Source organism: Streptomyces sp. NBC_00094, from assembly GCF_026343125.1.
GTDB lineage: Bacteria > Actinomycetota > Actinomycetes > Streptomycetales > Streptomycetaceae > Streptomyces.
Genome location: NZ_JAPEMB010000001.1, coordinates 4,522,669 through 4,635,077 on the forward strand (window position 1 = coordinate 4,522,669; position 112,409 = coordinate 4,635,077).

General features: G+C 72.2%; 109 protein-coding genes and 1 pseudogene (2 of these 110 only partly in view). 63 read left to right on the plus strand and 47 right to left on the minus strand.

Features of this window, described 5'->3' with window-relative positions; all coding sequences use genetic code 11:
• The 7 genes from OG580_RS20025 to OG580_RS20055 form a co-directional block, all read left to right on the plus strand.
• Window positions 1–782, plus strand: the 3' portion of a protein-coding gene (locus tag OG580_RS20025) for a carbohydrate kinase family protein (protein WP_267045042.1). The gene continues 202 nt to the left of window position 1, outside the view; the window shows 782 of its 984 coding nt (coding positions 203–984); the start codon falls outside the window, past its left edge; the stop codon is at window positions 780–782.
• Window positions 783–792: 10 nt separating this feature from the next.
• Complete coding sequence (gene metH / locus OG580_RS20030) at window positions 793–4,269, plus strand: methionine synthase (protein WP_267045043.1); 3,477 nt, start codon at window positions 793–795, stop codon at window positions 4,267–4,269.
• Window positions 4,266–5,126 (plus strand): methylenetetrahydrofolate reductase [NAD(P)H], encoded by an 861-nt coding sequence (metF, locus tag OG580_RS20035; RefSeq protein WP_267045044.1) that lies wholly within the window; start codon window positions 4,266–4,268, stop codon window positions 5,124–5,126. Before metH ends, metF begins: the two co-directional genes overlap by 4 nt.
• A complete protein-coding gene (gene ahcY, locus OG580_RS20040; protein ID WP_267045045.1) occupies window positions 5,119–6,522 on the plus strand; it encodes an adenosylhomocysteinase in 1,404 nt (467 codons plus the stop codon). Before metF ends, ahcY begins: the two co-directional genes overlap by 8 nt.
• Before the next feature lie 6 nt (window positions 6,523–6,528).
• Window positions 6,529–7,206 carry a maleylpyruvate isomerase family mycothiol-dependent enzyme gene (locus tag OG580_RS20045; RefSeq protein WP_267045046.1) on the plus strand — a complete coding sequence of 226 codons (678 nt, stop codon included), beginning with the start codon at window positions 6,529–6,531 and terminating at the stop codon, window positions 7,204–7,206.
• Between the two features lie 155 nt (window positions 7,207–7,361).
• Window positions 7,362–11,078, plus strand: coding sequence for an amino acid adenylation domain-containing protein (locus OG580_RS20050; protein ID WP_267045047.1), 3,717 nt, complete (start codon window positions 7,362–7,364; stop codon window positions 11,076–11,078).
• Window positions 11,079–11,184: 106 nt separating this feature from the next.
• A complete protein-coding gene (locus OG580_RS20055; RefSeq protein ID WP_267045048.1) occupies window positions 11,185–11,853 on the plus strand; it encodes a class I SAM-dependent methyltransferase in 669 nt (222 codons plus the stop codon).
• 28 nt (window positions 11,854–11,881) lie between these two features.
• On the opposite strand, the gene OG580_RS20060 is transcribed toward OG580_RS20055, so the two are convergent.
• Window positions 11,882–13,333: a hypothetical protein gene (locus OG580_RS20060; RefSeq protein ID WP_267045049.1), complete on the minus strand. Its 1,452-nt coding sequence runs from the start codon at window positions 13,331–13,333 to the stop codon at window positions 11,882–11,884.
• Between the two features lie 264 nt (window positions 13,334–13,597).
• On the opposite strand from OG580_RS20060, the gene OG580_RS20065 reads away from it, so the two are divergent.
• Genes OG580_RS20065 through OG580_RS20075 form a run of 3 tightly spaced genes read left to right on the plus strand, consistent with a single transcriptional unit; the run spans window position 13,598 to window position 14,852 of the window.
• Entirely contained in the window at window positions 13,598–13,876 is a 279-nt protein-coding gene (locus OG580_RS20065) for a hypothetical protein (RefSeq protein WP_267045050.1), read from the plus strand.
• 59 nt (window positions 13,877–13,935) lie between these two features.
• Window positions 13,936–14,244: a DUF2087 domain-containing protein gene (locus OG580_RS20070; protein ID WP_267045051.1), complete on the plus strand. Its 309-nt coding sequence runs from the start codon at window positions 13,936–13,938 to the stop codon at window positions 14,242–14,244.
• Entirely contained in the window at window positions 14,241–14,852 is a 612-nt protein-coding gene (locus OG580_RS20075) for a LysE family transporter (RefSeq protein WP_267045052.1), read from the plus strand. The genes OG580_RS20070 and OG580_RS20075 overlap by 4 nt, the downstream gene beginning before the upstream one ends.
• Here OG580_RS20075 and OG580_RS20080 read toward each other — a convergent pair.
• On the minus strand, window positions 14,821–15,006 hold the full coding sequence (locus tag OG580_RS20080) for a hypothetical protein (RefSeq protein WP_267045053.1): 186 nt from the start codon (window positions 15,004–15,006) through the stop codon (window positions 14,821–14,823). The genes OG580_RS20075 and OG580_RS20080 overlap by 32 nt on opposite strands.
• A gap of 125 nt (window positions 15,007–15,131) precedes the next feature.
• On the opposite strand from OG580_RS20080, the gene OG580_RS20085 reads away from it, so the two are divergent.
• Complete coding sequence (locus OG580_RS20085) at window positions 15,132–16,415, plus strand: amino acid permease (protein ID WP_267048060.1); 1,284 nt, start codon at window positions 15,132–15,134, stop codon at window positions 16,413–16,415.
• Here the strand turns inward: OG580_RS20085 and OG580_RS20090 are convergent.
• Together OG580_RS20090 and OG580_RS20095 are read right to left on the minus strand one after the other, a co-directional pair.
• Window positions 16,369–17,049, minus strand: a complete 681-nt coding sequence (locus tag OG580_RS20090; RefSeq protein WP_267045054.1) for a TetR/AcrR family transcriptional regulator — start codon at window positions 17,047–17,049, stop codon at window positions 16,369–16,371. The two genes, OG580_RS20085 and OG580_RS20090, sit on opposite strands and share 47 nt — an antisense overlap.
• 123 nt (window positions 17,050–17,172) lie before the next feature.
• Entirely contained in the window at window positions 17,173–18,297 is a 1,125-nt protein-coding gene (locus OG580_RS20095) for an MFS transporter (protein WP_267045055.1), read from the minus strand.
• A 174-nt stretch (window positions 18,298–18,471) separates the two neighbouring features.
• Between OG580_RS20095 and OG580_RS20100 the strand changes: the two genes are divergently transcribed.
• A complete protein-coding gene (locus tag OG580_RS20100; RefSeq protein WP_267045056.1) occupies window positions 18,472–19,050 on the plus strand; it encodes an NADPH-dependent FMN reductase in 579 nt (192 codons plus the stop codon).
• On the plus strand, window positions 19,047–19,910 hold the full coding sequence (locus OG580_RS20105; RefSeq protein ID WP_267045057.1) for an MBL fold metallo-hydrolase: 864 nt from the start codon (window positions 19,047–19,049) through the stop codon (window positions 19,908–19,910). Before OG580_RS20100 ends, OG580_RS20105 begins: the two co-directional genes overlap by 4 nt.
• Before the next feature lie 95 nt (window positions 19,911–20,005).
• Here OG580_RS20105 and OG580_RS20110 read toward each other — a convergent pair whose 3' ends face one another.
• A complete protein-coding gene (locus OG580_RS20110; RefSeq protein ID WP_267045058.1) occupies window positions 20,006–20,308 on the minus strand; it encodes a hypothetical protein in 303 nt (100 codons plus the stop codon).
• Window positions 20,309–20,455: 147 nt separating this feature from the next.
• Here OG580_RS20110 and OG580_RS20115 point away from each other — a divergent pair, with 147 nt between their 5' ends.
• Window positions 20,456–21,028, plus strand: a complete 573-nt coding sequence (locus tag OG580_RS20115; protein ID WP_267045059.1) for a dihydrofolate reductase family protein — start codon at window positions 20,456–20,458, stop codon at window positions 21,026–21,028.
• A gap of 90 nt (window positions 21,029–21,118) precedes the next feature.
• Here the strand turns inward: OG580_RS20115 and OG580_RS20120 are convergent, their stop codons facing one another.
• On the minus strand, window positions 21,119–22,216 hold the full coding sequence (locus tag OG580_RS20120) for a hypothetical protein (RefSeq protein ID WP_267045060.1): 1,098 nt from the start codon (window positions 22,214–22,216) through the stop codon (window positions 21,119–21,121).
• A gap of 91 nt (window positions 22,217–22,307) precedes the next feature.
• Window positions 22,308–23,093, minus strand: coding sequence for a PIG-L deacetylase family protein (locus tag OG580_RS20125; RefSeq protein WP_267045061.1), 786 nt, complete (start codon window positions 23,091–23,093; stop codon window positions 22,308–22,310).
• Window positions 23,094–23,251: 158 nt separating this feature from the next.
• Here OG580_RS20125 and asnB point away from each other — a divergent pair, with 158 nt between their 5' ends.
• The 6 genes from asnB (at window position 23,252) to OG580_RS20155 (ending at window position 30,628) form a co-directional block, all read left to right on the plus strand.
• Window positions 23,252–25,084 (plus strand): asparagine synthase (glutamine-hydrolyzing), encoded by a 1,833-nt coding sequence (gene asnB, locus OG580_RS20130; RefSeq protein WP_267045062.1) that lies wholly within the window; start codon window positions 23,252–23,254, stop codon window positions 25,082–25,084.
• A complete protein-coding gene (locus tag OG580_RS20135) occupies window positions 25,074–26,273 on the plus strand; it encodes a hypothetical protein (protein WP_267045063.1) in 1,200 nt (399 codons plus the stop codon). The genes asnB and OG580_RS20135 overlap by 11 nt, the downstream gene beginning before the upstream one ends.
• Before the next feature lie 90 nt (window positions 26,274–26,363).
• Window positions 26,364–27,110, plus strand: a complete 747-nt coding sequence (locus tag OG580_RS20140; protein WP_267045064.1) for an SDR family oxidoreductase — start codon at window positions 26,364–26,366, stop codon at window positions 27,108–27,110.
• Between the two features lie 32 nt (window positions 27,111–27,142).
• On the plus strand, window positions 27,143–28,708 hold the full coding sequence (locus OG580_RS20145) for a class I tRNA ligase family protein (RefSeq protein WP_267045065.1): 1,566 nt from the start codon (window positions 27,143–27,145) through the stop codon (window positions 28,706–28,708).
• Window positions 28,709–28,881: 173 nt separating this feature from the next.
• A complete protein-coding gene (gene mshA / locus OG580_RS20150) occupies window positions 28,882–30,162 on the plus strand; it encodes a D-inositol-3-phosphate glycosyltransferase (RefSeq protein ID WP_267048061.1) in 1,281 nt (426 codons plus the stop codon).
• 217 nt (window positions 30,163–30,379) lie between these two features.
• Entirely contained in the window at window positions 30,380–30,628 is a 249-nt protein-coding gene (locus OG580_RS20155; RefSeq protein WP_267045066.1) for a hypothetical protein, read from the plus strand.
• A gap of 117 nt (window positions 30,629–30,745) precedes the next feature.
• Here the strand turns inward: OG580_RS20155 and OG580_RS20160 are convergent, their stop codons facing one another.
• From OG580_RS20160 to OG580_RS20190, 7 genes are all read right to left on the minus strand, one after another.
• A complete protein-coding gene (locus tag OG580_RS20160) occupies window positions 30,746–31,759 on the minus strand; it encodes a helix-turn-helix transcriptional regulator (RefSeq protein ID WP_267045067.1) in 1,014 nt (337 codons plus the stop codon).
• 187 nt (window positions 31,760–31,946) lie between these two features.
• Window positions 31,947–32,960, minus strand: a complete 1,014-nt coding sequence (locus OG580_RS20165; protein ID WP_267045068.1) for a helix-turn-helix transcriptional regulator — start codon at window positions 32,958–32,960, stop codon at window positions 31,947–31,949.
• A 290-nt stretch (window positions 32,961–33,250) separates the two neighbouring features.
• The gene (locus OG580_RS20170; protein WP_267045069.1) at window positions 33,251–33,691 is read right to left on the minus strand and encodes a Fur family transcriptional regulator; all 441 of its coding nucleotides are present in this window, start codon (window positions 33,689–33,691) and stop codon (window positions 33,251–33,253) included.
• Window positions 33,692–33,758: 67 nt separating this feature from the next.
• Complete coding sequence (locus OG580_RS20175; protein WP_267045070.1) at window positions 33,759–34,652, minus strand: cyclopropane-fatty-acyl-phospholipid synthase family protein; 894 nt, start codon at window positions 34,650–34,652, stop codon at window positions 33,759–33,761.
• Window positions 34,653–35,040: 388 nt separating this feature from the next.
• Window positions 35,041–35,412, minus strand: coding sequence for an N-acetyltransferase (locus OG580_RS20180; RefSeq protein WP_267045071.1), 372 nt, complete (start codon window positions 35,410–35,412; stop codon window positions 35,041–35,043).
• A gap of 255 nt (window positions 35,413–35,667) precedes the next feature.
• Window positions 35,668–36,579 carry a M56 family metallopeptidase gene (locus OG580_RS20185; RefSeq protein ID WP_267045072.1) on the minus strand — a complete coding sequence of 304 codons (912 nt, stop codon included), beginning with the start codon at window positions 36,577–36,579 and terminating at the stop codon, window positions 35,668–35,670.
• A complete protein-coding gene (locus OG580_RS20190) occupies window positions 36,576–37,007 on the minus strand; it encodes a BlaI/MecI/CopY family transcriptional regulator (protein ID WP_267045073.1) in 432 nt (143 codons plus the stop codon). The genes OG580_RS20185 and OG580_RS20190 overlap by 4 nt, the downstream gene beginning before the upstream one ends.
• Window positions 37,008–37,089: 82 nt before the next feature.
• Here OG580_RS20190 and OG580_RS20195 point away from each other — a divergent pair, with 82 nt between their 5' ends.
• Window positions 37,090–37,245 carry a hypothetical protein gene (locus OG580_RS20195; protein WP_267045074.1) on the plus strand — a complete coding sequence of 52 codons (156 nt, stop codon included), beginning with the start codon at window positions 37,090–37,092 and terminating at the stop codon, window positions 37,243–37,245.
• A 58-nt stretch (window positions 37,246–37,303) separates the two neighbouring features.
• On the opposite strand, the gene OG580_RS20200 is transcribed toward OG580_RS20195, so the two are convergent.
• The 3 genes from OG580_RS20200 to OG580_RS20210 all read right to left on the minus strand — a co-directional run bounded on the left by OG580_RS20200 (window position 37,304) and on the right by OG580_RS20210 (window position 40,286).
• Entirely contained in the window at window positions 37,304–37,585 is a 282-nt protein-coding gene (locus OG580_RS20200) for a metal-sensitive transcriptional regulator (protein WP_250766246.1), read from the minus strand.
• 49 nt (window positions 37,586–37,634) lie between these two features.
• Entirely contained in the window at window positions 37,635–39,902 is a 2,268-nt protein-coding gene (locus OG580_RS20205) for a cation-translocating P-type ATPase (protein ID WP_267045075.1), read from the minus strand.
• Window positions 39,903–39,995: 93 nt separating this feature from the next.
• Window positions 39,996–40,286, minus strand: coding sequence for a heavy-metal-associated domain-containing protein (locus OG580_RS20210; protein WP_267045076.1), 291 nt, complete (start codon window positions 40,284–40,286; stop codon window positions 39,996–39,998).
• Between the two features lie 197 nt (window positions 40,287–40,483).
• On the opposite strand from OG580_RS20210, the gene OG580_RS20215 reads away from it, so the two are divergent.
• From OG580_RS20215 to OG580_RS20230, 4 genes are all read left to right on the plus strand, one after another.
• Window positions 40,484–41,491, plus strand: coding sequence for a hypothetical protein (locus OG580_RS20215; RefSeq protein WP_267045077.1), 1,008 nt, complete (start codon window positions 40,484–40,486; stop codon window positions 41,489–41,491).
• A 52-nt stretch (window positions 41,492–41,543) separates the two neighbouring features.
• Complete coding sequence (locus OG580_RS20220; protein ID WP_267045078.1) at window positions 41,544–42,242, plus strand: copper homeostasis protein CutC; 699 nt, start codon at window positions 41,544–41,546, stop codon at window positions 42,240–42,242.
• A gap of 255 nt (window positions 42,243–42,497) precedes the next feature.
• The gene (locus tag OG580_RS20225) at window positions 42,498–43,409 is read left to right on the plus strand and encodes an aminoglycoside phosphotransferase family protein (RefSeq protein WP_267045079.1); all 912 of its coding nucleotides are present in this window, start codon (window positions 42,498–42,500) and stop codon (window positions 43,407–43,409) included.
• Between the two features lie 98 nt (window positions 43,410–43,507).
• Window positions 43,508–44,275, plus strand: coding sequence for a hypothetical protein (locus OG580_RS20230; protein ID WP_267045080.1), 768 nt, complete (start codon window positions 43,508–43,510; stop codon window positions 44,273–44,275).
• A 146-nt stretch (window positions 44,276–44,421) separates the two neighbouring features.
• On the opposite strand, the gene OG580_RS20235 is transcribed toward OG580_RS20230, so the two are convergent.
• Complete coding sequence (locus tag OG580_RS20235) at window positions 44,422–46,455, minus strand: ATP-binding domain-containing protein (RefSeq protein ID WP_267045081.1); 2,034 nt, start codon at window positions 46,453–46,455, stop codon at window positions 44,422–44,424.
• Window positions 46,456–46,705: 250 nt separating this feature from the next.
• On the opposite strand from OG580_RS20235, the gene OG580_RS20240 reads away from it, so the two are divergent.
• Complete coding sequence (locus OG580_RS20240; protein WP_267045082.1) at window positions 46,706–46,894, plus strand: hypothetical protein; 189 nt, start codon at window positions 46,706–46,708, stop codon at window positions 46,892–46,894.
• A 49-nt stretch (window positions 46,895–46,943) separates the two neighbouring features.
• Window positions 46,944–47,240, plus strand: coding sequence for a hypothetical protein (locus OG580_RS20245; protein ID WP_267045083.1), 297 nt, complete (start codon window positions 46,944–46,946; stop codon window positions 47,238–47,240).
• 24 nt (window positions 47,241–47,264) lie between these two features.
• Here the strand turns inward: OG580_RS20245 and OG580_RS20250 are convergent, their stop codons facing one another.
• Window positions 47,265–48,905: a DNA repair helicase XPB gene (locus tag OG580_RS20250; protein ID WP_267045084.1), complete on the minus strand. Its 1,641-nt coding sequence runs from the start codon at window positions 48,903–48,905 to the stop codon at window positions 47,265–47,267.
• Window positions 48,906–48,994: 89 nt separating this feature from the next.
• Window positions 48,995–51,523 (minus strand): helicase-associated domain-containing protein, encoded by a 2,529-nt coding sequence (locus tag OG580_RS20255; RefSeq protein WP_267045085.1) that lies wholly within the window; start codon window positions 51,521–51,523, stop codon window positions 48,995–48,997.
• 72 nt (window positions 51,524–51,595) lie between these two features.
• Here OG580_RS20255 and OG580_RS20260 point away from each other — a divergent pair, with 72 nt between their 5' ends.
• Window positions 51,596–52,639, plus strand: coding sequence for a hypothetical protein (locus OG580_RS20260; RefSeq protein WP_267045086.1), 1,044 nt, complete (start codon window positions 51,596–51,598; stop codon window positions 52,637–52,639).
• 89 nt (window positions 52,640–52,728) lie between these two features.
• On the opposite strand, the gene OG580_RS20265 is transcribed toward OG580_RS20260, so the two are convergent.
• From OG580_RS20265 to OG580_RS20275, 3 genes are all read right to left on the minus strand, one after another.
• A complete protein-coding gene (locus tag OG580_RS20265; protein ID WP_267045087.1) occupies window positions 52,729–53,535 on the minus strand; it encodes an ABC transporter ATP-binding protein in 807 nt (268 codons plus the stop codon).
• Window positions 53,532–54,569, minus strand: coding sequence for an iron chelate uptake ABC transporter family permease subunit (locus OG580_RS20270; RefSeq protein ID WP_267048062.1), 1,038 nt, complete (start codon window positions 54,567–54,569; stop codon window positions 53,532–53,534). The genes OG580_RS20265 and OG580_RS20270 overlap by 4 nt, the downstream gene beginning before the upstream one ends.
• 71 nt (window positions 54,570–54,640) lie before the next feature.
• Window positions 54,641–55,645 carry an iron ABC transporter permease gene (locus OG580_RS20275; protein WP_267045088.1) on the minus strand — a complete coding sequence of 335 codons (1,005 nt, stop codon included), beginning with the start codon at window positions 55,643–55,645 and terminating at the stop codon, window positions 54,641–54,643.
• A gap of 104 nt (window positions 55,646–55,749) precedes the next feature.
• Between OG580_RS20275 and OG580_RS20280 the strand changes: the two genes are divergently transcribed.
• The gene (locus OG580_RS20280) at window positions 55,750–56,391 is read left to right on the plus strand and encodes an HAD family hydrolase (protein ID WP_267045089.1); all 642 of its coding nucleotides are present in this window, start codon (window positions 55,750–55,752) and stop codon (window positions 56,389–56,391) included.
• Here OG580_RS20280 and OG580_RS20285 read toward each other — a convergent pair.
• Window positions 56,379–56,657 carry a hypothetical protein gene (locus tag OG580_RS20285; RefSeq protein ID WP_267045090.1) on the minus strand — a complete coding sequence of 93 codons (279 nt, stop codon included), beginning with the start codon at window positions 56,655–56,657 and terminating at the stop codon, window positions 56,379–56,381. The genes OG580_RS20280 and OG580_RS20285 overlap by 13 nt on opposite strands.
• A gap of 145 nt (window positions 56,658–56,802) precedes the next feature.
• On the opposite strand from OG580_RS20285, the gene OG580_RS36160 reads away from it, so the two are divergent.
• Window positions 56,803–57,186: a cold-shock protein gene (locus tag OG580_RS36160; protein ID WP_323182583.1), complete on the plus strand. Its 384-nt coding sequence runs from the start codon at window positions 56,803–56,805 to the stop codon at window positions 57,184–57,186.
• Between the two features lie 39 nt (window positions 57,187–57,225).
• Here OG580_RS36160 and OG580_RS20295 read toward each other — a convergent pair whose 3' ends face one another.
• From OG580_RS20295 to OG580_RS20310, 4 genes are all read right to left on the minus strand, one after another.
• Entirely contained in the window at window positions 57,226–58,077 is an 852-nt protein-coding gene (locus tag OG580_RS20295) for a 1,4-dihydroxy-6-naphthoate synthase (RefSeq protein ID WP_267045091.1), read from the minus strand.
• The gene (locus OG580_RS20300) at window positions 58,074–58,820 is read right to left on the minus strand and encodes a futalosine hydrolase (protein ID WP_267045092.1); all 747 of its coding nucleotides are present in this window, start codon (window positions 58,818–58,820) and stop codon (window positions 58,074–58,076) included. The genes OG580_RS20295 and OG580_RS20300 overlap by 4 nt, the downstream gene beginning before the upstream one ends.
• Before the next feature lie 7 nt (window positions 58,821–58,827).
• Complete coding sequence (locus OG580_RS20305; RefSeq protein WP_267045093.1) at window positions 58,828–59,307, minus strand: DUF2771 domain-containing protein; 480 nt, start codon at window positions 59,305–59,307, stop codon at window positions 58,828–58,830.
• A gap of 224 nt (window positions 59,308–59,531) precedes the next feature.
• Window positions 59,532–60,920 carry an MFS transporter gene (locus tag OG580_RS20310; protein WP_267045094.1) on the minus strand — a complete coding sequence of 463 codons (1,389 nt, stop codon included), beginning with the start codon at window positions 60,918–60,920 and terminating at the stop codon, window positions 59,532–59,534.
• 568 nt (window positions 60,921–61,488) lie between these two features.
• On the opposite strand from OG580_RS20310, the gene OG580_RS20315 reads away from it, so the two are divergent.
• The 3 genes from OG580_RS20315 to OG580_RS20325 all read left to right on the plus strand — a co-directional run bounded on the left by OG580_RS20315 (window position 61,489) and on the right by OG580_RS20325 (window position 67,804).
• Window positions 61,489–62,418 (plus strand): DUF3027 domain-containing protein, encoded by a 930-nt coding sequence (locus tag OG580_RS20315; protein ID WP_267045095.1) that lies wholly within the window; start codon window positions 61,489–61,491, stop codon window positions 62,416–62,418.
• 155 nt (window positions 62,419–62,573) lie between these two features.
• Window positions 62,574–65,723 carry a sacsin N-terminal ATP-binding-like domain-containing protein gene (locus OG580_RS20320; RefSeq protein ID WP_267045096.1) on the plus strand — a complete coding sequence of 1,050 codons (3,150 nt, stop codon included), beginning with the start codon at window positions 62,574–62,576 and terminating at the stop codon, window positions 65,721–65,723.
• Window positions 65,724–66,979: 1,256 nt separating this feature from the next.
• Window positions 66,980–67,804 (plus strand): hypothetical protein, encoded by an 825-nt coding sequence (locus OG580_RS20325; protein WP_267045097.1) that lies wholly within the window; start codon window positions 66,980–66,982, stop codon window positions 67,802–67,804.
• 40 nt (window positions 67,805–67,844) lie between these two features.
• On the opposite strand, the gene OG580_RS20330 is transcribed toward OG580_RS20325, so the two are convergent.
• From OG580_RS20330 to OG580_RS20340, 3 genes are all read right to left on the minus strand, one after another.
• The gene (locus tag OG580_RS20330) at window positions 67,845–68,705 is read right to left on the minus strand and encodes an LAETG motif-containing sortase-dependent surface protein (protein WP_267045098.1); all 861 of its coding nucleotides are present in this window, start codon (window positions 68,703–68,705) and stop codon (window positions 67,845–67,847) included.
• Between the two features lie 159 nt (window positions 68,706–68,864).
• Entirely contained in the window at window positions 68,865–71,273 is a 2,409-nt protein-coding gene (locus OG580_RS20335; protein WP_267045099.1) for an HAD-IC family P-type ATPase, read from the minus strand.
• 208 nt (window positions 71,274–71,481) lie between these two features.
• On the minus strand, window positions 71,482–71,811 hold the full coding sequence (locus tag OG580_RS20340; protein WP_267045100.1) for a DUF2530 domain-containing protein: 330 nt from the start codon (window positions 71,809–71,811) through the stop codon (window positions 71,482–71,484).
• A gap of 153 nt (window positions 71,812–71,964) precedes the next feature.
• Here OG580_RS20340 and OG580_RS20345 point away from each other — a divergent pair, with 153 nt between their 5' ends.
• Window positions 71,965–73,416, plus strand: coding sequence for an NCS2 family permease (locus OG580_RS20345; RefSeq protein WP_267045101.1), 1,452 nt, complete (start codon window positions 71,965–71,967; stop codon window positions 73,414–73,416).
• On the opposite strand, the gene OG580_RS20350 is transcribed toward OG580_RS20345, so the two are convergent.
• Entirely contained in the window at window positions 73,386–73,643 is a 258-nt protein-coding gene (locus OG580_RS20350; protein ID WP_267045102.1) for a hypothetical protein, read from the minus strand. The two genes, OG580_RS20345 and OG580_RS20350, sit on opposite strands and share 31 nt — an antisense overlap.
• A 187-nt stretch (window positions 73,644–73,830) precedes the next feature.
• On the opposite strand from OG580_RS20350, the gene OG580_RS20355 reads away from it, so the two are divergent.
• Both OG580_RS20355 and OG580_RS20360 read left to right on the plus strand, forming a co-directional pair.
• Window positions 73,831–74,274, plus strand: coding sequence for a MarR family winged helix-turn-helix transcriptional regulator (locus tag OG580_RS20355; protein WP_024759949.1), 444 nt, complete (start codon window positions 73,831–73,833; stop codon window positions 74,272–74,274).
• Between the two features lie 27 nt (window positions 74,275–74,301).
• Complete coding sequence (locus tag OG580_RS20360; RefSeq protein WP_267045103.1) at window positions 74,302–75,639, plus strand: MFS transporter; 1,338 nt, start codon at window positions 74,302–74,304, stop codon at window positions 75,637–75,639.
• A 129-nt stretch (window positions 75,640–75,768) separates the two neighbouring features.
• Here OG580_RS20360 and OG580_RS20365 read toward each other — a convergent pair whose 3' ends face one another.
• Window positions 75,769–76,269 carry a GNAT family N-acetyltransferase gene (locus OG580_RS20365; RefSeq protein ID WP_267045104.1) on the minus strand — a complete coding sequence of 167 codons (501 nt, stop codon included), beginning with the start codon at window positions 76,267–76,269 and terminating at the stop codon, window positions 75,769–75,771.
• Between the two features lie 41 nt (window positions 76,270–76,310).
• Between OG580_RS20365 and thpR the strand changes: the two genes are divergently transcribed.
• Together thpR and OG580_RS20375 are read left to right on the plus strand one after the other, a co-directional pair.
• Complete coding sequence (thpR, locus tag OG580_RS20370) at window positions 76,311–76,883, plus strand: RNA 2',3'-cyclic phosphodiesterase (RefSeq protein ID WP_267045105.1); 573 nt, start codon at window positions 76,311–76,313, stop codon at window positions 76,881–76,883.
• A 244-nt stretch (window positions 76,884–77,127) separates the two neighbouring features.
• Window positions 77,128–77,280 (plus strand): annotated as a pseudogene (locus OG580_RS20375) (aldo/keto reductase); the annotation flags it as partial.
• An 82-nt stretch (window positions 77,281–77,362) separates the two neighbouring features.
• On the opposite strand, the gene OG580_RS20380 reads toward OG580_RS20375, so the two are convergent.
• Window positions 77,363–78,352, minus strand: a complete 990-nt coding sequence (locus OG580_RS20380; RefSeq protein ID WP_267045106.1) for an aldo/keto reductase — start codon at window positions 78,350–78,352, stop codon at window positions 77,363–77,365.
• A 169-nt stretch (window positions 78,353–78,521) separates the two neighbouring features.
• Between OG580_RS20380 and OG580_RS20385 the strand changes: the two genes are divergently transcribed.
• The 5 genes from OG580_RS20385 (at window position 78,522) to OG580_RS20405 (ending at window position 80,579) form a co-directional block, all read left to right on the plus strand.
• A complete protein-coding gene (locus OG580_RS20385; RefSeq protein WP_267045107.1) occupies window positions 78,522–78,728 on the plus strand; it encodes a hypothetical protein in 207 nt (68 codons plus the stop codon).
• Window positions 78,712–79,236, plus strand: coding sequence for a DUF6879 family protein (locus OG580_RS20390; protein WP_267045108.1), 525 nt, complete (start codon window positions 78,712–78,714; stop codon window positions 79,234–79,236). Before OG580_RS20385 ends, OG580_RS20390 begins: the two co-directional genes overlap by 17 nt.
• Window positions 79,233–80,066, plus strand: coding sequence for a helix-turn-helix transcriptional regulator (locus OG580_RS20395; RefSeq protein ID WP_267045109.1), 834 nt, complete (start codon window positions 79,233–79,235; stop codon window positions 80,064–80,066). The genes OG580_RS20390 and OG580_RS20395 overlap by 4 nt, the downstream gene beginning before the upstream one ends.
• An 88-nt stretch (window positions 80,067–80,154) precedes the next feature.
• The gene (locus OG580_RS20400) at window positions 80,155–80,358 is read left to right on the plus strand and encodes a hypothetical protein (RefSeq protein WP_267045110.1); all 204 of its coding nucleotides are present in this window, start codon (window positions 80,155–80,157) and stop codon (window positions 80,356–80,358) included.
• Window positions 80,358–80,579 carry a hypothetical protein gene (locus OG580_RS20405; protein ID WP_267045111.1) on the plus strand — a complete coding sequence of 74 codons (222 nt, stop codon included), beginning with the start codon at window positions 80,358–80,360 and terminating at the stop codon, window positions 80,577–80,579. The genes OG580_RS20400 and OG580_RS20405 overlap by 1 nt, the downstream gene beginning before the upstream one ends.
• Before the next feature lie 73 nt (window positions 80,580–80,652).
• Here OG580_RS20405 and OG580_RS20410 read toward each other — a convergent pair whose 3' ends face one another.
• The 3 genes from OG580_RS20410 to OG580_RS20420 all read right to left on the minus strand — a co-directional run bounded on the left by OG580_RS20410 (window position 80,653) and on the right by OG580_RS20420 (window position 84,027).
• Window positions 80,653–81,207 (minus strand): recombinase family protein, encoded by a 555-nt coding sequence (locus OG580_RS20410; RefSeq protein WP_354006215.1) that lies wholly within the window; start codon window positions 81,205–81,207, stop codon window positions 80,653–80,655.
• A 549-nt stretch (window positions 81,208–81,756) separates the two neighbouring features.
• A complete protein-coding gene (locus tag OG580_RS20415; RefSeq protein ID WP_267045113.1) occupies window positions 81,757–82,119 on the minus strand; it encodes a hypothetical protein in 363 nt (120 codons plus the stop codon).
• A gap of 258 nt (window positions 82,120–82,377) precedes the next feature.
• Complete coding sequence (locus OG580_RS20420; protein WP_267045114.1) at window positions 82,378–84,027, minus strand: recombinase family protein; 1,650 nt, start codon at window positions 84,025–84,027, stop codon at window positions 82,378–82,380.
• Window positions 84,028–84,074: 47 nt separating this feature from the next.
• On the opposite strand from OG580_RS20420, the gene OG580_RS20425 reads away from it, so the two are divergent.
• Entirely contained in the window at window positions 84,075–84,953 is an 879-nt protein-coding gene (locus OG580_RS20425; protein WP_267045115.1) for an aldo/keto reductase, read from the plus strand.
• 89 nt (window positions 84,954–85,042) lie between these two features.
• Here the strand turns inward: OG580_RS20425 and OG580_RS20430 are convergent, their stop codons facing one another.
• A complete protein-coding gene (locus tag OG580_RS20430; RefSeq protein WP_267045116.1) occupies window positions 85,043–85,573 on the minus strand; it encodes a MarR family winged helix-turn-helix transcriptional regulator in 531 nt (176 codons plus the stop codon).
• Between the two features lie 47 nt (window positions 85,574–85,620).
• On the opposite strand from OG580_RS20430, the gene OG580_RS20435 reads away from it, so the two are divergent.
• Window positions 85,621–86,028 (plus strand): carboxymuconolactone decarboxylase family protein, encoded by a 408-nt coding sequence (locus OG580_RS20435; RefSeq protein ID WP_267048063.1) that lies wholly within the window; start codon window positions 85,621–85,623, stop codon window positions 86,026–86,028.
• A 4-nt stretch (window positions 86,029–86,032) separates the two neighbouring features.
• On the opposite strand, the gene OG580_RS20440 is transcribed toward OG580_RS20435, so the two are convergent.
• Window positions 86,033–86,719 (minus strand): GDSL-type esterase/lipase family protein, encoded by a 687-nt coding sequence (locus OG580_RS20440; protein WP_267045117.1) that lies wholly within the window; start codon window positions 86,717–86,719, stop codon window positions 86,033–86,035.
• Window positions 86,720–86,780: 61 nt separating this feature from the next.
• The gene (locus OG580_RS20445) at window positions 86,781–87,635 is read right to left on the minus strand and encodes an alpha/beta fold hydrolase (RefSeq protein WP_267045118.1); all 855 of its coding nucleotides are present in this window, start codon (window positions 87,633–87,635) and stop codon (window positions 86,781–86,783) included.
• A 71-nt stretch (window positions 87,636–87,706) separates the two neighbouring features.
• Between OG580_RS20445 and OG580_RS20450 the strand changes: the two genes are divergently transcribed.
• Window positions 87,707–88,705, plus strand: a complete 999-nt coding sequence (locus OG580_RS20450; RefSeq protein WP_267045119.1) for a WD40 repeat domain-containing protein — start codon at window positions 87,707–87,709, stop codon at window positions 88,703–88,705.
• A gap of 83 nt (window positions 88,706–88,788) precedes the next feature.
• A complete protein-coding gene (locus OG580_RS20455) occupies window positions 88,789–89,154 on the plus strand; it encodes a hypothetical protein (RefSeq protein WP_267045120.1) in 366 nt (121 codons plus the stop codon).
• Between the two features lie 76 nt (window positions 89,155–89,230).
• Here the strand turns inward: OG580_RS20455 and serC are convergent, their stop codons facing one another.
• Window positions 89,231–90,349, minus strand: coding sequence for a phosphoserine transaminase (gene serC / locus OG580_RS20460; RefSeq protein WP_267045121.1), 1,119 nt, complete (start codon window positions 90,347–90,349; stop codon window positions 89,231–89,233).
• A gap of 51 nt (window positions 90,350–90,400) precedes the next feature.
• Between serC and OG580_RS20465 the strand changes: the two genes are divergently transcribed.
• Together OG580_RS20465 and OG580_RS20470 are read left to right on the plus strand one after the other, a co-directional pair.
• A complete protein-coding gene (locus OG580_RS20465) occupies window positions 90,401–93,208 on the plus strand; it encodes an FAD-binding and (Fe-S)-binding domain-containing protein (protein ID WP_267045122.1) in 2,808 nt (935 codons plus the stop codon).
• A gap of 210 nt (window positions 93,209–93,418) precedes the next feature.
• Window positions 93,419–94,060 carry a hypothetical protein gene (locus tag OG580_RS20470; RefSeq protein ID WP_267045123.1) on the plus strand — a complete coding sequence of 214 codons (642 nt, stop codon included), beginning with the start codon at window positions 93,419–93,421 and terminating at the stop codon, window positions 94,058–94,060.
• A 29-nt stretch (window positions 94,061–94,089) separates the two neighbouring features.
• Here OG580_RS20470 and OG580_RS20475 read toward each other — a convergent pair whose 3' ends face one another.
• A complete protein-coding gene (locus OG580_RS20475; protein ID WP_323182584.1) occupies window positions 94,090–95,247 on the minus strand; it encodes an IS630 family transposase in 1,158 nt (385 codons plus the stop codon).
• Window positions 95,248–95,331: 84 nt separating this feature from the next.
• Entirely contained in the window at window positions 95,332–96,003 is a 672-nt protein-coding gene (locus OG580_RS20480) for a DUF4097 family beta strand repeat-containing protein (RefSeq protein ID WP_267045125.1), read from the minus strand.
• 231 nt (window positions 96,004–96,234) lie between these two features.
• On the opposite strand from OG580_RS20480, the gene OG580_RS20485 reads away from it, so the two are divergent.
• Both OG580_RS20485 and lepB read left to right on the plus strand, forming a co-directional pair.
• Complete coding sequence (locus OG580_RS20485) at window positions 96,235–96,993, plus strand: helix-turn-helix domain-containing protein (protein WP_267045126.1); 759 nt, start codon at window positions 96,235–96,237, stop codon at window positions 96,991–96,993.
• Between the two features lie 46 nt (window positions 96,994–97,039).
• The gene (gene lepB, locus OG580_RS20490) at window positions 97,040–97,705 is read left to right on the plus strand and encodes a signal peptidase I (RefSeq protein WP_267045127.1); all 666 of its coding nucleotides are present in this window, start codon (window positions 97,040–97,042) and stop codon (window positions 97,703–97,705) included.
• 57 nt (window positions 97,706–97,762) lie between these two features.
• On the opposite strand, the gene OG580_RS20495 is transcribed toward lepB, so the two are convergent.
• Window positions 97,763–98,620 carry a LysR family transcriptional regulator gene (locus OG580_RS20495; protein ID WP_267045128.1) on the minus strand — a complete coding sequence of 286 codons (858 nt, stop codon included), beginning with the start codon at window positions 98,618–98,620 and terminating at the stop codon, window positions 97,763–97,765.
• 168 nt (window positions 98,621–98,788) lie between these two features.
• Here OG580_RS20495 and OG580_RS20500 point away from each other — a divergent pair, with 168 nt between their 5' ends.
• The 12 genes from OG580_RS20500 to OG580_RS20555 all read left to right on the plus strand — a co-directional run bounded on the left by OG580_RS20500 (window position 98,789) and on the right by OG580_RS20555 (window position 110,973).
• Window positions 98,789–99,793 (plus strand): DMT family transporter, encoded by a 1,005-nt coding sequence (locus OG580_RS20500; RefSeq protein WP_267045129.1) that lies wholly within the window; start codon window positions 98,789–98,791, stop codon window positions 99,791–99,793.
• A 79-nt stretch (window positions 99,794–99,872) separates the two neighbouring features.
• The gene (locus OG580_RS20505) at window positions 99,873–100,256 is read left to right on the plus strand and encodes a VOC family protein (RefSeq protein WP_267045130.1); all 384 of its coding nucleotides are present in this window, start codon (window positions 99,873–99,875) and stop codon (window positions 100,254–100,256) included.
• 41 nt (window positions 100,257–100,297) lie between these two features.
• Window positions 100,298–100,675 carry a VOC family protein gene (locus tag OG580_RS20510; RefSeq protein ID WP_267045131.1) on the plus strand — a complete coding sequence of 126 codons (378 nt, stop codon included), beginning with the start codon at window positions 100,298–100,300 and terminating at the stop codon, window positions 100,673–100,675.
• Between the two features lie 125 nt (window positions 100,676–100,800).
• A complete protein-coding gene (locus OG580_RS20515) occupies window positions 100,801–100,980 on the plus strand; it encodes a DUF1272 domain-containing protein (RefSeq protein WP_267045132.1) in 180 nt (59 codons plus the stop codon).
• 99 nt (window positions 100,981–101,079) lie between these two features.
• Entirely contained in the window at window positions 101,080–101,832 is a 753-nt protein-coding gene (locus tag OG580_RS20520) for a VanZ family protein (protein WP_267045133.1), read from the plus strand.
• A gap of 55 nt (window positions 101,833–101,887) precedes the next feature.
• Window positions 101,888–102,664 (plus strand): response regulator transcription factor, encoded by a 777-nt coding sequence (locus OG580_RS20525; RefSeq protein ID WP_267045134.1) that lies wholly within the window; start codon window positions 101,888–101,890, stop codon window positions 102,662–102,664.
• On the plus strand, window positions 102,657–103,754 hold the full coding sequence (locus OG580_RS20530; RefSeq protein WP_267045135.1) for a HAMP domain-containing sensor histidine kinase: 1,098 nt from the start codon (window positions 102,657–102,659) through the stop codon (window positions 103,752–103,754). The genes OG580_RS20525 and OG580_RS20530 overlap by 8 nt, the downstream gene beginning before the upstream one ends.
• Before the next feature lie 69 nt (window positions 103,755–103,823).
• Window positions 103,824–104,612, plus strand: a complete 789-nt coding sequence (locus OG580_RS20535; protein WP_267045136.1) for a TIGR03084 family metal-binding protein — start codon at window positions 103,824–103,826, stop codon at window positions 104,610–104,612.
• Window positions 104,612–106,300, plus strand: coding sequence for an acyclic terpene utilization AtuA family protein (locus OG580_RS20540; RefSeq protein WP_267045137.1), 1,689 nt, complete (start codon window positions 104,612–104,614; stop codon window positions 106,298–106,300). Before OG580_RS20535 ends, OG580_RS20540 begins: the two co-directional genes overlap by 1 nt.
• Window positions 106,297–107,895, plus strand: a complete 1,599-nt coding sequence (locus OG580_RS20545; RefSeq protein ID WP_267045138.1) for an acyl-CoA carboxylase subunit beta — start codon at window positions 106,297–106,299, stop codon at window positions 107,893–107,895. The genes OG580_RS20540 and OG580_RS20545 overlap by 4 nt, the downstream gene beginning before the upstream one ends.
• Before the next feature lie 7 nt (window positions 107,896–107,902).
• Window positions 107,903–109,843, plus strand: coding sequence for a biotin carboxylase N-terminal domain-containing protein (locus tag OG580_RS20550; protein WP_267045139.1), 1,941 nt, complete (start codon window positions 107,903–107,905; stop codon window positions 109,841–109,843).
• Window positions 109,840–110,973 (plus strand): acyl-CoA dehydrogenase family protein, encoded by a 1,134-nt coding sequence (locus OG580_RS20555; RefSeq protein ID WP_267045140.1) that lies wholly within the window; start codon window positions 109,840–109,842, stop codon window positions 110,971–110,973. The genes OG580_RS20550 and OG580_RS20555 overlap by 4 nt, the downstream gene beginning before the upstream one ends.
• 110 nt (window positions 110,974–111,083) lie before the next feature.
• On the opposite strand, the gene OG580_RS20560 is transcribed toward OG580_RS20555, so the two are convergent.
• The 3 genes from OG580_RS20560 to OG580_RS20570 form a co-directional block, all read right to left on the minus strand.
• Complete coding sequence (locus tag OG580_RS20560; RefSeq protein WP_267045141.1) at window positions 111,084–111,956, minus strand: sporulation protein; 873 nt, start codon at window positions 111,954–111,956, stop codon at window positions 111,084–111,086.
• 171 nt (window positions 111,957–112,127) lie between these two features.
• A complete protein-coding gene (locus tag OG580_RS20565) occupies window positions 112,128–112,304 on the minus strand; it encodes a hypothetical protein (protein WP_267045142.1) in 177 nt (58 codons plus the stop codon).
• Window positions 112,295–112,409 carry the end of a glycosyltransferase gene (locus OG580_RS20570; protein ID WP_267045143.1) on the minus strand. 1,016 nt of this gene lie beyond the right edge of the window, so only the last 115 of its 1,131 coding nucleotides appear in the window; the start codon falls outside the window, past its right edge — the gene reads right to left on this strand; its stop codon occupies window positions 112,295–112,297. The genes OG580_RS20565 and OG580_RS20570 overlap by 10 nt, the downstream gene beginning before the upstream one ends.

Consider the following 112,409-nt stretch of genomic DNA (forward strand, 5'->3'; position numbering starts at 1 on the left):
GCGCCGTCGGCGCCGACTTCGAGCCGTACCGGGTCTGGCTGAAGGACCACGGTGTGGACACCGACTCGGTGCGTGTCAGCGAGGCGCTCCACACCGCGCGCTTCGTCTGTACCACCGACCGGGCCCAGAACCAGATCGCCACGTTCTACGCGGGGGCGATGGCCGAGGCGCGCGAGATCGACCTGCGGGAGGTCGTCGCGCGCACCGGCCGGCTGGAACTGGTCCTGGTCTCCCCGGACGACCCCCAGGCCATGCTCCGGCACACCCGCACCTGCCGTGACCTGGGAATCCCCTTCGCCGCCGATCCTTCGCAGCAGTTGGCGCGGCTCGACGGCGGGGAGGTGCGGGAGCTGGTGGACGGGGCGCGGTTCCTCTTCACCAACGAGTACGAGACGGCCCTGCTCCTGGAGAAGTCCGGCTGGAGCGAGGCCGAGGTGCTGCGCAGGGTCGGCACCTGGGTCACCACCCACGGCGAGGCGGGTGTCCGCATCCGTGGCGCGGACCGCGCCACGCTCGCCGTCCCGGCGGTGCAGGTCGCCGGGGTCGTCGACCCGACCGGCGTCGGGGACGCCTTCCGGGCCGGGTTCCTCGCCGGGACGCTCTGGGGCGTGCCCGAGCGGTGCGCGGCGCAGCTGGGCTGCGCGGTGGCGGCGACCGTCCTCGACTACGTGGGGACGCAGGAGTACCGGCTGTACCGGGACTCCCTCCTGGAGCGGATCAGGACGACGTACGGGGTGGGCTGCACGGCCACCCTGGTGACGCATCTGAAGGGGCTGTCATGAGGGGGCTGACGTGAGCGCCGCACGGCGGTCGTTGCGGGAGGAGTTCGCCACGCGGGTCGTGGTGGCCGACGGGGCGATGGGCACGATGCTCCAGGCCGCCGACCCGACGATGGACGACTTCCGGAACCTGGAGGGCTGCAACGAGATCCTCAACCTCACGCGCCCCGACATCGTCGCCTCCGTCCACGACGCCTACTTCTCGGTCGGTGTGGACTGCGTCGAGACCAACACCTTCGGGGCGAACCTGGCCGCGCTCGCCGAGTACGGCATCGAGGACCAGGTGTACGAGCTGTCGGAGGCCGGCGCCCGGATCGCCCGTACGACGGCCGACGCGCACACGGCCGTCGACGGCCGCCCCCGCTGGGTCCTCGGCTCCATGGGGCCCGGGACGAAGCTGCCGACCCTCGGGCACGTCACGTACGAGCCGCTGCGCGATGCCTTCCGGCAGAACGCGGAGGGCCTCATCCGGGGCGGCGCGGACGCCCTCCTCATCGAGACCTCGCAGGACCTGCTCCAGACGAAGGCGGCCGTCATCGGCGCCCGCCGGGCCCTGGACTGGGTCGGCGTGGACCTGCCGGTGATCGTGCAGGTCACGGTGGAGACGACGGGCACGATGCTGCTCGGTTCGGAGATCGGCGCGGCACTCACGGCGCTCGAACCGCTCGGCATCGACATGATCGGCCTGAACTGCGCCACGGGCCCGGCCGAGATGACCGAGCACCTGCGGCACCTGTCCCGGCACGCCCGGATCCCGATCTCCGTCATGCCGAACGCGGGCCTTCCCGTCCTGACCTCCGACGGCGCCCACTACCCGCTGTCGCCGGCCGAACTGGCCGACGCCCAGGAGAGGTTCGTACGGGAGTACGGGCCGGCCCTGGTCGGCGGCTGCTGCGGGACGACCCCCGAGCACCTGCGGGAGATCGTCGAGCGGGTGCGGGGCGCGGCGGTGCCGGACCGGCGCCCGACGCCGGAGCCGGGCGCGTCCTCCCTCTACAGCCACGTGCCGTTCCGGCAGGACACCGCCTACCTGGCCATCGGCGAGCGGACCAACGCCAACGGCTCCAAGAAGTTCCGCGAGGCCATGCTGGACGGCCGCTGGGACGACTGCGTCGAGATCGCGCGGGACCAGATCCGCGAGGGCGCGCACATGCTCGACCTGTGCGTGGACTACGTGGGACGCGACGGTACGGCGGACATGGCGGAGCTGGCAGGGCGCTTCGCGACCGCCTCCACGCTGCCGATCGTCCTCGACTCGACCGAGATCGGGGTGCTGCGGGCCGGCCTGGAGAAGCTCGGCGGCCGGGCCGTCGTGAACTCCGTGAACTACGAGGACGGCGACGGCCCCGAGTCGCGGTTCGCCCAGGTCACGGCCCTCGCGAAGGAGCACGGCGCGGCGCTGATGGCGCTGACGATCGACGAGGAGGGCCAGGCCCGGACGGTCGAGGCGAAGGTCGCGATCGCCGAGCGGCTCATCGACGACCTCACCGGGAACTGGGGGATCAGGGAGTCGGACATCCTGATCGACACCCTCACCTTCACGATCTGCACAGGCCAGGAGGAGTCCCGCAGGGACGGCGTCCACACGATCGAGGCGATCCGCGAGCTGAAGCGCCTCCACCCCGACGTGCAGACCACACTCGGTCTCTCCAACATCTCCTTCGGCCTGAACCCGGCCGCGCGGATCGTCCTCAACTCCGTCTTCCTCGACGAGTGCGTGAAGGCCGGCCTGGACTCGGCGATCGTCCACGCCTCGAAGATCCTGCCGATCGCCCGCCTGGAACCGGAGCAGGTCCAGGTCGCGCTCGACCTGATCCACGACCGGAGGCGGGAGGGGTACGACCCGCTCCAGCGCTTCCTGGAGATGTTCGAGGGTGCCACGGCGAAGTCCCTCAAGGCCGGCAAGGCCGAGGAGCTCCTCGCGCTGCCGCTCGACGAACGGCTCAAGCGCCGGATCATCGACGGCGAGAAGAACGGCCTGGAGGCGGACCTCGACCTCGCCCTCGCGGAGCGCCCCGCCCTGGAGATCGTCAACGACGTCCTCCTCGACGGCATGAAGACCGTCGGCGAGCTCTTCGGCTCGGGGCAGATGCAGCTGCCGTTCGTGCTCCAGTCCGCCGAGGTCATGAAGAGGGCGGTGGCACATCTGGAACCGCACATGGAGAAGTCCGACGCGGACGGCAAGGGCACGATCGTCCTGGCCACGGTCCGCGGGGACGTCCACGACATCGGCAAGAACCTCGTCGACATCATCCTCTCCAACAACGGCTACAACGTCGTCAACATCGGCATCAAGCAGCCGGTCTCCGCGATCCTGGAAGCGGCGGAACAGCACCGGGCCGACGTCATCGGCATGTCGGGGCTGTTGGTGAAGTCCACCGTGATCATGAAGGAGAACCTCCAGGAGCTGAACGGCCGCGGTCTCGCCGCCCGATTCCCCGTGATCCTCGGTGGCGCCGCCCTCACCAGGGCGTACGTCGAACAGGACCTCCACGAGCTGTACGAGGGCGAGGTGCGGTACGCCCGCGACGCCTTCGAGGGGCTGCGCCTCATGGACGCGCTCATGGGCGTCAAGCGGGGCGTCCCCGGAGCCGTACTGCCGCCGCTCAAGCCGCGCCGCGTACCCCGGCGCACGGCGACACCGGGGGGCCCCGCCCTGGAGGTGCGGGAGCCCGAGCCGGCCGGCCGTTCCGACGTCGCCGCCGACAACCCCGTACCCGAGCCCCCCTTCCTCGGGACCCGGGTCGTCCAGGGCATCCCGCTCGCCGACTACGCCCCCTGGCTCGACGAGACCGCCCTCTTCAAGGGCCAGTGGGGCCTCAAGGACGCCGAGAGCATCGAGGCGGAGGGCCGGCCGCGGCTGCGGGCGCTGCTCGACCGCATCGAACGGGAGGGACTCGTCGACGCGGCCGTCGTCTACGGCTGGTTCCCCTGTGTGTCCAAGGGCGACGACCTGATCGTCCTGGACGAGGACGGAGGCGAGCGGACCCGCTTCTCCTTCCCCCGCCAGCAGCGGGGCCGCCGCCTCTGCCTGGCCGACTTCCACCGCGCCGAGGACTCCGGCGAGGTGGACGCGGTCGCCCTCCAGGTCGTCACCGTCGGCTCCCGGATCGGCGAGGAGACGGCCCGGCTCTTCGCCGCCGACGCCTACCGCGACTACCTCGAACTGCACGGCCTCTCCGTCCAGTTGGCCGAGGCGCTCGCCGAGTACTGGCACGGCCGGGTGCGCGCGGAGTGGGGCATCGCTCTCGGTGACCCGTCCGGCCTGGACGGCATGCTCCGCACCGAGTACCAGGGCTGCCGCTACTCGCTGGGCTACCCGGCCTGCCCGGACCTGGAGGACCGGGCGAAGATCGCCGCCCTCCTCCGCCCCGAGCGGATCGGGGTCGAGCTGTCGGAGGAGTACCAGCTGCACCCCGAGCAGTCGACGGACGCGATCGTCGTCCACCACCCGGAGGCGAGTTACTTCAACGCGGGAGGCCGCAGATGAGTGTGACCTTCTCCTTCGAGTTCTTCCCGCCGAAGACGGACAAGGGCGAACGGACCCTGTGGGACGCGATCCGCCGGGTCGAGGCCCTGTCCCCGGACTTCGTCTCCGTGACGTACGGCGCGGGCGGCTCGTCCCGCGACCGGACCATCGACGTCACCAAGCGGATCGTCACCGAGACGACCCTGCGGCCGGTGGCCCACCTGACGGCCGTCGGGCACTCGGTCGCCGAACTGCGGGCCATCATCGGCGCCTACGCGGACGCCGGGGTACGGGACGTGCTCGTGCTGCGCGGCGACCCGCCGGGCGATCCGCGCGGGGCCTGGACACCGCACCCGCGGGGCTTCACGTACGCGTACGAACTCGTCGAACTGGTCCGGTCGTTGGGCGACTTCCGGATCGGCGTGGCGGCCTTCCCCGAGGGGCACCCGAGGTCGGCGGGTCCGGCCGACGACCTGGCGCACTTCGTCGCCAAGTGCCGGGCGGGCGCCGACTACGCCATCACGCAGATGTTCTTCGACCCCGAGGACTACCTGCGGCTGCGGGACCGGGTGGCCGCCGCCGGCTGCGACACCCCGATCATCCCGGAGATCATGCCCGCCACCGACGTGCGCCAGATCCGGCGCTTCGCCGAACTGAGCGACGCGGCCTTCCCGGAGGAGCTGGCGCACCGCCTGGAGGCGGCGAAGGACGACCCGGCGGCCGCGTACCGCATCGGCGTCGAGCACGCGACGCGGATGGGCCTGCGGCTGCTCGACGAGGGCGCGCCGGGCCTGCACTACATCACGCTGAACAAGTCGACGGCGGCCCTGGAAATCCACCGAACCATCCTGAGCGCAAGGAGCGTTGTCCATGTCTGAGTTCACTGACTTCAAGGTCGCCGACATCGGTCTCGCCGGCTTCGGCCGCAAGGAGATCACCCTGGCCGAGCACGAGATGCCGGGCCTGATGTCGATCCGCCGGGAGTACGCGGCCGCCCAGCCGCTGGCCGGCGCCCGCATCACCGGCTCGCTGCACATGACGATTCAGACGGCGGTCCTCATCGAGACCCTCGTCGCGCTCGGCGCCGAGGTCCGCTGGGTGTCCTGCAACATCTACTCGACGCAGGACCACGCGGCCGCCGCGATCGCCGCCGCCGGGATCCCGGTCTTCGCCTGGAAGGGCGAGACCCTGGAGGAGTACTGGTGGTGCACGGAGCAGGCGCTGACCTGGGCCAACGCCGATGGCCCCAACATGATCCTGGACGACGGCGGTGACGCGACGCTCCTCGTCCACAAGGGTGTGGAGTACCGGAAGGCCGGCGAGGTCCCGGACCCGTCGACCGCCGAGAACGACGAGCACCGGGTGATCCTGGAGCTGCTGCGGAGCACCACCCTGGACTGGGGCGTGATCGCCGCCGGGATCCGGGGCGTGACGGAGGAGACCACGACGGGTGTCCACCGCCTGTACGAGATGCACCGCGAGGGCGCGCTCCTCTTCCCCGCGATCAACGTGAACGACGCGGTGACGAAGTCGAAGTTCGACAACAAGTACGGCTGCCGCCACTCCCTCATCGACGGCATCAACCGTGCGACGGACGTCCTCATCGGCGGCAAGACGGCCGTGGTCTTCGGCTACGGAGACGTCGGCAAGGGCAGCGCCGAGTCGCTGCGCGGCCAGGGCGCCCGGGTGATCGTTACCGAGATCGACCCGATCTGCGCGCTGCAGGCGGCGATGGACGGCTACCAGGTGGCCACCCTTGAGGACGTCGTCGAGACCGCAGACATCTTCATCACGACCACCGGCAACAAGGACATCATCATGGCGTCCGACATCGCCCGCATGAAGCACCAGGCGATCGTCGGGAACATCGGCCACTTCGACAACGAGATCGACATGGCCGGCCTGGCGCGGATCCCCGGGATCGTGAAGGACGAGGTCAAGCCGCAGGTCCACACGTGGACCTTCGAGGACGGCAAGGTCGTCATCGTCCTCTCCGAGGGCCGGCTCCTCAACCTCGGCAACGCGACCGGCCACCCCTCCTTTGTCATGTCGAACTCCTTCGCGGACCAGACCCTGGCGCAGATCGAGCTGTTCACGAAGCCGGAGGAGTACCCGGTGGACGTCTACACGCTGCCGAAGCACCTCGACGAGAAGGTCGCGCGACTGCACCTCGACGCCCTCGGCGTCAGGCTGACGACGCTCCGCCCCGAGCAGGCGTCGTACATCGGGGTCCCGGTGGAGGGCCCGTACAAGCCGGACCACTACCGCTACTGAGGACGCATGTGTACCGACGACCTTGGTGACGCGCGCGACCCGTGGCTCCCGGACAGGCTCCTGACGACGGAGCGGGACCTGTTGATGCCGCTGCTGCGCCGTACGCCCCCGGAGGCGTACGAGCTCCGCACGGCCTGCCCCGGCTGGACGGCCCGGCAGGTCCTCGCCCACTGCGGCGCGGCTCTCGTCCGGATCGTCGAGGACCGCCTGGAGGAAGGCGTGTTCCTGCCGGAGGCCAACGCGTGTGACGTGGCCGAGCGTGCGGACTGGCCGCTGGCCCGGATCCTCGACGAACTGGAACGCGGCCTCACCGAGGCCGGCCCGGTCATCGCCGAGCGGGAGGACGGCAGGCTCGACGCCGTCGCGCTCGGCGAATGGGTCCACGCGGGAGACGTCCGGGAGGCCTTCGGCGAACCGGGCGCGTACTGCGGCGAGAGCCTGGACCTGGCTCTCCCGCTCCTCTCGGTGACGAGCCGCACACGCGAGACCCCGCGCCTGGTGGGCGTGCTGGAGGGCCGGGAGGACGCCCCGGTCGCCCTCGGCAACGCGATAGAGGGCCGCGACCCGGCCCGCTTCATCGGCGACGCGGCGACCCTGATCCGCATCTACGCGGGCCGCCCCCTGGTCCGCACCCGCTACGAACTGACAGGCGCGACGGAACACGAACTGCTCATCTACCGCTAGAGCTCGCGCGGTGCGGGCCCGGCCCCGGCGCGCACGTGCCCCGCGCCCGGGCCCGCACGGGCCCTGCACCCCACCCCGTGTGGGCAGTCGTCCCGCTGGGCGGGACGGGTGGGCACAACGGACGGCTCGGCGTACCCACACACGAAGGGACCTCCATGCCCAGCCCCCGCACGCTCGACCGCCTCCTCCGCACCGAGACCGAGGCGCGCCCCGATGCCACCGCCGTGGCGTACGACGACGAGACGCTCACCTTCCGGGAGCTGACGGAAGGCGCCACCGTCCTCGCCACCCATCTCCGCACCCTCGGTGCCACCCCCGACACCCGCATAGGCGTCCACGTCGAACCCTCACTCGAACTGGTGATCGGCATCTGGGGCGTGCTCTGCTCCGGCGCCGCCTATGTGCCGCTCTCCCCGGAGTACCCCGAAGAGCGCCTCCGCTACATGATCGAGGACAGCGGCGCCCGCATCGTCTTCACGCAGGAACGCTTCCGCGACCGCGTCGCCGAGCTCGCCCCACCCGGCACCACCGTCGTCACCCTCAAGGACGCCGTCCAGCACGCCTGGCGCACGGCGGGCGAGGAACCCCCGGCGTACGAGGAGGTCCGGGAGACCGACCTCGCGTACGTCATCTACACCTCCGGCTCCACCGGCAAGCCCAAGGGCGTCATGATCGAGCACCGCTCGATCGTCGCCCAGCTGCGCTGGATGGCGGCAGAGCATCGACTCGGCCCGGCCGAGACCGTCTTGCAGAAGACGCCCATGAGCTTCGACGCCGCCCAGTGGGAGATCCTCGCCCCGGCCGTCGGCGCCCGCGTCGCCGTCGGTCCGCCCGGTGTCCACCGCGACCCCGAGGGTCTGATCGACACCGTCCGCGCGCACGGCGCGACGATGCTCCAGGGCGTCCCCACCCTCCTCCAGGCCCTGGTCGACACCGAGCGTCTCGCCACCTGCACGACGCTCCGCCGCGTCTACTCCGGCGGCGAGATCCTCTCCCGGAACCTGGCGGCCCAGCTCCTCGCCGCACTCCCGGACACCGAGCTGATCAACCTCTACGGCCCCACCGAGTGCACGATCAACGCCTCCTCGCACACCGTGGACCGCGCCACCGTCGCGCTCCCCGACGGCCCCTCCGCGATACCCATAGGCAGACCGGCGTACGACACGACCTTCCACATCCGCGACGGCGAGCTGTGCATCGGCGGCATCCAGCTGGCGCGGGGGTACCTGGACCGCCCCGAGCTGACGGCGGAACGTTTCCTCACCACGGACGCCGGCGAACGCCTCTACCGCACCGGCGACCTCGCCCACTGGAACGAGGACGGCACCGTCCAGTTCGCTGGCCGCGCCGACAACCAGATCAAGTTACGCGGCTTCCGCGTCGAGCTGGACGAGATCGCCCTCGCCGTCGAGAACCACGACTGGGTGAAGAACGCGGCCGTCATCGTCAAGGACGAGCCCCGCACCGGCTTCCAGAACCTCGTCGCCTGCGTCGAGCTCTCCCCGAAGGAAGCCGCCCTGATGGACCAGGGAAACCACGGCGCCCACCACCAGTCCAAGGAGTCCAAGCTCCAGGTCAAGGCGCAGCTCTCCAACGCCGGCACCCGCGACGACGCCGACCTGGCGGGCCGCACGGCCGTCGCCCTCCCGGGCCGCACCCCGAGCGAGCGGATGCGCCGCACGGTCTTCGCCCGCAAGACGTACCGCTTCTACGAGGGCGGCGAGGTCACCCGCGCCGACGTCCTGGCGGCCCTGGCCCGCCGCCCCGAGGGCATAGGCTCCCGCGCGGTCGGCAGCCTCACGGCGGCCGACCTCGGTGAACTCCTCCGCTGGTTCGGCCAGTTCACGAGCGAGGAGCGACTCCTCCCGAAGTACGGCTACGCCTCGCCGGGCGCGCTGTACGCCACCCAGCTGTACGTGGAGGCGCGCGGTGTCGCAGGGCTGGAGCCCGGCACGTACTACTACCACCCGGTGCGCCACCAGCTGTACCTGACGGAGGCGCTCGCGGACGGCGGCGACCCCGTCCTCCGCCTCTCCTTCCAGGGCAAGCGGTCCGCCGTCGAGCCGGTCTACAGGAACAACATCCAGGAGGTCCTGGAGATCGAGACGGGCCACATGGTGGGCCTCTTCGAGGAGATCCTGCCGGGGTACGGCCTCGACCTCGGGCCCTGTGGGGACGGGACCTTCGAGGTGGTCCCGTACGACGCGGAGGCGCCCGGCCGGGACCTGGAGGTGGACGTCTACGTCCAGGCCCACCCGGACGGCGTGCGGGACCTCCCGCCGGCCCAGTACGCCTACGAAAACGGCGACTTGATCGCGATCTCCCCCTCCGTGGTGGAGAAGAGGCACGTGATCGCCATCAACCAGGCGGTCTACGAGAGGGCCTCGCTCGGCATCACGGTGATCAGCCGCACCCGGGACGAGGACCGCGCGTACGTCGACCTGGGCCGGGCGCTCCAGCGCCTCCAGCTCGGCGACCACGGACTCGGTTTCATGTCCTCCGGCTACAGCTCGAAGTCGGGCCACCCGCTGCCCGCCGCCCGCCGCATGGACGAGATCCTCACGGCGGCGAACCGGCCGACCGGTCCCTCGTACTTCTTCGTCGGCGGCGGGGTCAGCGAGGAGCAGCGGCTCAGCGAGGGCATGTACGAGGACACCGTCCACATGAAGGGCCCCGCGGAGATGATCCGCGACGACCTCGTCCACCACCTGCCGGACTACATGATCCCCAACCGGGTCGTGGTCCTGGACCGGCTCCCGCTCTCGGCCAACGGCAAGGTGGACACGAAGGCGCTCGGCGAGCTGGCCCTCGTCAACGCCGGCCTGCACGGCCGCCCGCACGTCCTGCCGAGGACGCGCACGGAGGGCCGGCTCGCGGAGATCTGGGCGACGGCGCTGAAGTACGAGGAGGTCGAGGCGGTCTCCGTCCTCGACGACTTCTTCGAGTCGGGCGGCAACTCGCTCATAGCGGTGGCCCTGATCACCAGGATCAACCGCGCGTTCGGGTCCTCCCTGCCGCTCCAGATCCTCTTCGAGTGCCCGACGATCGAGAAGCTCGCCCACCGGGTGGACGGCGCCGCGGCGACCCCCGCCTCCCGGCTCGTACGGCTCCACGCCGCGGGCGCGCAGTCGCCGGTGTACTGCTGGCCGGGCCTCGGCGGCTACACGATGAACCTGCGGCACCTGGCCGAGGAGATCGGCATCGACCGCCCCGTCTACGGGGTGCAGGCCTACGGCGTCAACCGGGGCGAGGAGCCGTACGCCACGATCCGCGAGATGGCGGCGGCCGACGTCGCCGCGATCCGCCGCCGGCAGCCCACGGGCCCGTACACGCTGTGGGGCTACTCCTTCGGCGCCCGCGTGGCCTTCGAGTCCGCGCACCTCCTCGAAGCGGCGGGCGAGCAGGTCGAGAACCTCTTCCTCATCGCCCCCGGCTCCCCGAAGGTCCGCTCCTCGGAGACGGGCGGGGCCGCGTACGACAACCCCGCCTTCGTCACGATCCTCTACTCGGTCTTCGCGGGCACGATCGACCCGACGGCGGCCACGACGGCGGAGGACCGCGGGAGCTTCGTGAAGCTCGTGGCGGACCGCTTCCCTTCCCTGGACCCCGAGCTGATCGACCGGATCGTCGCGATCGTCGAGGAGACCTTCGACTTCACCTACACCTTCCGCGAGTTGACGGAGCGCCAGGTGAACTGCCCGGTGACCCTCTTCAAGGCGGAGGGCGACGACTACTCGTTCCTGGAGAACGCCGAGGGCTGGTCGACCCGCCCCCCGACGGTGGTGGAACTCGACGCGGACCACTACAGCCTGCTGCGCCTGCCGGACCTCAAGGAGCTCGTCAAGAAGATCCGCTACCGACTGGGCCAGTAGCGAAGGCCCCGGCGCGCGACGGGGGGACACCCCACGGACCGAACCCCCACCGGCATCGACCGCCGTACCGGCGGCGAAGCCGGTGCGACGGTCCTATCGTTGCCCGATGCGCGCACACCACATTGACCGCCCGGCCGATCTCGACGTGGTCCGTGAGTCCTATGACCGGGTGGCCGACAACTACGCCCACATGGTGGAGACGACGGGAATCGGCGACATCCGTACCGATCCCTGGCACAAGGCCTCGATCGACGCCTTCGCCGACACCGTGAGCGGGCTCGGGCCCGTCCTCGACGTCGGCTGCGGGCCCGGCACGGTGACCGCCTACCTCGCCGAACGCGGACTCGACGTCTCCGGGGTCGATCTCTCACCCCGCATGATCGAGAACGCGCGCCGCCTGCATCCGCAGTGCCGCTTCCGCGTCGCCTCCGCCACCGACCTCGACCTCGGGGAGGCGTCCCTCGGCGGTGTACTGGGGTGGTGGTCGCTGTTCAACCTCCCCCGCGAGGTCCTTCCCCAGGTCCTCGCCCTGTTCGCGCGCGCCCTGAAGCCGGGCGGCCACTTCATCACCGCCACCCACGTCGGCGACGAGGACGCGCTGCGCACCGAGGCCTACGGGGGCGTTCCCGTCCGCTGGACGACACACCAGTGGCGGCCGGAACAGCTCGTGGACCTGATCGAGAAGGCCGGCCTGCACCCGGTCGCCGAACTGCGGCTCCCCCCGACCGGGTACAGCGGACCGGGGCTGGTCGTCATGGCCCGGCGCCCCGCCTGAGAGCCGGCGGCGGTCCGGGTCACCGCGCTCAGAAGCGGAACCGCGCCTTGACCGGGTAGTGGTCCGACTGGCCCGCGTCCGCCGTCACGTCGCACGAGACGACCGTCCCGGTGGGCGGACCGAACAGGTAGTCGATCTTGATGCTGCGGCCGGTCAGCGGCTTCGTGGACCGGCCGTCACGCGGCCGCGCGCTCGAAAGACCCTCGTCGCACTCCGTGTCCGCCGCGTAGGCCGACGTCATGAGGTCGTTGGGGGTGTCCGGCGAGGCGGAGTCCGGCGGGATGGAGTTGAGGTCGCCGCCGTAGACGGTCCGGTAGCCGGGCATGGTGTACGAGCGGACGATCTTCTGCAGCTCCGCGGCCTGTTCCCTGCGCTTCGAGCCGTCCGCGTCGTCCGTCGGCAGGCCGGCGCTGAAGTGGGCCGTGCAGAACTGCAGGGCCTGGGCCGGGAGTACGGCGCAGATCGCGGTCCGCTGCTCCATGCGGACCCACGTGCCGTCGATGGTCTTGTTCTGCGGCGACGGCAGGTCGTACGAGTGGTACCAGACGTTGGAGTCCGGCACCGCGAGACCGATGCCGTAGGAGCCGCGGTCCGTCCAGCCGGATCCCGACGAGCCGGCGTTGTCGCAGGTCCTGGCGGCCTTCACCGAGGACTTGTCGACGGTGTACTTGATGGGGGCGAAGCGTACGGACCAGCCCGTCCCCGTCTTCGCCTCCAGCCGGGCCTCGATGGGCTTGGCCTGCGACTCGCACATCTCCTGGAGGAACACGGCGCGGTACTGCTGCGCCTCCGCCGTGGTGCCCATCCGGGCGGTGATCTGGTCGCCCAGGGCGGTGCCTTCCACCCGGTGGTTCCCGCAGGCGGAGTTGTGGTTCGCGCAGACGTTCCACGACATCACGCGGAAGTCGGCCGCCGGAGCGGGGGAGGCGGGGGCGGGGCGGCCTCCCGCGTCGCTCGCGTTCTCCTCGCCCAGGTAGACGAGCTGGAACTTCTGCCAGGAGCCGACCGTGTCCCCCCGCGCCCGCAGCAGCCCCGCGTCGGTCCCGGGGTCCTGCACCTCGGCGGTCACGTACTTGTAGCCGTCGTTCGTGGCGGCCTTGAGGGCGTAGGTGCCGTCCGTCTGCTTCTCGAGCTGCAGCTTCTCCCAGTCGCCGGAAGTGGTGCCCCGGGCCCGGAGCAGGTTCTGGTGGCTGCCGGTGTAGCTCCGCTCGGTCGTGACGTAGTTCCCGTTGGCCTCCGAGCGCAGGGTGATGCTCCACCCCTTGTCGTCGGTGTGCAGCGTGAACTTCTCCCAGGAGCCCAGGTCTTCGAGCGTGGCCGCGGCCGTGCGGGCTCGCAGCATCGCCTGCCCGCTGCCGGCGGTCTCGACTTCCACGGACACGTAGAGACCGCCGGCGCCCACGGACTTGAGCGCGTACTTGTCGCTCGCCGTGACGGGAACCGGCCGGGATTCCACCGCCTGGGCCTGCACGGGTGTCATGGCGATCACCGCGAACAGAGCGGAACACAGCACCGCCAAGCGGCGCGCTGTCTGTCTCATCTGCATACCCCACCTAAGGCCGAGAACGGGCAAACGGCGCACGGTACGGCACCGCCGTTGCGGCGATCAATGATCGTGAGGCGTATCCGTCACATCCGCCGCGCGCCCCCGGCTTCGCTCGATCGGGCCCGTCGCCGTGCGGGGTACGGGAGTGCCTGGTCTGCTGGTCGGGACCCCACTTCCCGCACGTTCAGGAGCAGCACCATGGCCGTCATCGTCACCGTCGAGATCCCCGGCGGAACCCAGGAGCAGTACGAGGAGAGCACCGCGCTCATCACCGGCGCCGAGTGGTGGCCGCCCCAGGGCTTCATCGCCCACGCGGCCGGGCCGGACGGGACCGGTGGGTGGCGGATCGTCGACTTCTGGGACTCGGAGGACGACTTCCTGGCGTTCGTGGAGAAGACGCGGCCTTTGCTCGACCGGAGCGGCATGCCGTCGATCCTGCCGAAGGTGCAGGAGGCCGTGAACGTGGTCCTCAAGTAGCGCGGGCCTCCCGAAAACCCTTTGCGGGGCGGGGGCCGTGGGCGCCAGGCTTCCTGCCCATGACCAGTCATCCTTCCCGCCCCCTCGCGGACCTGTTCGCCGCCGACGGGCGCCTCAAGGCGATCCCGCGCAAGCCCGCGCGCCGCGAAGCGCTCCTCGCGCACCTCACCGCGACCCTCTTCGACACGGACCGGTCCTACCGTGAGTCCGAGGTCAACGAGGCCCTGCTCACCGTGCACGAGGACTTCTCGGCGCTGCGCCGCTACCTCGTGATCGGCGGCTTCCTCGCCCGTACGAAGGATGGCGCGGCCTACCACCGACAGCAGCAGCCCGGGTCCCCCGGAGGTGCGATCCCCGCCGTCGCGTGACGGCCGCGGTGGTGGCCGGCCTGCTGGCCGGCTACGGCATCGCGATCCCGGTCGGCGCCGTCGGCGCCCACCTGGTGGCGGTCGCGGCGCGTTCCCCGTGGCGTACGGGGGCGGGCGCGGCCCTCGGTATCGCCGCCGCGGACGGTCTCTACGCCGTGCTCGCGGTCCTCGGAGGCGCAGCCCTCGTCCCCCTCCTCGCCCCGGTGGCGACCCCCCTGCGCTGGGCGTCGGCCGTGGTCCTCGTGGTCCTGGCGGCCGTGTCCACCCGGGCGGCGGTCCGTACGTACCGCGCCGGCCCGGCCACCGTCGAGGCCCCGCCCCCGGCCCCCCGGCGCGCGTTCCTCACCTTCCTGGGGATCACGATCCTCAACCCCATGACGGTGGTCTACTTCACCGCCCTCGTCCTCGGCGGCCACTCGACGACGGGCTCGGCCGAGGCCACGGCCTTCGTCGTCGCGGCCTTCGCGGCCTCGGCGAGCTGGCAGCTCCTCCTCGCCACCGGCGGCACGCTCCTCGGCCACCTCGTCACGGGCCCCCGCGGCCGCCTGGCCACGGCCCTCGCCTCGGGAGCCCTGATCACGGCGCTGGCGGTGGGGCTGGTGGTGTGAGGGAAGAGGCGCCGCCGGCTCGCACGTCGAGGAAGCCGAGGTCGAGGAAGCCGAGGTCGAGGAAGCCGAGGTCGAGGAAGCCGAGGTCGAGGAAGCCGGCGTCGAGGAAGCCGAGGTCGGGGAAGTGTCCCGAGGGCTTCCCGGGACGTCTCACTGTCCGGAAGCGGCTTGCCCATGGAGGGGATCAGCAGCGAAACTCCTGCGCCGGTCGGCTGAATTTCGGGGGGAATCGTGACAGGGCGGGTACTCGGCGCGGGGCTGCGACAGCGGCATCTGGCCATGATCGCGTTGGGCGGTGCCATCGGCGCCGGGCTCTTCGTGGGGTCCGGGTTCGGGATCGCGGCCGCCGGGCCCGGGATCCTCGTCTCGTACGCCCTCGCCGGCGTCCTGACCGTCCTCGTGATGCGGATGCTCGGCGAGATGTCCGCCGCACGGCCGGTCACGGGCTCCTTCGCGGAGCACGCGAGGGCGGCGTTCGGGCCGTGGGCCGGGCTCCTCGCCGGGTGGATGTACTGGGCGCTGCTCGTCGTGAGCGTCGCCGCCGAGGCCGTCGGGGCCGCGCACATCGTCGAGGGCTGGGTGCCGGCCGTGCCCGGCTGGGCGTGGGTGGCCGTCTTCATGAGCGTGTTCACCGTGAGCAACCTCGCGGGCGTACGGAACTTCGGCGAGGTGGAGTTCTGGTTCGCCGGCCTCAAGATCGCCGCGATCGTCGGGTTCCTCGTCCTCGGCGCCGTCGCGCTGGCGGGCCTGCTGCCCGGTCACGTCCCGCCCGGGACCGCGCACCTCACCGGTGACGGCGGCTTCCTGCCGCACGGCTGGTACGGCGTCGCCGTCGGCATGGTCGCGGCCGTCTTCGCCTTCGGGGGCCTGGAGACCGTGACCATCGCCGCGGCCGAGTGCGACGACCCGGTCCGCGCGGTGCGCAACGGCGTACGGGCCGTCATGTGGCGGGTCGCGGTCTGCTACCTCGGCTCGATGGCCGTCATCGTCGCCCTCGTCCCGTGGAACGACCCCGCCGTCGCCGACGGCCCGTACGCCGCCGTGATGGCCCGCATCGGCGTCCCCGGCGCCGCCGACGTCATGAAGGCCGTCGTCCTCGTGGCCCTCCTGTCCGCCATGAACGCCAACATCTACGGCTCCTCGCGGATGCTGTTCGCCCAGGTCGGGCGCGGCGACGCACCCCGCGCGCTCGGCCGGGTCCGTACCGGAGTCCCCTACGCGGCCGTCCTCGCCTCGGCCGCCTTCGGCTTCGTCTCGGTCGTCCTCAGCCTGCTCTGGCCCCGGACCGTCTTCCCGTTCCTGCTCAACTCCATCGGCGCCGCGATCCTCGTCGTCTGGGCCCTGATCGCCGCCTCCCACCTGCGCCTGCACGGTACGTCCGCACGCGCGGTCGTCGCCCTCGCGGGCATCGGCGGGGTGCTGCTCTTCATGCTGGGCGACGCGGCCAGCCGCGTACAGATCCTGACGACGGGCGCGTGGGCGGCGGCCCTGCTGGGGTGGGCCCTGGTCAGGAGCCTCAGGCGGTCGCGTACCGCGCCAGGAACAGATCCACTCCCGAGCTGATCACCCGCGTCAGCTCGGCGTCCTCGATCGCCGCGTCGGGTGAGAACGTACGGACGAGCTGCGGCACGCCCACCGTCACGGCGACGAGCTGCTGCACGGCGAGCTTCGGGTCGGGCGCGTCGAGCGTGCCGCGCGCGTTCAGCTCGGTGAAGGCCTCGACGAGAGGGCCGTTGTTCATGTCGTAGCTGACCCGGTACCAGAGCTGGCCGAGCTGCGGGAAGCGGTCTATCTCGCCGATGACCAGCCGCCGCAGCGACATGATGTCGGGCCGCAGCAGGATCCGCGCCCACTCGGTGGTGAGCCGCAGGAGCGCCGCGCGCAGGTCGGGGGCGTCGGCGATGGTGGAGTTGGAGGGCTCCAGATCGGCGTACGTCTTCGGCAGGACCCCGCCGATGACGGCCAGGAACAGGCGCTCCTTGCTGCCGAAGTGCTTGTAGATCGTCGCCTTGGAGACGCCGGAACCGCGGGTGATCGCGTCCATGGAGGCCGCGGAGTAGCCCTCGGCGAGGAACTCGGCGAGCGCGGCGTCGATGATCGCCTGACGCTTGCGCGAGGCCGCGTCGGCGGGGTCCGGGATGATCGGGATGCCGTACTCGTCGATGGCGCCCTGGGCGTCCTGCGTCTCGGCTCCCATGGCGGCGTCCTTAGCTGTGGTGGCGGGGTCCTCAGTATATGAACTGAACGGTTTGGTCTGCAAAGGTCGGCGTCGGGCAGGGCAGGGCGGGGCCCTGCCCTGCCCTGTTCCGTTGGGCCCGGGTCAGGCCCCCGTCAGGGCCTCCGCCAGGGCCGGGCCGACCGCGACGCCGATGAGGAACGCCAGGTTGAACAGTCCGATCGCGGTCCCGTGCCGCGCCTCCGGTAGCCGTTCGGTCGCCGCCCCGGTGAGCAGCCCCTGACCGCCGGCCGTGACGAGCGAGCTCGCCGCCGAGCCGACCAGGACCACCGCGGCCCAGGGCGCGAACGCCGCCAGGGCGATCGCCGTCAGGGACCCGCCCACGAGGAGCAGTCGTACCCGCCGTGCGCCCAGGGCGGGGGCGGCCCGGACCAGCTGCCAGGACAGCACCGCGCCCACGAGGGTGGCGACCGAGGCCGCCGCGCCGGTCTCCACGCCGCTCCAGCCGGTGAGCGCGGCGACGCGGCGCGGAGCTCCGTACAGCAGCGCGAAGTTGACGGTGGAGAGCGCGAGCATGAGCCCGGCGGCGGTACGGAATCCGGGGTCGCGCAGGACGTCGAGGGGGAGCGGGGCGGTACGGGACGGACGTCGCCCGCTTCCGGGCCCGAGCCGGGCCCCGGTCTCCGGTCCTGCCGCGCGGCCCGCGAGCCGCAGCGCCGGGGCGAGGGCGAGCAGGCTGAGGAGCGGGAGTACGAGCGCCGCGCGCCAGCCGAGCGCCCCGGCGACGGCCGCGCCGGCGAAGAGGCCCGTCGTGCCGCCGACCGCGCTGCCGATCGCGACGAGACCGGACGCCCGGCCGGAGCGGTCCCGGCCGGCTATCTGGAAGGCCGCGACGTTCAACCCCGCCGCGCCCGCCGCCTCCAGGGCGCGCCCGGCGACGGCCAGGGGCAGGTTCGGGGCGGCGAGGGCGAGGGCCGCGCCCAGGACGACGAGGGCGGCACCGGCCCGGACGGTCCCGGCGGGACCGCGCCGCCCGCCCGCGGCGGACAGCAGGGGGGTGCCGACGACCATGCCGATCCCGTACGCCGTCATCAGCCAGGCCGCCGCCCCCGCCGGGACGTCGAGTCCGTGGGCGGCCTCGGTCAGGGTCAGCGTCGGCCCGGACACGCCCATCGCGGCGGGTGCGGCGAGCAGGGTGAGGCGGGGGCCGCCGCCCCGGACCCGCTCGGGGCGGGCCTCCGCGACGCCAGTGGCCAGGGGAGTAGGCATGCCTCGAATGAACTACACCATTCAGTTCATTGTCAAGACTGAACCGTTCCGTTGACAGACTGAACCGATCGGTTTAGCTTGATGGTCGTCGAGAGGCGTCATGCCGCTTCGTCGCTTCACCACCTCACCACCTCACCGCTTCACCACCTCGTTCACTTCCCAGGGGGAACCACCATGACCACGTCCACGCTCCTCGCCATCTCCGGCTCGCTCCGCACCGACTCGCACAACACGCAACTCCTGCGCGCCGCCCAGAAGTTCAACACCGGCCAGGAGATCGAGATCTACGAGGGCCTGCGCGAGATCCCGCCGTACGACCAGGACCTCGACACCCCCGAGCTGCGCCCGGCCGCCGTCGCCGAGCTCCGCCGGCGGGTCATGGAGGCGGACGGACTGCTCATCGCCACCCCGGAGTTCAACTACTCCATCCCCGGCGTCCTCAAGAACGCCCTCGACTGGCTGAGCACCGACTGGACCCGCACCGAGGGCCTGCCCCTGAACCGGAAGCCCACCGCGATCCTCGGCGCCGCGCCCACCAACTTCGGCACCGTCCGCGCGCAGCTCGCGCTCCGCCAGGTCTTCGTCTGGACGGACAGCGACGTCGTCGTGAAGCCGGAGGTGCAGGTGTTCCGCTCGCACGAGCGCTTCGACGCCGAGGGCAACCTCACGGACGAGGTGACGATCGAGCTCCTCCAGGGCCTTCTGACGAGCCTTCAGTCCAAGATCGACGCGGCGAAGGCGGCCGGGGCATGACCGCCCCGCCCACGGTGACGTACGTGGGGACGGCGACGGTACTCCTCCGGATCGGCGACCTGACCGTCCTCACGGACCCGGCCCTCGACCCGGCCCCCGCCGACTACCCGGCGGCCCGCCCGCTGCACCGCACGGCCGGCCCGGCGCTCACCGTCGACCTGCTGCCGCCCATCGGCCTGGTCCTGCTCTCCCACGACCAGCACGCCGACAACCTCGACCGGACCGGCCGGAAGGTCCTCGGTCGGGCGGCGCGCGTACTCACCACGCCGGAGGCCGCCGAACGCCTCGGCGGCCGGGCGGAGGGTCTCGCGCCGTGGGAGAGCCGCGAGGTCACGGTCGGCGCGACGACGGTGCGGGTCACGGCGACCCCGGCCCGGCACGGCCCGGAGGGTACGGAGGGGGTCACGGGCCCGGTGACGGGCTTCGTCGTCGAGTACGGGGTCGACGGGGTCGAGAGGGCCGACGAGACTGACGAGACCCTCCAGCCCCTCCAGCCCCTCCAGCCCCTCCAGACCGTCGAGGCCATCGAGACCATCGAGTCGGGCACCCTCTACTTCTCCGGCGACACCGTCCGCCACGAGGCCCTGGCGGAGATCGGCGAACGCTTCGCGATCGACACGGCCTTCCTCCACCTGGGCGACGCCCACTTCCCGGCCACCGGTGACCTGGCGTTCTCGATGAGCGCCCGGGAGGGCGCCGCCCTGACCCGCACCCTCGGCGCGCGCACGGTGATCCCGCTGCACTTCGACTCCTGGGCCCACTTCACGGAGGACCCGGCCCGCATCGGGGAGGCGTTCGCGGCCCCGGACCTGAAGGGCCGCCTCCGCGTTCTCCGCCCCGGCGTCGCCGAGACGCTGTGACCGCCTGGCCGGGAACAATGCGATGATCATCGCCAACTGTCGGCAGAGCGCCGACAGTTGGTCCTTCGTGCCGTACGGAGGAGGCTCGACGTGTGTCAGCGGGCCCGTCGGGTCCCGGTCGTGAGGGCGACCGCCCCCGCGACCGCCAGGACCGCGCCCGCCGTCAGGACTCCCCGCCGGGAGCGGTAGGAGAGCACCGACCAGCACGACCGGGCCGACAGCAGCGAGCCGGCGCTCGCCCAGGAGCCGACGGAGCCGATCGACAGTGCGGAGCCGACCGAGCCGACGGAGAGGAACGACCCGACGGAACCGATCGAGAGCGCCGAGCCGACCGATCCGACGGACAGGAACGAGTCCTTCGACCAGAGGGACAGGGGTGAGTCGCACTGAGGAGCCATGTGCCGACCTTAGGCGCGGATCAGGCCCGGCTCGCGGCGTCTCCGAACCCGACACGCGGCGACCGATGAGTTTCCCCGAGCTCCGCCGTCTTAGATCATGAGTGGCGCGCGGCGCCGAGAACCACACACGAGATACGAGGATCCGACATGCGTACGCTGATCAGCACCGCCTTCATCTCGCTCGACGGCGTCGTCGAGGGCCCGGGCGGCGAGCCCGGCTACCGGAACTCCGGCTGGACCTTCAAGGACGTCGAGTTCCTGCCCGAGGCGTTCGAGATCAAGGGCCGGGAGCAGAAGGAGGCGAGCGCGATCCTGCTGGGCCGGACCAGCTACGAGGCGTTCAGCCCCGTGTGGCCCGACATGGAGGAGTTCGCCGACTACAAGGTCATGCCGAAGTACGTCGTCTCCACCACCCTCACCGAGGACGACCTCGTCTCGAACTGGGGCGAGACGACGATCCTGCGCTCGCTCGACGAGGTCGCCGCGCTGAAGGAGACCGAGGGCGGCCCGATCATCGTCCACGGCAGCGCCACCCTCAACCAGGCCCTGTCGGACGCGGGCCTGATCGACCGCTACCACCTGCTGGTCTTCCCGCTGCTCCTCGGTGCGGGCAAGCGGCTCTTCAGCACCACGGACAAGGACACCCAGAAGCTGAAGCTCGTCGAGCACGAGGCCTACGCCAACGGTCTGCAGAAGCAGGTCTTCGACGTCGTCCGCTGAGTGCGCCCTCCGCGTGTCTCCACGCCGCATATCCGCTGTCCGCGGCGAATGTCCACGGCGAATGTCCACGGCGAATATCCGCGGCGTACGTCAGCCGCGGTCCAGCCGGCCGAGGCGGTCCCTGTTCGCCTCGTCGGTCTTCTTCTGGCCGGTCGACATGCTGAGGACCAGGTTCCGGAGCGGGCCGTGCAGGTGGCCGGCCAGGGCTTGGGTGGCGCTGTCGAGGTGGTCGAGGAGCGGGGCGTAGTCCGCCGCGATGGAGGCGCCGAGGGAGCCGCTCGCGGCGAGTGCGTCCAGGTCGAACCGGGCCCGGGCGAGCGTGGTCGTCGTCTTCCCGCGGATGTTCTCGGCGGTCCTGGTGAGGCCGTCGGCGGCGCGCTTGTGCTCGTCGTGGTCGACGAAGACGTTCCAACTCCGGGCGTTCGCCCCCACCTGAGGGCCGGCCCCGCCGGAGACGCCTCCGTCTCCGGCCCCACCGCCGTCCCCGGTCATCCCGGCTCTCCCCCCGCCTCCGGCGATCCCGGCGACCCCGGCCCCCACGCCCCCCGAGATCCCGGCGACCCCGGCCCCCACACCCCCCGAGATCCCCGCGACCCCCGCGGCGATCCCCGTCCCGATGCCTTGGCCGAGGCCTCCTCCGGCGCCTCCGCCCAGGAGGCCGGCGAGGTGGGCGGGGATGGTTCCGAGTGTGGCGACGTCCGGGTCGGCCTGCGCGCGGGCCGCGCCCGCCCTGGTGTCGGAGAGGGCCGTCGCCGCGCTCTCCCGCAGGTCCCTCCGCGTGGCGTCGGCCTGCTGCTGGAGCATCCTGTGCTGGGCGTCGTTGCCGACGGTGGGGCGCACGGCGGCGAAGTGCGCGATCAGGTCCTGGGCCCGGTGCTTCCCGACGACGATGACGTCGCCGCACTCCCCGATCCCCGACGCGATCGTCACGGCGGCCCTGGCCGTCCGGCCGAAGTAGGCGTGGACGCGGGCCCAGTGCTCGTCGAGCGCCTTCATCGCCTCGCCCCGCCCGCTGGAGAGCAGCCGTTCGACGGCCTTCGTCGCGTCGGCCCCGTCGTTCTCCAGGGACGACGCGTAGGAGCGCAGGTGGACGTCGGCGTCCGACGACCTGTCCTCGTTCGCCTCGATCCAGGGCAGGGCGTACTGGTCGACGAGGGCTTGCTCGTCACCGGTCGGTTCTATCGCCATCGCAGGAACTCCCCCTGGTGTACCGGGCGTTGGGCGAAAACCGTCTCATGGGGTCCGTGACCCCACAAGGACCCTGCGGGTGGCCGGGCGGTCAGTCGATGTGCACGATCTGGAAGGCCTCCGCCATCCGTCCCGGCGGCAGCCCGCCCGCCGCCGCGTGTTCGCCGAGCCATGTGCGGAGCAGGCCGGCGAGGTCGTCGAAGTGGGCCGTCTGGGAGGTGTGGATGCGCAGGGCCTCGACCTTGCGGTCGAAGACCGAGGTGACGTCGACGTACTGGTCGGGGGTGGGGCCCGTCATCAACCACAGTTCGTGGACCGTCCAGGGTTCGAGGCCCTCCTCCTTCAGGAGCTGCGCGTGCGCGAAGGGGTTGCGGGCCTCGGGGTAGACCGCGCGCAGGCAGGCGTCCCCGACGGCGCGGTGGTCGGGGTGGAGGTCGGCGACGCGCGCCCAGTTGATCTCGGGGGACGGGATGATGGCCCGCTGCGGGCGTACTTCGCGGATGACCCGGCACAGGTCGCGCCGCAACTCGACGGAGGCCTCCACGAAGCTGTCGGGGTAGCCGAGGAAGCGGACGTCGGCGACGCCGCTGAGCTTGGCCGAGTGGACCTGCTCGGCGCGGCGCAGGTCCGCCATCGCCTGCCGGGGGAGCAGCTCGTCGTAACCGCCCGCGCCGCCGTCCGTGACGATGCAGTACGTGACGCGGGTGCCGCGCTCGATCCACTGCATGACCGTGCCGCTGACGCAGAACTCGATGTCGTCCGGGTGCGCGGCCACGACCAGCAGGGATGCGGGTGCGCCCCGGTCCGGCGCCCCGTCCGTCTGCTCGGGTGCGGTGTGGTCCGGGCCGTTCGTCGCGGAGTCCTCCATGTCCCTCATGGGGCAAGCCTGTTGGGGTGGCGGGAGCGTCGCAAGGCCAACCCGTGGCGTGAACTGGACATGGCACTTACGCGCCATTCAAAAACTTGGTAGATTCAAATCATTGGGTGCGACCAGTGTGAGATGGACAGTGACTTCGGAATTCGGAGGCGACCGCCATGTGCAGGATTCTCGGCACCATCGCCGCGGGAGCGGACCGCCCGGACCCCGCCGAGCTCGCGGCGGTCTCGGCCCGCCAGCGCCACGGCGGCCCCGACGAGCACCAGGTGCTCGGCGGGCCCGGCTGGTCGCTCGGCTGCGACCGGCTCGCCGTGACCGACCCCTGCGGGGGGCAGCAGCCCTACCGGCTGCCGCACCTCCCCGGCATCCTCGCCGTGCTCAACGGCGAGATCTACAACCACGCCGAGCTGCGCAGGACCCTCGCCGCGCGCGGCCACCGCTTCCCCGACCGCTGCGACGGCACGGTGCTCCCCGCGCTCTACGCCGAGTACGGTCCCGCCTTCGCCGAGCACCTCGACGGCATGTTCGCCGTCGCGATCCTCGACCTCCGCCCGGGCAGCGCCCAACTCGTCCTCGCCGTGGACGACATGGGCATGAAGCCGGTCTACCTCCACCACGACCCGTACGACGGGTCCACCCGCTTCGCCTCCGAGATCCCCGCCCTCCTCGCCTTCGAAGGGGTACGGATCTCCCCGCGCGACGACGCCCTCGACACCGTCCTCGCCACCCGTACCTCCTTCTCCACGCACACCGCGCTCGACGGCGTCAGCGTCCTGCCGCCCGGCGCCACCGCCCTCGTGCGGCCGGGCTCCGCACCCGTCGTACGGCGTCGGGGCCCCCGCCCCGGCACCCCGACCGGCGACACCCACGGCACCCCCGGCACCCACGACACCCAGGACCTCCTGCGTCACGAGGTCCGCCGGCTCGCCCACGCCGAGGTACCCGTCTGCGCGATCACCAGCGGCGGCCTCGACTCCGGCCTCGTCACCGCGCTCGCCGCCGAGTACGCCCGCGAGACCGACGCCCCGCCGCTGCACACCTTCCACCTCACCTACCGGGGCAAGTGGCCGGACTCCGAGGCGGCGTACGCCCGTTCGGTGGCACGCCGGGCCCGGACCGTCCACCACGAGGTCTCCGTCGACCCCGACGAACTCTCCTCCCTCCTCACCCGGACCGTCCGCCACCTCGGCCAGCCCAACGCCGACCCCATCACCGTCTCCACGTACGCCCTCTTCCGCGCCGTCCGGCAGAACGGCTTCACCGTCGCGCTCGCCGGCGACGGCGCCGACGAGCTCTTCGGCGGCTACGACCGGATGCGCGCCGCGCTCACCGCCCCCGCCGGCGCCGACTGGGCGGGTGCCTACGCGGACGCCCTCTCGGCCGCACCCCGCCTCCTGCGCGAGCACCTCTACACCGCCAACTACCGCGCCCACATCGCCGATCAGGGCTCCGCGGCCGACCGCATCGAGCAGGAGCTGCGCTCCGCGGAGGCCGTCGGCGCGGACCGGCTCACGGCGACGACCGCGTTCGAGACGCGCTGGCGGCTCCCCGCGTACCACCTGCGGCGCGTCGACCACCTCTCCATGGCGTGGGCCGTCGAGGCGCGGATGCCGTTCTGCCAGCCCTCCGTCGTCGCCCACGCCCGCGCCCTGCCGACGGCGGCGCGGACGGGCAAGCGCGCGCTGTACGAGGCCGGGGCCGAGCTGCTGCCCGCGGGGGTCCTGCGGCGGCCCAAGCAGCCCTTCACGCTGCCCCTCGCGGCGATGCTGACGCCCGGCAGCCCGCTCCTCGACACCGTCCGCGAACTGCTCTCCCCGGCCCGGCTCGTCCTCGGCGGCAAGGTCCGCGCCGACCGGGTGCAGAAACTCCTCGCCCGCCAGCTCGAACGCCCCTCGCACCACGACGCCCTGGCCCTCTGGGGCCTCGCCGTCCACGAGCTGTGGACGGAGGTCGTCCAGGGAATGCGGATCCCGGTGGGCTGTGCGGCGTGAACTCCCGGGACCTTCCCGTCCCGAACCCGCTCCTGCACCCACGCCGGGGGCCGCGCCGGGCCCCGCGTGGGGCGGCGCCCCGGCAGGCACCTCCGATCCCTGCGCCTACGGCGCCCGCGACGGCTGTGCCGGGGCCCGTGCCGGGCAGGCGGGCGCCGCGGGCAGCAGGGCCCGCCGCCTCGCCACCGTCCCCGCCACCGTCGTCCGCGCCGAGGACGCCCCCGGTCCCACCCTCGTCGTGCGCCTCGACCGACTCCCGGTCGGGGCGCTCGCGCTCGGGAGCGAACTGGCGCGGCTACGCCAAGCCCTCGTCGGGACGGCGTACGCGGACCTCCACAAGATCGCCCTGTACGGCCCCGCTCCCGGTCCGGCCCCCGCCGGCCCCGCTCCCGGCCCCGCTCCCGGCCTTGTTCCTGCCCCCGGCCTTGTTCCTGCCCCCGGACCCGGCCTCGCCCCCGGACCCGGCCCTGCCCCCGGACCCGCACCCACCGCCGCCCCCACCCCCGCCCGGGACCTCGACTACCGGTTCGTGCAGGCCCTCCCCGGCGGTGGCTTCGACTTCCGGGCCGGCTGCGGGCACTCCCTCCTCGCCTGCGTCGTCGCCGAAGGCCGCCCCGGGCCCGTCACCGTCCGCGCCGTGACCACCGGCGACACCGTGCTCTGCGAGAGCGAGCCGCACGGCGACACGTACACGCTCAGCTTCCTCAAGGCCCCGAACGCCCCCGGCACCCTCCCCACCGGCCGCCCCGTCGACGTCCTCTGCGGGGTGCCCGTCTCGCTCGTGCGGTACGGCAACCCGTACGTCTTCGTCGACGCCCGGCACCTCCCCGAGGAGGCCCTCCAGGACCGCCTCCTCGCCCTCCGCGCCGAGGCCGCCCGTCTCCTCGGGCACCCCCCGCACTCCGCGCTCCCCAAGATCGCCGCCTTCTCCGCGGGGCCTGACGGGGTCTCCGTCCGCGCCCTCACCGTCGGCGGCTGGCACCCCCGCCTCGCCCTCACCGGCGCCGCCGCCCTCGCCGCCGCCGGAGCCCTGGACGGCACCGTCGTCCCCGCCCCCAGCGGCCCCGTCCGCACCCCCGGCGGCACCGTCACCGTCTCCGCCGCCCCCGACCGCGTCCGCGTCCACCACAAGCGCGCGAAGGTCCTCGGACGGCTGGAACTGCCGTGGCGTATCCACGCAACGGCGTGAACGCGCACCCCTCTCACGAGGCCCGCGGTCCCTTCTCTCTGCCACGCTGAAATGGACCGGCAATCGGTATCCGTGGGGAGAGCAGACGCTATGAAATTCGAGAATCTGCGTGTCGTCGTGACCGGAGCGTCCCGCTATTTCGGTCGCGCGCTCGCCGTCGGATTCGCGCATCTCGGCGCCGAGGTCTACGTCTCGGCGCGAACCGTCGAAGCCGCCGAACGCACCCGTACCGAAGTCATGGGATCGGCCCGCGACCGTATCCACGCCTTCGGCTGCGACCTCAGCAAGCCCGCCGAGATCCGGGAGTTCGCGGCCCGCGTCGGCGAACGCACCGACCGCGTCGACCTGTTGGTCAACAACGGCGCGCGCTGGCTCGACGGCATGGACCTGGAGGCCGCCAGCGACGCCGAGATCGTCGAGACGATCGAGTCCACGGCCGGTGGCACGGTCCTCATGGTGAAGCACTTCCTGCCGCTGCTGCGCGGCTCACTGCGGCCCGACATCGTCAACATGGTCGCCGTCCGCGACGCCGAGGGCGCCTCCGCCGCGACCGCCGGCGTCGCCCACGAGGCCTTCTGGGCGGCGAAGAGCGCGCAGGCCGGTTTCGCCGACATCCTCTCCCGCCGGCTGCGGCCCTCCGGGGTCCGGGTCTTCTCGCTCTTCCCGCCCGACTTCTCCACCTCGGACCCGCGTTTCGCGGAATGGGACGGATCGAATCCGGACGGCATAGCGCCCGACGAGAAGCTCACCACCCAGGCCCTTTTCGAATGCATCGTCTACGCCGTCGAGCAGCCGCGTGACTGCTTCATCCGTTCCTTCCACTTCGAGCCCCGCTGAAGCCCACCGCACCACCGCGTCAAGGAGGTCCCATGAGCACCCCCGTCTGGATCACCGCGACCCCTCCCGCCACCCACGGTGAACTCCACATCGGCCACCTCGCAGGGCCGTACGTCGCCGCCGACGTCCTCACCCGCTACCTGCGGGCCGAGGGGGAGGCGGTCCGGTTCACCACCGGCACCGCCGACCACGCCAGCTCCGTCGAGGTCCGCGCACTGCGCCACCACCGCAAGCCCGAGGAGGTCGCGGAGGGCTACCGTGCCGCGATCACCGCCGACTGGCTCCGCTCGGGCGTGGAGTTCGACCACATCGTGCGCCCGCGGCGCGACAAGGGGTACGGACGCTGGGTGCAGGACCTCTTCGGCCGGCTGTTCGCGCAAGGGGTCATCGCGCCGCGCACCCGCCTGCTCCCGTACTGCGAGCCCTGCGACCGCTGGCTGTACGGGGCGCACGCCACCGGCAGCTGCCCGCACTGCGGCGCGGTCAGCGACGGCGGCATGTGCCACGAGTGCGCCCGCCCCAACGACGGCGGCGACCTCATCGGCGCGCGCTGCGCGGTCTGCGACACCCCGGCCGTGGCCCGCCGCTGCCGCCGGCTGTACGTACCCCTGGAGCCGTTCCGGGAGACGCTCGCCGAGTACTGGGCGACGGCCGGGCTCCCGCCGCGGCTCGCCGCCCTCTGCGAGTCGCTCGTGGAGGACGGGCTGCCGGACATCGCCGTCGGCCACCCGGCCGAGTGGGGTCTCCCGGTGCCGGTCGAGGGCTTCCCCGAGCACCGCATCGACGGCTGCTTCGAGTCCGCCGCGATGCACCTCTTCGGCTACGACACCCAGGGCCCGCTGCCGCGCCGCGCCATCCACTTCTGCGGCTTCGGACACGCCTTCTGCCACGCGGTGCTGCTGCCGGTGCTGCTCCTCGCGCAGGACATCAAGCTGCCCCAGGACTTCAACGTCAACGAGTCGTACGTCATCGAGGAGGGCGTCCAGGAGGGCAACGTCTGGGCGCTCGACCTCCTCACCGAGTACGGCTCCGACACCCTGCGCCGACACGTCCTGCAGGCCCGCCCGCTGGGCCGCCGCACGGTCTTCCACCGGGAGCGCCTCGCGGCCGCCCGCAGGGAGCTGGACGAGAGCTGGAACAGCTGGCTCTCGCGGCTCTTCTCCTCCGTACGGGAGGAGTGCGGCGGCCTCTCCCCGCAGGCGCTGCCCGGCGGCACCGGCTGGGAGATCCTGGAGCGACGGCTGCACCGGGCCGTGGACGACCTGCGTGAGGCGTACGGCCCCGACGCCTTCGACCCGCGCCGGGCGGTCGCCGTCCTCGACGAGATGGTCCGCTCCGTGGCGGACTTCGGCCACGTCAACGCCCACGAGCGGTGCCGGCCCAGCACCTCCTGTCGTCATCTCCCTGCCCTCGCGGCGCAGTTGGCGGTGGCCTCGGCGCTCTCCGCGTGGGCGCGGCCGGTGATGCCGGAGGGTGCCGACCGGCTGGCGGCGGCACTCCAGGTGGCGCCGGGGCGGCCGGTCGACTGGCAGGCTCTGACGGGTCCTCTGCCGGGGACCCGGCTCGCACCGCCGTCGGGCCCGGTCTTCGGGTTCTGAACCTCCTTACTACTAAGCAACTAAGTACTCCAGTACCTCGGCACTCCGGTAGGCCGGCATCCCGATCCGCCGGTGTCCGAGTCCCCCCTGCCGCGTGACCGTGCGCGCGAGCGACGCGCAGGGACACGTGGCCCCCCACTCCTCAGGAGCCCCACGTGTCCCTGCGCGTCGCCATGCTCAGCGTCCACACCTCCCCGCTCCACCAGCCCGGGACGGGGGACGCCGGCGGGATGAACGTCTACATGGTCGAGCTCTCCCGCGCCCTCGCCGAACTGGACGTGGAAGTCGACCTGTTCACCCGCTGCCGGGGCGAGGGACTGCCCCCGCTCGTCGAGCTCGCCCCCGGGGTGCGGGTCCGTCACCTGTACGCCGGGCCGCGCGGGCCGCTGCCCAAGGAGGCCATGCCGGACCTCGTCGTGCCCTTCTCGCTGGCCCTGCTCAAGGAGGAGCGGCGCTACGACCTGCTCCACTCGCACTACTGGCTCTCCGGCCAGGCGGGGCGGATCGCCGCCGTGGGCTGGCGCGTCCCGCTCGTGCACACCGCCCACACCCTGGCCCGGGTGAAGAACGCCTCCCTCGCCGCCGGTGACACCCCCGAGCCCGAGCTCCGGGTCCGGGGCGAGCACCAGGTGGTGGGCGCCGCCGACCGGCTGATCGCCAACACGGCCGACGAGGCGGAGGCGCTGCGCGCGCTGTACGGGGCGGAGGGGGAGAGGACCGAGGTCGTACGGCCGGGGGTCGATCTGCGGACCTTCCGTCCTGCCGACGGCCGGGCGGCGGCGCGGGCGCGGCTCGGGCTTCCCGCCGACGCGTTCGTCCCGCTCTACGCGGGCCGGATACAGCCGTTGAAGGGCCCGGACGTGCTCGTACGGGCCGTGGCCGAGCTGCTGCGGCTGGAGCCCGGGCTGCGCCGCAGGCTCCTGGTGCCCGTGGTGGGCGGTCACTCGGGCGCGAGCCGCGAGGGGACGGTCCGGAAGCTGGCCGGGGAGCTGGGGGTGGCCGATGTGCTGCGGGCGTTCCCTCCCGTCCCGCAGGAGCGGCTCGCGGACTGGTACCGGGCGGCGGACGTGCTGGTGGTGCCCTCGCGCAGTGAGTCCTTCGGCCTGGTGGCGCTGGAGGCGCAGGCCTGTGGGACGCCGGTGCTCGCGGCGGCGGTGGGCGGGCTGCCGACGGCGGTGTGGGACGGGGTGACGGGGCTCCTGGTGCAGGGGCACGACCCGGCGGAGTACGCGGGCCGGCTGCGGTGGCTCGCGGCGCGTCCGGAGGTGGTGGAGACGATGGGGGAGGCGGCGGTCCGCCATGCGCGCGGGATGAGCTGGCGTGCTTCCGCCGCCCGGACCGTCGAGGTGTACCGGGGGGCTCTCGGGCAGGGGTTGGGGCAGGGGCGGCGGCACGCCCCTGCCCCGGCGGCCCCTCTCTCCTGGAGGAACGAGAAGGCCGTAGCACAAGTCTAGCATCTCTTTTGGTTCGACCAAAGGTATGGAGAGCTCCGGATCGCCCAATTCCGTTGCGGAGAAGGCGCATTGACGCATCCACGCCATGGCGGGTCCACGCAGAGGCAATCCCTGGATCGACTTAGGGGGGTCGGGACAGAATGAAGACGTCTTCAGGGAACGCCCGGCGGCACGGGCCCCGGAAGACGGAATTCACATTCCAACTCCTGGAGGAATCATGTCTGCTGAGCACGCCACGGGGATGCGCAAGACCGTCCGTCAGTTCGCCCTCGCCGCGGCCGCGTGTCTCGCCGTCGTCGGCGGCGCGGCGCTGGCGACGGCCCCGAACGCGGTCTCGGCCCCCCAGCACGTGGTGGCCGACGGAGCGACCGACGGCACCACCGCCACCCCCACCCCCACCCCCACGCCGTCTCCGTCCAACGGAAACGAGTGGGACCGTGTCCCGACCGCGATATCTGCCAATTGAGCCGTCGGGTAAAAGGCTCCGTGGCCGCCTGTTCCGGGCAGCCGCGGAGCCTTTGTCTTTTCCTTCGCCCCTGAGTTCCGCGGCAATTCCCCGGAGGGCGGGGCCGATTCCGCGCCGTCAGTCGACCCAGCCCAGTCGATAGGCGCGCACCCCGGCCTCGAACCGGCTCGTCGCGCCCATCTCCTGCATCAGTTCGGAGAGCATGCGGCTCACCGTCCGCAGCGACACCCCGAGTCCGCGCGCGATCTTCTCGTCCTTCATGCCGGAGGCGAGCATGCGCAGCGCCGCCCGCTGCTGCTCCGAAAGCCCGTCGCCGCCCTGATCCGGTGCGGATCCGTCCCCGTACGGCAGGGCCGTGTGCCAGCAGTGCTCGTACAGCGCGAGGTACGAGCGGACGAGGGCAGGGCCCCTGGCCAGCACGGCCCCCGCCGCCGGCTCGGCCGGATCGACCGGCACCACCGCGAACTGCGCGTCCGCGATGATCAGCGGCATGGGTACCGCCGACGCGATCCGCACCTCCACCCCCGCTTCGACCCGGCGCCGCAGGTGCTCCGCCACCTCGGCCGAGGCGCAGACCTGCTCGCTGTACATGGCGCGAACACGCACCCCGTTCTCGATCTGCCGCCGGTCCCGGCTCAGGACCCGCTCCCCCACCTCGCGCTTCAGCGACGTCAAGTGCATGGACGCCAGGCTGTGCTGGATGACGTCCGTGATGTCCTCCAGGACCTGCTGGATCCGCCGGTAGTCGCTGAGGAGCTCCACGTCGACGTCCGAGCGGGTGAGGGAACCGGCCCGCAGGAAGGACCCCGCCAGGGTCTCCAGCGTGCCGTACGCGCGGTCCGCCTCGTCGAGGTGCTCGCGCAGCTGCTCGCGCTCGCGGTGCAGCAGTCGCAGCAGTGCTATCTCCGGGTCGATCACCGCGACGGTGTCGCCGTCCTGCTGCCGGCCCGCGTCGCCGTCCCGGAGCTCCGCGCGGTCCCCGTGCTGGGCGGGGTTGGTCGGCACGATGAGCCCGAGGTCCGACAGCTCGTCCCGACATCGCTCGTACTCCTGCGGGGCGAGCCGGAGTTGGGCACCGACCTCGCGGAGGCTCGACACGCCGCGCCTGCGCAGTTCCTGATAGAGAGTCACCACGGGATCGGCGGAGCCTTCCGGACTCCCGGCTCCGTTCCCCGTACCCGTACCGCCGCCGGTGGTGATCAAGGCGAAGTGACCCCCTGCTCCCTCGAGTCGCGCCGCCGTCGCTGTGTCACACGACCCGGCGCCCGTCCGTCATGCCGATCTGACCGATCCGACACCCCCTAGTGGTATACCGCCCTTACCCCGTCCGGTCGGCCCCCTCGCCGTCCAGCAGGCCGAGCCGGGACGCCTTCACGCCCGCCTCGAAACGGCTCGCCGCCCCCAGCTCCTGCATCACCTCGGAGAGCAGCCGGCTCACCGTCCGCAGCGAGACCCCGAGATTGCGCGCGATCTGCTCGTCCTTGATGCCCGAGGCCAGCATGAGGAGCGCCGCGCGCTGCTGCTCGGAGAGTCCGTCGCCGTCCTTCTTCGTCTCCTCCTCCTCGCCGTACGGGGCCGCGGCCGTCCAGCAGTACTCGTACAGCGCCAGGTACGAGCGGACGAGGCCGGGCCCGCGCGCGAGGATCGAGGGGGAGGACGGGTCGTGCGGGTCCGTCGGCAGCAGGGCGAAGTTCTCGTCGGCGAGGACCATGTTCATCGGCACGACGGAGGCGAACCTGACCTCCACGCCCAGCGCCGCCCGCTCTTCCAGGTGCTGCGCCATCTCCGGCACCGAGGCGGCCCGCCGGCTGTACATCGCCCGGATCCGGACCCCGCGGCCGACCCACAGGCGGTCCTGCGCGAGCTCGGCCGGCAGCTCCTCGCGGCGGACGGAGCCGGTGTGCATGAAGTGCACGGCGGTCCGAACGGAGTCCGTCAGGTCGGCGAGGTCCCGGCGCACCCGCCCGAGGTCGTCGACGATCTCGACCTCGATCTCCCCGCGCGGGGTGGCACCGGCCCGCAGGAACGGTCCGGCGAGGGCCTCAAGTGCGGTGTGGGCATGGCTGGTTGCGGTGAGTCGTTCCTGGAGCCGGTCGCGTTCCCGGCGCAGCAGCCGCAGCAGCGCGACATCGGGGTCGACGACGACGGGGGTGGTGGGGGTGGTCAGGCCTAAGGAGGTGAGCTCGTCGCGACATCGCTCGCGGTCCTCGGCGGAGAGCTCCAGCCGGTCCGCGACCTCGTCGAAGGTCGCCTCGGGCCGGGCGCGAAGTCCCTGGTAGACGGCGAGAGCCTGTTCGCTGCCCGTACGGGCCACGGCGGCGTTTCTGGACACGGCGCAGCAGACTCCCCTCGGGTCACATGCGGACCCTGATGAATCGCCCCGCTAGACCCTGCCACATATTCGAACGACACGCACGGAGTTCGCCGCAGCTCAGGGGGGTGGCTTGGAGGCGTCCAGGGGGTGGTCAGGGGGGCGTGAGGTGCGGGACAGGGACGGGCTGGGACGGGTACGGGCTGGGACGGGCGCGGGCCGGGGCGCGCGCGGGCCGGGGTGGGTATGGCCGGGGCGGGTACGGGCCAGGGGGTGGGTATGGGCCGGCGCGGGTGCGGGCCGGGACCGGCTCAGGCGGCGGGGGCGCTCGCCCGGCAGTCGGGGCACAGGCCCTTGAACACGATCTCGGCGTCCTCGACCTGCCACTCCGGCAGCGCGCCCCGGGGCGGCTTCGGCGCGGCCGCGTCCACGTTCTCCACCCGGCCGCAGACGACGCACAGGGCGTGCTGGTGCGTGGGGCCGGAGACCTCGAAGACGGCGGGCAGGCCGGGTCGGTCGAACTTGCTGACCAGGCCGGTCTCCTGGAAGTGCCGCAGCATCTCGTAGACGGCCTGGCTGGTCAGCGTGCCGAGCCGCTCGCGCGCGGTCGTGGTGATCGCCTCGACGTCGAGATGGCCTCCGGCGGCGAGCACCGTGAGCACCTCCAGGCGCGGGCCCGTGACCCGCAGCCCGACGTCGCGCAGGCGCTGGATCACCGCCTCGCGGCCCGTCAGCTCTTCCACGACTGCCATCTTCTCCGCCCGCCACCTGGTCGGCTCAAACTTTTGTGGGCATCGTACCTCTTGCCTGTCAACGTCGTCAGTCGTCCGTCCTGCACACCAGCAGGACGCTCTCGGTCCGGTCGTCGATCCGGTGGCGCCGCCGGCCCTCGATGTGGAGGCCCGCCGAGTGCAGCTCGGCGGCGAGCCGCTCCGGGTCCACGATCCACTTGTCGGTGGTCAGCACGACCCGCTCCGTGGAGAGCTTGCCGGTGCGGGCCGTGTAGTACGTGATCCGCTCGCTCATCGACGGCAGGTCGAAGACCTGCCGTGCCACCACCCACTCGTCGATCCCGTCGAAGCGCGGCACCTGGAAGGCCCAGGTGCGCTGCGGTTCCGCGATCAGGCCGGGCAGTTGGTGCGCGGTGTAGTCGAGGGCGAGCGCCCCGCCCGCCTGCAGGTGGGCGGCGACCTCCCGCAGTAGCTGCGGCCGGCGCGCGGGCGGGACGGCCGTGACCATCGCGCCCGCGAGCAGGGCCAGCCGGTAACTGCCCTCCAGTCGCAGGTCGTTCAGGTCGGCGCGGTGTGTGACGACGAGCTGGGCGACCTGTGGGCCGATCCGGCGGGCCCAGCTTTCGAGGCGCTCGAGGGCCGAGGCGTCCCGGTCCACGGCTTCCACGGCGAAGCCGTGCCGGGCGAAGGGGACGGCGAGCCGCCCGGCGCCGGAGCCGAGGTCGAGGACGGGTCCGCCGGTGGAGCGGGCGAGGCTGAGATACCGGACGATGTCCGCGCTGTGCGGGCCGAGCAGGGTGTCGTGCAGCCAGACCGAGCTCGGGTCGGCGGGGGATACCGACTCGAGCCCGGGGAGTGTGTCGGACGTGATCCGAACGCCGGAGCCGGGGGCGGGCTCGCACCCCCGCTCGTATCGGGACGGCAGGACCGGCGCGAGCGCTGCGGGCACGACGGGCAGGGAAGTGCCGCTCGGTGTGTGCATCGCTCCTCCAGGGGCTCGCTCGGTCCATGCCGTCCGGACGAGGTACCCGTGCCGCCGGGACCGCGCCGCTGAACCCATCCTGACCTGCTGGGGAGCCCCGATCCACCGGATCGGGCTGCGTGAACACGCGATGGCGTGGATCTGCCACGACCACCCGTTCGAGGGCCGCTCGGACCTGCGGCCGGGTGGTGCGGGCCTGCGGGGCGGGCGAGTGGTGCGGGCCTGCGGGGCCCGGCGAGTGAGCCGAAGGGGTGCGGCCGGGGGAACAGGGCTGAGCGCGCGGAGGCCCGTGAGGAACGATAGGGCCGAGCACGGTCGGCCCTGTGAGCCCGGCTGGAGCGCCCCGTGGGGGTCCCCCCCCCGCCGAAGGTAGGGGGAGAACCGAGCCTCAAGAGAGAAGCCGGCTCCACCGGGTCGGGCCGAGGGGGGAGAAACCCTGGTGCGCGTAGAAGGGGAGCGCCGGGTCTTCCTCCGCCGGGAGCTCGACCCGCTGGTCGTGGGCCCCGTAGGTCCGCATCCGGTCGCTGGCCGCGGCCAGCAGGGCCGTACCCACGCCTCGGCGGCGCGAGTCGTCCGCCACGGCGAGCGCGTACACCTCGCCCTCGCCCGGCACCGGGACCCCGCCCGCGGCGACGCCGACGACCGCGCCCGCGGGGCCGGTCGCGACGAGCCAGCCGAGCCAGCCGGGGGCGCCGCCCGGAATTTCAATTTCCGCGCGTATGCGGGGGAGTGCGCATTGCGCCGAGATCAGTCGCCGCATCGGGATTTCGTCCAGGATTCCCGCGTAGCTGCTCCGAATGACGTCGGCGAGCAGCCTGGATATCGTCGTCGCATCACCGGCCGCGGCCGTCCGAACGCCAGCCAGCTGCATTGGTTTCGTACCCTTCGACGTGCCGAGCCAGAGCCCCAACATACCCACGATAGCCGTGAATTAAGTTGCCTGTGACCGATGCGAAATCTACGAATTCGCTTAGTAAATAGGGGTGTTCGAGGGGTCGGCGGTGAGTCGGGTCGATTATCGAGGGAACGAACAGCAGGCGATGACGAGCGGCGCCATGGCGAGCGTCGCCGACGCGATGGTCAGCAGTCCGCGCAGGACGGGGTGCCCCGCGCTGTAGGGGGTGAGGATGCGTCGCATCCGCAGCGCCGCCGAGGGGCCGCCCGCGGCGAAAGCGGACCGGGGCGCCCGCCCCGACGCCAGCGCGTACAGCGCGGTGGCGAGCGCGTCCCGCGTGCAGCGCCGCAACGCCCGGTCGTCCGCCGCCATTTCGAGCAGCAGGGGTACGGACGCACCGCCGTACCGGGCGAGCGGGAGGCGCGGGAAGACGGCCCCGAAGGCCTCCGTCGCCGCGACGAGCAGGTGGTGCCGCCCGCTGATGTGCGCCCGCTCGTGCGCGAGGGCCGCCGCGAGCTGGGCGGGCGTCAGCGTGTGCACCGCGCCGGAGGAGACGACGACCCGGCGCGAGCGGCCGGGCAGGCAGTAGACGGCGGGGCGGTCGTCGTCGAGGACGGTGGCCCGCAGGTCGGGGTCGTACCGCCCGACGATCCGCAGCACCCCCGCGTGCCGCACCCGCACCCGCCGGGCCCGCGCCAGTCTCCGTACGAAGGCGGCCGCGGGCAGGGAGAGGACGGAGAGGCCGATCGCGAGGGCGAGCTGCTCGCGGCCGTCGAGGGTGAGCAGCCGCGCGGGGGAGGGGAGCCGGAGCATGAGCACCATGTCGGTCAGGCGGTGGCTGCTCTCGTTCGACAGGACCAGCTGGGCGGGCAGCAGGGCGGTCGCGCCCGCGAAGACGGCGCCGCACGCGGCCCAGACGGCGAGCGCGAGGCGGGGCACCTGCTGGGCCCAGTGGGCCCGGGCGACGAGCCAGGGCACGAGGAAGCCGGTGAGCAGGACGAGCCCGAGCGGGACGAGGGCGTGGTGGTTCACGCGGTACCGCCGGGGGCGGCGGTGGTGCCGTCGGGAGCGGCGCCCCGAGGCTCCTCGGTGTGGCCGCCGGGGCCGCCGCGGGCGGCGCGGAGGGCCGCGTCCAGGGCGGCCATGTCCTCGTCCGAGATGACCTCGACGAACCGCAGCAGGGCGGCCGGCCGGTCCTGGCTGTCGCCGAGGGCGTCCCGCATCAGGCCGGCGGTGTACTCCTCGCGGCCGCGGACGGGCTCGTACAGCCAGGCCCGCCCGGCCTTCTCGCGGCGGAGCCAGCCCTTGCGGTGCAGGATGTCGGCGACCGTCATGACGGTCGTGTAGGCGACCCGGCGTCCCCGGTTGATGTCGTCGACGATCTCGCGGACGGTGGCGGGCCGTTGCCAGTCCCACAGCCGGTCCATGATCTCGGCCTCCAGCTCTCCCAGCCGGCGCACATGGATCCCCTTCCCCCTGGGCGGCTCATCGTACGGGCCGCCTCCCCCTCCCAGGTATACCCCCTAGGGGTACTATGGCGAGATGTCGACCCCTCTGTGGAACCGCCCCTGCGCGAAGGTCTGCGGCCCCGGTCTGCCCGGTTCGGCGGAGCTGGTGCTCCTCCGGCAGGTGCTCGGGCTCTGTCTCCGCCTGAGCATCAAGCTGACCACCGACTGCCCTTCGCGCAAGGGCGGTTGACGCGTACCCCTTCGGCATTCCGAAGTTCGGCATTCCGAAGGCCGGCTCCGTTCCTTCGTCAGGTCCGGATGAGCCGGGCGATGGCCTTCGACGCCTCGCTCACCTTCACCTTCGCCTGGTCCCCGCCCTGGGCGATGGCCTCCGTGACGCAGCAGCTGAGGTGCTCGTCCAGGAGGGCCACCGCGCAGGACTGGAGGGCCGCGTTGATGGCGGAGACCTGGGTGAGGACGTCGATGCAGTAGACGTCCTCGTCGACCATCCGCTGCACCCCTCTGACCTGGCCCTCGATCCGCCTCAGGCGTCTGATGATGTCTTCCTTGTGCTGTCCGTAACCGGCCATCGCGCTCTCCCCGTCACATCGCTTCTCGGCTTCGCTTCTCGGTGTCGGATCACTTGTCGGCGGCCTGGAAGCCGCGGAGTCGCAGGCTGTTGCCGACCACGAAGACCGAGGAGAAGGCCATCGCGGCCCCCGCGATCATCGGGTTGAGCAGTCCGGCCGCGGCGAGCGGCAGGGCGGCCACGTTGTAGGCGAAGGCCCAGAAGAGGTTCGAGCGGATCGTGCCGAGGGTCTTGCGGGAGAGCCGGATCGCATCGGCCGCGGCCCGCAGGTCACCCCGTACGAGGGTCAGGTCGCCGGCCTCGATGGCGGCGTCCGTGCCGGTGCCCATCGCCAGGCCCAGGTCGGCCTGGGCGAGCGCGGCGGCGTCGTTGACGCCGTCGCCGACCATGGCGACCGAACGGCCCTCCGCCTGCAGCTTCTTGACGACGTCGACCTTGTCCTGCGGCATGACCTCCGCGATGACCTCGTCGATGCCGACCTCGGCGGCGACGGCTTCGGCGACCGCCTTGTTGTCACCGGTGAGGAGGATCGGGGTGAGGCCGAGGGCGCGGAGCCGGCGGATGGCCTCGGGGCTGGTCTCCTTGACGGCGTCGGCGACCTCCAGGACCGCGCGGGCCCGGCCGTCCCAGGCCACGGCGATCGCGGTCTTGCCGGCCTTCTCGGCGGTGTCCTTGGCGGCCTTGAGATCCGCAGGGAGGGCCATCGCCCACTCTTCGAGGAGCTTCTCGCGGCCGACGAGGACGGCGTGGCCCTCGACGACGCCCTGGACGCCGAGGCCGGGGATGTTGGCGAAGTCCTCGGGGGTGGGGAGCGTGCCGACCCTGGCGGCGGCGCCGGTGGCGACGGCCTGGGCGATGGGGTGCTCGGAGGAGTGCTCCAGGGCGCCCGCGAGGCGCAGCACGTCGTTCTCGTCCACGCCTTCGGCGGTGTGGACCTTGATGAGGGTCATCCGGCCGGTGGTGACGGTGCCGGTCTTGTCGAGGACGATCGTGTCGACCTTGCGGGTGGTCTCCAGGACCTCCGGGCCCTTGATCAGGATGCCGAGCTGGGCGCCGCGGCCGGTGCCGACCATGAGGGCGGTCGGGGTGGCCAGGCCGAGGGCGCAGGGGCAGGCGATGATCAGGACGGCGACGGCGGCGGTGAACGCGGCGGTGAGTCCCTGGCCGGTGCCGAGCCAGAAGCCGAGGGTGCCGAGCGCGAGCGCGATGACGATGGGGACGAAGACGGCGGAGATCCGGTCGGCGAGGCGCTGGGCGGCGGCCTTGCCGTTCTGGGCGTCCTCGACGAGCTTCGCCATCCGGGCGAGCTGGGTGTCGGAGCCGACGCGGGTGGCCTCGACGACGAGCCGGCCTCCGGCGTTCAGGGTGGCGCCGGTGACGGAGTCGCCGACGGAGACCTCGACCGGGACGGACTCGCCGGTGAGCATGGAGGCGTCCACGGCGGACGAACCCTCGACGACGGTGCCGTCGGTGGCGATCTTCTCGCCCGGGCGGACCAGGAAACGGTCCCCGACCTGCAGGTCGGCGGTGGGTACGGTGACCTCCTGGCCGCCCCGCAGGACGGTGACCTCCTTGGCGCCCAGCTGCATCAGCGCCTTGAGCGCGGCGCCCGCCTTGCGCTTCGAGCGGGCCTCGAAGTACCGGCCGGCCAGGATGAAGGCGGTGACGCCGGCGGCGGCCTCCAGGTAGATGTTCCCGGCGCCGTCGGTACGGGCGATCGTGAACTCGAAGGGGTGCGTCATCCCCGGCGTACCGGCGGTCCCGAAGAACAGCGCCCACAGCGACCAGAGGAACGCGGCGATCGTGCCGACCGAGATCAGGGTGTCCATGGTGGCCGCGCCGTGCCTGGCGTTGGTCCAGGCGGCCTTGTGGAAGGGCCAGGCGGCGTAGACGACGACCGGCGCGGCGAGCGTGAGGCTCAGCCACTGCCAGTACTCGATCTGGAGCGCCGGGATCATCGCCATCGCGATGACGGGCACGGCGAGCGTGACGGCGGTGATGAGCCGCTGCCTGAGGGGCCGCAGCTCCTCGTCGGCCTTCTCCTCGTCGGAGGGGCCGGGGTCGGCGCCGGGGGCCTCGCTCTTCGGCGGCGCCGGCTCGGCGGCGGTGTAGCCGGTGGCCTCGACGGTCGCGATGAGCGCGGCGACGTCGATGTCGGCGTCGAAGGTGACCTTCGCCTTCTCGGTGGCGTAGTTGACGGTGGCCTCGACCCCGTCCATGCGGTTGAGCTTCTTCTCGATGCGGGCCGCGCACGAGGCGCAGGTCATGCCGCCGATGGCGAGCTCGACCTGAGCCGTGCCAGGTGTCGTCGTTGTCATGAGTACTGCTCCTCGTGTGTACGGGGCGGGGGCCGGGACCCGGGCGTGGTGGACGGGTCCCGGCGGCCGGGTTGATGCGGCTCAGGGCCTGCCCTAGGCGCGGCCGGTCAGCTCGTAGCCCGCGTCGTCGACGGCGGCGGTGATCGCCGCGTCGTCCGGCTCGCCGCCGGTGGTGACGGTGACGAGGCCGGCGTCGACGTCGACGTCCACGGAGATGACGCCGTCCAGCGCGCTGACGGACGTGGTGATCGCGGACTTGCAGTGGCCGCACGTCATGCCGGAGACGGCGTAGACGGTGACGGTGCTCTCGGCGACCGCGACCGCGGTGGCCGTGTCGGCGGCGTTGGTCGAGCAGCTGTTGTCAGGGGTGCAGCAGGAGCCCATGGCTTCCTCCTCGGTCGGTTCCTCGGACCTGGATACCCTCGGGGGGTATCCGGTTGTGAGTCCATGTATACCCCCCGCCGGTATCCGACGCAAGCAGATCCCCGGCTTGACTTGATACCCCCCAGGGGTATGGTGAAGTGCATCGAACGGTTACCGCGCCACCCCGCGCACCCACCCCACGTATCGGGAGAGCAGCCATGAACACCGGTCTGAAGATCACTGCCTATGCCGCCGCGCTCGCCGCGACCTTCGGGGCCGCGTACGGGGTCGGCACGGGCGTCGGCCCCGTCGAGGAGCCGAAGAAGGCCGGGCACGGCGACCACGCCGCCACCCCGGCTCCCACCAAGAGCCCGGCCGCCGCCGACGGCCACGCCGGCCACGAGGCGGGCGCGACCACGGACACGCCCGCCGCCGCCGCGAACCTCCCCGGCGGCCTCCAGATCTCCGACGGCGGCTACAGCCTCGCCCTGGAGACCCCGACCCCCGCCGTCGGCAAGAGCGTCCTGAAGTTCTCGATCAAGGACGCCGCCGGGAAGAAGGTCACCGCCTTCACCACCGAGCACGGCAAGGAGCTGCACTTCATCGTCGCCTCGCGCGACCTCACCACCTTCCGCCACCTCCACCCGGTGAAGGCCGCGGACGGCACCTGGACGACCCCCGTCGACCTGCCCGCCGCCGGCGGCTACAAGGCCTTCGCCGACTTCAAGCCCGCCGCCCCCGGCGCGCAGGGCCTCACGCTCGGCGCCGACCTCGCCGTGCCCGGCGCGTACGCCCCGAAGGCGATGCCGCCGGTCGTCCCGACCGCGACCGTCGACGGCTACCAGGTCCGCCTCGGCGGCACGCTCGACCCCGGCAAGGCCGGCGAGCTCAAGCTCACCGTCACCAAGGCCGGCAAGCCCGTCACCGACCTGGAGCCCTACCTCGGTGCGTACGGACACCTGGTCGCCCTCCGCGACGGCGACCTCGCCTACCTCCACGTGCACCCGAACGAGGGGGGCCCCGGCCCGGACGTCTCCTTCACCGCGACGGCGCCCAGCGTGGGGACGTACCGTCTCTTCCTCGACTTCCAGCACCAGGGCAAGGTCCGGACGGCGGCCTTCACGGTCACCGCGGGTGGCGGGAAGTCGCCCCTGCCGGCGCCCGGGACGACCGTTCCCGCAGCTGGTGAGGCCACGCACGGTGCGGGAGGCCACGCGCACGGCTAGTCTGGTCATTGGACTAGACCTGTAGCCGTCATTCATGGAGGAATGGGCAGCGATGAGCAACCGTGCAGTCCTTGAGGTGATCGCCCTCGACGAGGAAGACGCGGTCGCCGCCCAGACCGGCGGCGCCGACCGGCTCGAACTCGTCACCGACATGGCGGCGGACGGGCTCACCCCGTCCCGGGCCGGCTTCGCCGCCATCCGCGCCGCCGTCGACATCCCGCTGCGCGTGATGCTCAGGCTCACCGACGGATTCTCGGCCGGCGGCCCCGAGGGCATCGACGCCCTCGTGGCCCGCGCCACGGAGCTCCGCGAGGCCGGCGCGGACGAGTTCGTCCTCGGCTTCCTCACCTCCGACGGCGAACCGGACCTCGTCGCCGTCGAGCGCCTGATCGCCGTCCTCGACGGCGCCCGCTGGACCTTCCACCGGGCGATCGACCGCGCCGACGACCGCGACGGGCTGCGCAAGCGCCTCGCCGACCTGCCGGGCCTCGACACCTATCTCACGGCCGGCTCCGCCACCGGCGTCGACGACGGCCTCGCCACCCTCAAGGCCGAGGCCGCCCGCGCCGGCGAGCCCGGTTACGAGGCCCGGATCCTCGTCGGCGGCGGCCTGCGCCTCGACCACCTCCCCGAGCTGCGCGCGGCCGGCCTCGACGCCTTCCACATCGGCGGCGCGGCCCGCCCGCAGGGCTGGACGACCCCGGTCTCGGCGGACGCGGTACGGGCCTGGCGCGAGGCCGTCGACGCGTGACGCCTGCGGGCGGGCGGGGTTCGGACCCCGCCGTCGCGTGACGACCACGGGCGGGCGGGGCCCGGACCGCGTCGACGCGTGACGAACGCGCGGGGGCGAGGTTCGGACCCCGCCGTCGCGTGACGCCCGCGCGCGGGCGGGTTCGGACCCCGCCGAAACGCGACGCTCACGCCGGGCCGGGGCCCGGACCCCGGCCCCGACCCCGCACGGAAAACGCGTGGCCAGGGGCGGGGTGGGCTCGCTAGCCTCCCCGCCATGGCAGCCACCAAGATGCAACCCGACGAACTCGACATCGACACCGAGCTCGTCGAGCGACTCGTCGCCGGACGGTTCCCCGAATGGGCAGGACTGCCGGTACGGACGGTGGACTCGGCCGGGACGGACAACGCGATGTTCCGGCTCGGCGACGACCTCGTCGTCCGGCTGCCCCGCGTCCCGTACGCGGCCCACCACGTCGAGAAGGAGCAGCGCTGGCTGCCGCTGCTCGCCCCGCACCTGCCGCTGGACGTCCCCGTCCCGGTGGGGCGGGCCGACGCCGGCGCGGAGTTCCCGCTGCCCTGGTCCGTCTACCGCTGGCTCGACGGCGACGACACCTTCGACGCACCCCTCGCCGACCTCGCCCACGCCGCCGTCGCCCTGGGCCGCTTCGGCGCCGCCCTCCGCGCGGTCGACGCGACCGGCGGCCCGGCGTCCTTCCGCGGCGGCCCGGTCACCGACTGGGAGGAGGGCCACCTGCCGGGCGCGATCCGCGACCTCGGCGCCGACGGCACCGTCGACGCGGAACTCGCCACCGCCGCATGGGAGTCGGTCCTCGCGCTCCCGCAGTGGGACCGCGCACCCGTCTGGATCCACGGCGACCTGCTCCCCGGCAACCTCCTCGGCCGCGACGGCCGCCTCAGCGCCGTCATCGACTTCGGCGGCCTCGGGGTCGGCGACCCGGCCTGCGACACGATGCCCGCCTGGACACTCCTCACCGCCGGCACCCGCCCCCTGTTCCGCGAGGCCGCCGAGGTCGACGACGCGACCTGGGACCGCGGCCGGGGCTGGGCCCTGTGCTGGGGCCTGGTGACGGAGCACTACTACCGCGAGACGAACCCGGTCCTGGCCTCCGTCGCCCACCGCACGTGGTCCGAGGCGCTGCCCGAATTCGCCGCGGTCCGCGGCTGACCGCCGCCTACGCGGCGCAGGGCAAGGATCGCGCCACTCTCCTGCCCCGCCTCCCGGAACGATGTCGTCCACCGGCCCCCGCTGCCACACTCCGGCGCATGGCGGGGGTCGTGAACGTTCCGAAGGAGAACAAGGACCGGGTCCTGGCCCGGCGCTGGATGGAGCCGCGTGAGGACGCCGTCCTGCGCGACGTGCCCATCGTGATCCTCCAGGGGGTCAGGTTCTGGGGCGGGATCGCCGTCGGGGTCGCGATCAAATGGCCCCTCGTCGTGGGCGACGGCGCGCTGCTCCTGCTCTGGTTACGGGACGGCGGCCTGCGGCTGCTCCTCGTGCCGTTCCTGCTCCTCGTGACGGCGCCGCTGGTGACCGCCGCGTACCTCCTGACCGTCCGGCCGCCGACCGGGGGCCGGCTCGGCGACCGCCTGCGCGGCCCGCTCACGGCGGCCGCGGCGTTCCTCGGTCATCTCGTGCTGGTGGCCGGGGGCCTGGCGGCCATCATCTGGCTGGGAGCCGCCTACTTCGACAGGAACCCCGTCCTGGCGTTCGTCGCGATCCCGGTCTGCCTCTACGGGGTGGCGCGGGGCGTCGCGTTCCTCTGGTTCGCCGTCCCCGCGGTCTCGCGCCACATGTTCCGTACGGTCGAGATCCACCAGGCGCTCCCGGCGCTGATCACCGTGGTGGTCGCCTGGGAACTCGCCCTCCAGGACGTCCTCTTCCCACTGGCCCGCTGGCCGGGCGTCCCGGTCCTGCTGCCCCTCGGCGGCGCGACCGCCACGACGCTGATCGCGGCGATCGAGCTCTGGCGGCTGTTCGCCCGGCACGGCGTCCGCTTCCGCGTCCTCACGCGGACGCCCTCCCGTTTCTGACGGACACCCCGCGGGTCACGTCCGGTCCACAGGGCGTCCCGCGGGTCACGTCCGGTCCACAGGGCGTCCCGCGGGTCACGTCCGGTCCACAGGGCGTCCCGCCGGTCACGTCCGGTCCACAGGGCGCCCCGCGGGTCACCGCCGGTTCACAAGGCGCCCAACTGCTCGGGTACCGGCGCCGAGTGAAGGATCGTCAGGCCAGACACGGCACGGGTCAGCGCCACGTACAGCCGTCGCAGGCCCGTCCGCTCGTCCGGTTCGCCGTCGACGACCGCCGCCGGTTCGTCCAGGACCACGTAGTCGTACTCCAGGCCCTTCGCGAGCGAGGCCGGGACCAGGGTCAGCCGGGACTCGGCGGTCGTCTCCTCGCCGGGGGAGAGGTACGCGAGACCCGCGGCCGTCAGCGCCTCCGCCAGCGGGGCGATCCGCGCGTCGGCGGCGATCAGGCCGATCGAGCCCTCGTGGGCCAGGGACTCGACACAGGCCGCGACGACGTCCGCGTCCAGGGTGTCGGTCGCGCGGACGGCCAGCGAGCCCGGGTTCTCCCGGACCGACTCGACCGCCGCGAGCCCCGGCGACATGTGCGGGAGCAGCCGCGAGGCGTACGCGATCACCTCGCGCGGCACGCGGAAACCGGCGGTCAGCTCCTCCACGACCGCCTCCGGCTTGCCCAGGTGCCCGAGGGCCTGCGCCCAGCTCTCCGTCGCCCACGGGGTCGTGCCCTGCGCCAGGTCGCCCAGGACCGTCGCCGAACCCGTCGTGCAGCGCCGCCCCACCGCCCGGTACTGCATCGGGGACAGGTCCTGCGCCTCGTCGAGGACCACGTGCCCGAGCGAGTGGGTCCGCTCGACCAGGTCCCTGGTCTCGTCGATCAGCACCGCGTCCGCCGCCGACCACTTCGCCGTCTTCACGCTCCGGGCCGGCTTCGCCCACAGCAGCAGCTTCTGCTCGTCCTCGGTGAGCAGGCCCTCGGCGTGCTCCGCCAGGAACTCGGGGTCGCCGAGCAGCCGCAGCACGAGCTTCGCGGGCTCCACCAGGGGCCAGCACTCCTTCACGACGGCCTTCACCGCCGTGTTCCGCGCGACCGCGTTCTGCACCCGGTCGTCGGGCGCCTCGCCCGCCTCCTCCATCCGCACCAGGACCGCGTGCGCGATCCGCTGCGGAAGCGCCTCGCGGGCCGCCCCGTACCGGATGTCCCGGTCCAGCAACTCCCGCACCATCTCCTCGATCTCGTACGCGGGCACCCGCCACCGACGCGAGCCGCGCACCACCATCAGGGACTCCTTCGGCATCGCGACGTGCGAACGGACCGCGCGCCGCAGCACCTCCGCCATCCGGGCGTCGCCCTTGACGACCGCGGTCGCCGCCTCGTCCGTTCCCCGCACCTCGACATGCGCCACGAGGTCGTCGACCGTCGCCTGCTGGACCTCCAACTCGCCCAGGGCGGGGAGGACTTGCTCGATGTAGTGGAGGAAGGACCGGTTCGGCCCGATGACGAGGGTGCCGGTCCGGGCGAGCCGCTCCCGGTGCGCGTAGAGGAGGTACGCGACACGGTGCAGGCCCACGGCCGTCTTTCCGGTCCCGGGGCCTCCCTGCACGCACACCGTCCCCGAGAGATCGGCGCGGACGATCCCGTCCTGCTCCGGCTGGATCGTCGCCACGATGTCCCGCATGGGGCCGACGCGGGGCCGCTCGATCTCGGTCTGGAGCAGCCGGCTCGTGGTCTCCAGCTCCGTCGGGTCGGAGAGGTGCTCGTCCTCGTACGCGGTGAGCTCGCCGCCCGTGTACCCGAAGCGGCGCCGCAGCCCGACGTCCTGCGGGTCCTTCTTCGACGCCTGGTAGTACGGCTGCGACACCGGGGCGCGCCAGTCGATCACCATCGGGTCGCCGTCGGCGTCGTGGACGTGCCGCCGCCCGATGTAGAAGCGCTGCCCCTCCTGCGTGGTGTGCAGGTAGTCGAGCCGGCCGAAGAACAGCGGGGTGTCGGCGAGGTCCGCGAGCGCCTTGATCCGGTCCTCGATCTGCCGCCCGAGGACGAGCGAGTTGACCCAGTTCGCGGTGACGTCCTTGATGTCGAGCGCTTCCACGTCCTCGCGCATCGCGCGGAGGGCGGCGCGGGAGGAGGTCAGATGGGTGCGCTCACGCGCGAGCGGATCGAGCACGGGGTCGGAAACGGGCACGGTGAAGCCTCCGGGCAGGTGGATACACGGACACGACGAGGTGGCCGCCGGTTTCCGGCCGGGCAGCGGCTCTCCACGGAGGGAGGCGGGGAAGCTGGCGAGTGTAACTCCGCCGGGGCGCGAGGGTCGAATCGATTTCACTCCACCGGAAGCCCCTAAATCCGTAGGGGTCGGGGTCCGCCATGAGAGGGACCCCGGGTTCCACCCCCAGGCCGATGTGTTCGGAATGTCCGGATTCCATCATGGAGACATGACCGCGACGACCTTCACCCTCGTGACCACCGTTCCCCGACCCCGCACCCGCCCCCTCGCCACCGCGTTCCGCGCGATACGCGCCTTCGGCGGCGCGGCGGCCGGCGTCGTCCTCCTCGGCGACTACGGCCCGCCCGGGGCCGGTGTCAGGAACCCCCGCCCTGAGTACGCGCCCGGCCCCGACTGAGTACCCGAACGCCTGGTGGCCGCCCCGCCGCACCTGATGTGATCAGGGCATGGAGACGACGACCAGCACCACGGACACCCCCGGCCCGACCCCCTTCACCCTGCGCGTCACGGCGAGCTTCGGCCTGCTGCTCCTCGTGGCCTGCCTGGTGGCCACCTTCGCGGTCACCCTCCGCGACGCCATCGAGGGCGACGGTTCGGGCGGCTACTTCATCGAGGCCGGCTTCTGGGCCCTGGCCGCCGGAGCCGTGGCGGGCGTGGCGGCCCTGATCGTGCCCCGCCGGGGACTCGTCATCGCCCAGTACTGCCTGGCGATCGCGGGCCCGTTCCTGGCCCTGATGGACTGAGACCGAGCCCGCCCTCGGACAGGCTCAGGGCGCCAGCAGCTCGTCCGCGTCGACGATCCGGTACGCGTACCCCTGCTCCGCGAGGAACCGCTGCCGGTGCGCCGCGAAGTCCTGGTCGATCGTGTCCCGCGCGACCACCGAGTAGAAGTGCGCCTGGTGCCCGTCGGCCTTCGGCCGCAGCACACGGCCCAGCCGCTGCGCCTCCTCCTGCCGGGAGCCGAAGGTGCCCGAGACCTGGATGGCGACCGTCGCCTCGGGCAGGTCGATCGAGAAGTTGGCGACCTTCGACACCACGAGGACGCTGATCTCGCCCGTACGGAACGCGTCGAAGAGCTTCTCCCGCTGCGCGTTCGACGTCTCGCCCTTGATGACCGGTGCGTCGAGGTGCTCGCCGAGCTCGTCGAGCTGGTCGATGTACTGCCCGATGACGAGGATCTGCTGACCCTCGAACTTCTTCACCAGGGCCTCCGTCACCTTCCGCTTCGTCGCCGTCGTCGCACAGAAGCGGTACTTCTCCTCCGGCTCGGCCGTCGCGTACGCGAGCCGTTCGGAGTCGGTCAGGTTCACCCGGACCTCGACGCAGTCGGCGGGCGCGATGTAGCCCTGCGCCTCGATCTCCTTCCACGGCGCGTCGAACCGCTTCGGCCCGATCAGCGAGAAGACGTCGGACTCGCGCCCGTCCTCCCGTACGAGGGTCGCGGTCAGCCCCAGCCGCCGCCGCGCCTGCAGATCGGCCGTGAACTTGAAGACGGGCGCGGGCAGCAGGTGCACCTCGTCGTAGACGACGAGGCCCCAGTCCCGGGAGTCGAAGAGCTCCAGGTGCGGGTAGATGCCCTTCCGCTTCGTCGTGAGGACCTGGTAGGTGGCGATGGTGACGGGACGGATCTCCTTCTTCGTCCCGCTGTACTCGCCGATCTCCTCCTCGGTGAGCGAGGTCCGCTTCACGAGCTCGCTCTTCCACTGACGGGCGGAGACGGTGTTGGTCACCAGGATCAGCGTCGTCGCCTTGGCCTCCGCCATGGCCCCGGCCCCGACCAGCGTCTTCCCGGCGCCACAGGGCAGCACGACGACCCCGGAACCGCCGTGCCAGAAGCCGTCGACGGCCTGCCGCTGGTACGGCCGCAGGGTCCAGCCGTCCTCGGCGAGCTCGATCGGGTGGGCCTCCCCGTCGACGTACCCGGCGAGGTCCTCGGCCGGCCAGCCCAGCTTCAGCAGCGTCTGCTTGATCTGCCCGCGCTCCGACGGGTGCACGGCGACGGTGTCCTCGTCGATCCGCGCCCCGACGAGCGGCTGCACCTTCTTCGACCGGAGGATCTCCTCCAGGACGGGCCGGTCGGTGCTGGTCAGGACGAGCCCGTGGGTGGGGTGCTTGGAGAGCGTGAGCCGCCCGTACCGGTCCATCGTCTCGGCGATGTCGACGAGCAGCGCGTGCGGCACGGGATAGCGCGAGTACTCGACGAGCGCGTCCACGACCTGCTCGGCGTCGTGCCCGGCCGCCCGCGCGTTCCACAGCCCGAGCGGCGTCAGCCGGTACGTGTGGATGTGCTCGGGCGCCCGCTCCAGCTCCGCGAAGGGCGCGATGGCCCGCCGGCACGCCTCGGCGAGCTCGTGGTCGACCTCCAGGAGCAGCGTTTTGTCGCTTTGGACGATGAGAGGCCCATTCACGCGCGATCAGTCCTTCCGGCACCGTGCCGTTCCCGTAACGGCCAATCCTCCAGTCTGCCTGATACCCGCCTCTTGCCGCGATGCCGGCGTCACACCTGGTCGTCCGCCAGTTCCGCCACGCCCGTGATCCGGTGCAGGGGGTACGTACGGACCTCGTCGGCCGTGTGGTCGTAACCCGTCACGAAACCGCCCTCCACACGGACCGGGGCGAGGACCCGCTGGCTCGCCGCGCCCTCCGCGTTGACGTAGCCGATCCAGACCGCCGAGCCGGTCATCACGGCCGCCTGGACCGTCACCAGCGTCTCGGCCGCCGACGTGCGGGGCAGCGCCCCCGCGACCGTCGGGGTCGCGGGCTCCTTCCGCACCACCGTCGCCGCCCGGTCACCGGCCCGGATCGCCCGGACCGCCGCACCCAGGAGCGTGGCGTCGGGGACCGGCGGGCCGTCGGGGACGGGCACCGGGGCCGTACGGGCCGGAGTGCGGTACGCGTCGGCGCGGGCGATCAGCAGGTCGCCCTCCGCGGACTCGGCGGCCGGGGCGTACCCCATCGACCGCAGCCCGTCGAGCAGCGACCCCGGATCCGTCTGCGCGGCGAGCACCGTCGGCGCGATGCGGCGCAGCCCCAGGAGCGCGGACCGCCGGTCGGCCAGGATCTCGCCGAGCACGGTGTCGTCGTCGCAGCGCACGTACGCGGACGCCGCCCCCACCTTCAGATGGCCGTGACGTCTCGCGACGTCGTCGATCAGATAGGCGAGCGGCTGCGGGACGGGCGTCGTCGAGTGCTTCGTCAGGAAGTCGTGCAGCTCGGTCGCGGTCTGGCCGGAGTCGAGCGCGCGCCGCACGGAACCCGGCGTGAACCGGTAGACCGTCGCCCCACCCTTCGACTCCACGTCCGCGAGAACACCCAGCGCCTCCGCCAGCGGCCGCCGCAGCGGACCCGGCGCGACGGCCGTCAGGTCGGCCTGGAGCAGGACGTGGTCGACGGCCTCGGGCAGCAGCGGCGCCAGCAGCGTCGCCGCACGGGTCGCCGCCACCGACACCTCGACCCCGCCGCCCGGGTCGGTCGGCGACGCGGCCTCGGCCAGCGGCAGGTTGAGCAGCGCCCGCGCGGGACCGCAGAGCGCGCCGCGCCCGGTGAGCCCGAGCAGTTCGGCCTCCTCCAGGGTCCAGCGCGCCATCCGGGACCGCAGGTCGGCGGCGCCCGCCGAGGCGTGGCCCCCGGCGCCGCGCAGCGGCCGCTCCCAGCGCAGCCGGGCGAGCAGCGACTCCGGGTCGGCGGCGGCGCCCGGCGGGAGCGTCGCGAGCAGCAGCAGGACCCGGTGGCGGACCTCGGGCGCCGACGAGCGGTCGAGCTCAGGACCGAGGACGGAGAGCGTGCGGCCCTTCGTGTCCTGGCCGCCGACGAGCCCCGACGTGCGGGTCGCCGTCAGCCAGGGCGTGACGAGCCGCGCCCACCGCTCGGCGGGCGGCAGGTCCAGCCAGTCGTCGTAGGCGGGCGTCGGCGCGTACCGCTCGTCGGCCTCGCCGTCCGAGGCCAGCAGCCCCGCCGCGTAACCGAGCTCCAGCCAGAACGCGGCGATCGGCTCCGACACGTCGAGCAGCGCCGCGACCCGCTTGAGGTCCCGCACGGCGAGCCCGCCCGCACGCAGGACCGGCGGACCGCCCCGGTCCCAGGACTTCAGCAACTCCTCGATCGTCGCGAGCGCCACGTACGCCTGCCCGGCGGCGGCACCGTCCACGACCTGTGGGCGGTAGTCCCGCTGCACCACCGGCTCCGGCGGCAGCGGCTCCGGCAGCCGGTGCGCCCGCCCGCCCCGCAGATGCAGCGCCACCTCGCGCGGCAGCACCATCGTCCGCGGCGACACCGGAAGCAGCAGACCCCGGTCGCGCAGCCAGCGCACGGGAGGCGCCGGGTTCGCCGTCACCTCCCCGTACGGCGGACCCCACACCAGCCGGTCCAGGACCGCGAGCGCCTCCGGCGGCGCCGTGTCGAGCAGCGCGTCCATCCGGGCCCGGTCGGTGAAGAGCCCCGTCAGGACCGCCACCGCCGACACCGGATCGTGCGTCGACGTCAGCCCGGCCGCCGCGATGATCTCCTGCACCCGGCCCGGCGACATCCCGGACGTGGCCTCGGCGACCGTCGGCCCCAGCCCGGTCGGCGACGGATGCTGCGCCGACGGCGCGAGAAGCTCCCGCGCCGTACGGACGAGCCGCATCCGCTCGTCCTCGCCCCACACCAGCGCCTGCTCGCGCAGCATCGCGACCGCGCCGGGCAGCGCCGCCTCGATCTCCGGATCGCCCTCGTCGCCGGTGAGCAGCGAGCGGAGCACGGAGTACGGAGTCGGGTCCTGCGCCACGGCGAGCGCCTCCGCCGTCTGCAGGGCGAACCGGTCGAGCCGCTCGATCGCCCGCACCACCGAACCGCGCGTACCGGCACGAGTGGCCAGCTGTGTCAGGTCGTTCGGCACAGGACCCAGCAGGTCAGGCCGGGCGCGCAGCAGCGCGGCGAGGCCGTCGTCACCCCGTGCCCGCAGTGCTTCCGCGAGTGTGCGCGGCGCGGCAGCGGCGCCAGATGCTTCAGCCACGTGCGCCTCCAGGTCGAGCTCACCGGTCCCCATCCGCCCCACGTTAGCCCCTGCCCGCGCGCTAACGTCGGGGCGTACCGGGCGAACCGGCTGTGGAGGGGCACTGTGGGGATCGAGAGCGACCAGTTGGTCTACGACTATCTGAGCCGGGTCGGCGATCTGGCACAACAGCGCCAGTTGCCCGCGAGCGACCGGATGAAGCTGGTGTCGACCCTCCGGAACGAGATCGACCGCCGTCGCGCCACGTACGGGGAGGAGAGCCCGGCGGCGGTACGCGGCATCCTCGGCGCGCTGGGCACACCGGACGAGGTCGTGGAGCGGGCGGAGGACGCCCCGGGCGGCGGGACACCGGTGCCGCCCCCACGATCCGCCTCCCAGGGCCGCGGGACACCGGCCCCGCCCCCACGATCCGCGTCCCCGGGCCGCCGCACCAGGCCCGGGAAGCGGCCGTCCCCCTCGGTGCCGCAGCCGCGCGAGAGCGGCAGGGAACCGGACTGGTGGCGCACGGACACCACCGACACCACGGACGCCGACATCGACGGGCTCGACGCGCTCGACGCGCTCCGCGCCCCGGACATCGCCGGCGCGGTCCCGGGGTTCGTCGGCGGCATCGAGAGGCCGGACCTCTTCGAACCCCCGGCCCCCGAGGAGTACGACGACGAGGAGGACGAGGACGAGGAGTCCGCGCCGAGGCGGAGGTGGCGCCGCCTCGCCCGCGCGGTCCTGCGACGCAAGCCCGCCCCGGAGCCGGAGCACGCCGAGGGACCGGACGCAGCCGAGGACCCGGAGACCGCCGCCCCCACCCGCCGCCGCCTCGGGAACCCCTTCGTCCTCCTCGCCGCGCTGCTCCTGATCGGCGGCGCGGCCTTCGGCTCGCTCGTCGCCCTCGCCGCCGGCTGGCTCCTCGCGTGCGCCTCGCGCCGCCTGACCCCCGGCGAGGTCAAGGGCGCCGTCCTCGTCGTCCCCGGTCTCGCCGCCGCGACCGGCGTCGTCTGGCTGTGGGGCCGCGTCGAGGGCCGCTGGGGCGAGGCGGTGGCCCCCGGCGGCCCCGCGATGAGCGCGGCGATCTCCGAGACCTGGCCGTGGGTCCTGCGGGGCGCGGCGGTGGCCTCGGCACTGTTCCTGCTGTGGCGCTCCCGCAGGCACTGAGGCCGCGCCAGGGGGTGTCTTGCCGATCAGGCCGGGCTCGCGGGGCCCTGGGACCGCTCCCTGTTCCGGCCTGATCGCCCGGACACCCCCTACGACACCAAGTCGTCGGCGTGCCAGGGCGCCCCGGGCACCACCAGCGGCGAGCCCGTCACCGGATCGGGGACGACGACCGACTCCAGGCCGAACACGTCCCGTACGAGCTCCGCCGTCACGACCTCCGTCGGCGGGCCCTCCGCGACGACCCGGCCGTCCTTCATGGCGACGAGGTGGTCGGCGTACCGGGCGGCCTGGTTGAGGTCGTGCAGGACGAGGACCACGGTCCGGCCGCGCAGCCGGTTGAGGCGGCGCACCAGGTCGAGGACCTCCACCTGGTGGGAGATGTCCAGGTAGGTGGTGGGCTCGTCGAGAAGGAGCAGGTCGGTCTCCTGGGCGAGGGCCATCGCGATCCACACCCGCTGCCGCTGACCGCCGGAGAGCGCGTCGACGGAACGGTCGGCGAGCGCGGCGACGTCCGTGCGCTCCATGGCGTCGGTGACGGCCCGCTCGTCCTCCTCCGACCACTGCTTCCACCAGGCCTGGTGCGGCTGCCGGCCCCGGGAGACGAGGTCGGCGACGCTGATCGCCTCGGGCGCGACCGGCGTCTGCGGAAGCAGCCCGATCGAGCGGGCGATCCGCTTCGTCGGAATCCCGGCCAGCTCCTCGCCGTCGAGGAGGACGGCGCCGCCCGCCGGCTTGAGGAGCCGGCCGAGGGCCCGCAGGGTGGTGGACTTGCCGCAGGCGTTGGGGCCGACGATCACGGTCACCTTGCCGTCGGGGATCGCCAGGTCGAGCTCGTGCACGACGGTGCGGTCCTCGTAGGCGAGCGTCAGCTCGCGCGCGGTCAGCCTGCTGGTCATGCCTTTCCTTCCGTACGGCCCCGGACGATGAGCCAGATCAGATACGGGGCGCCGACCGCCGCCGTGAGGACGCCGACGGGCAGTTCGACGGGGGAGAAGAGCCGCCGGGCGAGCAGGTCGGCGACGACGACCACCACCGCGCCCGCGAGCGCGGAGCAGAGCAGCGGGATCTGCGCGGTCCGTGTCATGCGGCGGGCGATCTGCGGGGCGAGCAGCGCCACGAAGTCGACCGGTCCCGCGACGCCCGTCGCCACGGAGGCGAGGACGACACCGACGGCGACGAGCCCGAGCCGGACCCGGCCGAGCCGCACGCCGAGCGCGGTCGCCGTGGAGTCGTCGAGGGAGACCGTCCGCTGGGCGCGGGCGGCCCACAGCACGGCCGGCAGCATCAGGAGCAGCGTCCAGCGGAGGGGCGCGGACTCGTCCCAGCCGCGCCCGTTGAGGGAGCCGGTCATCCAGATCTGGGCCTGCTGGGCGACGAGGTAGTCGCCCTTCGTCATGAAGAGGGTGGTGAGGGACCGCAGCGCGATCGCGAAGCCGATGCCGATGAGGACGAAGCGGGTGGCGTGCAGCCCACCGCGCCAGGCGAACACGTACACGAGCGCGGCGGCGAGGACGCCGCCCGCGATCGAGAGGTACGGCAGCACGGTGTACGAGGTGAGGCCGAAGGTCATCGCGGCGACGGTGACGGCCCCGGCGCCCTGACTGATGCCGATGATGTCGGGGCTGGCGAGCGGGTTGCGGGCGACGGTCTGGATGAGGGCGCCCGCGACGCCGAAGGCGGCGCCGACGGCGAGGGCGACGACGAGCCGGGGCTCACGCAGCTCCTCCACGACGAACGCGGACGGCGACGGCTGCCCGAGGACGATCCGTACGACCTCCGAGGGGGCGACGAACCGCTCACCGACGCAGAGGTACGCGACGGAGGCGGCGACCAGGAGCAGGAGGAGCCCGCAGGCGACGAGGGCCGAGCGCCGATGGACCAGGAAGGACCCGCGCCCGGCACGCAGGAGCCCGTACCCGGCGGGCCGCACGGGAGAACCGGGTCGTACGGGAGGAGCGGGCCGGTCGGGAGGAGCGGGCTGCACGGGAGAAGCGGTGGCACTCACGCGGGCACCGCCTTCCGCCGCACCAGCGTGACCAGGAACGGCACCCCGATGAGCGCGGTCATCACCCCGGCGGGCACCTCGCCCGGCGGGAAGACGACCCGGCCGGCGACGTCCGCGACGAGCAGCATCACCGGCCCGATCAGCGCGGCCATCGGCAGCACCCAGCGGTGGTCGGAGCCGACGACGGCCCGCGCGATGTGCGGCACGGCGAGGCCGACGAAGGCGACGGGCCCGGCGGCGGCCACGGCGGCGCCGGTCAGGACCGTCGCGCCGAGACCGCCCACGATCCGTACGGTCGCGACCCGCTGACCGAGCCCCTTGGCGACGTCCTCGCCGAGCGCGAGCGCGTCGAGGCCGCGCGCCACGGAGAGCACGAGGACCGCGCCGATCAGCAGGAACGGCCAGATCTGGCCGACGATCTGGGCGTCGCGCCCGTCGAGCGAGCCGATCTGCCAGAACCGGAACTCGTCGAGCGCGGACGCTCTGGTCGTGAGGATGCCGGTGGTGACGGAGAGCAGCAGCGCGTTGATCGCGGCGCCGCCGAGCGCGAGCTTCACGGGTGTGGCCCCGCCGCGCCCGCCGGACGCGATGGCGTAGACGGCGACGGAGGCGAGCGCGGCGCCGCCGAAGGCGAACCACACGTACCCGCCGAGGCTGTGCACCCCGAAGAAGGCGATGGCGAGGACGACGGCCACCGACGATCCCTGGCTGATGCCGAGGATGCCGGGGTCGGCGATCGGGTTGCGGGTGATGCCCTGGAGCGCGGTGCCGGCGAGGGCGAGCGCGACGCCGACCATCAGCCCGATGAGGGTACGGGGGACGCGGAGCTGCCGTACGACCTCGGCGTCGTCGCCCGTACCGCCGTGCAGCAGGGCGTCGAGGACGGTCGAGGGGGCGATGGGGCGGGCGCCCACCGCGAGGCTGAGGAGGACGGCGAGCAGCAGGGCGACGACGGCCGCCGAGGTCGCGAGGACCCGTCTGGAGGGGAAAGCGGCTGGCATGGGGGACCCATCGGCGGACGTGCGGGGTTCGGTAAGGCTGGCCTCAGTGTAAGCAGCACGGATTATTCGAACGCGGGGCCCCGGGCGTCCCCGACAATGGCCCCATGACGATCACCGAGCAGCCCCCGCAGCCCCCGTCCTCCCCGCTGACCGTCGGCTTCGACCTGGACCTGACGCTGATCGACACCCGCCCGGGCATCAAGGCGGCCTTCGAGGCCTTCTCCGCGGAGACCGGCGCCGAGATCGACGCCGACCTGGTCGTCTCGCGCCTCGGCCCGCCGCTCGAACAGGAGATGGCGCACTGGTTCCCCGAGGAGCACGTCCCGGAGATGGTGGCCCGCTACCGCGCGCTCTACCCGGTGTACGCGATCGAGCCCTCGCGTCCGATGCCGGGCGCCCGGGACGCGATCGAGGCGGTGCGGGAGGCGGGCGGCCGCACGATCGTCGTCACCGCCAAGAACGGCCCGCACGCCGAGCTGCACCTCGCGCACCTCGGCATCGAACCCCACGCCGTCGCGGGCAGCCTCTGGGCCGAGGGCAAGGCGGAGGCCCTGCGCGCCCACGGCGCCCAGGTGTACGTGGGCGACCACGTCGGCGACGTCCGCGGCGCCGCCACGGCGGGCGCCCTCTCGGTGGCCGTGGCGACCGGCCCCTGCGCCCCCGACGAGCTCCGCGCGGCCGGCGCGGACGTGGTCCTCACGGACCTGACGGACTTCCGCGCGTGGTGGGAGGGCTACCGCGCCTGAACCGGCGCCCCCGCCCCCTGCCGGGCCTGCCGCCGCTGGGCCGCGATCGACCGCAGCACCCCGGCGGCTGCGACGAGGAACCCGACGCCCATGAGCATGGACACGGTGTACGCGACCGTGGGGAACGGCTCGGTCCCGAGGAACAGCGGAGCCACCGTGACCAGCGTCGCCACGGCACCGACGGCGAAGAGGACGACACCGACCTTGACGAGCCCGTCACCCGGGACGCTGTCGTCCACCGGCACGGCAGGGGTTTCACTACGCATCCCGCCAGGGTAGTTCCCAGGCCGGAGGAACACTTCGGCGGCGTCTTGTCAGGGACGTCGGGAGCACTAGCCTTGGTGCCGGCGGGTCGGGCGACCCGCTGTTTGCCATACCCAGCCATCCCCAGCGACGAGGACGAGGACGGACGTGCCTACCGGCAAGGTCAAATGGTTCAACAGCGAGAAGGGCTTCGGCTTCCTCTCCCGTGACGACGGCGGCGACGTCTTCGTGCACTCGTCGGTGCTCCCCGCCGGAGTCGACGCGCTGAAGCCCGGCCAGCGGGTCGAGTTCGGGGTCGTCGCCGGTCAGCGCGGTGACCAGGCGTTGTCCGTGGTGATCCTCGACCCGACCCCGTCCGTCGCCGCGGCGCAGCGCCGTAAGCCCGACGAACTGGCGTCCATCGTCCAGGACCTCACGACGCTCCTGGAGAACATCACGCCGGCCCTGGAGCGCGGCCGCTACCCCGAGAAGACCCAGGGCAAGAAGATCGCCGGCCTGCTGCGGGCGGTCGCGGACCAGCTCGACGTGTAGGACCCGGACCCGGTGACGTGAGCGGACCCGGGACCGGTCTCAGGGGAACGACAGCGCGTCCGGGCCGAGGGGCGGTACGAGTCCCTCGGCCGCGGCGCGGGTGAGCAGCCCGCGGACGGCCGCGTAGCCGTGTTCGCCCAGGTCCGCCGTGAACTCGTTGACGTAGAGGCCGATGTGCTGGTCGGCGACCTTCGGGTCCATCTCCTGGGCGTGCTCCAGGACGTACGGCCGGGAGACCGTCGGGTCGTCCCAGGCCATCCGTACGGATGTGCGGGCCGACTCGGCGAGCAGCCGCAGGGTCTCCTCGCCCAGGGAGCGGCGGGCGACGATCGCGCCGAGCGGGATCGGGAGCCCGGTCGTGGCCTCCCAGTGCTCGCCCATGTCGGCGAGGCAGTGCAGGCCGTAGCTCTGGTACGTGAAGCGGGCCTCGTGGATGACGAGCCCCGCGTCGACCTTGCCGTCGCGGACGGCGGGCATGATCTCGTGGAACGGCATGACGACGACGTTCCCGACGCCTCCCGGCACCGCCTCGGCCGCCCACAGCCGGAAGAGGAGGTACGCGGTCGAGCGCTCGCTCGGCACGGCGACCGTCTTCCCGGCGAGGTCCGCCCCCGTGGCCTCGTCGCGTGTCAGCACGAGCGGCCCGCAGCCGCGGCCGAGGGCGCCGCCGCAGGGCAGCAGCGCGTACTCGTCGAGGATCCACGGCAGCACGGCGTACGAGACCTTCAGGACGTCGTGGTCGTCGGCGCCGCCCTCCGCCCAGCCGTTGGTGACGTCGATGTCGGCGAAGGTCACGTCGAGCCGGGGGGCGCCCGGGACGCGGCCGTGGGCCCAGGCGTCGAAGACGAACGTGTCGTTCGGGCAGGGCGAGTAAGCGATCTTCAGTTTCATGGCGCCTCCACGAAGACGGTGGGGTGCAGGAGCGCGAACGTCTGCCGGAGGGCGGCCAGGGCCTCGCCGATGCGCCAGGCGGCGCGGTCACGGGGGCCGACGGCGTTCGACACGGCCCGGATCTCGACGACGGGCACGCCGTACGCGGCGGCGGCCTCGGCGACTCCGAAGCCCTCCATCGCCTCGGCGGCGGCCCGCGGGTGGCGTCCGGCCAGTTCGGCGGCGCGTCCGGCGGTGCCGGTGACGGTGGAGACGGTGAGGACGGGCGCGACGGTGTGCGGCCTGCCGCCGGCGGTGAGGGCGGCGGAGAGCGGGCCGGTCAGGGAGGGCGGTACGAGGTGCGTGGACCGTCCGAAGCCGAGCTCCTCGACGGTGAGGTACCCGTCGGGGGTGTCCGCGCCGAGGTCGGCGGCGACGATCGCGTCGGAGACGACGACGGTGCCGATCGGCGCGTGGGGTGCGAATCCGCCGGCGATTCCGGCGGAGACGACGAGGTCGTAGGGGGTGACGCCGCCGGTTTCCGCCAGGGAGGCGTAGGCCAGTGCCGTCCCGGTCGCGGTGGCCACGGCCGCGGGGCCGACGCCGCCGACGAGGACGTCGACGCGTGCCCCGCCCGGGTGGGCCCGGCCGAGGGTGAGGCCGCCCGGGAGCGACAGGGTCTCCGGGGCGTCGAGACCGAGGCCGGCGGCGACGGAGTCAGCCTCCGCCGCCACGGCCGTCACGATCAGGATCCGGTGGAGCACCGGCGGATCAGGAGTCCTTCTTCAGCTGGAAGTGCCAGATGCCGGTCAGCTTCTTGCCGGTGTTCTCGACGATGGTCACCTGGGTCTGGTCGGTGGCCTCGCCGGTCTGGCTGGAGAAGAAGGCGCTGGCCGGAATGGTCCGGTACGTCTTCGTGTACGGCTCGGGCTCGGCCTGCTGGCCGCCGAGGAAGATCGTCCAGCCGTGGTCCGCGATCTCGGGGTCGACCCCGAAGCGGACCTTGTCGTCCATCGCCACGGTGATGGACTTCTCGGCCTTCTTGTTGAGGCACTGCTGGATCTGCGACTCCTTGATGGCGTCGCCGTCGTTGTAGCAGGCGGCCTCGGAGTGGATCGAGTCTGTCCCGACCGTCACGGTCGCGATCGGAGTCGGCTTGTCGCAGGCGGAGAGTACGAGGAGCCCGGCGGAGACGGCCCCGAGGGCGACGGCGGCCCGGCGGCGCGAGCCGGAGAAGAACGCAACGGTCATGAGCCGAAGGCTATCGGGCCGCCGCGCCCGCGCCACGCGGGGGTACGGCGTGCCGCCACTCCGTGACCTCGGGAGACCCGATGAGGCCCCCCGTAAGACATCGGCGACTAGGCCACCTGGGGGCGCGGCTGTCCCCCTGGCCGTTCGAGAGACCTACGGCTTTGCGCCCCCGGGGCCTTAGACCTATGGCTTTGCGCCCCCGGGGCCTTCGAGCGTCCCCGCGGCTACGCCACCCGGTCCTTCGAACGGCCTTGCGGGCCTTGGGGGCCGGGCGGCCGGCGGGCCGCGGTGAGGAGGCCCCGGACCGCGAGGAGCGCGCCCAGCGCCAGGATCCCGGCCGCCACGGCCATGCCCAGCGTGCCGTTCAGCGGCAGCGCGATGCCGATCCCGCCGCCCACCACCCACGCCATCTGCAGCGCCGTCTCCGAGCGCGCGAACGCGGACGTCCGCACCACCTCCGGCACGTCCCGCTGGATCAGCGCGTCCAGCGACAGTTTCGACAGGGCCTGCGTGAGGCCCGCGACCGCGCCCAGGACGGCGACCATCAGGCCGCCGAAGAAGATCGCCGCGCAGATCGCCGTACCGCACACCACGCTGATCATCGTGGCGATGATCACCTCGGGCCCGTGGCCCCGGTCGCGCAGGAGCGAGCCGGCCGCCGTGCCGCACGCGTTCCCCACGCCCGCCGCCACGCCCACGATCCCCAGGGAGACGGCGGCGCTCTGCCCCGACAGCGGGTGCTCGCGCAGCAGGAACGCCAGGAAGAAGATCAGGAAACCCGACAGCATCCGCTGCGCCGCGTTCGCCTCCAGGCCGTGCAGGACGGACGGGCCGACCGTCCGCAGACTCGGCTTCCGCTCGCCGTGCGTCAGCAGGTGCGCCCGCCGTTCACCCTTCGCCGAGTCCACCTTGGGCGGCATCCGCAGCGCCCAGAACGCGCCCAGCAGGAACAGCGCACACGCCCCGTACAGCGGATACCGGGGCCCGATCAGCTGGAGTCCCGCCCCGATGGGCGCGGCGATCCCGGTGGCGAGCAGCCCGGCGAGGGTGACCCGGGAGTTCGCCTTCACGAGCGAGAACCCCGGTGGGAGCAGGCGCGGGACGACCGCGCTGCGCACCACCCCGTACGCCTTCGAGGCGACCAGGACGCCCAGCGCCGCCGGGTAGAGCTCCAGGCCGCCGGTGGTGACCGCGCCCGACATCATGATCGCGAGGACCGCGCGGGTCAGCATCGCGCCCGCCATCGCCGCGCGCCTGCCGTGCGGGATGCGGTCCAGGAGCGGGCCGATCACCGGGGCGAGCAGGACGAAGGGGGCCATGGTGACGGCCAGGTAGAGCGCGACGCGGCCGCGGGCCTCGTCGGTGGGGACGGAGAAGAAGACCGTGGAGGCGAGGGCGACGGTGATCATGACGTCACCGGCGCCGTTCACGGCATGCAGCTCGATGAGTTTGCCGAGCCCCGATTCGCCCGCGCCGTGGGCGTGAGTGGCTTTACGGATGCCTTTCGCGGTCCCGGTGAAGGGCAGGTGCAGGGCGCGTCCGACCGTCCGGCCCGCTCGGCGGAGCGGTCCGGCATGATCTTCGGATCGTGCGGGGGACCGTGCGGCTGCCACTCCGTCATAGTGCCCCACCGGCGCGCCGGACGAACCGTGGCGCGGCGAGGGCGGCGGATTTCGGCGGCGGTTCGGAGCCGGTCCGGCGGCGGTTCGGCGGCGGTTCGGCGGTGGTTCGGAGACGTCGCGGAGCCGGTTTCCGTGTCGGTACGGAGCCGTCCGGCCGCGGTACGGAGCCGGTCCGGCACCGGTCCGACGCCGGTACGGAGCCGGTTTCTCCCGCTCCGAAACGGGTCCCGCGCGGCGCCCTACCCGTGTGGGACCAGGGCACCGGGTGGGTCGCGCGGCCCCCGGGGCCGTCCGCGATACGGGCCACTTGGGGCGGGCAGGTGGGCGGAGGCCCGCGAACGGGGTAGCGTGCGTAGCGCGTCACCGGCGGAAGCTCTCGGCCGCGCGCCTCTTCGGCATCCCGCAGAATGGATGACGTTAGGTGTGCCCGAGACACGCGAGACAAGTCGGGTGCGGACGTCGATGCGGCCCCCTGGTCCGCTCCGCCCGCCGCCCGTGGCTTCGCTCCCGCCCCTCGGCCGGCGCACCCGTGAGACGGCGTAGGAGAGAAGCGAGACCTGTGAGTGCTGCGACGACGCGAAGCGGTACCCCGCGTACCCCGCGAGCCACGCGTATCCCCGACCGCCTGTGCGTCGAGGCGGTAGACCTCGCCAGGGAGGCCGCCGAGGAGGCGGCCGCGCCCGGCATCGTAGGCGCGCACGTCGAGGTCGTCGCGGAGGGCGACCGGGTCGTCACGCACTTCTTCGAGTGCAAGGAGCCCGGCTACCGCGGCTGGCGCTGGGCGGTGACCGTCACCCGGGCATCCCGCGCCAAGAACGTCACGCTTGACGAAACCGTCCTGCTGCCCGGCTCCGACGCCCTCCTCGCCCCCGAGTGGGTGCCGTGGAGCGAGCGTCTGCGCCCCGGCGACATGGGCCCGGGCGACCTGCTGCCCACCGAGCAGGACGACCTGCGTCTCGAGCCCGGCTACTCGGGCGAGGACGCGCCGCCGCCGAACTCGGTGGTCTCGGAGGAGCTGGCGGAGCACCTCGACACCGAGGACGCCGAGATCGTCTCCCGTACCCCCGCGCGGGGCACCGTCGCCTCGGTCGCCGAGGAGCTCGGGATGCGCCGGGCCCGGGTCCTCTCCCGGTACGGCCTGCACGTGGCCGCGGACCGCTGGGACGAGGCCTTCGGCGCGAAGACCCCCATGGCCCAGGCGGCGCCCGCGTCCTGCGAGTCCTGCGCGTTCCTGGTGCCGATGGCCGGCTCCCTGAAGCAGGCGTTCGGCGTCTGCGCCAACGAGTTCTCCCCGGCGGACGGCCGGGTCGTCTCCCTCGCGTACGGCTGCGGCGGCCACTCGGAGGCCGCGATCATGCCGAAGCCCCCGCGCCCGGCGCCCCCGGTGCTCGACTCGATGGCCTCGGACGTCTTCCCGCTCCGCCCGGCCAAGGACTCCGGCTCGACGACGGAGCCCGACGACTCCTCCGAGGACCTGGGCCACTCGTAGCCTCCCGGGGCGTCCGGGGTGTGCTTCCGCACGCCCCGGGGCAGGGACGTGCCCTGGCGGCCGGGGTGGGGCGGAGCGCGGTACCTTCGGGCCCCGGACCTTCGGGTCCGGGAGCGTCACCGCCCCGGTGGTCGCCCCGATCACCGCCCCGCAGAGTGGAGTCAGACGTGAGCGTCAGCGTCCGGACGACGACCGACGGAACCGATCCCTTCGGCACCGCACGGCTGCGGCGGGGCGTTCTCGACGCCTGGGGCGCCTCACCCGCCCGGTTCCGGGAGGACGCCAACGCCGAGGAGGACCTCGCGCTCGGCGGCTACCGCGACCGGCTCGTCGTCGAACTCGCCCAGAACGCCGCCGACGCGGCCCACCGCGCCGGCGTCACCGGCCGTCTCCGTCTCACCCTGCACGCGGCCGACGACGAGAGCCCCGCGATCCTCGCCGCCGCCAACACCGGCGCCCCGCTGGACGCCGGCGGCGCCGAGTCGCTGTCCACGCTCCGTGCCTCCGCCAAGCGCGAGCAGGGCCCCGGCGCCGTCGGCCGCTTCGGTGTCGGCTTCGCCGCCGTCCTCGCCGTGACCGACGAGCCCGCTGTCCTCGGCCGGCACGGCGGCGTCCGCTGGTCCCTCGCGGAGGCCCGCGAACTCGCCGCGGAGTCCGCCCGGTACAGCCCGGGCCTGGGCGACGAACTGCGGCGCAGGGACGGCCACGTACCCCTCCTGCGGCTTCCGCTGCCCGCCGAGGGCACCGCGCCCGACGGCTACGACACGGTCGTCGTCCTCCCGCTGCGCGACACCGCCGCCCGCGATCTCGCCGAGCGGCTCCTCGAATCGGTCGACGACGCGCTGCTCCTCACCCTCCCGGGTCTCGCCGAGATCGTCGTGGAGACGGCCGAAGGGGTGCGGACCCTCCGCCGCGCCGAGGACGACGGGTACGTACGCATCGAGGACACGGAGACCGGAACGCACCGCTGGCGGACCGTCTCCCACAACGGGCCCCTCGACGCCGAACTCCTCAAGGACCGCCCGGTCGAGGAACGGCTCCGCCCCCACTGGTCCGTGACCTGGGCCGTTCCCGTGGACCCCGAGGGAGCTCCGCGCTACCCCCGTACCGAGCCCGTCGTGCACGCCCCCACGCCCACCGACGAGCCCCTCGGCATCCCCGCCCTCCTCATCGCCTCCCTGCCGCTGGACACCGCGCGGCGCCACCCGGCGCCCGGCCCGCTCACCGACTTCCTGGTGCAGCGCGCGGCCGACGCGTACGCCGAACTCCTCGCCGACTGGCACCCGGTGACGACCTCGACCCTGGACCTCGTGCCCGGCCCGCTCGGGAAGGGCCCGCTCGACGGGGCGCTGCGCGAGGCGATCCTGGACCGGCTGCCGAGGGTCGCGTTCCTGGCGCCCGCCGCCCCCTCCGAGGAGCTCCCGGCGCTCCGCCCGATCGAGGCGGAGGTCGCGGAGGGCGCGGGTGCCGAGACCGTCGACGTCCTCGCCGAGGTGTTCCCGACGCTCCTCCCGGCCGGCCTGGAGCGGCGCCCCGAGCTGCGCACGCTCGGCGTGGGCCGCGTGCCCCTGACGGAGGCGATCGACCGGCTGGCCGGTGTGGACAGGGCCCCGACGTGGTGGTGGCGCCTCTACGGCTCCCTGGCCGGCGTCGACCCGGACCGCCTGACGGGTCTCCCGGTGCCGCTCGCGAACGACTCCGACGGGGAGGACGTCCGGATCCGCACGACGATCGGCCCCCGCCAGGTCCTGCTCCCGCAGGACCGGACGCCTGCCGAGCTGACCCGCCTGGGCCTGAAGGTGGCCCACCCGGAGGCGGCGCACCCACTCCTGGAGAAGCTGGGCGCCCTCCCGGCCACGCCCCGCGCGATCCTGACGACCCCGCAGGTGCGGGCGGCGGTAGCGGCCTCGCTGGACGCGGGCGAAATCTGGGACGAGGACGCGGACGCGCTGGACGCGGAGGAACTGGCGGAGACGGTCCTGGCCCTGGTCAGGGACGCGGAGCTCGACCCGGGCGAGGAGCCCTGGCTCGGCGCGCTGGCCCTGCCCGACGAGGACGGCGAACTCTCCCCGGCGGGCGAGCTGGTGCTCCCGGGCTCGGCCTTCGCGGCGGTGATGCGCGAGGACGAACTGGCCTACGTGGACGCGGACCTGGCGGCCCGCTGGGGCGAACGCCCCCTGGCGGCCTGCGGGGTTCTGGCGAACTTCGCCCTGGTCCGTGCGACGGACCTGGTCCTCGACCCCGACGAGGTCGAGCCCCGGGAGGGCGACTACCCGGAGCCGGACGACGCCGGGCTCCTGGACGCGGTCGACGTGTGGTGCGAGGACGTCCTGGACCGCCTGCCGGAGTCCCCGGTGCCGCCGGTGGCGACGGAGATCGTGGCGGTGCGGGACCTGGACCTGGTGGACGACGAGGCCTGGCCGCAGGCCCTGGCGCTCCTGGCGCGGCCCCCGCTCCGTGACGCCCTCACCCAGCCCGTACGGATCCTCCTCCCGGACGGCACGACGGAGACCGTCCGCTCGTACACGGCGTGGTGGCTCCGGGACCACCCGGTCCTGGACGGCCGCCGCCCGGCAGGCCTTCGGGCGGAGGGCTCGGACCCGCTCCTCGTCGGCCTGTACGACTCCGCGGACGCGACCGGCTTCGACGACGAGCAGGTCCTGCGGGCGCTCGGCGTCCGTACGTCGGTGGCGGCGCTCCTGGAGGAGCCGGGCGGCGCGGCGGAGCTCCTGGCCCGCCTGGCGGACCCGACCCGCGAGGTCACGGCCCCCCAACTGCACGCCCTCTACACGGCCCTGGCGGACCTGGACCCGGACCAGGTCACGCTCCCGGACGAGCTGCGGGCGGTGGTGGACGGAGAACTGGTGGTGGTGGACGCGGCAGAAGCCCTCGTAGCGGACGCCCCCGACCTCCTCCCCCTCACAGGAGACACCCCCCTCCTCCCGGTCGCGCCGTCCCGCGCGGCGGACCTGGCGGAACTGCTCCAGGTCCGCCGTCTGAGCGAGACGGTCGAGGCGGAGGTGACGACGGTCGGCGAGGAACACGAGGTCCCGCCCTCGGTCCACGCCCTCCTGGGCCCGGCGACCCCGTCCTCGTACATCGAGCACGAGGAACTCCGTGCGGGGGGCGTGGAACTGGACTGGCGGGTCACCCCGGACGGCATCCTCCACGCCTCCACCCTGGAAGGCGTGGCAGCAGGCCTGGCCTGGTCGGCATCCCAGTGGCCCCGCCGCTTCGAGGTAGCGGCCCTCCTGGAGGACCCGTCCCGCACCACGGAACTGGCGAGGGACCGCTGGTTCGACTGAGCCGGGCCCGACAGGCGAAGGTTCCGGACGGCCTCCGGCGGAGGCTCAGGGGGCAAACGTCTCCGACGAGCCCGGGGCGGGGCGCCGGGTGTGACCGCTTCCGGCGAGCTTCTGGCGGGGCCGCCCCCTTCCCGAGTGTGGCGGCCTCCACCACCGCGTCAAGGGCGCTCCCGTCGGTCGCGTCGGCGAAGCCGATGGCCTACGGCCACCCTTGACCCGGCGGCGGAGGCCGCCTGTTCACACGCGGGGGGCGGCCGGGGGCGTGGCCACGCGGGGGCCCGGGCAGTGTCCGGGGTCGGACGGCGGGTGGCAGGCCGGTGGGTGGGTGCTTGGCTAGCGGCCGAGGCCGGTGGGCACGTTCGGTCGGTTCGGGGTGCGCGGCTGTTGAATGGGGCGGCCCGGCGGCGCTTAGCGAGTCACGGCCGGTTCGTTGGCGGGGATTCAGGCCCCGCTGGTCTGTCTTGGTGGGTGGTGGTGCTACTGGCGAGACATTCGTGCACTTCCTCGGCCCGAAGAGGGCGATGCACCCCCTTTGCCCCCTTTCCCTCTTACCTTCAGGCCTGCTACTCGGAGTAACTTCGGGTTAGGTATGTCTCCACCCGCCGGGAGTGACCAGCGGGGCCTGAATCCCCGCCGACCGACGGCCGCGACCCCGCTAAGCCTTGCCCGGCTGCCCCATTCAACGACCGCGCACCCCGAACCGACCGAACGTGCCCACCCGCCTCGGCCGCTAACCGAGCCCCCACCCACCGGCCTGCCACCCGCTCACGCGACCCCGGCCGCTGCCCGGGCCCCGGCGACCCCGGCCCCCGGACCGCCCTCCGAGAGTTGTTGCGCGGCTTCCGCCGCCGGGTCAAGGGTGGCCGTAGGCCATCGGCTTCGCCGGCTTGCCCTTGACGCGGTGGTGGAAGGCGCGACTCTCGGAAAGAGGGCGGTCCCACCAGAAGCCCAGTGGAAACGTCCACCCCAGGGCCCCCGCCGGGGCGCGGCAGACCGCGCCCCGGTCGGGCTCGACGCCCTTATAAGAAGGTGGGAAAGACATCTCCAACCCGCCCTCCCGCTCCCCAACTGGCCTTGCCACACGTTCGGGTGAAGGAGTGTCCGCTGTGCGGACGGATGCGGTACGGTCGGCCGCAGCAATGGCATATGCAAGGGCGTATGCAACTCGGCCCCCGGCAGGACTGGCATCCTGACGAGGGCCTGACCAATCAGGAAGAGAACGCTTCCCCATGGCTTGTCCGCAGTCTAACGCGGTCGTGTCCGCGTACCCCGTTCCGTTCGAGATCCCCGTCGACGCGCCCCGCTCCGGGGTGATCCGGGTGCGGTTCCGGCATACCGACCGGTTCACGATCATCGGCAATCACCTCGCCCAGCACCCGAGCCTGTCGGCCGCGGCTATCGGGCTCGGCGTGCACATCCAGTCGCTGCCCGAGGGCGCCGACTGCACCGTCAAGACGCTCACGAACCGGTTCACGGAAGGTGAGATCACCATCCGACGCGCGCTCAACGAGCTTGTGGTGGAGGGGTATCTGGAGCGGCACCGCGTTCCGCTCGGGGGTGGGCGGTTCGCCACGCGGATCGTGTCGTACGACAAGCCCGGGTGCGGGCTGCCGGTACGGCGCGCGGCGGCGCCCGTCGAGCCCGAGCCCGAGCCGGTACCGGCAGAGCCCGTACCGGACGACGTGCCGTTCCCGGAACCTGCCGACCTCCCCTGCGGGCCCGCCGTCGGCCTTCTCGCGCGGCTGCGGACCGTCGACTCCCGGCTCCTGCTGCCCTGGCGGGACGTCCTGCGGCTCGCTCCCGCCGTCGAGCGGTGGCTGGCCCGGTCGGCGACTCCGGCCCAGGTCACGCGTACGCTCACGGCCGGCCTGCCGCCCGCCCACGTGCCCATCCACCACCCCGGACGGTTCATCGAGCACCGCCTCGGCGCGCTGATGCCGCCCCCGCTCTCCGCCGCGCCGCCGCCGGCGGCGGCCGAGGGGCCCGCGCCGCTGATCACCTGCGACGGGTGTGACCGCGCCTTCCGCAGCCACGATCCCGACGCCGTGTGTGCCGACTGCCAGGCGGCGGCGGCCGACTGAGCCCCCGGGCTGTCAGCCCCTGGGCCGTCAGCCCGGGCCGTCAGGCCTTGCGGCGGCGGGTGAAGAAGACCGCCGCCGCGCCGAGAACCACGATCGCGCCGCCGACGACGGCGAGGGTGGTGGTGGCGCCGGAGGAGCCGGTCTCCGCGAGGTTCTCGCCGGGTGCCGGAGTGGTGGGCGCCGTGGTGGTGGGCGTCGGGGCCGGGGCGGAGGAGGTCGTGGTCGTGGGGGCGGGCGTGGCAGTGGGGGTGGGGGTTGCGGCCGGGGTCGACGTCGACGTCGTGGGTGACGGCGTCGCGGTCTGCGTCGGCTGGGTGCTCGCGCCCTGGATCTTGAAGGCGTCGTTGCCGTTCGACGTCGCCCGGCAGTCGACCTCCTTGCCGGTGTCCGGGAAGCGGTAGACGTCCGCGAAGCCGCCGATGAAGGCGAACTCGACGAACATCGGATCCTGGGGGAGCGGGCCGGACTTGACGCGCAGGTCGTAGTCCTTGGTCTCGCCGGCCTTCAGCGACGGGATCACGTCGATGTTCTTCGACCCCATGTCCAGGAGGTCGTGCCAGCTTCCGTCGGCGGCCTTCATCTGGAACTGGAGGTACTCGAACGTCGGGTCCTCGAACTCGGCCTGGCGCCAGGGGTACGCCGTCACCTCGACGTCCGACAGGTCCTTGTCGCCGATGTTGGCCACCGAGCCCTTGATCGGCTGCCAGTCGCCGCCCACGAGAACCGGGTCGGTGACCTCGACCTTCGCGACGAGCGACTTCTGCTCGTAGTCCCCGTTGGCCGTCGACACCTCCGTGCAGGAGGGCAGTCGGGCCGGGGCCTCCGCCGCGTGGCCGGCGGGGGAGGACAGGAACAGGGCGGCGGTGGTGAGGGCCACGATGGCGGTCGGGCGGATCTTCATCAGGAGTTACCTCTCACGGGTGTCCGCTGACACCCCGGGTGCGACAGTCGTTCGTAAGGACGACTGCCGAGACTCCTGAAGGGTTGCGCCCCGCACGGCGTTCGTGTCGGCACCCACGCCCGGCACCCACGCCCGGCACCGATGTCCCGCGCCTCGCGGCTACGTCGGGAACCTCTTGCTCACCCAGCGGTACGACACCTCCAGGAGCACCCCTCCCGCCGCCGCGATCACGACCGCCGCCCACGGCATCGTCGTGCCGACCAGTTTCAGGGCGAAGAAGTCCTGGAGCCAGGGGACGACGAGGACCAGGACGAAGGCGCCGGCCATCGTGGCGACCAGGGTGAGGCGCCACCACGTATAGGGGCGGGCGATGATCGCCAGGACCCACATGGAGACCAGGAAGAGGGTGAGGGTGGCCGCGCTCGTCTCCGCTTCCAGGGCGCCTTCGCCGGTGTAGTGGTGGCGGGCGAGGAGGTACGTGGTGAAGGTGGCCGCCGCCGCGATGACGCCGCCCGGGATCGCGTACCGCATCACCCGCCGGACGAAGTTCGGCTTCGCCCGTTCCTTGTTGGGGGCGAGGGCGAGGAAGAAGGCCGGGACGCCGATCGTCAGGGTGGAGAGGAGCGTGAGGTGGCGGGGGAGGAAGGGGTACTCGACCTGCGAGCAGACCACCAGGACGGCCAGGAGCACCGAGTAGACCGTCTTGGTGAGGAAGAGGGTGGCCACGCGGGTGATGTTGCCGATGACCCGGCGCCCTTCCGCCACCACCGACGGAAGCGTCGCGAAGGAGTTGTTCAGGAGGACGATCTGGGCCACCGCGCGCGTCGCCTCCGAGCCCGAGCCCATCGAGACGCCGATGTCCGCGTCCTTCAGCGCCAGCACGTCGTTCACGCCGTCGCCCGTCATCGCGACCGTGTGGCCGTGGGACTGGAGCGCCGCCACCATGTCCCGCTTCTGCTGCGGGCTGACCCGGCCGAAGATCGCGTTCTCGTCGAGGATCTTCGCCATCTCCTCCCGGTCCGTGGGGAGCGTGCGGGCGTCGACCGTGCTCTCGGCGCCCGGCATGTCGAGCTTCCCGGCCACCGCTCCCACCGAGACCGCGTTGTCGCCCGAGATGACCTTCGTGGCGACGTTCTGGTCGGCGAAGTACGCGAGGGTGTCGGCCGCGTCCGGCCGCAGCCGCTGTTCCAGGACGACGAGCGCGGTCGCCCGGGCGCCGGCGGTCACCTCGGGGGCGTCGAGCTCGTGGACCGTACGGGCGAGGAGGAGGACCCGGAGGCCCTGCTCGTTGAGGTGGTCGATCTCCGTGAGGGTCGGGTCCCCGGTCGGGAGGAGGACGTCGGGGGCGCCCAGCAGCCACGTCGAGTTCTCGCCGTTGCCTTCACTGAAGGCCGCCCCGCTGTACTTGCGCGCCGAGGAGAACGGCAGTGACTCCGTGCAGCGCCAGTCCACCGAGTCCGGGTAGGCGTCGATGATCGCCTGCAGGGAGGCGTTCGGGCGCGGGTCCGATTCACCCAGCGCGCCGAGGACCTTGCGTACGTACTCCTCGTCCGAGCCGTTGAGGGGACGGAGCTCCGTGACGTCCATGCCGCCCTCGGTCAGCGTGCCCGTCTTGTCGAGGCAGACGACATCGACGCGGGCGAGGCCCTCGATGGCCGGGAGCTCCTGGACGAGGCACTGCTTGCGGCCGAGGCGGATGACGCCGATCGCGAAGGCCACGGAGGTGAGGAGGACGAGGCCCTCGGGAATCATCGGGACGATGCCGCCGACCGTGCGGGCGATCGAGTCCTTGAGGTCGTTGTCCTTGACGACCAGCTGGCTGAGGATCAGCCCGATCGCGGTCGGGACCATCATCCACGTCACGTACTTGAGGATCGTGGAGATGCCGCTGCGCAGCTCGGAGTGGACGAGGGTGAAGCGCGAGGCCTCCTCGGCGAGCTGCGCCGCGTACGCCTCGCGGCCGACCTTGGTGGCGGTGAAGGCGCCGCCGCCGGCGACCACGAACGAGCCGGACATCACCGGGTCGCCGTGCTGTTTCACCACCGGGTCCGCCTCGCCCGTGAGGAGCGACTCGTCGATCTCCAGGCTGTCGGCCTCGGCCACGACCCCGTCGACGACGCACTTGTCGCCCGGGCCGAGCTCGATCAGGTCACCGAGGACGATCTCGGAGGTGGACAGCTCGGCGGCGGCGCCGTCGCGCCGGACGGTCGGTTTCGCCTCACCGATGACCGCCAGACCGTCGAGGGTCTTCTTGGCGCGGAGCTCCTGGATGATGCCGATGCCGGTGTTCGCGATGATCACGAAGCCGAAGAGGCTGTCCTGGATCGGCGCGACGAAGAACATGATCACCCACAGCACGCCGATGATCGCGTTGAAGCGGGTGAAGACGTTGGCCCGGACGATGTCGGTGGTCGAGCGCGAGCTGCGCACGGGTACGTCGTTGACCTCGCCGCGTGCGACGCGCTCGGCGACCTCGGCGGAGGTCAGCCCGGCCGGGCGGTGCACGACGGGCGGCTCCACCGCCTCGGCCTCGCTGCCGTCCGTGTCGATCTTCGCCCGCTGAGTCATGTTTTCGACGGTACGACCGGAACGGGTCGGTCACCTGCCGAGGAACGCGAAGATCGGACCGGGGGAGGACGGGAATCGTCCTGTGGCACTACGCGGGCCCTGAGGGCCGTGGCCTGTGCGGGGGCCTGGGTCCGTGGCGCCGCGCGGGTCCCTGAGGCCTGTGGCGCCACGGACCCAGGCCCCTGAGGCCTGTGGCGCCGCTCGGGTCCTACGCGTCCGGTGCCCGCTCGTCCGAAGGCGCCGCTTCCGCCGAAGGTGCCGCTTCCGCCGGCCGCGTCGCTTCCGCCGACCGTTCCGCCTCGTGCCGCTTGATCGCCGCGTCACGCCCCCGTACGTACCAGATGCCGATCAGGCCGAGCCCGGCACCCGCGAGGCAGGTCCACACCCACCAGGTCAGGTCCCGGTCGTCGAACCAGCCGTAGAAGGGGACCTGGACGAGGAAGAGGACGAACCAGAGGATCGTGCCGCCGGTGATGGTGGCGACTACGGGCCCTTCGAGGGGCTCGGGTGCCGCGTGCTTCGGTGTCCACTTCGCCATGGGCTCAGTCTAGGTGGCGGAAATTCGTACCCACGCATGGTCTACGCGCGGAGATAGACGCTCGCTCGTTCATGTGTTCATACTGAAACGGTTTGCCTCTGGCGAGTTTCTCTCGTATGAACCGCCAAACGGATCTCCCGATGAGGAACCCCCATGAGCACCACGGCCGCCGCCAAGGCCACATCCCCCGAGCCCGCCTCCCCCCAGGAGCCGACCTCGGGCCTCGACCGCTACTTCAAGATCTCCGCGCGCGGTTCCACCGTCGCCCGTGAGGTACGGGGCGGTTTCGCCACCTTCTTCGCGATGGCCTACATCATCGTGCTGAACCCGATCATCCTCGGCAGCGCCAAGGACATGTACGGGCACCAGCTCGACGGTGGCCAGCTCGTCACCGCGACCGTCCTGACGGCGGCCTTCTCGACGCTGCTCATGGGTGTCATCGGCAACGTCCCGATCGCCCTCGCCGCCGGTCTCGGCGTCAACACGGTCGTCGCGCTGCAGCTCGCCCCGAAGATGTCCTGGCCGGACGCCATGGGCATGGTCGTCCTCGCCGGCATCGTCGTGATGCTGCTCGTCGCGACCGGTCTGCGCGAGCGCGTCATGAACGCCGTCCCGGTCGGCCTGCGCAAGGGCATCGCGATCGGCATCGGCCTCTTCATCATGCTCATCGGCCTCGTCGACTCGGGCTTCGTCTCCCGTATCCCCGACGCCGCGCACACCACCGTCCCGCTCCAGCTCGGCAGCGACGGTCACCTGAACGGCTGGCCGGTCCTCGTCTTCATCCTGGGCACGCTGCTCACCCTCGCCCTGATCATCCGCAAGGTGCCGGGCGCCATCCTGATCTCGATCGTCGCCATGACGGTCGTGGCCATGGTGATCGACGCGGTCGCGACCGTGCCCTCCTGGGGCCTCACCACCCCGCAGTGGCCGGGCAACCCCGTCGCCTCGCCCGACTTCGGTCTGGTCGGCGAGGTCAGCCTCTTCGGCGGCTTCGAGAAGGTCGGCCTGCTGACCGGCGTCCTCTTCGTCTTCACCGTGCTGCTGTCCTGCTTCTTCGACGCGATGGGCACGATCCTCGGCGTCGGCGACGAGGCCAAGCTGATGGACAAGGACGGCAACCTCCCCGGCATCAACAAGGTCCTGCTCGTCGACGGCCTGGCGGTCGCGGCCGGCGGTGCCACCTCCTCCTCGGCCAACACCTGCTTCGTGGAATCCACGGCGGGCGTCGGCGAGGGCGCGCGCACGGGCCTCGCCTCGGTCGTGACCGGCGGTCTCTTCACGGTCGCGCTGTTCCTCACGCCGCTGGCGACGATGGTCCCGTCGCAGGCGGCCACGCCCGCGCTGCTCGCGGTCGGCTTCCTGATCCTGGCCGGTTCGATCAAGGACATCGACTGGAGCGACTTCACCATCGCGGTGCCGGCGTTCCTGGCGATGATGATGATGCCGTTCACGTACTCGATCACGAACGGCATCGGCATCGGCTTCATCTCGTTCAGCGTGCTGCGTCTGGCGGCCGGCCGGGGCCGTGAGGTCCCGGCGGCCATGTACGTCGTCTCGGCGGTCTTCGTCTTCTACTACGCGATGCCGGCGCTCGGCCTCACGTGATCACCTGCGGGCTCGGCGGGCTCGGTGGGCCCGGCGGGCCCGGCTGACTCCGGCCCGTAGAACCTCTCCGTCTCGTCGACGGCGGTCTTGAACCGCTCGTCGAAATCCTCGCGAATGAGCGTCCGGACGACATAGTCCTGGACGCTCATTCCTCTTTTCGCGGCGTGACTCCTGAGCCGGTCGAGCAGCTCACCGTCGATGCGCAGGCTGAGCACTGTCGATCCCATGTCGTTCAGGGTCGGGGCAGCCGGGGCCCCTTTGCGTCACTTTCCGGATCCGACTCACTCATTTGGGTGATACATGGATGCCGAAGCGTGACCTGCGCGAGGCGCGTGTCCCCCTTCGGTGTGATCCACGCGACGTCGGCGCGCCCCCGTTGGTATTTAGACAGAGTAATGAGTTAGGCTAACGAACATGCCAGATCTGTCCCACGGCACCGCCGACGACGCCGCGGCCGTGAACGCGCTCCGCTCCTCCGTCATGCGACTGAGCCGACGACTCAAGCACCAGCGTGTCGACGAGTCGCTGAGCCCCACCGAGATGTCGGTGCTCGGCACCCTCAAGCTCTGCGGCTCCGCCACCCCCGGTGAGCTGGCCCGCAAGGAGCACGTCCAGCCTCCGTCGATGACCCGCATCGTCGCGCTGCTCGAAGCCAAGGGACTGGTCCGGCTGGAGCCGCACCCCGACGACCGCCGGCAGAAGGTGGTCCGCCAGACCGAGACGGCCGAGGCCATGCTCGAAGAGTCCCGCCGCAAGCGGAACGCCTGGCTGGCCACCCTCGCCGAGGGTCTGGACGAGGACGAATGGGCCAAGCTGCGCGCCGCCGCCCCGGTCCTGGAGAAGCTCGCCCATCTGTAGACCCGCAGCCGAGGAGGCGAACGCACTTTGAGTACGGGACCCGGAGCAGACTCCGCACCCGTCCATCAACCCACCCTCAAGACCCGTGGGCGGGGGGAAACCTTCTCCTCGCTCAGAATCCGCAACTACCGGCTGTTCTTCACCGGAGCGATCGTCTCCAACACCGGTACGTGGATGGCCCGCATCACCCAGGACTGGCTCGTCCTGAGCCTCACCGGCTCGGCCGCCGCCGTCGGCATCACCACGGCCCTGCAGTTCCTGCCGATGCTGCTCTTCGGTCTGTACGGCGGTGTCATCGCCGACCGCTACCCGAAGCGGCGCCTGCTCCTCATCAGCCAGGCCGCCCTCGGACTGTGCGGGCTCGCGCTCGCCGTCCTCACCCTCTCCGGCTCCGTCCAGGTCTGGCACGTCTACCTGATCGCCTTCCTCCTCGGCATGGTGACGGTCGTCGACAACCCGGCCCGGCAGGTGTACGTCGCCGAGATGGTCGGCCCCGAGCAGCTCCGTAACGCCGTCTCCCTGAACTCGGCGAACTTCCAGACCGCACGGCTCGTCGGCCCCGCCGTCGCCGGCGTCCTGATCGCCGGAGTCGGCAGCGGCTGGGCGTTCCTCCTCAACGGCCTGTCCTTCCTCGCCCCCCTCGCGTGCCTCCTGCTCATGCGGACGAGTGAGCTCCACAAGGTGGAGCGCGCCCCGCGCGGCAAGGGCCAGCTGCGGGAGGGGCTGCGGTACGTGGCCGGGCGGCCGGACCTGATCTGGCCGATCGTCCTCGTGGGCTTCGTCGGCACCTTCGGGTTCAACTTCCCGATCTGGCTGACGGCCTTCTCGGAGGAGGTCTTCCACGTCGGCGCCGGTACGTACGGCTTCCTCAACACCCTGATGGCGGCGGGCTCCCTCGTGGGCGCCCTCGCCGCGGCCCGTCGCGGCTCGACCCGGCTGCGGATGCTGGTGATCGCGGCGGCGGTCTTCGGCGTCCTGGAGATCGCGGCGGCCCTGTCGCCGGCGTTCTGGCTGTTCGCGCTGCTGCTCGTGCCGATCGGCATGATCGGCCTCACGGTCAACATCACCGCCAACTCGGCCGTCCAGATGGCGACGGACCCGGCCATGCGGGGCCGCGTGATGAGCCTCTACATGATGGTCTTCGCCGGTGGCACCCCGATCGGGGCGCCGCTCCTCGGCTGGATCACCGACACGTACGGCGCCCGCGTCGGCTTCGCGACGGGCGGCGTGATCTCGCTGGCAGCGGCCGGTGTCGTCGGCCTCGTCCTGGCGAAGGTCGGCGGCCTGAAGATGGCCTTCGCCTGGCGCCACGGCCACCCGCAGGTGCGCTTCGTGGCCCGCGAGCGACTGGTGACGGCGGCGTAGCCCTCGGGCGGGCGGCGGCCTGGGTACGTGCGGGGGCGGGCCTCCGCGGGTCCCGGGTCTCTGCGGCTTCCGGGTCTCTGCGGGTCCCGGGCTGCGGCTTACGGGCCTCCTCGGATCCCGGGCCGCGTCTCAGACCCGTTGTTCCAGTACCTGCCCCGGCCAGTCGCCCACCGTGAATTCCTCGGTCCTGGTGAAGCCCTGCCCCTCGTAGTACGCGACGAGCCGGCCCTCGCTGCCCGCGAAGCAGTCCACTCGCAGCAGCGACACCCCCTTCCGCCGGGTCTCCTCCACCGCGTGGGCGAGGAGCGCCGCGCCCACCCCGTGCCCGTGGAAACGCGCGTCGGTCGCGAGCAGGCGGACGTACACCTCGGGCTCGTCGGCCGGAGCGATGTACGTGCCGGGGACCGGCGTCAGCGTCATCGTCCCCGCCATCACGCCGTCGATCTCGGCGATCCACGGGTCGCCCGCCCGCACGGTCTCCTCGACCTGCCGCACCGACTTCTCCTGCGTGGAGAACGGGTCGGTGCCCCACTGGGCGGTGATCCCCTTGTCGTTGAGCCACACGACGGCGCTGTCCAGCAACGTGAGTATCGCGGGGAGGTCCTCCACCCCGCCCTTACGGATCTTCATCCCGTCGAGAGTAGTCTCTGCCGGCCTGCCAGACTCGTTCCATGAGGCTCTTCGCCGCCGTACTGCCGCCCCCGGACCAGCTGGACGAGCTCGGACACGTCGTCGACCGGCTGCACCGGCTGCCCGGGGCCGACGGGCTGCGCTGGACCGCGCGGCCCGGATGGCACCTCACGCTCGCCTTCATGGGCGAGGTCGACGAGGAGCTGCTGCCCGAGCTGCGCGTCCGGCTCGCCAGGGCCGCGCACCGCACGCCGCCGTTCCCGCTGCGGCTGCACGGCGGCGGGCACTTCGGGCGGAGCGCCCTGTGGGCCGGGGTCGCCGGGGACCTGGACGAGCTGCGGCTGCTCGCCGAGCGCGCCGACGCCGCCGCGCGCCGGGCGGGGGTCGCGATGGACGAGCACCGCCGCTACCAGGCCCATCTGACGCTCGCCCGCGCGCGGACGGGCGCGGTGGACCTCCATCCGTTCCTCGACGAGCTCGGCACCTTCGAGGGCTCCCGCCGGCCGGTCGCCGAGCTGGCGCTCGTCCGCTCGAACCTGCCGGTGAGCGGGGTGCCGGGCGAGCAGCCCCGGTACGAGCGGATCGGCGGCTGGCCCCTGGAGGGGGCCGGGTGAGCGAAGGGAGCGAAGGGAGCGAAGGGAGCGAAGGGAGCCGGGGAGGGACCGGCCGGGCGGGCGGGTTAACCTCGATGCGTGGACCCGAAGACCCGTAACCGAATCATGGCCGGCGTGCTCGTACTGATGTTCGCGATCATCGCGGTGGCATCGCTGACCGGCCAGTAGGCATCTCGCACCGCCTCTCTCACCCCATGGGAACCCCCTTGCTTCGAGCGGACTCCAAGCAGTTGGCTTGACTCCCATGGAGTACACGCAGCTCGGACGCACCGGACTCAAGGTCAGCCGACTCGTCCTCGGGACGATGAACTTCGGACCCCAGACGGACGAAGCCACCAGCCACGCCATCATGGACGCGGCGCTGGACGCGGGCCTCAACTTCTTCGACACGGCCAATCAGGCACTTTGATGCCCGCGTGACGTGGTGGCCGCCGCCCCACCAGAACGGGCGACGGCCTTGCCTACGAGGCCCTACTCGATCACCAGGCGAAGGCTTCCGGCGAAGGGCCCGGGCCCGGGAAGATCTCGTCGAGCTGCGCGAGCAGCTCCTCGCTCAGCTGCACCTCCAGCGCGCGCAGGGCGCCCGCCAGCTGCTCCGGGGTGCGGGGGCCGACGATCGGGCCCGTGACGCCGGGGCGGGTGAGGAGCCAGGCGAGACCGACCTCGCCGGGGGCGAGACCGTGCTTGTCGAGCAGGTCCTCGTACGCCTGGAACTGCGCGCGCACGCCCGGGGCGGCGAGCGTCTCCGCCGCCCGGCCCTCCAGACGGCGCTTGCCCTCGGTCTCCTTCTTCAGGACGCCGCCGAGGAGGCCGCCGTGGAGCGGCGACCAGGGGATGACCCCGAGGCCGTACTCCTGGGCCGCCGGGATGACCTCCATCTCGGCGCGCCGCTCGAAGAGGTTGTAGAGGCACTGCTCGCTGACGAGGCCGACCGAGCCGCGCCGGGCGGCGGTCTCGTTGGCCTGGGCGATCTTGTAGCCGGGGAAGTTGGAGGAGCCGGCGTAGAGGATCTTGCCCTGCTGGATCAGGACGTCGACGGCCTGCCAGACCTCCTCGAAGGGGGTCGAGCGGTCGACGTGATGGAACTGGTACAGATCGATGTAGTCCGTGCCGAGGCGCTTGAGGCTGGCCTCGACCGCGCGGCGGATGTTGAGCGCCGAGAGCTTGTCGTGGTTGGGCCAGGCCTCGCCGTCCAGGCCCATGTTCCCGTAGACCTTGGTGGCGAGGACGGTCTTGTCGCGGCGGCCGTCGCCCTTGGCGAACCAAGAACCGATGATCTCCTCCGTACGGCCCTTGTTCTCACCCCACCCATACACATTGGCCGTGTCTACGAAATTCAGACCTGCGTCGAGCGCGGCATCCAAGATGCTGTGACTTGTCGGTTCGTCTGTCTGCGGGCCGAAGTTCATCGTGCCGAGGACGAGTCGGCTGACCTTGAGTCCGGTGCGTCCAAGCTGCGTGTACTTCATGAGGCACAAGCCAACTGCTTCGAGCCCACTCGAAGCAAGAGTCGACCACTCAGCCGCCCATTTATGCGACAACGTGCATGAGTCACGTCCGTGCATGGACGGCCGCTAGCGGCCCCCGTACGGTCGTCCCAGGCGGCCCGACCGGGTCGACAGGTCAAGGGAGTTCCGCATGGCACGCGAAGAACTGACTCGGCTCACCGGCAACGGCAACGGCACGTGCGGAGAGGACGACTGCCCGAACGTCTACCGCACCGCTTCCGGCTCCATCGTGGTTCAGGGCGATGTGTCCGACGCCTTCACGCCCCCGCAGGGCGAGGGGCTAGTGGAGATCCCAGAGAACGTTCTTCGGGAGGCCGTTCGTGCTCTTGGATGGTGACGAGTGGCGGGCGATGCTCCGGGGCTTCCAGTCGGAGGCGTGGCGGCTGGAGACCCTGCCCCAATACCTCGTACCGCAAGAGGCGGAAGAGCTCGAAGCCTTCCGGGCCGGCAAGCGCGTCGACCCGCACGCCTACTCGTCCGCGTATACGGAAGACCTGAAGCGGCTGCGCGGCGAGGGGCGGAGCAAGGGGCGGGTGCACGTGCTGACTCGACCGCTCTCCGAGTACCTGCGCTTCGAGTTCTCCAGGTACTACGCCCCGCACGTGCTCGCCGGGGAGGACATCCGCATCCTTGACGTGACCGAGCGGGACAACCCGCTGCCGGACGTCGAGGACTTCTGGATGTTCGACCGCTCGACGGTCGTCCTGATGCACTACGAGGGCGACGGCACGCAGATCGGCCGGGAGCTGTACGAGGGTGACCCTGCACCGTTCATCGAGTGGCAGCGCATCGCCGTTGCCGAGTCGGTTCCCTTCCTGGAGTACGCGGAGCGCGTGACGGAGTGACGTTCGAAGCTGAGCAGCTTGGCGAGTCTGGTGCCGAACTCGCCTCTCTGCTTCGGGACTTGCGCAAGCGGGCCGGTCTCTCTGGGGACCGGCTCGCGGCGCGCTGCAACATGTCCCAGTCGAAGGTGTCCCGCATCGAGAACGGCCGGACACGGCCGTCCCTGGTCGATGTCGAGCAGATCTTGCGAGCGCTGGACGCTCCGCCGGCACTGGTCGCCGAGGTCTCCGCCCTCGCCAGGATGGCGAACAGCGAGTGGCGGAACGTCCGAGAGCTTCGGCGCAAGGGGCTCGGTACGAGACAGGCTGAGCTGAAGTCGCTCGAAGCGTCCTCCACGCAGATGCGTTACTTCCTGCTCTCGATGGTTACGGGCCTGCTCGCAACACCGGAGTACGTACGAGCGAGCCTGGCTCACTCGACGGCCGACACGAGCAAGGCAGTGGCGGGGAAGCTGGGACGGCAAGCCGTCCTCTACGACGCCTCGAAGCGGTTCACGTTCGTTCTGACCGAGCAGGCGGTTCGCTGGCCGGTCGTCTCCCCGCTGGCGATGGCAGAGCAGATGGACCGGCTGGCGTCCTTGTCCTACCTCCCGAACGTTCAGATCGGGGTGATCCCCGTAGGGGCACCGACGCCCCGAACCCCTCTGAGTACGTTCACCATCTACGACGCCGCGTTGGTCACCATCGAGACGACGGCGGGAAGTCTCGTGCTCCGCGACGGCCGAGACGTTCAGGCGTATCTGAAGGAGTTCGCCGGGTACGAGGAGCACGCCCTCTTCGGCGAAGACCTTCGGGCCCGCCTCGCCGAGTGGTCCGCCGCTTGCCGTGCATGACTTCAGTCCATTACGCGACTGAAGCGCCATCCCGTGCGCACCCCGGGGGACCATCCTTCGGCAGACGAACAGTCGGGAGGTCGCACGGATGAGCACACCCAGGACGACGATGGCAGGGCCGGTGAACCTGACCCTTCCCGTCGGAGACCCGAACCCCGTTGCGGGCTGTCGGCAGTGTCTCGGCGTCGCCGTGACCCGAGCCAACGCCCGATCGGTCGGCGACTACTCGAAGGTGTCGGACGCGAACGTCGTGCTCCGCACGCACCTGCGGGAAGACCACGGGGCCGAGTGATGGCGCGCACGGTCCTGCGGTTCGTGACGCACCGGATCACGCAGCATCCGGACACGGACGTGACCTATGAGGCGGAGTGCCTGCACTGCAAGTGGAAGGCGGAGCCGTCTACGGACAGTGCGGCGGTCGACGTCGAGTGCATGAGTCACACCGGCCTGAGCAACCATCGTGGCTTCCGGCGGCTCTGTACGTCGTTCGCCGTGGTGGTGCGGGCAGAGTAGGACAGACACCCGGCGCACTGAAGGACGGCGAGCAACGCAACCGAGGTGCGTCGGAATGAGCTGTGCGCCTGCCTCAGGCGCTCTCGCCAAGGTGGCGGTACAGCGTGGCTCGGGAGACCCCGAGAGCCTTGGCGATGGTGCTCACGCTCTCGCCCTTCGCCTTCCTGGCGCGGGCCACGGTGAGTACGTCCTCATCGACCACGGGCGGCCGTCCGCCGGTACGCCCCTGTGCCTTGGCTGCGTCGAGTCCTGCGCGGGTGCGCTCCTTGATGAGGCTGCGCTCGAACTCCGCCATGGCTCCGACCACCTGAAGCATGAGACGGCCGTCCGCCGTACCGGGGTCGATGTTGGCCAGTGCACCCGTGAGCACCTTGAATCCGATGCCCCGCTCCCGAAGGGTGTCGACCATGGTCACAAGATCGATGAGCGAGCGGGCGAATCGGTCGAGCTTCCATACGCACAGGGTGTCCCCAGGGCGGGCGTAGTCGAGCGCTGCACGCAGCTCCGCCCGGTCGGTGTTCTTGCCTGATGCCTTGTCCTCGAAGATGCGGGCGCACCCTGCGGCCGTCAGTGCGTCTCGCTGAAGCTGTGCTTCCTGGTCGTCGATGGAGACGCGGGCGTAACCGATAGATCGCCGAAACCGTCCTCCACGGCAACGGTGAGGACCGCTGACCGAAACAGCTGAGCACGTCAACGGCGAAGAGGTGGGGTATGACCCACGAAGGGTCCTTTGCTTGACCGCCATGTCTTAGCAGCTCAGATCCTGCCACGGTTCCAAGGGGCGCCAGGGCGGCGGCGAAGAGAAGCGCAACAGAAAATCCGCAGCTCAGGGCAGGGGGTGAGGCTCCAGCCGGCGGCGGAAGCCTACACAGAGGGGCGGCTTTCCAGGCTTGCCGTGAGTCCCTGGTCTTCCCGATGTCGGCCCCTGCGGGGCCGCTCTGCCGAAGCGTCTTCACCCTGTGGCGGCTGAGCCGCCCCCTGTCGCTTGCTCTCCCGCCGCCGCGACTTACGTAAGTGGGGCGCTGATGCGCCCCGGCTCACCCTGGCCGTTGCTCGATGTGTCTTCCTCTGTCGGCCCCGAAGGGGGCCGCACTGGACCTACCCCAAACAGAGAAGAGAGGACGCGAACGTTTGCCCAGCTCAGGGCATGAGCCGACATACGTCTTACGTGCTCTGACTACACGCCGGACGTGCGGTCCTGGTGAACACGGCACGGGACGGGAGCACCCTTGGCCTTCTGGAACAGGTGGGACGGAAGCACCAGGCACGCCGCCCCGGAGCGGGGCGAGACGAGGTGCAGATCCTTGGCCCGCGTCACCGCGTTGCGGGTGCTCTGGTCGGACAACCGGTTGCCGTCCCTGCCGAGCAGCGTTGCGAGGCGGCCCGGTTCGAAAGCCGCGTGCCCGTGCCTGTCAGCCCATCCGATGGCGGCGAAGTGGACGCGGTAGGCGAGCGGATGGCCGGGGTGCTGCGCCATCCGCCGGTACTCGTGCTGGGAGACGCCGCCCCACGGGCGGTCATGGCCGAAGCTGATAGCCACCGAGTGTGGCTCCTTCCTGTGCGGCGCACACAGGTGCGCCAGTGACCCCCGCCGGACGGCGGGACATGTGCCTCCCTTTCTTCGCGGGGGTGGAGACCGGCCACGGTCGGCACGGTCTCTCTTCACAGGTGACGCCCGAGCCTTCCGGCTCGGACTCGGTCTCGTGCAGTCGGGAGCGACGGCGGCGACCTGGCAGGAATCCTACAGAGCGAAGGAGGGCCCGGGATGGGGCCCTCCTGTCGTACGGCGGCGAGGTGGTCAGCTCTCGCTGTGTACCGCCGCCAAGTCGCGGACGCGGCGCTTGAAGTCCATCGGGATGAGGATCTGCACGCGGTCCTTCCCCTCCTGCCACATGCCGTCATGCCCCTCCGGCGACATGGCTTGCACGGCGGTCACGGGCGGGAGTTTCTCGGCGTGGATGACCGTCTTGATGCCGGCTGCCCGGAGTTCCCTGCCCTTCTCGTGCTGGGTCGACAGTTTCGCCCAGCGTTCCCGGTAGGTTTCGCCCGTCGGGATCTCCTCCCATGTGTCGGGGCGGGTGGGCTGGGCCATGAGTTGCTCACGTCGCGCGTCCAGCCGTTTGTACGTCTCCCGGTACTCCTGCTTGCCCAGCTCGCTGGAGTAGAGGCCGGCTTCGCGGTCCTCTCGAAGCTCGGCCAGAGCGCGGTTCACCTCCTCGATGTCCCGCTTGAAGTCGACGCCCGGTCGGAAGACCTTCCGCACGATCTCGACATCGCCGGCCGCGCGCAGGAAGACCTCCTCGGCCGTTCCCTCCAGGACGTGCGCCGCGATGCCCTTGCTGCCTGTGGGGCACGGCTTGTGCGTGGTTCGCGAGGCGCACCGGTAGTACGGCCAGTTCCGCCCCGGGCCGAGGTACGCGGGCTCACCGCAGGTGCAGAACGCGACCCTGAGAAGAGGAGAGCCGCCCTTCCGGTTGCCGTTGCGCTTGCTGGTGTTCTCGTCCAGCTTCTTGTTCGCCAGCTCCCACTCCTCCTGAGTGATCAGCGGCTCCGCCCGCTGGAGAGGGCGTCCCTCCGTGTCACGGACGACGCGGGTTCGCTTCGTCTTCTTGCCGTCGACGACGACTTCCTCCGTCACCTCCATCTGACCGAGAACGTTCAGGGAGCGCACCACCTTGGCTGTGTTCGCGGCGGTCCACCGACCGCCCTTCGGGGGCTTGCCGTTCCTGATCAGCTGAGCGTCGAGCGACACCGGGGTCTTGGTCGGGTCCTCGTTGAGCCACTGGGCGACGCTGTTCGCCGACTCGCCCTCGATGAGTCGACGGACGATCTCGCGCAGTGTCCCGGCGGTGTCCGTTCCGTAGTCGTCCGGGACCAGCCGCCAGCCGTCACCGGTGTCCTGCTTCTCCGCCCGGTAGCCGTACGGGATACGGCCACCACGCCAGCGGCCCTCCTTCACCAGGTGGTTGTACGAGGACTTCGCCCGGGCCTTGATGGCTTCGAGCTCCCCTTCTGCGAAGGACGCGATCAGGCTGAACAGCAGCTTGCCCATCTGCGTGTTCAGGTTGATCCCGTCCTCGACGGTGGCGACTTCCTTGCCGTGCTTCTCGCACCACTCCACGAGTGTGTGCACGTGGAGCACACGCCGTGAGAGGCGGTCGAGCTTCAGCGCGCAGATGATGTCGTACTCGTTGGCACGGGACTCCTCCATCGCGATCCGGTGCTCGATCGAGCTGACCTCTTTGCCGATCGTAGAAGGCAGCCACTTGCTGAACTCCGGGCGCTTCCACGGCTCGACACCACCAGATACGTCGATGTCCTCGACCCACCCGACGACGACGTGCCCTCCCTGGTCGGCCCATCGTTGAATCGATCGGCGCTGGCGCTCCGGCGATGTGGTCTCGTCCGAGATCTTTGACAGGCGGATTACGCCCAGGACTCTTGCCACTTGTTCTCCCCATCCCCTGTGGTGCTTGGGGAACGACGCTAGGGCCCTTGCGGGCATGGCGTCAAAGTGGATTGTTCGGTACCGCCAACGTCTACGGCTGGGCCGAGAACAAGGGGCGGACGGAGTCGATCATCGGCTCCTGGTTCGCCAAGGGCGACGGCCGTCGTGACAGGACCGTCCTCGCCACCAAGGTGTACGGGAACATGGGCGTGGACGGCGAGGCCTGGCCCAACCACGACAAGCTCTCGGCACTGAACATCCGCCGTGCGGTGGAGGCCAGCCTCAAGCGGCTCGGCACCGACTACATCGACGTCTACCAGTTCCACCACATCGACCGGGCGACCCCCTTCGAGGAGATCTGGCAGGCGGTCGACGTCCTGATCCAGCAGGGCAAGGTCCTCTACGCCGGTTCCTCCAACTTCCCCGGCTACAAGATCGCCCAGGCCAACGAGACCGCCTCCCGGCGCGGCTCGGTCGGGCTCGTCAGCGAGCAGTGCCTCTACAACCTCTTCGAGCGGCGCGCGGAGATGGAGGTCATCCCGGCCGCGCAGGAGTACGGCCTCGGGGTCATCCCGTGGTCGCCGCTCCACGGCGGCCTGCTCGGCGGTGTCCTGAAGAAGGAGGCCGAGGGCAAGCGCCGGACGGAGGGACGCGCGGCGGCCACGCTCGCCGACCCGGCGGCCCGGGCGCAGCTCCAGGCCTACGAGGACCTGCTCGACAAGCACGGTCTGGAGCCGGGGGAGACGGCCCTCGCGTGGCTGCTCACCCGGCCGGGGGTGACGGGCCCGATCGTCGGCCCGCGCACGCCCGAGCAGCTGACGAGCGCGCTGCGCGCCCTGGAGGTGGAGCTGAGCGAGGAGGTCCTGTCCGCGCTGGACGAGATCTTCCCCGGCCCGGGCCCGTCCCCGGAGGCCTTCGCCTGGTGACGTGCCCGGACGGGCTTTGACCGGACAGGCCTCAGGGGGGCGCCGAGCCGGCTGGTGAGGTCCCCGGACGGGCTTTGACCGGACGGGCCTCAGGGGGTGCCGAGCCAGCTGGTGGCGTCCAGGCGGAACGCCGTCTCCGCGGGGACGACGTTCCGCAGGGCCGCCTCCATGTCGCGGACGCGGTCCGCGCCGAGGGTCGCGGCCCACTCCGCCCGCAGTTCGTCGAAGATCGCGGCGGAGCGGGCGAGGGCGTCGCGGCCGCGCGGGGTGAGGTGGACGAGTTTGCGGCGCGCGTCGGCGGGGTCGTCGGCGCGCTCCGCGTAGCCGAGGGCGAGCAGCCGGTCGACGGTCTTGCCGGCGGCCTGCTTGGAGACGCCGAGGCGCCGGCCGATGTCGCTGGCGGTGGCGCCCCGGGCGCCGACGGCCTGCATGGCGAAGCCGTGGGCGGGGCGCATGTCCGGGTGACCCTCGGTGGCGAGCCGGGTGTGGAGCCGGTCGATGAGGGTGCGGAAGCCGCCGAAGAGGAGCAGGGGCAGCTCGAATCCCGGGCCGTCGACCGGTACTCCCTTGCCAGGATCGACAACCTGGTTTACGTTTTCTCTATCGACATGGTCAACCATGTTGTCCATTCTAGTCCGGGGGAACCGCCTTGTCCGCACCGAACGACATGTCCGCCCGTACCGCCGCCGCCGTCGCCCTCCTCAAGGAGTCGCCGGAGACCCTGAACGGCTTCCTCAAGCTCAGCGAGATCTTCGAGTCCACGACGCTCGACCCGCACTCCCGCGAGACCGTGATCCTGACCGTCGCCGCCCGCAACCAGTGCCACCTGTGCGTCGACATGCACGAGGCCAAGATGGCCGCCCTCGATCCGGAGACCGCTCCCGCCCCCGAACGCCTCGCCGCCGTCCGCCTCTTCACCCTCCAGGTGCTCGCCTCCTCGGGCGCCGTGAGCGACGAGGAGCTCGCGGCCTTCGCGAAGGCCGGCTACACCCGCCGCAACGCCCTGGAAGTCGTCCTCGGTATCGGCGCGTACACCCTCTCCACCTTCGCGAACCGCCTCACCCGCGCGGCGTGACCCCTCAGGGGACGTACGGGCCGCCCAGGCCCCACGCCTGGTGCATCGCCACGGCGAAGGCGGCCGCCAGCTTGTGCTCGCCCGTCACGCCCGGGTGGGTGCCGTCGTACGTGTCCGCGTGGATGTCGTACGACTCCGGGATCGCCGCCAGGAGCAGCGGCGAGGCCGCCGTGTCCAGGTCGGCGACCGCCTTCCCGAGGAGCTCGTTGAAGCGGGCGCACTCGGCGGCGAAGGGAGCGTCGTACTCGGCGCGGACGTTCGGAATGACCGGCAGCAACACGGCCCGCACCCGCGGGTTCGCGGCCCGGGCCGCCGCGACGAACGCCCGGACGTTCTCCTCGGTCTGGTCGCTGTTCGTGTAGAAACCGAGGTCGATCAGACCGAGGGAGATGAGCAGGACGTCCGCCCCCGTGGCCGTGACGGTCTCGCCGATCACGGGCGCCATGTGCAGCCAGCCCTCGCCCCAGCCGGCCAGATGGCGCCGGGCGGGGGCGGGGAACGCGGGGTCGGCGTAGGCCTCGACGCCGTCGGGCTCGTCGGGGGCGGTCGGGTCGTAGAGCCCGGTGCGCGGGCCGACGATCTCGTACCCGCCCGGCAGCGTCGCCTCCAGGTGCTCCCACATCCGGTAGCGCCAGGTCCAGTCGCCGACGCGTCCGATGGTCATGCTGTCGCCGACGAACAGAAAACGCATGGTCACATCATCGCGGACGGCTCCCGCGCGCTGCGACGTGATCCGGGACACCAGCCGCCGGTCATCCGGCCAGGAAGTCGTCGACCGTCCCCGTGAACCACTTCTCGTCGTCGTGCCACGGGAAGTGCCCGCCGCCCGCCAGCACCGCGAGCGTGGCCTGCGGGAACAGCTCCGCGTACGCGGTGGCCGTCGGCACCGGCGTGTTCGCGTCACCCTCGCCGGCGACGACCAGCACCGGCCGCCCGAACTCCGCGAGCGCCGCCCGCGTGGCCTCCGGCCGGAACGCGCCCTCGCTCCCGTAGACCCCCGCGGCCTCCCCGTTCCGCTGCAGCACCATGTCCGCGTTCCGCGCCTGCGCCGCCTCGTCCCACGTGCCGTGGAAGAAGGGCTGCACCGCCTTGAAGGTCTCGGCCGACCCGCGCCCCGCCGCCAGCTCCTCCAGCGCCGCGTACGCCGGCCCGAACCACGGCTCCTCGCTCCGCAGCCGCGCCGCCGCCAGCCGCTCCTCGCCCGTCGTGTCGATCGCGACCGCCGCCGTGCCCGGCGTCACGAGGACCAGCCGGGAGACCCGCTCCGGATGCGCGGCCGTGTACAGCGCGGCCAGGTTCGCGCCCGCCGAGTGCCCGAGGAGGTCGACGGTGTCGAGCCCGAGTTCGGCCCGCAGCGCCTCGACGTCCTCCACGAGCCGGTCGCAGCGGTACGAGGACGGGTCGTCCGGCACCGCCGACGCGCCCGTGCCCCGCAGGTCGAGCCGGATCACCCGGCGGAAGGCGGTGAGCCCGCCCAGATCCCCGAGATAGGCGGAGTCCTGCATCGGACCGCCGGGCAGGCAGAGCAGCGGGGCGCCGGAACCGGGGAAGGAACCGGAGACGTGGTAGGTGAGTTCCGTGCCGTCAGGCGCGGTGAAAGTGGGCATGCGCGCGACCATCGCACCGGCTTCCACGCTGGTCAAGCGGGTTTCCCCGGTGCCGTGGCAGGCTTGAGGTCATGCGAACTGCTCTGTGCGCCCTCGGCGCGGCGGCGGCCCTGGCGCTGCTCCCCGCCGGTCATGCCCGTGCCGAAGGGCAGGCCCCCGACCGGGACTTCACGATCGCGGACCCCCGGATCACCGAGTCCAGCGGCCTCGCCGCGAGCCGGGCCCACCCGGGGATCTACTGGACGCACAACGACCAGGACGCGCCCCTGATCTACGGCATCGACTCCCGGACGGGCGAGACCGTCGCGACCCTGACGATGCAGGGCGTCGGCACGCCACGCGACATGGAGGCGATCGCCGTCGGCCCGGACGGCGACATCTACGTCGGCGACATCGGCGACAACCTCGACGGCTCCTGGGACCACGTCTGGATCTACCGCTTCCCCGAGCCGAAGACCCTCAAGGACCAGAAGGTCGCGGCGAAGCAGTACGACGTGAAGTACGCCGACGGGCCCCGCAACGCCGAGGCCCTGATGGTCCACCCGAAGACCGGCCGGGTGTACATCGCGAGCAAGAACCAGGACGGCGGCGGCCTGTACGCGGGCCCCGAGCGGCTCGACTCCTCCGGCACGAACGTCTTCCGGCGCGTCGACGACGTGCCGTGGGTGACCGACGGCGCCTTCTCGCCCGACGGCGAACGGCTCGTCCTGCGCGGCTACTTCAGCGCGGAGGAGTACGCCTGGAAGGACGGCCGCCTCGGCGACGACGGCACGCGCGTCGGGGCCCCCTTCCAGGGACAGGCGGAGTCGGTGACGTACACGACGGACGGCTCGGCGTTCATGTTCGGCTCGGAGGGCGCGAACAGCAAGGTGGTGCGGGTGGACCGGGAGACGGGCGCCGAGCCCTCCGCCACCCCGTCGGACGGGCCCTCCTCACAGGCCCCCGGCGCACCGAAGTCCCCGGCCGCGCAGGATCAGGGAGACGGCGGGGGGAGCGCGACCACCGGCTTCCTGGTCCTCGCGGGCGCCACCGTCCTCGTCCTCGGCTTCAAACGCCTGCTGCGCCGCTGACCTGCGGTCCCCTTCCGGCGGGGCGAGACTGGAAGGAGACCGGAGAGCCGAGGGACCGGGATCGGATCGGCCGTGGAGGAGTCATGACGGCAACCACCCGAGAGAACACCCCCGTCGCCATGGAAGGCGGCGGCGTGGAGCTGCGCATGAAGGAGGCCGGGGGCGGCATGACCGCCGCCTTCGTCCACCTTCCCGCCGGTACCGACATGGCACCGGCGTTCAAGGGCCTGGAAGGCGACCTGTGCCAGTGTCCCCACTGGGGGTACCTGCTGAAGGGTCGGATCAGGATGCGGACCGCCTCCGGCGAGGAGGTCTACGAGGCCGGGCAGGCCTACTACTGGGCCCCCGGCCATGCCCCCGAGGCCCTGGAGGACGTCGACGTCGTGGAGTTCTCGCCGACCGACGACTTCAACGCGGTGGTCGCCCACGTGAAGGCGAACATGGGCTGAACCACGGCAGGCCGGGTACGGCGAAGGGCCCGGCACCGAATGGTTTCCGATGCCGGGCCCTTCGTACGACCAGAGGTCAGAGCTTCTCGATCACGTAGTCGATGCAGGCCGTCAGGGCCCGCACGTCCGCCGGGTCGATCGCCGGGAACATCGCGACCCGCAGCTGGTTGCGGCCCAGCTTGCGGTACGGCTCGGTGTCCACGATCCCGTTGGCGCGCAGCACCTTCGCGACCGCCGCCGCGTCGACCTCGTCCGCGAAGTCGATCGTGCCGATGACCTGCGAGCGCTTCGCCGCGTCCGTCACGAACGCCGACGCGTACTTGGACTCCTCGGCCCAGCCGTACAGCGCGTCCGAGGACTCCTTCGTCCGGGCCACGGCCCAGTCGAGACCGCCCTGGCCGTTGATCCACTTCAGCTGCTCGTTGAGCAGGAAGAGGGTCGAAAGGGCAGGGGTGTTGTACGTCTGGTTCTTCAGCGAGTTGTCGATCGCCGTCGGCAGCGAGAAGAACTCGGGGATGTGCCGGCCCGACGCGTGGACGCGGGCGGCGCGCTCCAGGGCGGCCGGGGAGAAGGCCGCGAGCCACAGGCCGCCCTCGGCGGCGAAGGACTTCTGCGGGGCGAAGTAGTAGACGTCCGTCTCGGTGATGTCGACGGGCAGACCGCCCGCGCCCGAGGTCGCGTCGACCAGGACGAGCGCGCCCTCGTCGGCACCGGCGACCCGCTTGATCGGGGCGGCGACACCGGTGGAGGTCTCGTTGTGGGTGTACGCGTAGACGTCGACGCCCGCCTCGGCCACCGGCTCCGGGTGCGTGCCCGGGTCGGAGGAGATCACGGTCGGCTCGGCAAGCCAGGGAGCCAGCTTGGCGGCCTTCGCGAACTTGGAGGAGAACTCGCCGAAGGTGAGGTGCTGCGACTTGTTCTCGATCAGACCGTGGGTCGCGATGTCCCAGAAGGCGGTGGAGCCGCCGTTGCCCAGGATCACCTCGTAGCCCTCGGGCAGCGAGAAGAGGTCACTGATGCCGGTACGCACTTCGCCGACCAGGTTCTTGACCGGAGCCTGGCGGTGGGACGTACCGAGGAGAGAGGTGCCGGTCGCGGCCAGGGCGTCCAGCGCCTCCGTACGCACCTTGGAGGGGCCCGCGCCGAAACGGCCGTCGGCGGGCTTGATGTCAGCGGGAATCTGGATCTCAGCCACGAGGCGGAGAGTATCGGGTCGGGAAGGCGCCGGTCGCGGGATGTCCGCCGGATGAGACGAGGACTGAGACATCCTGGCGTTGTGGGAACACACGAGGATCACGCGCCCGAGCTCGCCGCCGACCTGCGCGCCGCCGTCGCCGGAGAGGTCGATTTCTCCGTCACCGCGAGGGCCCTGACGACGATGGACGCCTCCAACTACCGCCGTGTGCCGGTCGGTACGGTCGCGCCGCGCGACGCGGCCGACGTCGCGGCGGTCCTGGAGGTGTGCCGGGCGCACGGGACGCCGGTCGTCGCGCGCGGCGGCGGCACGTCCATCGGAGGCCAGGCCACGGGCACGGGCGTGGTGCTCGACCTCACACGGCACATGGCCGGGCTGGTCTCCCTGGACCCGGAGGAGCGGACGGCAGTGGTCCGGCCGGGGCTGATCCTCGACCGGCTGCGGGACGCGGCGCGGCCGTACGGGCTGACCTTCGGCCCCGATCCGTCGACGCACAGCCGCTGCACGCTCGGCGGCATGATCGGCAACAACGCGTGCGGGGCGCACTCGGTCGCCTGGGGGACCACCGCGGACAACATGCGCTCGCTGGATGTGGTGACGTACCGGGGAGACATGTTGACGCTGGGCCGTGACGGGCGGGGCGCGCCCCCTGGCCTCCTCGACCTCGTCGACCGTCACCTCGCCCTGCTGCGGACCGGTTACCCGGAGGGCCTTCCGCGCCGGATCTCCGGCTACGCCCTCGACGCGCTGCTGCCGGAGCGGGGCGTGGACGTGGTCCGCTCCTTCTGCGGGAGCGAGGGCACGCTCGGGGTGGTGACGGAGGCGACGGTCCGGCTCGTGCCGCTGCCGGCCGACCCGGTTCTCGTCGTCCTGGGCTACCCGGACGAGAGCGCGGCGGCGGAGGCGGCGGCCGGGCTGCTTCCGTGCAACCCGCTGACGGTGGAGGGGATGGCGGCCGACCTGGTGCGCGGTGGTGCGGAGGGGCTGCCCCGGGGCGGGGCGTGGCTGTTCGTGGAGATGGACGGGGAGGGGGCGGCGCGGGGGCTCGTCCGGGCGGCGGACGCCCTCGACGCGGCCGTCGTGCGGGATCCGGCCGGGCAGCGGGCGCTCTGGCGGATCCGGGAGGACGCGGCGGGGACGGCGACGCGGATGGCTGATGGGAGGGAGGCCTGGCCGGGGTGGGAGGACTGTGCGGTGCCGCCGGCCCGGCTGGGCGCGTACCTGCGTGAATTCCGCGCCCTGTTGGGGGAGTTCGGGCTGCGGGGGGTGCCGTACGGGCACTTCGGGGACGGCTGTGTACACGTCCGGATCGACTTCGACCTGTGGACCGGGAAGGGGGTACGGGACTTCCGCCGCTTCTCGGAGGCGGTGGCGGACCTCGTGGTCGCCCACGGCGGCTCGCTCTCCGGCGAGCACGGCGACGGGCAGGCGCGGGCGGAGCTGCTGCCGAGGATGTACGGGGACGAGCTCGTCGGCCTGTTCGGCGCGGTGAAGGACGTGTGGGACCCGGACGGGGGTCTGAACCCGGGGATGCTGGTCCGTCCGAAGCCGCTGGATTCCGGGCTGCGCTTCGAGGGGCTGCCGCTGGTGGGTCTCGGGCGGGAGGCCGCGAGGTGCGTGGGAGTCGCCAAGTGTCGTGTGGGCGAGCCGAGTTCGGGTCCTGGGGTGATGTGTCCTTCCTACCGGGCGACGGGGGAGGAGAAGCACTCCACGCGGGGGCGGGCGCGGCTGCTGCACGAGATGGCGCTCGGCGAGGTGATCACCGACGGCTGGCGCTCGGAGGAGGTCCGGGAGGCGCTGGACCTGTGCCTGTCCTGCAAGGGGTGCCGCAGCGACTGCCCGGTGGGCGTCGACATGGCCGCGTACAAGGCGGAGTTCCTGGACCGCCACTACGCGGGCCCGACCGGTTGGTGGCGGCGGCCGCGCTCGCACTGGACGATGGGCGGTCTGCCCCGGTGGCTCGACCTGTTCGGGCGGGCGGTGAACGTGGCGACCGGGCTGCCGTTCGCGGCGCGGCTGGCGGGGGTGACGCCGGAGCGGTCGATGCCGCGGGTGGCGGACCGGACGTTCGTGTCCTGGTTCGGCGAGCGCGGCTCACGCCGCCCGGCGGATCTGACGCTGTGGCCCGACACCTTCACCAACCACCTGGCACCGGAGGTGGGCCGCGCGGCGGTGCGGGTCCTTGAGGACGCGGGCCTCGGGGTGACGCTGCCGGCGGGGCGGGTGTGCTGCGGGTTGACGTATGTGTCGACGGGGAGGCTGGGGGCGGCGCGGAAGGTGATGCGGGGGATGCTGGACGTGATCGGGGCCGGGGCCGGGGCCGATGGTGATGCCGGTGTCGGTGTCGGTGTCGAGACCGGGGCCGTCGTCGTCCTCGAACCCTCCTGCGCGGCGACTCTCAGGGCCGACCTGCCCGAGCTGCTGCCGGACGATCCCCGGGCCGCGCGTCTCGCGGCCTCCGTCCTCACCTTCGCGGAGGCGCTGGAGACCCTGGCGCCCGACTGGATCCCGCCCCGGCTCGACCGGCCGGTGACCGGCCAGACCCACTGCCACCAGCACGCGGTGCTGGGCGAGACCGCCGACCGTCGACTCCGCGAACGCGCGGGTCTCACCGGGGCGTTGGTGGGAGGCTGCTGCGGTCTCGCGGGCAACTTCGGCTTCGAACCGGGTCATTACGAGGTCTCGGTGGCCTGCGCGGAGGACCAGCTCCTGCCGGCACTCCGTGCGGCACCGGAAGGGACGGCCGTCCTGGCGGACGGCTTCTCCTGTCGTACCCAGATCGCCGACCTGACGGACCGGCGGGCCCGCCACCTGGCGGAGCTGCTGGCGGAGGGCCTGGATGCCACGGCGGTCACTTGAGACGTTCCTTCGGGGGCGTGCAGGTCGATGCCGTCGAGGGCGGTCTTGTCGCCGTAGGACTGCGCAGCCCGTTCGCGGAGATGGCCAGGTTGGTCATGGGGAGTGCTCCTTCAGGGACTAGTGCTCTGACCGCATACCTTCGCCGGGTTGGGCGGGTGTGGGGCCATTAATGCCAGCGTCCTGGCCGAGGCATCCGCCTATGCTCGGCTCGTGCAGCCGCTTTCCGACCGCAGCAATCCGTTGATCACGGCGTTCCCAGCCGAGCTTGCAAGCGATGCCGAGGCAGTCCTGGCGGTGATGCCTGATTCTCGGCTCCAGCCGCATGCCTCGTTCTCGGTCGCTGTCGAGGGCCAGCCGGTTTTGATCCCCGGGCGCCTCTACAACGACGAGCCGCCAACTGACAGGGTGGCGTCGCTTTCGTCGCGCCAACAACAGCTTCTGCACTGCCTGTACTCAAGGCACTGCGACGGCATGGTCAGGCAGCGCCACCTGGAGAAGGTCGTTGGTTCCACGGACCCATGGGTCGTCCCCTTCGTCGTGCAGCTGGTTGGCGAGTACGTCTTGGAGATCCTGGTCGTCATCTGCGATGAGCTCCGTGATCTCGCCACGCCCGGCACCTGCGGCCACCTCGCTTACGGGCAGTTCATCGTGGACAACCCTGCTTTCTTCGCGCGCACTCAACGGCGGGTCGTGAGCTACTGGAGCTGCTACTACCGGGGCACCTACGCGAGTTTTCGGGGCTACCCGGGGTGCACGATTCTTGACCTCCTACGGTCCGCTGCCTCCGACAGGGCGGGACATTCCTGGCCCAACCTCGCTCCAGCCGGCGCCAGGGTGGACGGCCACTGCTAGGACTCGGCCGGGCAAGGTCGCCGGACTGGTCAGGCGGCATCGGCGAGGGGACGTCCGCCCCAACGGATGCCCTTCTCGCTGCGGATGCGAGCGCGCTCGCGGCGCTGGGCTGCCAGCACGTCGGGGTGACGGGCATTCGCGTTGCGCCAGCGCAGATAGGCGTGCAGGGCCCGGGTCTGCACGGTGTGGTTGCGGTGGTTGCGGTGGTTGCGGTGGTTGCGGTGGTTGCGGTGGTTGGAGTTGGCGATGGTGAACTGCCGCAGCGGCCCGAAGTGCGCCTCGATGGGGTTGGCCCAGGACGCGTATGTCGGCGTGAAGCACAGCTCGACACGGTTCTTCTTCGCCCAGCGGCGGATCGTCTCGCCCTTGCGGGCGGACAGGTTGTCCAGGATGACGTAGATGGGGGCGTCGTCCGGTCGGGCGGCCCGGACCGATCTGAGCGCGGCCAGCGTGTTCGCGGCGCCCTTCTTCCGGCGGTTGACGCCCCAGAGCGTGTCGTCACCGACCGAATAGCAGCCGTGGAAGTACCTGACGCCATGCGTGCGGTGGTAGGTCGCCGGGTGCCGCTCGGGGTGACTGGCGGGGGCCCAGCCCGCACCGCCGGTGGGGCGGATGCCGAGCGGGCCGAACTCGTCGAACGCGAAGACCCGGTCCGGGAAGCGGTCCAGGACCTCCTCGATCCGGTCCAGCTTTGCCTCGCGGTCGGGGTCCGGGGACTCCTTCCACGTCTTGGTGCGCTGGAAGGTGATGCCGCGGCGGGCGAGCAAACGGCGTAACGCCTCGCGGCCGATGCGGATGACCCGCCCATGAACTTTCCGCAAGTGGGCCAGCAGTTTGCGGATGGACCAGCGAGTGAAGGGCTGGCCGAGCTTGGTCGGGCGGGTGGTGGCCGTCTGGACGACGAAGTCCTCGTCGTCAGGACTGAGCAGGCGGGGACGGCCTCCCGCCCACCGAGGGTCCAGACAGGCCAGGCCGATCTCGTTGAACCGGTGGATCACGTCCCGGACGGTGTCCTCATCGGCCTGCACCAGCTGGGCGATCACCGGCACCCGGTTCCCACCGGCCGACGCCAGCAGCATCGTCGCGCGTCGGAAGCGGACCGAACTGGTGCTGCCCCGGCGCACGATCTGCTGCAGCTTCTGCCCCTCCTGGTCGGTCAACCTGCGCACGCGGACAGGCTCAGCCACCGCACCCCCCAGCACTCGGATCGGACGTCACGCAACATCCAACCGCCCCGACCACCAACCCGGCGAACCAATGTGGTCAGAGCACTAGAGGCTGCGGGCGGTGATGTCGCCGTGGGCGGTGGTGGCGTGGATGGTGAGGGCGGCGTCGGGGCCGTCGGTGTTGTTGAGGGCGTTGTCGATGCGGCCGTGGGTGGTGGCGGCGTTGAGGGAGGCGGAGACGCCGCGGGCGGCGCCGATCGTCAGGTTCCCGGCCGCGGTGGTCAGGGTGACCGTGCCGGTGTGGGCCTCGGTGATGTGGATGTCGCCCTGCTGGGTGCTGATCTCGGCCGCGCCGCCCAGGCGGCCGACGGTGATGCCACCGGCCTGCAGGGTCAGACGGGCGCTCGCGGTCTCGTCCAGCTTGACCGTGCCCTGGGCGCCTTCGAAGGTGACGTCGCCCAGGCGTCCGACGCCCCGGAGTTCGGCGGCGGCCGTCTTGGCCTCGACGCGGGAGCCGGCCGGGAGCTGGACGGTGACCTCGACGGAGCCGGAGTTGCCCAGGACCCGGTTCTTCGCCGGTGCGGCGCCGATCCGCAGGACGCCGTCGGTGTAGTCGACCGTGACCTGCTCGGCGGCCTTCACGTCGCTGCTCTTCGCGGCGTCGGCCGGGAGGACCTCGACGGTGGCGTCGGTGCGGTCGGCGGCGATGAGCCGGATCCGGCCGGCGGGGATGTCGAGGACGGTGGCGATCGCGGCGGTGGTGGCGAACTTCTGCATGGTGTGTCTCCCTGAAGCGTTTCGCTGCTTGTTTCTGACAACGCAAACGCTACGTTGCGTTCAAGGATCGAGCAACATGCTCGTTGCGTGCAATCCCAGTAATTGCAGGTCGGAGCAGGGATTTCATTGCAATCGTTATGACGCGTAACGCAACAACCCTACTCTGTCCGTTGCAATGAAGTGAAGGTGAACGCTATAGTGGGGCAACAGGCACTACGTAAGGAGGCCGCGATGCCGGGAGGCAGGCTCACGCAGCAGGAACGCCAGCAGATCGGGCTGGGGCTGGCCGACGGGCTCGCCTACGCCGAGATCGCCAGGCGCCTCGACCGCCCCACCTCGACGATCACGCGCGAGGTGATGCGCAACGGCGGCCCCACCGGCTACCGCGCCGACCTGGCCCACCGCGCCACCGAACGCCGCGCCCACCGGCGCCGGCAGGCCACGCCCCGGGGGGCGGAGGCACTCCCGCAGGCGTACGGACGCGACCCGGAGGCCGTGCGCGAGTTCGAGGAAGTCCTCACCACCGTCTACATGGCGTCGGGCATGCCCAAGATGATGGCCGGGGTGATGGCCTGTCTCTGCATCAGCGACACGGGCAGTCTCACCGCGGCCGAACTCGTCCAGCGCCTCCAGGTCAGCCCGGCGTCCGTCTCCAAGGCGATCACGTTCCTCGAAAGCCAGGGCCTCGCCCGCCGGGAGCCGGGCGAGGGCCGCCGCGAGCGCTACGTCGTCGACGACGACATCTGGTACCAGTCGATGATGGCCAGTGCCCGGTCCACCGCGCAGATCGTCGCGACCGCGCGGCAGGGCGTCGGTGTCCTCGGCCCCGGCACCCCGGCGGGCGCCCGTCTGGAGAACATCGCCCGCTTCCTCGACTTCGTCAGCGAGAGCATCGCCCGCGCCGCGGAACAGGCCCGCGAGATCCTCCACGCGAAGGTCGAGGCGCCCGCCCCGGACGCCGAAGAACCGTCCGTCACCGAGACCCCTTAGCCTCTGCTGGTCCGCCCGACCCCGGGCGGTTCGAGGAGGGATGTTCATGCGACGGCGGGGAGCGGGCGGCGGGCTGGGAGTCGCGGCCCGGGTACTGGTGCCACTCGGGCTGGTCCTGGCGCTGGGAGGCATCGGGTACTTCTTCGTGACGTACCGAGGCGTCACCGTCATGGGCGAGGGGATGGAGCCCACGTACCACCGGGGCGAGCGGCTGGTCGTCGAGCGCGTCGACGCGGGCGAGCTGCGCAGGGGGGACGTCGTGCTCTTCCACGTGCCCGGTCGCTACGGGGGCGCACCGGTCCTGCAGCGGGTCATCGGGACGGGTGGTGATCGCGTGGTGTGCGACGGGGACCGGATCACGGTGAACGGTGTACCGGTCGACGAGCCGTATGTGATGCGCGGCGAGGTGAACCCGGGGACCGGGCCGTATGACGTGCGGGTGCCGGACGGGCGGTTGTTCCTGCTGGGCGATCACCGGGGGAACTCGCACGACTCGCGGTTCTTCCTCGGCGAGCAGTCGGGCAGTGTCGCGGCCTCCGGGGTGATCGGGCGGGCGCAGGAGGGTTTCGCCGCACCGGCGGCGTGGGGGGCGCTCGGGGTCCTCGGGATCGTGGTGACCCTGGTCGGGACCGGTCTGGGGATCGGGGCGTACGCGGCCGGGCGGAGCGCCCGGCGGTCGCTCGCGGCCGTGCCGCCGTGGCCCATGGCCTGAGACGGTCCGGGGCCGCGTCCCGATCACGTACGGGCCCTCCGCGAGGAGGAGAGGCGTTCAGTTCCCGCTGACGATCTCGCGGGCCATCGCCACCAGCGCGCTCGTCGCCGGGTGGGGGAAGGCGTCGCGCCAGGCGAGGACCACCGGCAGCGGGGGTGCGTCGGTCAGCGGGCGGTAGGCGACGCCCGGGTGCGGGTGGAGGGCCGCCGTGGAGGCGGACGAGACGCCGATGCCCCGGCCGGCGGCGATCGCGGTGAGCCAGTCGTCGGTGTTGGCCACGGTCAGGGTGGCCACCGGGCGGGCCGTGGTGGACCAGAGCGCGAGCGTGGTCGTACCGGAGACGGTGTTGAGGACGACCGTCTCGTCGGCGAGCTCCCCGAGGGTGAGCCGCGGCAGCGCGGCGAGCGGGCTGTCGGTGGGCAGCGCGGCGACCCGTTCCTCCGTGGCGAGCTCCTCCGTGACCAGGCCCGGCGCGTCGACCGGGCCCCTGAGCAGGGCCGCGTCGACCTCGCCCCGGCCGAGGCCGGCCGTGCGGTCGTCGATGCGGAGGAGTTCGAGCGGGGTCTCGGGGTACTGGCGCTGCCAGCGTCGGAGCAGGGGAGTGGTGTACGGGCCGAAGGCCGACCAGGCGTGCCCGAGGCGCAGGGGGCGGTGGCGCAGTCTCGCCGGGTCGACGGCGGCGTCGAAGGCGGCGAGGGCCGCGGCGGCCCGGTCCTGGAAGGCGCGGCCCTCCGCGGTGAGGGCGAGGTGGTGGGTGGACCGGTCGACGAGCCGGGCGCCGAGGTGCTGTTCCAGGGCGGCGAGCGTGCGGGAGACGGCCGGCTGGGTGAGGTGGAGCCGGGCGGCCGCCCTGGTCAGGCTGGATTCCTCGGCGATGGCGAGGAAACAGCGGAGGTGGCGCAGCTCGATGCTCATGTCTTCGGAGCATAACCGCAGCACAATCGGCATTTCCGGTGCCGCGCGGGGACTCGTAGCGTGGACGGGGAAACGTGGCGACAGCCGCGCGGTGGGTGCATTATTCTGGACTGGGGGTCCAGTGGAGTGAACCATTGATCAGGTAGTGGTAGCGAAGAGGAGCAGCCGGTGAACAGTCCGGTCAAGGATGTGGCACCGGTCGCCGTCGGCGTCGAGCCCCAGGGGGGTCCCTCGCGGGGGGCGTCCGGAGGAGCGTCACCCGGGACGTCCGCGAGGGCGGCCCAGGGGTTTTCCGCGAAGGGGCGGGCGGGCCGACACCTCGGCCCCGTCGCCCTCGTCGTCGCGGGCGGGCTCTCCGTACAGTTCGGCTCGGCCGTCGCGGTGCTCCTCATGCCCCGCGCGGGAGCCCTCGGCGTCGTCACCCTGCGGCTCGTGCTCGCCGCCGTCGTCCTGCTGGCCGTCTGCCGGCCCAAGGTCCGCGGCTACAGCCGCGCCGACTGGGGCACGGTCCTCGCCTTCGGCGCCGCCATGGCCGGGATGAACATCCTCTTCTACCAGGCGGCCGACCGGATCCCGCTGGGCGCCGCCGTGACCCTGGAGGTCCTCGGCCCGCTGATCCTCTCGGTGGTCGCCTCGCGCCGGCTGTCGAACCTCCTCTGGGCCGGGCTCGCCCTCGGGGGCGTCGTCCTGCTCAGCGGGGGCGGCTTCGACCGGCTCGACCCGGTCGGTGCCGCGTTCGCGCTCGCCGCGGGCGGGATGTGGGCCGCGTACATCGTCTTCAGCGCGCGGACCGGGCGGCGCTTCCCGCAGGCCGACGGGCTCGCGCTCGCGATGGCCTTCGGGGCGGTCCTCAGCCTGCCGCTCGGCATCGCGGAGGCGGGCGACAGGCTCCTCGTACCGTCGACGGTCCTGCTCGGCCTCGGGGTCGCGCTGCTGTCCTCGGTCCTGCCGTACACCCTCGAACTCATCGCCCTGCGCCGGCTGCCCGCGCCGACCTTCGCGATCCTGATGAGCCTCGAACCGGCCATCGCGGCGGCGGCGGGCTTCCTCATCCTCAGCCAGGCGCTGTCCGTCACCGACGCCCTCGCGATCGCGCTCGTCATAGCGGCGAGCATGGGCGCGGTCCGCACCCAGGTCCGCGCGGCCCGGCGCGCCGGGCAGGGCACGGTCTGACCTCTTCGGGCCGCAGGGTCGTCTCCCGGGGGCGTCTCCCGGGGCCCTCTCCCGGGGGCGTCTCCCTACACTGGCGGGCATGGCATGCCGCATCAGTGAACTGATCATCGAGAGTGCCGACGCCGAACGTCTCGCCGCGTTCTGGAGCGAGGTCCTCGGCTACGTCGAACTGGGCCGGGAGAGCGACGGAAGCATCGAGATCGGGCCGCCCGACACCGGCTTCGGCGGCCCGCAGCCCACCCTCGTCCTCAGCCCCAACAGCGCCCCACGGACCGGGAAGCTCCGGCTGCACATCGACGTGAACCCCACCGACCGCGACCAGGACGCCGAGCTGGAGCGGCTGCTCGCCCTCGGCGCCAGGCCCGCCGACGTCGGCCAGACCGGCACCGAGAACTGGCACGTCCTGGTCGACCCGGAGGGCAACGAGTTCTGCCTCCTGCGCAAGCGGCTCGACCCCCTCTGAGCGCCTCACCCACCCGCTCCCGGCATGCCTAGGGTCCGGTCATGATCGCCGCCCTGCAATGCCTCGTGATCGACTGCCCCGCGCCCCGCGAGCTCGCCGCGTTCTACCGCGCGGTGCTCGGCGGGGAGGTCGACCGGCCCGACCCCCGCTGGTCCCTCGACGGCGCCTGGTCCACCCTGCACGCCCCCGGCGGGCTCGTCCTCTGCTTCCAGGGCGTCGCCGACCACCGCCCGCCGACGTGGCCGGACCCCGAGCGGCCCCAGCAGTTCCACCTGGACTTCGGCGTCCCGGACCTGGACGCCGCCCACGAGCAGGTCCTCGCCCAGGGCGCGACCGTCCTGGACGAGGGCGACGGCCGACGGAGCTGGCGGGTGTACGCCGACCCCGCCGGGCACCCGTTCTGCCTGGTCGGACACTGAGCCGACGACTCCCGCAGGCCCGTGGCCGGATCCGTTCGATCTTTGGCTTCGGGCCTGTTTCAGGCGTCCTCGGCCTCCCCGGAGGATGAGGTCTGTTGCCGGACCGACGAGGAGGGGAGCCGATCATGGCCCTGGAGATGCGAGACCGCTGCGAGCGCTGCGAGACGGCGACCCTGACCGTGGACGGGCCCGCCCGGATCTGCACGTACGAATGCAGCTTCTGCGTCCCGTGCGCCGACGCCATGAACGACATCTGCCCCAACTGCGGGGGCGAACTCGTCCCCCGCCCCCGCCGCGCCCCCTAGGGGGTCGCGCCGGTTCCTTGCCGCCGGGGATTCCGTGTGTCGCGGGCGTATCGAAAATCGCATACGCCACCGCAACGGTCTCCCGTCTTCAATGGGCGCATGGACCACCGCGCATCCCTGTCACCGCCGGCCCGCCGCACGCGCCGGACCGTGCTTCTCGGCCTGGCGATCCTCGGCGTGGCGAGCGCCCTGTTCGTCGTGCGGGGGCCGCTCATGATGTCCGCTCCGAGGTGCCTGGCCGGGCGGTGGCACGGCTGCCTCGACACGTTCAACGGCGTGGTGCTCATGACACTGGTCGCGCTGCCGCTGTCGGTGGCGGTCGTGTGGGCTCTGGCGCGCCGACGGCGTGCCGCCGGTGTCGCGTCGGCGTGGCGGATGTCGCTGGCCGAGGTGGGCATGGTCCACGGGACGGTGCCGTTCCTGTGGATGACCATGATGCCGGGCGCCGGTGCCGGGATCGTCCCCGGCCGGGTGAGCCTGATACCCCTGGTGGACCTGGTGACGATGGGGCCGGTCGGGACCGTCGGCAACCTGCTGGTCTTCGCGACGCTGGGGTTCTTCGCCCCGATGCGGTTCGCGGCGCTGGCGTCCGTGCCGCGGATCCTGGCCCTCGGGGCGGGCTGCTCGGTCCTGGTCGAGGTCGCGCAGTACGTCCTGCGGCTGGACCGGGTGTCCTCCGTGGACGACGTACTGGTCAACGCCGCGGGCGCCGGGCTGGCCGCACTGGCCTCGCGCCGCTGGTGGCGCACCACGGCGGAAGCGCCGACGGACCGGGTTCGCCCCGAGCGGGAACCGGGCCCGGCACCGGCACCGGCACCGGAACCGGAACCGGAACAGGCACCGGCCCGATGAGCCAGTTGTCCGGCTGCATACGTCGGCGATACGCCGTGCTGCCTAGGCTTCGGACATGCGCGTACTGATCGTGGAGGACGAGCCCTACCTGGCCGAAGCCGTCCGTGACGGTCTACGCCTTGAGGCGATCGCCGCCGACATCGCCGGCGACGGCGACTCCGCCCTGGAACTGCTCGGCGTCAACTCCTACGACATCGCGGTCCTCGACCGCGACATCCCCGGCCCCTCCGGCGACGAGGTCGCCCGGCACATCGTCGCCTCCGGCAGCGGCATCCCGATCCTCATGCTCACCGCTGCCGACCGGATCGACGACAAGGCGTCCGGGTTCGAGCTCGGCGCCGACGACTACCTCACCAAACCGTTCGAGCTGCGGGAGCTCGTCCTGCGGCTGCGGGCGCTCGACCGCAGACGCGCCCACGCCCGGCCCCCGGTCCGCGAGATCGCGGGCCTGCGGCTCGACCCCTTCCGCCGCGAGGTCTTCCGCGACGGACGCTACGTCGCGCTCACCCGCAAACAGTTCGGCGTGCTGGAAGTCCTCGTCGCGGCCGAGGGCGGGGTCGTCAGCGCCGAAGAGCTGCTGGAACGGGCCTGGGACGAGAACGCCGACCCCCTCACCAACGCCGTGCGCATCACCGTCTCCGCACTGCGCAAGAGGCTCGGCGAACCCTGGGCCATCGCCACGGTGCCGGGCGTCGGCTACCGGATCGACACCGGTACGGACGCGGGTGCGGACGCCGGCACGGACGCCCGTACGGACTCTGCTGTGGACGCCGGTACCGCCACCACCGCCCCCGGCGAGGACACCACCGCCCCCGGCCGTACACATGCCTAGACGCCCAGGCCTCAGCGCCCGACTGAAACTCACCCTCAGCTACGCCGGATTCCTCGCCGTCGCCGGAGCTCTCCTGCTCGCCGTGGTGTGGGTGTTCGTGCTGCGCTACGTCCCCGACAACTCCCAGGGCCTTCTCGGGGTCTCGCCGAACCGCTACCTCCTCGTGCGCACCTTCGCCCCCGCCGCGGCCGCGGCGATGGTCTTCCTGCTCGTGTTCGGGCTCCTCGGGGGATGGATCCTCGCCGGCCGGATGCTCGCACCCCTCACGCGGATCACGGATGCGGCGCGGACGGCCGGGACCGGGTCGTTGTCCCACCGGATCCGTATGAAGGGCCGCCAGGACGAGTTCCGTGAACTCTCCGACGCGTTCGACGCGATGCTGGAACGACTCGAGTCCCACGTCGCCGAGCAGCAGCGGTTCGCCGCCAACGCCTCCCACGAGCTGCGCACCCCGCTGGCGATCTCGCGGACGCTCCTCGACGTCGCCCGCAAGGACCCCACAAAGGACCGGGGCGAACTCGTCGAACGCCTCCAGGCGGTCAACACGCGGGCGATCGACCTCACCGAGGCCCTCCTGCTGCTCAGCCGCGGGGACCGCGGAAGCTTCACCCGCGAGAGCGTGGACCTCTCCCTCCTCGCCGAAGAGGCCGCGGAAACGCTGCTTCCCTTCGCCGAGGAGCGCCGGATCACGCTCGACGTGACCGGCGGGGCGGCCTGGGCCGGCGGTTCCGCGGAGCTCCTGCTGCGAATGGTGACGAACCTCGTCCAGAACGCCGTCGTCCACAACCTCCCCGCCGACGGCACCGTGACGGTCCACACCGAGGCGCACGGCGACGCGAGCGTGCTGCGGGTCGAGAACACGGGCCGCCTGCTCCCACCGGAACTGGTGCCGACCCTCACCGAACCCTTCCGGCGCGGAACGGAACGCGTACGCACCGACGAGCACGCCGGCGTCGGCCTCGGCCTGGCCATCGTGCACAGCATCGTCCGTGCCCACGGCGGGACCCTCGACCTGTCCCCCCGCCCCACCGGCGGCCTCCGCGTCACGGTCCACCTCCCCGCCGCCTCTTTTCAAAGCAAGCATGCTTGATTGTTTTCCGGTTCGCTGCCATGCTCCGGGACACGCCGCCGTGCCGTCGTGTCCCGAGGGGAGCGCCCCATGTCCGATCCCGCCGTCGTCCTCGACGACCTGCGCGAGGAGAGCGAAGAACTCGACGTCCTCGTACGTGAGTTGAGCGAGGAGCAGTGGGGTGCGCCGACCCCCGCGCCCGGCTGGACCATCGCCCATCAGATCGCCCACCTCGCCTGGACCGACCGGGCCGCCCTCCTCGCCGCGACCGACCCCGAGGCCTTCGCCGTCGAGGCGGGGAAGGCCCTCGCCGCCCCGGACCGGTTCGTCGACGAGGGCGCGGAGGAGGGGGCGAAGCTGCCGCCCGCCGAGCTTCTCGCCGGCTGGCGCGCCGGCCGCGAGCACCTCCAGGAGGCGCTGCGCGCGGTCCCGCCGGGTGCGCGTTTCCCCTGGTACGGGCCGCCCATGAGCGCCCCGGCCATGGCCACCGCCCGGCTGATGGAGACCTGGGCGCACGCCCAGGACGTCGCCGACACCCTCGGAGTGGTCCGCACGCCGACCGCCCGGCTCCGGCACGTCGCCTGGATCGGCGTCCGCGCCCGCGACTACGCCTTCCTGGTGCGGGGGATCCCGGCACCCGCCGAGCCGTTCCGGGTGGAACTCGTCGGAGTGGGAGGGGAGTCGTGGGCGTACGGGCCCGAGGGCGCCGCCCAGGTCGTCACCGGCCCGGCTCTCGACTTCTGCCTCCTCGTCACCCAGCGCGTCCACCGCGACGACACCGCCCTCGTCGCACACGGCCCCGACGCCGAGCGCTGGCTCGCCATCGCCCAGGCCTTCGCCGGGCCGGCGGGCACCGGCCGCACTCCCGAGGGGGCGTAGTGGTCCTCCGCATCGGCAACGCCTCCGGCTTCTACGGCGACCGTTTCGACGCCGTCCGCGAGATGCTCACCGGCGGCGAACTCGACGTCCTCACCGGCGACTACCTCGCCGAACTGACCATGCTGATCCTCGGCCGCGACCAGCTCAAGGACCCGGCCGCCGGATACGCGAAGACCTTCCTGCGCCAGATGGAGGAGGGCCTCGGCCTCGCCCACGAGCGCGGGGTCCGGATCGTCACCAACGCGGGAGGCCTGAACCCCGCCGGGCTCGCGGACGCCCTGACCGCCCTCGCCGCGAAGCTCGGCCTGCCGACCCGGATCGCCCACGTCGACGGCGACCGACTCCCGCCGCGGGACGGCGTGTTGACGGCCAACGCCTACCTCGGCGGGGCCGGCATCGCCGCCTGTCTGGCGGCCGGAGCCGACGTCGTCGTCACCGGCCGGGTCACCGACGCCGCCCTCGTCACCGGGCCCGCGCAGTGGCACTTCGGCTGGGGCCCCGAGGAGTACGACAAGCTCGCCGGCGCCGTCGTCGCCGGTCACGTCCTGGAGTGCGGCACCCAGGCCACCGGCGGCAACTACGCCTTCTTCGCCGCACACGACCCGGCCGTCCTCCGCCGCCCCGGCTTCCCGCTCGCCGAGCTCCACGCCGACGGCAGCGCCGTCATCACCAAGCACCCCGGTACGGGCGGCCTCGTCGACGTCGGCACGGTCACGGCCCAGCTGCTGTACGAGACGGCCGGCGCCCGCTACCCCGGCCCCGATGTGACCGCCCGGCTCGACACCGTACGGCTCGGCCAGGAAGGCCCCGACCGGGTCCGGATCCAGGGGGTGACGGGCGAGGCGCCGCCGCCCACCCTCAAGGTCGGGCTCAACACGCTCGGCGGCTTCCGCAACGAGGTCGTCTTCGTCCTCACCGGACTCGACATCGACGCCAAGGCCCGACTGGTCCGCGACCAGATCGAGGACGCCTTCGTGAGCGCCGACTCCCGCCCCGCCGAGGTCCGTTGGGAGCTCGCCCGCACCGACCGCGAGGACGCCCCCACGGAGGAGACCGCGAGCGCCCTGCTCCGCCTCGTCGTCCGCGACCCCTCCCCGGAGGCCGTCGGCCGCACCCTCACGGGCGCCGCGATCGAACTCGCCCTCGCGAGCTACCCCGGCTTCCACGTCACCGCACCCCCCGGCAGGGGCGCCCCCTATGGCGTCTTCACCACCGCGTACGTCCCCGCCGCCGAGGTCCCGCACACGGCCGTACTCCCGGACGGGACCCGCGTCCCCGTCCCCGTACCGCCCCGCACGACGGAGGAACCGGCACCCCTGCCCGACCCGGAGCTTCCGCCGCCGCTCCCGTACGACTCCACCCGCCGCGCCCCCCTCGGCCGGATCGCCGGAGCCCGCAGCGGCGACAAGGGCGGCGACGCCAACGTCGGCGTCTGGGCCCGTACGGAGGAGGAGTGGCGCTGGCTCGCGCACACGCTCACCGTGGAGAAGTTCCGCGAACTCCTGCCGGAGACCGCCGACTTGACCGTCGTACGGCATGTCCTTCCCCGCCTCCGGTCCCTCAACTTCACCGTCGCCGGAATCCTCGGCGAAGGCGTCGCCTCCCAGGCCCGCTTCGACCCCCAGGCCAAGGCCCTCGGCGAGTGGCTCCGCTCCCGGCACCTGGACATACCGGAGGTACTGCTGTGACCGTCCTCGCCTCCGCCCTCGACACCGGCGGACCCGAGTACCGAGACAACCGCTCCTCGATGCTGGACAGGCTCGGCGCCCTGGAAGCCGAGCACGCCAAGGCCCTCGCGGGAGGCGGCGAGAAGTACACGGCCCGGCACCGCAAGCGCGGCAAACTCCTGGCCCGCGAGCGCATCGAGCTGCTCGTCGACCCCGACTCGCCGTTCCTCGAACTGTCCCCGCTCGCCGCCTGGGGCAGCGACTACCAGGTGGGCGCGTCGCTCGTCACCGGCATCGGGGTCGTCGAGGGCGTCGAGTGCCTGATCACGGCCAACGACCCCACCGTGCGCGGCGGCGCCTCCAACCCGTGGACGCTGAAGAAGGCCCTGCGGGCCAACGAGATCGCGTTCGCCAACCGGCTGCCCGTCGTCTCGCTCGTCGAGTCCGGCGGCGCCGACCTCCCCTCCCAGAAGGAGATCTTCATCCCCGGCGGGGCGCTCTTCCGCGACCTCACCCGCCTCTCCGCCGCCGGTATCCCCACCGTCGCGGTCGTCTTCGGCAACTCGACGGCCGGCGGCGCCTACGTCCCCGGCATGTCCGACCACACCGTGATGATCAAGGAGCGGTCGAAGGTCTTCCTCGGCGGCCCGCCGCTCGTGAAGATGGCGACGGGGGAGGAGAGCGACGACGAGTCCCTCGGCGGCGCCGAGATGCACGCCAGGACGTCCGGTCTCGCCGACCACTACGCCGTCGACGAGGCCGACGCGATCCGCCAGGCCCGCCGGATCATCGCCCGCCTCAACCACCGCAAGGCGCACGCCGATCCGACGCTCGCGGCGCCCCCCAAGTACGACGAGGACGAACTCCTCGGGATCGTCCCCGGCGACCTCAAGACGCCCTTCGACCCGCGCGAGGTGATCGCCAGGATCGTCGACGGCTCCGACTTCGACGAGTTCAAGCCGCTGTACGGGCCGTCGCTCACGACCGGGTGGGCGAGCCTGCACGGCTACCCCGTCGGCATCCTCGCCAACGCGCAGGGCGTCCTCTTCAGCGCCGAGTCGCAGAAGGCCGCGCAGTTCATCCAGCTCGCCAACCAGCGCGACATCCCGCTCCTCTTCCTCCACAACACCACCGGCTACATGGTCGGCAAGGAGTACGAGCAGGGCGGCATCATCAAGCACGGCGCGATGATGATCAACGCGGTCGCGAACTCGCGCGTCCCGCACCTCTCGGTGCTGATGGGCGCCTCGTACGGCGCCGGGCACTACGGCATGTGCGGCCGGGCGTACGATCCCCGCTTCCTCTTCGCCTGGCCGAGCGCGAAGTCCGCCGTCATGGGCCCGCAGCAGCTCGCCGGCGTCCTGTCGATCGTGGCGCGCGCGAGCGCGGCGGCGAAGGGACAGCCGTACGACGACGACGCCGACGCGGGGCTCCGCGCCCTCGTCGAGGCACAGATCGAGTCGGAGTCCCTCCCGATGTTCCTCTCGGGGCGGCTGTACGACGACGGGGTCATCGACCCCCGCGACACGCGCACGGTCCTCGGGCTGTGCCTGTCCGCGATCCACACGGCACCGGTCGAGGGCGCGCGCGGCGGCTTCGGCGTCTTCCGGATGTGAGGCCCTGATGATCACCTCGACCGTACCCACGTCGACGGCACCCCCCTCCGTCGAACCGATCTCCACCATCCTGGTCGCGAACCGGGGCGAGATCGCCTGCCGGGTCTTCCGCACCTGCCGTGACCTGGGCATCTCCACCGTCGCCGTCCACTCCGACGCGGATGCCGACGCCCTGCACGTCCGGGAGGCCGACGCGGCCGTACGCCTGCCGGGGTCGGCGCCCTCGGAGACGTACCTGCGCGGCGACCTGATCGTGAAGGCCGCGCTCGCGGCGGGCGCCGACGCCGTCCACCCCGGCTACGGCTTCCTCTCCGAGAACGCCGACTTCGCGCGGGCCGTGACCGACGCGGGCCTCGTCTGGATCGGCCCGCCGCCCGAGGCGATCGAGGCGATGGCCTCGAAGACCCGGGCGAAGGAGCTCCTGCGCGTCCCGCCGCTCACCGACGTCACCGAGGCGGACCTGCCGGTCCTCGTGAAGGCGGCGGCGGGCGGCGGCGGGCGCGGGATGCGGATCGTCCGCGAACTAGCCGAGCTGGAAGGTGCGTTGAAGGCGGCCTCCGCCGAGGCGGCGAGCGCCTTCGGGGACGGCGAGGTGTTCGTCGAGCGGTACGTGGAGGACGGCCGGCACGTGGAGGTGCAGGTCCTCGCCGACCGGCACGGCGGCGTGTGGGTGATCGGCTCCCGCGACTGCTCGCTGCAGCGCCGCCACCAGAAGGTGATCGAGGAGAGCCCCGCACCCGGCTTCCCCGACGACTTCCTGTACGAGCTCCACGAGTCGGCGATGGACGCCGCCAGGGCGGTCGGCTACGTGGGCGCGGGGACGGTCGAGTTCCTCGTCGACGGCGGCACCGCGCACTTCCTGGAGATGAACACCCGGCTCCAGGTCGAGCACCCGGTGACCGAGGAGGTGTACGGCATCGACCTCGTCGCCCTCCAGATCGCCGTCGCCGAGGGCGCCCCGCTCCCCGCGGGCCCGATCGCGGCGAGCGGGCACGCCGTCGAGGCCCGGCTCTACGCGGAGGACCCGGCCACGGGCTGGACCCCGCAGGCGGGCGTCCTGCACCGCCTGGAGTTCCCCACCGGGCCCGGCGTCCGCGTCGACACCGGATACGCCTCCGGTGACACCGTGCCGGTGCACTACGACTCCATGCTCGCGAAGGTCGTCGCGCACGCCCCGACCCGCGCCGAGGCCGTACGCAAGCTCGCCCACGCCCTTGAGCGGGCGGTCATCCACGGGCCCGCCACCAACCGGGACCTGCTCGTCGCCTCGCTGCGGCACCCCGACTTCCGGAACACCGGCCGACTCGGCACCGGCTTCTACGACCGGAACCTGGACGCGCTGTCCGGCCCCCGGGACGGCGAGGAGTACGCGGCCGTCGCCGCCGCGCTCGCGGACGCCGCCGGGGCGGGCGGAAGGTTCGGCGGGTGGCGGAACCTCCCCTCGCAGGACCAGGCCAAGACGTACGGGGAACACGAGGTCCGCTACCGCCCGACCCGGGGCGGCGGCTACGAGGTCTCGGCCCCCGAGGGCGTCCGGGTCGTGTCGGCCGCCCCCGACCGCGTACGGCTCGAAGTCGCCGGAGTCGTACGGGACGTCGACGTCACGGCGTACGAGGACGGCACCGTCCACGTCGGCCCCCACCGGCTCACCGCCCGCCCCCGCTTCCCCGACCCCGCCGACCAGCGGGAACCCGGCTCCCTGCTCGCCCCCATGCCCGGCACCGTCGTCCGGGTCGCGGACGGGCTCGCCGTCGGCGACCGGGTCACCGCCGGACAGCCGCTCCTCTGGCTGGAGGCCATGAAGATGGAGCACCGCGTCACCGCTCCCGCTTCCGGCACGCTCACCGCGCTCCACGCCGCCCCCGGCCGCCAGGTCGAGGTCGGCGCCCTGCTCGCCGTCGTACAGGCAGACGTCTCGACCGAAGCACAGGAGGACCAGACAGCATGAGCACCCTCATCGACTCCCCGGAACACACCGCCCTCCGAGCCGCCGTCTCCGCGCTCGGCCACCGCCACGGCCCCGGCTTCGACCGGGCCGCCCTGTGGGCCGAGGCGGGCAAGCTCGGCTACCTCGGGGTGAACCTGCCCGAGGAGTACGGCGGCGGGGGCGGCGGCATGGCCGAGCTGTCGATCGTCCTGGAGGAGGCCGGCGCCGCCGGGGCCCCGCTCCTCATGATGGTCGTCTCGCCCGCGATCTGCGGCACGGTCATCGCGCGCTTCGGCACGGAGGAGCAGAAGCGGGCCTGGCTCCCGGGCCTCGCGGACGGCTCCCGGACCATGGCGTTCGGGATCACGGAGCCCGACGCGGGCTCCAACTCGCACCGCATCACGACCACCGCGACCCGCACCGAGGACGGCTGGGTCCTCAACGGCCGGAAGGTCTTCGTCTCGGGCGTCGACATCGCCGACGCGACGCTCATCGTGGGCCGCACCTCGGACGCCCGCACGGGCAACCTGAAGCCCTGCCTCTTCATCGTGGACCGGGATGCCCCCGGCTTCGAGCGGCGCCACATCGAGATGGAACTCGACGCGAACGAGAAGCAGTTCGAGCTGACGCTCGACGACGTGCACCTGCCCGCCGACGCGCTGGTCGGCGACGAGGACGCGGGCCTGCTCCAGCTCTTCGCGGGGCTCAACCCGGAACGGATCATGACGGCCGCGTTCGCGATCGGCATGGGCCGGTACGCGCTCGCGCGGGCCGTGGCGTACGCGAAGGAGCGCCAGGTCTGGAAGGCCCCGATCGGTGCCCACCAGGCCGTCGCGCACCCCCTCGCGCAGGCCCACATCGAGCTCGAACTGGCCCGGCTGATGATGGCGAAGGCGGCCCATCTCTACGACGCGGGCGACGACATGGGCGCGGGCGAGGCCGCCAACATGGCCAAGTACGCGGCGGCCGAGGCCTGTGTGAAGGCCGTCGACCAGGCCGTCCACACCCTCGGCGGCAACGGCCTCACGAAGGAGTTCGGCCTCGCCCGCCTGGTCACGGCGGCCCGGGTGGCCCGGATCGCCCCGGTCAGCCGGGAGATGATCCTGAACTTCGTGTCGCACCAGACGCTGGGTCTCCCCAAGTCGTACTGATGGACGAGGCAGCCGCGACGGCGGCGCCGGGATCCGACTCGCCGTCGCCGTCGCCGTCGCCGCTGCCGCCGTCGCTGTCGTGCCGGCCGCGGAACGGTCCTTGCTGACCCCTACGTGTCGAGCCAGACCCTGGGGCCGCCCAGGTCGTACTCGACCCTCTCGCGATCGTCGACGGCCTTCTCGGGCAGAGCGCAGACCTCGTCGATCCACTGGCGGACCTTCGCCTCGAAGTCCACGTGGCCGACCTCGTGGTGGGCGGCCACGTAGCGCAGGGCGGGCGGCTTCTGCCACCAGTCCTTCTGGGTCAGGCCGGACCTGCGGACGTAGATCTCGGCACCGACCGCGTTGGAGTGGAAGTACAGCTCCAGGTTCTGCGGGCGGCCCGCCTCCGACGCGGCCAGGGTGGCGACGAGTCGGAAGCCCTGCCGCAGGTAGAGGATCTGGCGCTCGCTGCGCGGGATGTAGTCGTCGTCGATCTGTGCGCTCCGGCAGGTGTACCCCGCGGCCGCGAACGCGTCGAGGACGGTCTCGTGCAGCGGCGTCGCGCCGATGCGCACCGGGTCGCTGTCCGTCCGGTCCTCGATCCCGTCGGCATCGACCTCGGTGTACATCGCCAGCCGCACCCCGTCGAGCGGCTTCCCGCGCACCTCGGAGACCGGGGTCTCCCATCGCAGCCGGAACCGGAGGGGCACGCGCACCTCCTGGCCCTTCCCGACGGTGAAGTGATTGGTCACGGGGAAGTGGGCGATGGTGTCGCCCGTATCCGTGTCGACCGTGTCGCTCTTGCCGACGGCGGCCGACGCGTTGGCCACGAGCTTCGCGTTGACGGTCCGCACCCGCACGTCCCGGTCGCCCGCCCGCAGGACGACCTCCCCGCGCAGGATCCCGCCGGGGAGGAGTGTCTCCTCCGACAGGACGGTGTCGAGCTCCAGCGGTATCCCGCCGCTTGCCTTGCTGCTGCCGAGCAGTCTTTTGAACACCATGGGCGCAGGATAGGGGGTGTCTTGTCGGTCAGGCCGGATCAGGGAGCGGGGTCTGGTGCCGTGGATCGCAAGGCGGAGGAGGGAGTCGACGCGGAGTGTCGGCGAGTGACGACAACGCGGCGAGGCGCGGTGCCAGGCCCCGCGAGCCCGGCCTGATCGGCAAGACACCCCCTAGCCGTGGGTGCCGGGGCCGTGGGTGCCGGAGCCCCGGATCGCGCGTGCGTCGCGGCGTCGGCGGGGGAAGGCGGCGAGGTAGCAGACGAGGGTGAAGAGAAGGATGGAGAGGCTGACGGTGAGGCCGGCGAGGGCGAAGGGGCCGAGGTCGGAGAGGCTGCGGGTCAGGCCCATGTCGCGGTCCTCGCGGTGTAGGAGCGCCAGAGGGAGGTGCCCATCCAGTAGGTGCGGATGAGCTGGAAGACCAGCTCGGGCAGGAGGAGGGCGCAGGTCAGCATG

Excerpts from the sequence above, each read along its gene's own strand:
- OG580_RS20330 (WP_267045098.1), bottom strand. The coding sequence starts at position 68,705 with ATGAAGATCCGCCCGACCGCCATCGTGGCCCTCACCACCGCCGCCCTG.
- OG580_RS20335 (WP_267045099.1), bottom strand. The coding sequence starts at position 71,273 with ATGACTCAGCGGGCGAAGATCGACACGGACGGCAGCGAGGCCGAGGCG.
- OG580_RS20400 (WP_267045110.1), top strand. The coding sequence starts at position 80,155 with ATGAGCACACCCAGGACGACGATGGCAGGGCCGGTGAACCTGACCCTT.
- OG580_RS20485 (WP_267045126.1), top strand. The coding sequence starts at position 96,235 with ATGCCGGGAGGCAGGCTCACGCAGCAGGAACGCCAGCAGATCGGGCTG.
- OG580_RS20175 (WP_267045070.1), bottom strand. The coding sequence starts at position 34,652 with ATGCACACACCGAGCGGCACTTCCCTGCCCGTCGTGCCCGCAGCGCTC.
- OG580_RS20065 (WP_267045050.1), top strand. The coding sequence starts at position 13,598 with ATGGCCGTCATCGTCACCGTCGAGATCCCCGGCGGAACCCAGGAGCAG.
- OG580_RS20530 (WP_267045135.1), top strand. The coding sequence starts at position 102,657 with ATGCCTAGACGCCCAGGCCTCAGCGCCCGACTGAAACTCACCCTCAGC.
- OG580_RS20070 (WP_267045051.1), top strand. The coding sequence starts at position 13,936 with ATGACCAGTCATCCTTCCCGCCCCCTCGCGGACCTGTTCGCCGCCGAC.
- thpR (WP_267045105.1), top strand. The coding sequence starts at position 76,311 with ATGAGGCTCTTCGCCGCCGTACTGCCGCCCCCGGACCAGCTGGACGAG.
- OG580_RS20385 (WP_267045107.1), top strand. The coding sequence starts at position 78,522 with ATGGCACGCGAAGAACTGACTCGGCTCACCGGCAACGGCAACGGCACG.
- OG580_RS20050 (WP_267045047.1), top strand. The coding sequence starts at position 7,362 with ATGCCCAGCCCCCGCACGCTCGACCGCCTCCTCCGCACCGAGACCGAG.
- OG580_RS20265 (WP_267045087.1), bottom strand. The coding sequence starts at position 53,535 with ATGACCAGCAGGCTGACCGCGCGCGAGCTGACGCTCGCCTACGAGGAC.
- OG580_RS20115 (WP_267045059.1), top strand. The coding sequence starts at position 20,456 with ATGCGTACGCTGATCAGCACCGCCTTCATCTCGCTCGACGGCGTCGTC.
- OG580_RS20380 (WP_267045106.1), bottom strand. The coding sequence starts at position 78,352 with ATGAAGTACACGCAGCTTGGACGCACCGGACTCAAGGTCAGCCGACTC.
- OG580_RS20520 (WP_267045133.1), top strand. The coding sequence starts at position 101,080 with ATGGACCACCGCGCATCCCTGTCACCGCCGGCCCGCCGCACGCGCCGG.
- OG580_RS20430 (WP_267045116.1), bottom strand. The coding sequence starts at position 85,573 with ATGGTTGACCATGTCGATAGAGAAAACGTAAACCAGGTTGTCGATCCT.
- OG580_RS20200 (WP_250766246.1), bottom strand. The coding sequence starts at position 37,585 with ATGGCCGGTTACGGACAGCACAAGGAAGACATCATCAGACGCCTGAGG.
- OG580_RS20525 (WP_267045134.1), top strand. The coding sequence starts at position 101,888 with ATGCGCGTACTGATCGTGGAGGACGAGCCCTACCTGGCCGAAGCCGTC.
- OG580_RS20140 (WP_267045064.1), top strand. The coding sequence starts at position 26,364 with ATGAAATTCGAGAATCTGCGTGTCGTCGTGACCGGAGCGTCCCGCTAT.
- OG580_RS20355 (WP_024759949.1), top strand. The coding sequence starts at position 73,831 with ATGCCAGATCTGTCCCACGGCACCGCCGACGACGCCGCGGCCGTGAAC.
- OG580_RS20110 (WP_267045058.1), bottom strand. The coding sequence starts at position 20,308 with ATGGCTCCTCAGTGCGACTCACCCCTGTCCCTCTGGTCGAAGGACTCG.
- OG580_RS20480 (WP_267045125.1), bottom strand. The coding sequence starts at position 96,003 with ATGCAGAAGTTCGCCACCACCGCCGCGATCGCCACCGTCCTCGACATC.
- OG580_RS20560 (WP_267045141.1), bottom strand. The coding sequence starts at position 111,956 with ATGGTGTTCAAAAGACTGCTCGGCAGCAGCAAGGCAAGCGGCGGGATA.
- OG580_RS20105 (WP_267045057.1), top strand. The coding sequence starts at position 19,047 with ATGACCGCCCCGCCCACGGTGACGTACGTGGGGACGGCGACGGTACTC.
- OG580_RS20240 (WP_267045082.1), top strand. The coding sequence starts at position 46,706 with ATGACCGCGACGACCTTCACCCTCGTGACCACCGTTCCCCGACCCCGC.
- OG580_RS20055 (WP_267045048.1), top strand. The coding sequence starts at position 11,185 with ATGCGCGCACACCACATTGACCGCCCGGCCGATCTCGACGTGGTCCGT.
- OG580_RS20205 (WP_267045075.1), bottom strand. The coding sequence starts at position 39,902 with ATGACAACGACGACACCTGGCACGGCTCAGGTCGAGCTCGCCATCGGC.
- OG580_RS20510 (WP_267045131.1), top strand. The coding sequence starts at position 100,298 with ATGATCGCCGCCCTGCAATGCCTCGTGATCGACTGCCCCGCGCCCCGC.
- OG580_RS20280 (WP_267045089.1), top strand. The coding sequence starts at position 55,750 with ATGACGATCACCGAGCAGCCCCCGCAGCCCCCGTCCTCCCCGCTGACC.
- asnB (WP_267045062.1), top strand. The coding sequence starts at position 23,252 with ATGTGCAGGATTCTCGGCACCATCGCCGCGGGAGCGGACCGCCCGGAC.
- OG580_RS20090 (WP_267045054.1), bottom strand. The coding sequence starts at position 17,049 with ATGGGAGCCGAGACGCAGGACGCCCAGGGCGCCATCGACGAGTACGGC.
- mshA (WP_267048061.1), top strand. The coding sequence starts at position 28,882 with ATGCTCAGCGTCCACACCTCCCCGCTCCACCAGCCCGGGACGGGGGAC.
- OG580_RS20095 (WP_267045055.1), bottom strand. The coding sequence starts at position 18,297 with ATGCCTACTCCCCTGGCCACTGGCGTCGCGGAGGCCCGCCCCGAGCGG.
- OG580_RS20225 (WP_267045079.1), top strand. The coding sequence starts at position 42,498 with ATGGCAGCCACCAAGATGCAACCCGACGAACTCGACATCGACACCGAG.
- OG580_RS20085 (WP_267048060.1), top strand. The coding sequence starts at position 15,132 with ATGATCGCGTTGGGCGGTGCCATCGGCGCCGGGCTCTTCGTGGGGTCC.
- OG580_RS20340 (WP_267045100.1), bottom strand. The coding sequence starts at position 71,811 with ATGGCGAAGTGGACACCGAAGCACGCGGCACCCGAGCCCCTCGAAGGG.
- OG580_RS20505 (WP_267045130.1), top strand. The coding sequence starts at position 99,873 with ATGGCATGCCGCATCAGTGAACTGATCATCGAGAGTGCCGACGCCGAA.
- OG580_RS20210 (WP_267045076.1), bottom strand. The coding sequence starts at position 40,286 with ATGGGCTCCTGCTGCACCCCTGACAACAGCTGCTCGACCAACGCCGCC.
- metF (WP_267045044.1), top strand. The coding sequence starts at position 4,266 with ATGAGTGTGACCTTCTCCTTCGAGTTCTTCCCGCCGAAGACGGACAAG.
- OG580_RS20455 (WP_267045120.1), top strand. The coding sequence starts at position 88,789 with ATGACGGCAACCACCCGAGAGAACACCCCCGTCGCCATGGAAGGCGGC.
- OG580_RS20435 (WP_267048063.1), top strand. The coding sequence starts at position 85,621 with ATGTCCGCCCGTACCGCCGCCGCCGTCGCCCTCCTCAAGGAGTCGCCG.
- OG580_RS20180 (WP_267045071.1), bottom strand. The coding sequence starts at position 35,412 with ATGCGGCGACTGATCTCGGCGCAATGCGCACTCCCCCGCATACGCGCG.
- OG580_RS20515 (WP_267045132.1), top strand. The coding sequence starts at position 100,801 with ATGGCCCTGGAGATGCGAGACCGCTGCGAGCGCTGCGAGACGGCGACC.
- OG580_RS20230 (WP_267045080.1), top strand. The coding sequence starts at position 43,508 with ATGGCGGGGGTCGTGAACGTTCCGAAGGAGAACAAGGACCGGGTCCTG.
- OG580_RS20275 (WP_267045088.1), bottom strand. The coding sequence starts at position 55,645 with ATGCCAGCCGCTTTCCCCTCCAGACGGGTCCTCGCGACCTCGGCGGCC.
- OG580_RS20450 (WP_267045119.1), top strand. The coding sequence starts at position 87,707 with ATGCGAACTGCTCTGTGCGCCCTCGGCGCGGCGGCGGCCCTGGCGCTG.
- OG580_RS20305 (WP_267045093.1), bottom strand. The coding sequence starts at position 59,307 with ATGACCGTTGCGTTCTTCTCCGGCTCGCGCCGCCGGGCCGCCGTCGCC.
- ahcY (WP_267045045.1), top strand. The coding sequence starts at position 5,119 with ATGTCTGAGTTCACTGACTTCAAGGTCGCCGACATCGGTCTCGCCGGC.
- OG580_RS20120 (WP_267045060.1), bottom strand. The coding sequence starts at position 22,216 with ATGGCGATAGAACCGACCGGTGACGAGCAAGCCCTCGTCGACCAGTAC.
- OG580_RS20495 (WP_267045128.1), bottom strand. The coding sequence starts at position 98,620 with ATGAGCATCGAGCTGCGCCACCTCCGCTGTTTCCTCGCCATCGCCGAG.
- OG580_RS20100 (WP_267045056.1), top strand. The coding sequence starts at position 18,472 with ATGACCACGTCCACGCTCCTCGCCATCTCCGGCTCGCTCCGCACCGAC.
- OG580_RS20145 (WP_267045065.1), top strand. The coding sequence starts at position 27,143 with ATGAGCACCCCCGTCTGGATCACCGCGACCCCTCCCGCCACCCACGGT.
- OG580_RS20285 (WP_267045090.1), bottom strand. The coding sequence starts at position 56,657 with ATGCGTAGTGAAACCCCTGCCGTGCCGGTGGACGACAGCGTCCCGGGT.
- OG580_RS20220 (WP_267045078.1), top strand. The coding sequence starts at position 41,544 with ATGAGCAACCGTGCAGTCCTTGAGGTGATCGCCCTCGACGAGGAAGAC.
- OG580_RS20365 (WP_267045104.1), bottom strand. The coding sequence starts at position 76,269 with ATGAAGATCCGTAAGGGCGGGGTGGAGGACCTCCCCGCGATACTCACG.
- OG580_RS20465 (WP_267045122.1), top strand. The coding sequence starts at position 90,401 with ATGAGACGAGGACTGAGACATCCTGGCGTTGTGGGAACACACGAGGAT.
- OG580_RS20170 (WP_267045069.1), bottom strand. The coding sequence starts at position 33,691 with ATGGCAGTCGTGGAAGAGCTGACGGGCCGCGAGGCGGTGATCCAGCGC.
- OG580_RS20125 (WP_267045061.1), bottom strand. The coding sequence starts at position 23,093 with ATGAGGGACATGGAGGACTCCGCGACGAACGGCCCGGACCACACCGCA.
- OG580_RS20565 (WP_267045142.1), bottom strand. The coding sequence starts at position 112,304 with ATGGGCCTGACCCGCAGCCTCTCCGACCTCGGCCCCTTCGCCCTCGCC.
- OG580_RS20245 (WP_267045083.1), top strand. The coding sequence starts at position 46,944 with ATGGAGACGACGACCAGCACCACGGACACCCCCGGCCCGACCCCCTTC.
- OG580_RS20045 (WP_267045046.1), top strand. The coding sequence starts at position 6,529 with ATGTGTACCGACGACCTTGGTGACGCGCGCGACCCGTGGCTCCCGGAC.
- OG580_RS20440 (WP_267045117.1), bottom strand. The coding sequence starts at position 86,719 with ATGCGTTTTCTGTTCGTCGGCGACAGCATGACCATCGGACGCGTCGGC.
- lepB (WP_267045127.1), top strand. The coding sequence starts at position 97,040 with ATGCGACGGCGGGGAGCGGGCGGCGGGCTGGGAGTCGCGGCCCGGGTA.
- OG580_RS20155 (WP_267045066.1), top strand. The coding sequence starts at position 30,380 with ATGTCTGCTGAGCACGCCACGGGGATGCGCAAGACCGTCCGTCAGTTC.
- OG580_RS20195 (WP_267045074.1), top strand. The coding sequence starts at position 37,090 with ATGTCGACCCCTCTGTGGAACCGCCCCTGCGCGAAGGTCTGCGGCCCC.
- OG580_RS20445 (WP_267045118.1), bottom strand. The coding sequence starts at position 87,635 with ATGCCCACTTTCACCGCGCCTGACGGCACGGAACTCACCTACCACGTC.
- OG580_RS20345 (WP_267045101.1), top strand. The coding sequence starts at position 71,965 with ATGAGCACCACGGCCGCCGCCAAGGCCACATCCCCCGAGCCCGCCTCC.
- OG580_RS20555 (WP_267045140.1), top strand. The coding sequence starts at position 109,840 with ATGAGCACCCTCATCGACTCCCCGGAACACACCGCCCTCCGAGCCGCC.
- OG580_RS20060 (WP_267045049.1), bottom strand. The coding sequence starts at position 13,333 with ATGACACCCGTGCAGGCCCAGGCGGTGGAATCCCGGCCGGTTCCCGTC.
- OG580_RS20550 (WP_267045139.1), top strand. The coding sequence starts at position 107,903 with ATGATCACCTCGACCGTACCCACGTCGACGGCACCCCCCTCCGTCGAA.
- OG580_RS20350 (WP_267045102.1), bottom strand. The coding sequence starts at position 73,643 with ATGGGATCGACAGTGCTCAGCCTGCGCATCGACGGTGAGCTGCTCGAC.
- OG580_RS20215 (WP_267045077.1), top strand. The coding sequence starts at position 40,484 with ATGAACACCGGTCTGAAGATCACTGCCTATGCCGCCGCGCTCGCCGCG.
- OG580_RS20295 (WP_267045091.1), bottom strand. The coding sequence starts at position 58,077 with ATGAAACTGAAGATCGCTTACTCGCCCTGCCCGAACGACACGTTCGTC.
- OG580_RS20255 (WP_267045085.1), bottom strand. The coding sequence starts at position 51,523 with ATGGGGACCGGTGAGCTCGACCTGGAGGCGCACGTGGCTGAAGCATCT.
- OG580_RS20535 (WP_267045136.1), top strand. The coding sequence starts at position 103,824 with ATGTCCGATCCCGCCGTCGTCCTCGACGACCTGCGCGAGGAGAGCGAA.
- OG580_RS20405 (WP_267045111.1), top strand. The coding sequence starts at position 80,358 with ATGGCGCGCACGGTCCTGCGGTTCGTGACGCACCGGATCACGCAGCAT.